The sequence below is a fragment of the Vibrio sp. CJQ_6 genome, from assembly GCF_043106745.1.
Lineage (GTDB): Bacteria > Pseudomonadota > Gammaproteobacteria > Enterobacterales > Vibrionaceae > Vibrio > Vibrio furnissii.
This window is the reverse complement of record NZ_JBICMV010000021.1, coordinates 461,371-576,713: the sequence shown is the minus strand read 5'-3', so window position 1 is coordinate 576,713 and position 115,343 is coordinate 461,371. Positions and strand designations below refer to the sequence as shown.

Annotated in this window: 97 protein-coding genes, 2 pseudogenes and 1 riboswitch (1 of these 100 running past the window's edge); of the genes and pseudogenes, 35 read left to right on the top strand and 64 right to left on the bottom strand. The window is 48.9% G+C overall.

Translation table 11 applies throughout. From position 1 onward, the window contains the following. Positions 1 to 817 carry the 3' portion of an alanine racemase gene (alr, locus tag ACF8PK_RS13400; RefSeq protein WP_004726897.1) on the top strand. The gene continues 413 nt to the left of window position 1, outside the view, so 817 of the gene's 1,230 nt are visible here — the last part of the coding sequence; its start codon lies off the left edge, out of view; the stop codon is at positions 815 to 817. Between the two features lie 43 nt (positions 818 to 860). Here alr and ACF8PK_RS13395 read toward each other — a convergent pair whose 3' ends face one another. The 8 genes from ACF8PK_RS13395 to dalD form a co-directional block, all read right to left on the bottom strand. Further along, the gene (locus tag ACF8PK_RS13395) at positions 861 to 1,793 is read right to left on the bottom strand and encodes a LysR family transcriptional regulator (protein ID WP_004726898.1); all 933 of its coding nucleotides are present in this window, start codon (positions 1,791 to 1,793) and stop codon (positions 861 to 863) included. Positions 1,794 to 1,879: 86 nt separating this feature from the next. Then, entirely contained in the window at positions 1,880 to 3,358 is a 1,479-nt protein-coding gene (locus tag ACF8PK_RS13390) for a BCCT family transporter (protein WP_392441749.1), read from the bottom strand. 49 nt (positions 3,359 to 3,407) lie between these two features. Then, complete coding sequence (locus ACF8PK_RS13385; RefSeq protein WP_004726900.1) at positions 3,408 to 4,253, bottom strand: NAD(P)H-binding protein; 846 nt, start codon at positions 4,251 to 4,253, stop codon at positions 3,408 to 3,410. Between the two features lie 123 nt (positions 4,254 to 4,376). Continuing rightward, positions 4,377 to 5,036 (bottom strand): NAD(P)H-dependent oxidoreductase, encoded by a 660-nt coding sequence (locus ACF8PK_RS13380; RefSeq protein ID WP_014257496.1) that lies wholly within the window; start codon positions 5,034 to 5,036, stop codon positions 4,377 to 4,379. Between the two features lie 192 nt (positions 5,037 to 5,228). Then, positions 5,229 to 5,888, bottom strand: coding sequence for a hexitol phosphatase HxpB (hxpB, locus tag ACF8PK_RS13375; protein ID WP_392441747.1), 660 nt, complete (start codon positions 5,886 to 5,888; stop codon positions 5,229 to 5,231). A gap of 64 nt (positions 5,889 to 5,952) precedes the next feature. Then, positions 5,953 to 7,227: an MFS transporter gene (locus ACF8PK_RS13370; protein ID WP_004726903.1), complete on the bottom strand. Its 1,275-nt coding sequence runs from the start codon at positions 7,225 to 7,227 to the stop codon at positions 5,953 to 5,955. A gap of 116 nt (positions 7,228 to 7,343) precedes the next feature. Next, the gene (xylB, locus tag ACF8PK_RS13365; protein ID WP_392441745.1) at positions 7,344 to 8,804 is read right to left on the bottom strand and encodes a xylulokinase; all 1,461 of its coding nucleotides are present in this window, start codon (positions 8,802 to 8,804) and stop codon (positions 7,344 to 7,346) included. 9 nt (positions 8,805 to 8,813) lie between these two features. Next, on the bottom strand, positions 8,814 to 10,181 hold the full coding sequence (gene dalD, locus ACF8PK_RS13360) for a D-arabinitol 4-dehydrogenase (RefSeq protein WP_392441743.1): 1,368 nt from the start codon (positions 10,179 to 10,181) through the stop codon (positions 8,814 to 8,816). 235 nt (positions 10,182 to 10,416) lie between these two features. On the opposite strand from dalD, the gene ACF8PK_RS13355 reads away from it, so the two are divergent. Beyond that, entirely contained in the window at positions 10,417 to 11,358 is a 942-nt protein-coding gene (locus tag ACF8PK_RS13355) for a sugar-binding transcriptional regulator (protein WP_055465656.1), read from the top strand. A 489-nt stretch (positions 11,359 to 11,847) separates the two neighbouring features. Then, positions 11,848 to 13,320: a C69 family dipeptidase gene (locus ACF8PK_RS13350; RefSeq protein ID WP_208550821.1), complete on the top strand. Its 1,473-nt coding sequence runs from the start codon at positions 11,848 to 11,850 to the stop codon at positions 13,318 to 13,320. 258 nt (positions 13,321 to 13,578) lie between these two features. Here ACF8PK_RS13350 and cydB read toward each other — a convergent pair whose 3' ends face one another. The 3 genes from cydB to ACF8PK_RS13335 form a co-directional block, all read right to left on the bottom strand. After that, positions 13,579 to 14,595 carry a cytochrome d ubiquinol oxidase subunit II gene (gene cydB / locus ACF8PK_RS13345; protein ID WP_208550820.1) on the bottom strand — a complete coding sequence of 339 codons (1,017 nt, stop codon included), beginning with the start codon at positions 14,593 to 14,595 and terminating at the stop codon, positions 13,579 to 13,581. 11 nt (positions 14,596 to 14,606) lie between these two features. Next, on the bottom strand, positions 14,607 to 15,971 hold the full coding sequence (locus ACF8PK_RS13340) for a cytochrome ubiquinol oxidase subunit I (protein WP_158164535.1): 1,365 nt from the start codon (positions 15,969 to 15,971) through the stop codon (positions 14,607 to 14,609). 85 nt (positions 15,972 to 16,056) lie between these two features. Then, positions 16,057 to 18,381 (bottom strand): FdhF/YdeP family oxidoreductase, encoded by a 2,325-nt coding sequence (locus ACF8PK_RS13335; RefSeq protein WP_392441739.1) that lies wholly within the window; start codon positions 18,379 to 18,381, stop codon positions 16,057 to 16,059. A 751-nt stretch (positions 18,382 to 19,132) separates the two neighbouring features. On the opposite strand from ACF8PK_RS13335, the gene ACF8PK_RS13330 reads away from it, so the two are divergent. The 3 genes from ACF8PK_RS13330 (at position 19,133) to fdhD (ending at position 21,997) form a co-directional block, all read left to right on the top strand. After that, positions 19,133 to 20,032, top strand: coding sequence for a bestrophin family protein (locus ACF8PK_RS13330; RefSeq protein WP_392441737.1), 900 nt, complete (start codon positions 19,133 to 19,135; stop codon positions 20,030 to 20,032). 187 nt (positions 20,033 to 20,219) lie between these two features. Beyond that, positions 20,220 to 21,122 carry a LysR family transcriptional regulator gene (locus ACF8PK_RS13325; protein WP_044363684.1) on the top strand — a complete coding sequence of 301 codons (903 nt, stop codon included), beginning with the start codon at positions 20,220 to 20,222 and terminating at the stop codon, positions 21,120 to 21,122. A gap of 14 nt (positions 21,123 to 21,136) precedes the next feature. Further along, positions 21,137 to 21,997 (top strand): formate dehydrogenase accessory sulfurtransferase FdhD, encoded by an 861-nt coding sequence (gene fdhD / locus ACF8PK_RS13320; protein ID WP_222814376.1) that lies wholly within the window; start codon positions 21,137 to 21,139, stop codon positions 21,995 to 21,997. 278 nt (positions 21,998 to 22,275) lie between these two features. Here the strand turns inward: fdhD and ACF8PK_RS13315 are convergent, their stop codons facing one another. Next, positions 22,276 to 22,425 carry a DUF2474 domain-containing protein gene (locus tag ACF8PK_RS13315; protein ID WP_004726923.1) on the bottom strand — a complete coding sequence of 50 codons (150 nt, stop codon included), beginning with the start codon at positions 22,423 to 22,425 and terminating at the stop codon, positions 22,276 to 22,278. A 204-nt stretch (positions 22,426 to 22,629) separates the two neighbouring features. After that, positions 22,630 to 23,541: a LysR family transcriptional regulator gene (locus tag ACF8PK_RS13310; protein WP_014257509.1), complete on the bottom strand. Its 912-nt coding sequence runs from the start codon at positions 23,539 to 23,541 to the stop codon at positions 22,630 to 22,632. 103 nt (positions 23,542 to 23,644) lie between these two features. Here ACF8PK_RS13310 and ACF8PK_RS13305 point away from each other — a divergent pair, with 103 nt between their 5' ends. Then, entirely contained in the window at positions 23,645 to 24,631 is a 987-nt protein-coding gene (locus tag ACF8PK_RS13305; protein ID WP_392441734.1) for an LLM class flavin-dependent oxidoreductase, read from the top strand. 89 nt (positions 24,632 to 24,720) lie between these two features. On the opposite strand, the gene ACF8PK_RS13300 is transcribed toward ACF8PK_RS13305, so the two are convergent. From ACF8PK_RS13300 to ACF8PK_RS13260, 9 genes are all read right to left on the bottom strand, one after another. Next, on the bottom strand, positions 24,721 to 25,146 hold the full coding sequence (locus ACF8PK_RS13300) for a VOC family protein (RefSeq protein ID WP_020329168.1): 426 nt from the start codon (positions 25,144 to 25,146) through the stop codon (positions 24,721 to 24,723). A gap of 125 nt (positions 25,147 to 25,271) precedes the next feature. Then, positions 25,272 to 26,069: a slipin family protein gene (locus ACF8PK_RS13295; RefSeq protein WP_055465664.1), complete on the bottom strand. Its 798-nt coding sequence runs from the start codon at positions 26,067 to 26,069 to the stop codon at positions 25,272 to 25,274. Positions 26,070 to 26,079: 10 nt separating this feature from the next. Then, a complete protein-coding gene (locus ACF8PK_RS13290; protein ID WP_392441731.1) occupies positions 26,080 to 27,414 on the bottom strand; it encodes a nodulation protein NfeD in 1,335 nt (444 codons plus the stop codon). Positions 27,415 to 27,482: 68 nt separating this feature from the next. After that, positions 27,483 to 27,893 carry a DUF2000 family protein gene (locus ACF8PK_RS13285; RefSeq protein WP_392441730.1) on the bottom strand — a complete coding sequence of 137 codons (411 nt, stop codon included), beginning with the start codon at positions 27,891 to 27,893 and terminating at the stop codon, positions 27,483 to 27,485. A gap of 37 nt (positions 27,894 to 27,930) precedes the next feature. After that, entirely contained in the window at positions 27,931 to 28,548 is a 618-nt protein-coding gene (locus ACF8PK_RS13280) for a LysE family translocator (protein WP_392441728.1), read from the bottom strand. Between the two features lie 57 nt (positions 28,549 to 28,605). Then, the gene (locus tag ACF8PK_RS13275) at positions 28,606 to 29,439 is read right to left on the bottom strand and encodes an AraC family transcriptional regulator (protein WP_004726931.1); all 834 of its coding nucleotides are present in this window, start codon (positions 29,437 to 29,439) and stop codon (positions 28,606 to 28,608) included. A 163-nt stretch (positions 29,440 to 29,602) separates the two neighbouring features. Further along, positions 29,603 to 30,793: an acetate/propionate family kinase gene (locus ACF8PK_RS13270; RefSeq protein WP_004726934.1), complete on the bottom strand. Its 1,191-nt coding sequence runs from the start codon at positions 30,791 to 30,793 to the stop codon at positions 29,603 to 29,605. 275 nt (positions 30,794 to 31,068) lie between these two features. Beyond that, entirely contained in the window at positions 31,069 to 31,371 is a 303-nt protein-coding gene (locus ACF8PK_RS13265) for a DUF2218 domain-containing protein (RefSeq protein WP_004726935.1), read from the bottom strand. A 41-nt stretch (positions 31,372 to 31,412) separates the two neighbouring features. Continuing rightward, the gene (locus ACF8PK_RS13260; protein ID WP_238819782.1) at positions 31,413 to 33,404 is read right to left on the bottom strand and encodes a TonB-dependent siderophore receptor; all 1,992 of its coding nucleotides are present in this window, start codon (positions 33,402 to 33,404) and stop codon (positions 31,413 to 31,415) included. A 178-nt stretch (positions 33,405 to 33,582) separates the two neighbouring features. Here ACF8PK_RS13260 and ACF8PK_RS13255 point away from each other — a divergent pair, with 178 nt between their 5' ends. After that, positions 33,583 to 34,530 carry a helix-turn-helix transcriptional regulator gene (locus tag ACF8PK_RS13255; RefSeq protein WP_392441725.1) on the top strand — a complete coding sequence of 316 codons (948 nt, stop codon included), beginning with the start codon at positions 33,583 to 33,585 and terminating at the stop codon, positions 34,528 to 34,530. Positions 34,531 to 34,561: 31 nt separating this feature from the next. Here the strand turns inward: ACF8PK_RS13255 and vctC are convergent, their stop codons facing one another. The 5 genes from vctC to ACF8PK_RS13230 form a co-directional block, all read right to left on the bottom strand. Then, positions 34,562 to 35,323 (bottom strand): iron chelate ABC transporter ATP-binding protein VctC, encoded by a 762-nt coding sequence (gene vctC, locus ACF8PK_RS13250; protein ID WP_004726938.1) that lies wholly within the window; start codon positions 35,321 to 35,323, stop codon positions 34,562 to 34,564. A 2-nt stretch (positions 35,324 to 35,325) separates the two neighbouring features. Next, the gene (gene vctG, locus ACF8PK_RS13245) at positions 35,326 to 36,276 is read right to left on the bottom strand and encodes an iron chelate uptake ABC transporter permease subunit VctG (protein ID WP_004726939.1); all 951 of its coding nucleotides are present in this window, start codon (positions 36,274 to 36,276) and stop codon (positions 35,326 to 35,328) included. Continuing rightward, positions 36,266 to 37,204, bottom strand: coding sequence for an iron chelate uptake ABC transporter permease subunit VctD (vctD, locus tag ACF8PK_RS13240; RefSeq protein WP_038151623.1), 939 nt, complete (start codon positions 37,202 to 37,204; stop codon positions 36,266 to 36,268). The genes vctG and vctD overlap by 11 nt, the downstream gene beginning before the upstream one ends. Before the next feature lie 59 nt (positions 37,205 to 37,263). Then, positions 37,264 to 38,175 carry a siderophore ABC transporter substrate-binding protein gene (locus ACF8PK_RS13235; protein ID WP_392441722.1) on the bottom strand — a complete coding sequence of 304 codons (912 nt, stop codon included), beginning with the start codon at positions 38,173 to 38,175 and terminating at the stop codon, positions 37,264 to 37,266. A gap of 178 nt (positions 38,176 to 38,353) precedes the next feature. Beyond that, positions 38,354 to 39,130 carry a class II glutamine amidotransferase gene (locus tag ACF8PK_RS13230; RefSeq protein ID WP_055465705.1) on the bottom strand — a complete coding sequence of 259 codons (777 nt, stop codon included), beginning with the start codon at positions 39,128 to 39,130 and terminating at the stop codon, positions 38,354 to 38,356. 578 nt (positions 39,131 to 39,708) lie between these two features. Between ACF8PK_RS13230 and ACF8PK_RS13225 the strand changes: the two genes are divergently transcribed. Together ACF8PK_RS13225 and ACF8PK_RS13220 are read left to right on the top strand one after the other, a co-directional pair. Beyond that, positions 39,709 to 39,981 (top strand): hypothetical protein, encoded by a 273-nt coding sequence (locus ACF8PK_RS13225; protein ID WP_392441833.1) that lies wholly within the window; start codon positions 39,709 to 39,711, stop codon positions 39,979 to 39,981. An 82-nt stretch (positions 39,982 to 40,063) separates the two neighbouring features. Continuing rightward, positions 40,064 to 42,820: an immune inhibitor A domain-containing protein gene (locus ACF8PK_RS13220; RefSeq protein WP_392441720.1), complete on the top strand. Its 2,757-nt coding sequence runs from the start codon at positions 40,064 to 40,066 to the stop codon at positions 42,818 to 42,820. Positions 42,821 to 42,946: 126 nt separating this feature from the next. Here the strand turns inward: ACF8PK_RS13220 and ACF8PK_RS13215 are convergent, their stop codons facing one another. From ACF8PK_RS13215 to ACF8PK_RS13200, 4 genes are all read right to left on the bottom strand, one after another. After that, the gene (locus ACF8PK_RS13215; protein ID WP_392441719.1) at positions 42,947 to 43,801 is read right to left on the bottom strand and encodes a lipase secretion chaperone; all 855 of its coding nucleotides are present in this window, start codon (positions 43,799 to 43,801) and stop codon (positions 42,947 to 42,949) included. A 9-nt stretch (positions 43,802 to 43,810) separates the two neighbouring features. Continuing rightward, a complete protein-coding gene (locus tag ACF8PK_RS13210) occupies positions 43,811 to 44,749 on the bottom strand; it encodes a triacylglycerol lipase (protein ID WP_172562452.1) in 939 nt (312 codons plus the stop codon). A gap of 272 nt (positions 44,750 to 45,021) precedes the next feature. Then, complete coding sequence (locus ACF8PK_RS13205; RefSeq protein ID WP_392441717.1) at positions 45,022 to 47,022, bottom strand: methyl-accepting chemotaxis protein; 2,001 nt, start codon at positions 47,020 to 47,022, stop codon at positions 45,022 to 45,024. A 124-nt stretch (positions 47,023 to 47,146) separates the two neighbouring features. After that, positions 47,147 to 47,602 (bottom strand): Lrp/AsnC family transcriptional regulator, encoded by a 456-nt coding sequence (locus ACF8PK_RS13200; protein WP_158108461.1) that lies wholly within the window; start codon positions 47,600 to 47,602, stop codon positions 47,147 to 47,149. Positions 47,603 to 47,776: 174 nt separating this feature from the next. Between ACF8PK_RS13200 and ACF8PK_RS13195 the strand changes: the two are divergent. From ACF8PK_RS13195 to emrD, 3 genes and pseudogenes are all read left to right on the top strand, one after another. After that, positions 47,777 to 48,694, top strand: a pseudogene (locus ACF8PK_RS13195) (DMT family transporter); the annotation flags it as partial. Positions 48,695 to 49,135: 441 nt separating this feature from the next. After that, positions 49,136 to 49,444 carry a cysteine-rich CWC family protein gene (locus ACF8PK_RS13190; RefSeq protein ID WP_392441716.1) on the top strand — a complete coding sequence of 103 codons (309 nt, stop codon included), beginning with the start codon at positions 49,136 to 49,138 and terminating at the stop codon, positions 49,442 to 49,444. Between the two features lie 193 nt (positions 49,445 to 49,637). Continuing rightward, on the top strand, positions 49,638 to 50,843 hold the full coding sequence (gene emrD, locus ACF8PK_RS13185) for a multidrug efflux MFS transporter EmrD (protein WP_004726952.1): 1,206 nt from the start codon (positions 49,638 to 49,640) through the stop codon (positions 50,841 to 50,843). A 124-nt stretch (positions 50,844 to 50,967) separates the two neighbouring features. On the opposite strand, the gene ACF8PK_RS13180 is transcribed toward emrD, so the two are convergent. Further along, on the bottom strand, positions 50,968 to 51,312 hold the full coding sequence (locus tag ACF8PK_RS13180; RefSeq protein WP_154179729.1) for a HopJ type III effector protein: 345 nt from the start codon (positions 51,310 to 51,312) through the stop codon (positions 50,968 to 50,970). Between the two features lie 340 nt (positions 51,313 to 51,652). Here ACF8PK_RS13180 and ACF8PK_RS13175 point away from each other — a divergent pair, with 340 nt between their 5' ends. After that, the gene (locus tag ACF8PK_RS13175) at positions 51,653 to 53,650 is read left to right on the top strand and encodes a methyl-accepting chemotaxis protein (RefSeq protein ID WP_392441713.1); all 1,998 of its coding nucleotides are present in this window, start codon (positions 51,653 to 51,655) and stop codon (positions 53,648 to 53,650) included. 135 nt (positions 53,651 to 53,785) lie between these two features. Here ACF8PK_RS13175 and ACF8PK_RS13170 read toward each other — a convergent pair whose 3' ends face one another. Together ACF8PK_RS13170 and ACF8PK_RS13165 are read right to left on the bottom strand one after the other, a co-directional pair. After that, positions 53,786 to 54,283, bottom strand: a complete 498-nt coding sequence (locus ACF8PK_RS13170; protein ID WP_231623377.1) for a hypothetical protein — start codon at positions 54,281 to 54,283, stop codon at positions 53,786 to 53,788. A 35-nt stretch (positions 54,284 to 54,318) separates the two neighbouring features. Next, the gene (locus tag ACF8PK_RS13165) at positions 54,319 to 54,831 is read right to left on the bottom strand and encodes a nicotinate-nicotinamide nucleotide adenylyltransferase (protein WP_004726956.1); all 513 of its coding nucleotides are present in this window, start codon (positions 54,829 to 54,831) and stop codon (positions 54,319 to 54,321) included. A gap of 103 nt (positions 54,832 to 54,934) precedes the next feature. Here ACF8PK_RS13165 and nadE point away from each other — a divergent pair, with 103 nt between their 5' ends. Then, the gene (gene nadE / locus ACF8PK_RS13160; RefSeq protein WP_392441710.1) at positions 54,935 to 55,765 is read left to right on the top strand and encodes an ammonia-dependent NAD(+) synthetase; all 831 of its coding nucleotides are present in this window, start codon (positions 54,935 to 54,937) and stop codon (positions 55,763 to 55,765) included. Between the two features lie 283 nt (positions 55,766 to 56,048). Then, positions 56,049 to 57,374 carry an anaerobic C4-dicarboxylate transporter gene (locus ACF8PK_RS13155; protein WP_038151633.1) on the top strand — a complete coding sequence of 442 codons (1,326 nt, stop codon included), beginning with the start codon at positions 56,049 to 56,051 and terminating at the stop codon, positions 57,372 to 57,374. Between the two features lie 98 nt (positions 57,375 to 57,472). Here the strand turns inward: ACF8PK_RS13155 and ACF8PK_RS13150 are convergent, their stop codons facing one another. The 3 genes from ACF8PK_RS13150 to ACF8PK_RS13140 all read right to left on the bottom strand — a co-directional run bounded on the left by ACF8PK_RS13150 (position 57,473) and on the right by ACF8PK_RS13140 (position 60,479). Beyond that, positions 57,473 to 58,243 carry a LytR/AlgR family response regulator transcription factor gene (locus ACF8PK_RS13150; RefSeq protein WP_392441831.1) on the bottom strand — a complete coding sequence of 257 codons (771 nt, stop codon included), beginning with the start codon at positions 58,241 to 58,243 and terminating at the stop codon, positions 57,473 to 57,475. Beyond that, positions 58,233 to 59,285 carry a sensor histidine kinase gene (locus ACF8PK_RS13145; protein WP_392441709.1) on the bottom strand — a complete coding sequence of 351 codons (1,053 nt, stop codon included), beginning with the start codon at positions 59,283 to 59,285 and terminating at the stop codon, positions 58,233 to 58,235. The genes ACF8PK_RS13150 and ACF8PK_RS13145 overlap by 11 nt, the downstream gene beginning before the upstream one ends. A gap of 285 nt (positions 59,286 to 59,570) precedes the next feature. Beyond that, complete coding sequence (locus ACF8PK_RS13140; protein ID WP_158108458.1) at positions 59,571 to 60,479, bottom strand: aldo/keto reductase family oxidoreductase; 909 nt, start codon at positions 60,477 to 60,479, stop codon at positions 59,571 to 59,573. Positions 60,480 to 60,576: 97 nt separating this feature from the next. Between ACF8PK_RS13140 and ACF8PK_RS13135 the strand changes: the two genes are divergently transcribed. Next, entirely contained in the window at positions 60,577 to 60,996 is a 420-nt protein-coding gene (locus ACF8PK_RS13135; RefSeq protein ID WP_041943195.1) for a hypothetical protein, read from the top strand. Here the strand turns inward: ACF8PK_RS13135 and ACF8PK_RS13130 are convergent. Then, a complete protein-coding gene (locus ACF8PK_RS13130; RefSeq protein WP_392441707.1) occupies positions 60,965 to 61,513 on the bottom strand; it encodes a hypothetical protein in 549 nt (182 codons plus the stop codon). The two genes, ACF8PK_RS13135 and ACF8PK_RS13130, sit on opposite strands and share 32 nt — an antisense overlap. A gap of 287 nt (positions 61,514 to 61,800) precedes the next feature. Here ACF8PK_RS13130 and ACF8PK_RS13125 point away from each other — a divergent pair, with 287 nt between their 5' ends. After that, positions 61,801 to 63,846, top strand: coding sequence for an alpha-amylase (locus ACF8PK_RS13125; protein WP_392441705.1), 2,046 nt, complete (start codon positions 61,801 to 61,803; stop codon positions 63,844 to 63,846). A 77-nt stretch (positions 63,847 to 63,923) separates the two neighbouring features. Here the strand turns inward: ACF8PK_RS13125 and ACF8PK_RS13120 are convergent, their stop codons facing one another. Together ACF8PK_RS13120 and ompW are read right to left on the bottom strand one after the other, a co-directional pair. Further along, complete coding sequence (locus ACF8PK_RS13120) at positions 63,924 to 65,750, bottom strand: M4 family metallopeptidase (RefSeq protein ID WP_392441703.1); 1,827 nt, start codon at positions 65,748 to 65,750, stop codon at positions 63,924 to 63,926. Positions 65,751 to 66,100: 350 nt separating this feature from the next. Then, entirely contained in the window at positions 66,101 to 66,745 is a 645-nt protein-coding gene (ompW, locus tag ACF8PK_RS13115) for an outer membrane protein OmpW (RefSeq protein WP_004726967.1), read from the bottom strand. A 439-nt stretch (positions 66,746 to 67,184) separates the two neighbouring features. Between ompW and ACF8PK_RS13110 the strand changes: the two genes are divergently transcribed. The 3 genes from ACF8PK_RS13110 to ACF8PK_RS13100 all read left to right on the top strand — a co-directional run bounded on the left by ACF8PK_RS13110 (position 67,185) and on the right by ACF8PK_RS13100 (position 69,635). Next, entirely contained in the window at positions 67,185 to 67,529 is a 345-nt protein-coding gene (locus ACF8PK_RS13110) for a DUF3316 domain-containing protein (protein WP_004726968.1), read from the top strand. Between the two features lie 260 nt (positions 67,530 to 67,789). Next, complete coding sequence (locus ACF8PK_RS13105) at positions 67,790 to 69,193, top strand: HD-GYP domain-containing protein (RefSeq protein WP_154179714.1); 1,404 nt, start codon at positions 67,790 to 67,792, stop codon at positions 69,191 to 69,193. Between the two features lie 103 nt (positions 69,194 to 69,296). Further along, a complete protein-coding gene (locus ACF8PK_RS13100) occupies positions 69,297 to 69,635 on the top strand; it encodes a cytosolic protein (protein WP_154179712.1) in 339 nt (112 codons plus the stop codon). A gap of 317 nt (positions 69,636 to 69,952) precedes the next feature. Here ACF8PK_RS13100 and ACF8PK_RS13095 read toward each other — a convergent pair whose 3' ends face one another. Then, a complete protein-coding gene (locus ACF8PK_RS13095) occupies positions 69,953 to 71,158 on the bottom strand; it encodes a cellulase family glycosylhydrolase (protein WP_154179710.1) in 1,206 nt (401 codons plus the stop codon). Positions 71,159 to 71,301: 143 nt separating this feature from the next. Continuing rightward, complete coding sequence (locus ACF8PK_RS13090) at positions 71,302 to 72,576, bottom strand: ABC transporter substrate-binding protein (protein WP_154179708.1); 1,275 nt, start codon at positions 72,574 to 72,576, stop codon at positions 71,302 to 71,304. Positions 72,577 to 72,902: 326 nt separating this feature from the next. Here ACF8PK_RS13090 and ACF8PK_RS13085 point away from each other — a divergent pair, with 326 nt between their 5' ends. After that, a complete protein-coding gene (locus ACF8PK_RS13085; protein ID WP_154179706.1) occupies positions 72,903 to 74,906 on the top strand; it encodes a cellulase family glycosylhydrolase in 2,004 nt (667 codons plus the stop codon). A gap of 121 nt (positions 74,907 to 75,027) precedes the next feature. Here ACF8PK_RS13085 and manA read toward each other — a convergent pair whose 3' ends face one another. From manA to ACF8PK_RS13020, 13 genes are all read right to left on the bottom strand, one after another. Beyond that, the gene (gene manA / locus ACF8PK_RS13080) at positions 75,028 to 76,221 is read right to left on the bottom strand and encodes a mannose-6-phosphate isomerase, class I (RefSeq protein WP_392441698.1); all 1,194 of its coding nucleotides are present in this window, start codon (positions 76,219 to 76,221) and stop codon (positions 75,028 to 75,030) included. A gap of 42 nt (positions 76,222 to 76,263) precedes the next feature. After that, the gene (locus tag ACF8PK_RS13075) at positions 76,264 to 78,237 is read right to left on the bottom strand and encodes a methyl-accepting chemotaxis protein (RefSeq protein ID WP_154179702.1); all 1,974 of its coding nucleotides are present in this window, start codon (positions 78,235 to 78,237) and stop codon (positions 76,264 to 76,266) included. Positions 78,238 to 78,314: 77 nt separating this feature from the next. Continuing rightward, positions 78,315 to 79,604 (bottom strand): carbohydrate porin, encoded by a 1,290-nt coding sequence (locus ACF8PK_RS13070; protein WP_000773470.1) that lies wholly within the window; start codon positions 79,602 to 79,604, stop codon positions 78,315 to 78,317. 302 nt (positions 79,605 to 79,906) lie between these two features. Then, positions 79,907 to 81,079: a glycosidase gene (locus tag ACF8PK_RS13065; protein ID WP_014257544.1), complete on the bottom strand. Its 1,173-nt coding sequence runs from the start codon at positions 81,077 to 81,079 to the stop codon at positions 79,907 to 79,909. Positions 81,080 to 81,206: 127 nt separating this feature from the next. Next, positions 81,207 to 82,199 (bottom strand): glycoside hydrolase family 130 protein, encoded by a 993-nt coding sequence (locus ACF8PK_RS13060; protein ID WP_000111640.1) that lies wholly within the window; start codon positions 82,197 to 82,199, stop codon positions 81,207 to 81,209. Between the two features lie 37 nt (positions 82,200 to 82,236). Further along, entirely contained in the window at positions 82,237 to 83,601 is a 1,365-nt protein-coding gene (locus ACF8PK_RS13055; RefSeq protein ID WP_392441696.1) for a phosphomannomutase, read from the bottom strand. Positions 83,602 to 83,789: 188 nt separating this feature from the next. Continuing rightward, complete coding sequence (locus ACF8PK_RS13050) at positions 83,790 to 84,794, bottom strand: LacI family DNA-binding transcriptional regulator (RefSeq protein WP_014257546.1); 1,005 nt, start codon at positions 84,792 to 84,794, stop codon at positions 83,790 to 83,792. A 148-nt stretch (positions 84,795 to 84,942) separates the two neighbouring features. Further along, the gene (locus tag ACF8PK_RS13045) at positions 84,943 to 86,025 is read right to left on the bottom strand and encodes an ABC transporter ATP-binding protein (RefSeq protein WP_004726975.1); all 1,083 of its coding nucleotides are present in this window, start codon (positions 86,023 to 86,025) and stop codon (positions 84,943 to 84,945) included. A gap of 16 nt (positions 86,026 to 86,041) precedes the next feature. Next, the gene (locus ACF8PK_RS13040) at positions 86,042 to 87,262 is read right to left on the bottom strand and encodes an AGE family epimerase/isomerase (protein ID WP_014257547.1); all 1,221 of its coding nucleotides are present in this window, start codon (positions 87,260 to 87,262) and stop codon (positions 86,042 to 86,044) included. A gap of 20 nt (positions 87,263 to 87,282) precedes the next feature. Continuing rightward, positions 87,283 to 87,900, bottom strand: a complete 618-nt coding sequence (locus ACF8PK_RS13035; protein WP_100068010.1) for a YesL family protein — start codon at positions 87,898 to 87,900, stop codon at positions 87,283 to 87,285. 2 nt (positions 87,901 to 87,902) lie between these two features. Next, positions 87,903 to 88,841 carry a carbohydrate ABC transporter permease gene (locus tag ACF8PK_RS13030; protein WP_004726978.1) on the bottom strand — a complete coding sequence of 313 codons (939 nt, stop codon included), beginning with the start codon at positions 88,839 to 88,841 and terminating at the stop codon, positions 87,903 to 87,905. 1 nt (position 88,842) lies between these two features. Continuing rightward, positions 88,843 to 89,715: a carbohydrate ABC transporter permease gene (locus ACF8PK_RS13025; protein WP_000482741.1), complete on the bottom strand. Its 873-nt coding sequence runs from the start codon at positions 89,713 to 89,715 to the stop codon at positions 88,843 to 88,845. 255 nt (positions 89,716 to 89,970) lie between these two features. Beyond that, positions 89,971 to 90,819, bottom strand: coding sequence for an AraC family transcriptional regulator (locus ACF8PK_RS13020; RefSeq protein WP_004726979.1), 849 nt, complete (start codon positions 90,817 to 90,819; stop codon positions 89,971 to 89,973). A gap of 121 nt (positions 90,820 to 90,940) precedes the next feature. Between ACF8PK_RS13020 and ACF8PK_RS13015 the strand changes: the two genes are divergently transcribed. From ACF8PK_RS13015 to ACF8PK_RS12975, 9 genes and pseudogenes are all read left to right on the top strand, one after another. Further along, complete coding sequence (locus tag ACF8PK_RS13015; RefSeq protein ID WP_206980743.1) at positions 90,941 to 92,308, top strand: MATE family efflux transporter; 1,368 nt, start codon at positions 90,941 to 90,943, stop codon at positions 92,306 to 92,308. A gap of 151 nt (positions 92,309 to 92,459) precedes the next feature. Further along, positions 92,460 to 92,567: riboswitch (TPP riboswitch) on the top strand. Between the two features lie 96 nt (positions 92,568 to 92,663). Then, entirely contained in the window at positions 92,664 to 93,524 is an 861-nt protein-coding gene (gene thiD, locus ACF8PK_RS13010; protein WP_392441690.1) for a bifunctional hydroxymethylpyrimidine kinase/phosphomethylpyrimidine kinase, read from the top strand. A gap of 58 nt (positions 93,525 to 93,582) precedes the next feature. Further along, positions 93,583 to 94,344 (top strand): ABC transporter ATP-binding protein, encoded by a 762-nt coding sequence (locus tag ACF8PK_RS13005; protein ID WP_392441688.1) that lies wholly within the window; start codon positions 93,583 to 93,585, stop codon positions 94,342 to 94,344. A gap of 67 nt (positions 94,345 to 94,411) precedes the next feature. Further along, positions 94,412 to 95,137, top strand: a pseudogene (locus ACF8PK_RS13000) (ABC transporter permease); the annotation flags it as partial. A 24-nt stretch (positions 95,138 to 95,161) separates the two neighbouring features. Further along, positions 95,162 to 96,115 (top strand): ABC transporter substrate-binding protein, encoded by a 954-nt coding sequence (locus tag ACF8PK_RS12995; protein WP_392441686.1) that lies wholly within the window; start codon positions 95,162 to 95,164, stop codon positions 96,113 to 96,115. A 15-nt stretch (positions 96,116 to 96,130) separates the two neighbouring features. Beyond that, positions 96,131 to 96,823: a thiaminase II gene (gene tenA / locus ACF8PK_RS12990; protein WP_392441684.1), complete on the top strand. Its 693-nt coding sequence runs from the start codon at positions 96,131 to 96,133 to the stop codon at positions 96,821 to 96,823. Next, complete coding sequence (gene thiM, locus ACF8PK_RS12985; RefSeq protein WP_392441682.1) at positions 96,813 to 97,607, top strand: hydroxyethylthiazole kinase; 795 nt, start codon at positions 96,813 to 96,815, stop codon at positions 97,605 to 97,607. Before tenA ends, thiM begins: the two co-directional genes overlap by 11 nt. 456 nt (positions 97,608 to 98,063) lie before the next feature. After that, the gene (locus ACF8PK_RS12980) at positions 98,064 to 99,803 is read left to right on the top strand and encodes an ABC transporter ATP-binding protein (RefSeq protein ID WP_392441680.1); all 1,740 of its coding nucleotides are present in this window, start codon (positions 98,064 to 98,066) and stop codon (positions 99,801 to 99,803) included. Beyond that, on the top strand, positions 99,800 to 101,596 hold the full coding sequence (locus tag ACF8PK_RS12975; protein ID WP_392441678.1) for an ABC transporter ATP-binding protein: 1,797 nt from the start codon (positions 99,800 to 99,802) through the stop codon (positions 101,594 to 101,596). Before ACF8PK_RS12980 ends, ACF8PK_RS12975 begins: the two co-directional genes overlap by 4 nt. Positions 101,597 to 101,809: 213 nt before the next feature. Here the strand turns inward: ACF8PK_RS12975 and ACF8PK_RS12970 are convergent, their stop codons facing one another. Further along, positions 101,810 to 102,058, bottom strand: a complete 249-nt coding sequence (locus ACF8PK_RS12970; RefSeq protein WP_004726992.1) for a DUF3297 family protein — start codon at positions 102,056 to 102,058, stop codon at positions 101,810 to 101,812. Between the two features lie 189 nt (positions 102,059 to 102,247). On the opposite strand from ACF8PK_RS12970, the gene ACF8PK_RS12965 reads away from it, so the two are divergent. Then, the gene (locus ACF8PK_RS12965) at positions 102,248 to 103,768 is read left to right on the top strand and encodes an EAL domain-containing protein (protein ID WP_392441675.1); all 1,521 of its coding nucleotides are present in this window, start codon (positions 102,248 to 102,250) and stop codon (positions 103,766 to 103,768) included. Between the two features lie 86 nt (positions 103,769 to 103,854). On the opposite strand, the gene mtgA is transcribed toward ACF8PK_RS12965, so the two are convergent. The 8 genes from mtgA to ACF8PK_RS12925 form a co-directional block, all read right to left on the bottom strand. Continuing rightward, positions 103,855 to 104,520, bottom strand: a complete 666-nt coding sequence (gene mtgA / locus ACF8PK_RS12960) for a monofunctional biosynthetic peptidoglycan transglycosylase (RefSeq protein WP_392441673.1) — start codon at positions 104,518 to 104,520, stop codon at positions 103,855 to 103,857. Positions 104,521 to 104,732: 212 nt separating this feature from the next. Next, positions 104,733 to 105,236, bottom strand: a complete 504-nt coding sequence (locus tag ACF8PK_RS12955; protein WP_014257560.1) for a DinB family protein — start codon at positions 105,234 to 105,236, stop codon at positions 104,733 to 104,735. Between the two features lie 304 nt (positions 105,237 to 105,540). After that, positions 105,541 to 105,924 carry a DUF1090 domain-containing protein gene (locus ACF8PK_RS12950; RefSeq protein WP_392441671.1) on the bottom strand — a complete coding sequence of 128 codons (384 nt, stop codon included), beginning with the start codon at positions 105,922 to 105,924 and terminating at the stop codon, positions 105,541 to 105,543. A gap of 484 nt (positions 105,925 to 106,408) precedes the next feature. Further along, complete coding sequence (locus ACF8PK_RS12945) at positions 106,409 to 106,624, bottom strand: hypothetical protein (protein WP_014257562.1); 216 nt, start codon at positions 106,622 to 106,624, stop codon at positions 106,409 to 106,411. Between the two features lie 290 nt (positions 106,625 to 106,914). Then, positions 106,915 to 107,127 carry a cold-shock protein gene (locus ACF8PK_RS12940; protein WP_004726999.1) on the bottom strand — a complete coding sequence of 71 codons (213 nt, stop codon included), beginning with the start codon at positions 107,125 to 107,127 and terminating at the stop codon, positions 106,915 to 106,917. Positions 107,128 to 107,418: 291 nt separating this feature from the next. Beyond that, complete coding sequence (tdh, locus tag ACF8PK_RS12935; protein ID WP_024374360.1) at positions 107,419 to 108,450, bottom strand: L-threonine 3-dehydrogenase; 1,032 nt, start codon at positions 108,448 to 108,450, stop codon at positions 107,419 to 107,421. Positions 108,451 to 108,529: 79 nt separating this feature from the next. Next, positions 108,530 to 109,723, bottom strand: a complete 1,194-nt coding sequence (locus ACF8PK_RS12930) for a glycine C-acetyltransferase (protein ID WP_014257563.1) — start codon at positions 109,721 to 109,723, stop codon at positions 108,530 to 108,532. A gap of 255 nt (positions 109,724 to 109,978) precedes the next feature. Continuing rightward, complete coding sequence (locus ACF8PK_RS12925) at positions 109,979 to 111,499, bottom strand: aldehyde dehydrogenase family protein (protein WP_392441668.1); 1,521 nt, start codon at positions 111,497 to 111,499, stop codon at positions 109,979 to 109,981. 295 nt (positions 111,500 to 111,794) lie between these two features. Between ACF8PK_RS12925 and ACF8PK_RS12920 the strand changes: the two genes are divergently transcribed. From ACF8PK_RS12920 to ACF8PK_RS12910, 3 genes are all read left to right on the top strand, one after another. Next, the gene (locus tag ACF8PK_RS12920) at positions 111,795 to 113,543 is read left to right on the top strand and encodes a sigma-54-dependent Fis family transcriptional regulator (RefSeq protein WP_392441666.1); all 1,749 of its coding nucleotides are present in this window, start codon (positions 111,795 to 111,797) and stop codon (positions 113,541 to 113,543) included. Between the two features lie 434 nt (positions 113,544 to 113,977). Next, positions 113,978 to 114,907 (top strand): LysR family transcriptional regulator, encoded by a 930-nt coding sequence (locus tag ACF8PK_RS12915; RefSeq protein WP_004727005.1) that lies wholly within the window; start codon positions 113,978 to 113,980, stop codon positions 114,905 to 114,907. Between the two features lie 3 nt (positions 114,908 to 114,910). Next, complete coding sequence (locus ACF8PK_RS12910; protein WP_392441664.1) at positions 114,911 to 115,294, top strand: VOC family protein; 384 nt, start codon at positions 114,911 to 114,913, stop codon at positions 115,292 to 115,294. Positions 115,295 to 115,343 lie beyond the last annotated feature (49 nt).

Here is a 115,343-nt window from a genome sequence, read left to right as displayed (position 1 = left end):
CGAAGAGCTGATTGGTAGCGCCGAGCAAGCTAAAGCGCTGTCTGCTTTGGCGAAAAAGGCCGGTCACGACATCAAAGTACATCTTGCACTGAACGATGGTGGCATGGGTCGCAACGGGATTGATATGACCACCGACGCGGGCAAAAAAGAATCACTACAAATCGCGGCCGCCAAAGGCGTGCGCATTGTCGGTATCATGACCCATTTCCCAAGCTACGATGCGGACGAAGTGCGCCAAAAACTGGCGTCATTCAACACCCATTCAGCATGGTTGATCAAAGAAGCGAAACTGAACCGCGAAGACATCCTGCTGCACGTGGCGAACTCGTTCACCGCGCTGAATGTGCCAGAAGCGCAACTGGATATGGTGCGTCCGGGCGGCGTCCTGTACGGCGATCAGCCAACCAATCCGGAATACCCATCCATCGTGTCTTTCAAAACGCGCGTGGCATCACTGCACCACCTGCCGAAAAACAGCACCGTGGGTTACGACAGCACCTTCACCACGCAGCAAGACAGCCTGATGGCGAACATTCCGGTCGGTTACTCAGACGGTTACCCACGTAAAATGGGCAACAAAGCGCAGGTGATCATCAATGGTCAACGCGCCAACGTGGTGGGTGTGGCGTCAATGAACACCACCATGGTGGACGTGACGCATATCAAAGGCGTGAAAGCAGGCAGCGAAGTGGTGTTGTTTGGTCATTCACAAGGCGAAACCATTTCTGCCTCGGAAATGGAAAACAACGCTGACGTGATTTTCCCTGAACTTTACACTTTGTGGGGCAGCGCGAACCCACGGGTTTACGTGAAATAAGCTTCCGTTCTCAAGTCAAAAGCGAGCTATTCAGCTCGCTTTTTTAGTTCATATCGACATAATCGAGCCAGAATGGCCGCTCGCCGAGGTGGTTCAGCAGCAAACTGACAAAATCATCAACCAACAGGCTGCGCTGGCGATTGGGATAGATGGCGTAGATGCCGGTACTCATGGTGGAAATCACATAATCCGGCAGCAATTGCACCAACCCCGCCTCTTCTAATGACTCTTCCAAACCAAACATGTCAATCAGTCCATACCCGACACCTTTTTTGATCGACTCCACCACCAGCTTTACATCGTTAACTTTGAAGTTGCCTTTCATGGTCAGGTTGAGCATCTCTTGGCTGCTCGGTTCGCAGCTGATGGTCAGTTTGTCCAACGTCACATCGCCATTGGCGTAAATCACCGCAGGTAGCGCAATTAATGCCTCAGGGCTTTGCGGCAAGCCATGTTTCGCCACGAAATCATTGGACGCGATCAGCACAAAATTGGTGTTGGTGATCTTCTTGGCGATCAAGTTGGAATCGGCCAATTTGCCGATTCGAATCGCGACATCAAACTTATCCGCAATGATGTCGGCGCGTTTGTCATCTAAGATCAGCGTCAGCTCTACATCCGGGTATTTGCCAATGAACGCATCCAGCACCGGCTGCAAATAGCGCTGGCCGAAATAGTTAGGCGCAGCAATTTTGATGCTGCCACTCGGTGTTAATTGATGCGTTTCGGCAATGCGCTGAATATTGTTGAGCGTGTCTTCCAGCACTTGCGCTTGCTGATAGATTTGCTCCCCCACCGGCGTTAGTGAAATGGTGCGGGTTGAACGATTCAGCAGTTGCACGCCCAAGCTCTGTTCCAGTTTTTTGATCTGCTTTGACAGCGCCGAGTTATCCATATCATGCAATAACGCCGCTTTGGTAAATGACCCCTGACGGACCACATCGACAAACAGAGACAACTGGTGACTAATTGACATAGATTATCCAATCAAAAAAGCAATAAAGGGTGAAGCCGTTCTATCTAAACAATGCATATCTAAACAATGCATGGTGAGTGACGGCTTTAGGCAGTCGACGATTGATATTGTTTGACCATATCATTCAACATAGAAACGATTTGCACAATGAGAACAAACGTGAAAGGTAACGCGCCAGCAATGGCGACCTGTTTGTTGAGGTTCACATCGTTGATATAGATCAGACTGAGCGATAAGCCCAGCAGTACAATCGCCCAGAGCATGGTGTTTCTTTTCCCGGTTTTTCCATCTAACATACCGCAAACCAGTAACGCAGAGTCAGCGCTGGTAATGATAAAAGTGATTAACAAAACAATCGCGAGGCAGGCAATCATGCTGCCATGCGGCAATTGGTCCAAAAACAGAAACAAGCCTTGCGTATAATCCAGATCCACAGCATCAATAATTAGACTGGCAGAGGCTTGTTCCAAAGCCGTACCACCAAACACCGTGAACCATAAAACTGAGGCCAATGACGGTACAAGCGCGACACACAGAATAAACTGACGAACCGTCCGACCTTGGCTAATTCTTGCAATGAAAGGGCCAACAAAGGGCGCCCAGGCGATCCACCAGACAATATAGATAATCGTCCAGCCCACACTCCATTGCTCATTGTCAGGCGCAAGTGAAAATGAAACGTCGGGTAAGATTTCGACGTAGCGAGCCGTAGATGACGCTACGCGATTTAGAATCGTGATGGGGTCAAATGACATCACGACAAACATCATCATCACCAATAGAAGCACGATGTTGAGTTGGCTCAGTCGCTTAATTCCCTTGTTTAACCCCAGTAATGATGACCCTGTAAAGCAGATAGAAATCACAAAGATGATGCTGTACCTAAACAGCACAGAGTCTGCATTGACACCAAAAATATTCTCCACACCCGCCTGAATCAAAGCAATGGTATTGGCAAACGTCCCCGCGACACCAAACAGAATCGCCACAATGGCCAACCAATCCATGGTCACAAATAAGCCGCGTTTAGACTCGGCATTCACACTGGAAGAAATGAACAAAGGTCGCCCGCGATTAAACGTAAACCACGCGATGGTAAGCCCAGCCAACGCATAGATACACCATGCATGTAGCCCCCAGTGGAAATAAGTCAGCGCCAAAGCGTTGTCGATTTTATCTGCAGGCGAAATGCCAAAAGCAGGCATATGAGCAAAATGTGACGTTGGCTCCGCGACGCCCCAAAAGACCAATCCTGATCCCATGCCACAGGTAAAGAGCATGGTTATCCAACTAAACGTTGAGAATTCAACCTTGGCCGCTTGCCCCCCTAATTTGATATTCCCTATCGGGCTCATTGCAATCAGCAAGCACACAAAAATCGTAGCGGACGAGAACAACAAGAAGCTGAGACCAAAATGTTCAACGAAGGTTTGCGTGACATGAGAAATCGCGGAAATGCTATAGCTTGGAAATGCGATGAGAACCAGAGATAACAGCGTAACAACGATGAAACCATAGTGTTCATAATGTAGCTGAAAGCTGCGTCGGGTAACTGATGAGTTCATAGTATTGATCTTAAGTTGTTGTCTAAATGCCACCTGTCGTGGCATTTATTTATGATTTCAAACGTTGAAAGTACTCATCCCACGTGATGTGTTGCCTGCCCGCTGCAGCGTAAAACTGACTTTCATTGTTCAGTTGGTTGGTCTGAATGCTCTCATATATGCCACCAACCACATTCCCTAAGAAATCGCCCAATTCAGGAATACGGCTCAATCTAAATGCTTCAGTATCCATTGGAACATAAACTAAGTGCGTATTAAAAGTTTCATTTAAATAACGCACCAATTGATACTGGCTCATTGGCTGACCATTGAGATTGTAAATCTGGCCATTGTGCTTATCGTCGGTCAGAAGTTTCGCGTAGGCATAAGCCAATTCATCACGCGTGGTATAACTACATAAGCCATCTCCGGCACTATTTGCCACTTCACCGGCGGCAACGTATTCATTCAAATATTCCACGTCCGGTTCGATGTAAATCCCATTGCGCCCAATAACCCAATCCAATCCAGATTGCTGAAGCATCAACTCGGTTTTTCGGTTACTTTGCACCACAGGAGAAAACGCAGTGTCGTGCTCTGCCCCTTGGATACTGGTATAAACGATTTTACGAACACCAGCTCGCTGCGCCGCCGTAATGACATTGCGATGTTGAATCATGCGTTCATCTGCATGGCTCATACTCGTCACCATCAATAACGTATCAATGCCTTGCAGTGATTTTTCAAGCTGTGCCTGTTGATTGTAATCGCCTGGACGAACCTCAACACCCAACGACATCGCTCTTTCAACGGTACGCGCGAGCGCTACCACTTGATGAGATGGCGTAAACTGAAGCAGTGCTTTGACAACGGCTGAGCCTAATTGTCCACTGGCTGCTGCGATGGCTATTTTCATCTTACTTTCCTCGACAAAGCGTAGCATCTCACTACGCTTTGTCACTGATACTCAAAGACCCAATACATGGTTCGATAAAGTGTGAGTCACGTTTTAATGCATGTACTCATCATCTATCTAAAATCAAAGAACAGTCAGAACGTCTTCCATTGGCAAACGCGCTTTTGGCAGGCCATGGTTGTAGTCTTCCAGCTCTAGGTGGTAACCCATTGCGACCGCCACATCACACACATACCCATCCAGCTCTTCACTGAAAACTTCGCCAATCAGCGCTTGGTCGACACCTTCCATCGGAGTGGAATCGATGCCCAGACGTGCCAGCACGTGTAAAAGGTTACCCAATGCGATGTAAGTTTGTGCTTTGGTCCAGTGACCGTTGAAGCCGTTTTCGTCGGTGTTGGACTCGGCAAAGGTATACGCACCATTGAGGAAACCGTCGTAACGCTCCGCAGGCAGGTGACCTGAAGAGACTTCAACGTCCGCAACTTTGCGATAATCTTCTTTAGTGAATTTAGGGTTGTATGCTAGCAACACGGTGTGCGACGCCGCTTTCGCGTGCGGTTGGTTGAACTGGTGCATGCGGGCAAATGTGTCGTGGAAACGCTGCTTCGCGGCATCACTCTCAATCACAATGAACTTCCAAGGCTGTGCATTGATCGATGAAGCCGACAGGCGCAGCGCCTCTTTGATGATCGCCATATCGTCGGATGAGATTTTTTTGTTCGCATCATAACGTTTGGCTGTGTAACGTTTAGTTAGGTCGGCAATAATTTGGTTAGACATGGTATTTCCCCGCAAAAATAATGGATGCTTGGCTCTCGCTCAAGCTGGCGACTGAGTCGCTGTGTTTTCAAAGTGATTGCATTATGCGTCGGAATCCGCGGGGATTCGATTGCCAACACTGCCAAACATTGCGGAACTAAAAGTCCATAATCAATCCAATCACTGAGACTTATTTAACCACAATCACGCCTATCATGACGCTCGGCACTGGGTACGCAAGGCGTCAATCACCGCTGTCAGGTTGAAAAATTGAGCGTCAGCAATGGCAAAGCGCGCTTGGTCAGCATGTGGTGATACCAAATACGTGGTCATCTGGGCGCGTTTGGCCGCAGTTAAGCCGGTAAAGCTGTCTTCAATCACCAAGCAATCCGCCACCGCAACGTCGAGTTTGCGTGCAGCGGTCAGGTACACATCCGGTTGCGGCTTGCCGTGCTTTTCATCTTCCGCACTGCAAATCACGCTGAATTTGTCCCACAGCGCTAAACGGTCAAACACCGCTTGGATCACCACATGGTTTGAAGAGGTGGCGAGCGCAATGCGCATGCCTTGTTCGGCAAAAAATTGTAAGGCGTCGTACACACCAGCCATCGCTTTGCCCGTTGCCGAAATGCGTTGGCACAGCTTGGTCAGAATCAGGGTTTCTAATACTTGTGAATCAACCACCAGCGCATACGTTTCACACCATGTGCGTGCAATCTCATCAATACGCTTGCCCATGGTCAGTTGTTCGCAGTCCTGACGGGTGATCGCCACACCAAACCCAGCCAACGATTCAATCTGCGCTTCTTGCCATAGCGGCTCAGAGTCAATGATCACGCCATCCATATCAAAAATTACTGCTTTCTTGTTCATACTTACCTCAAAAAAAATAAAAAAAGGGATGGCAATCAAAGCCATTGCCATACCCTAAACCGTGTTATGCAACGGTGACTTTACCTGAATCAACAAATTCGGTTTCAAATCCAGGTTGCTCCACCTTGATGCGATAGGTGAAGAAAAACGCCAGCACGTACAAGGCAGTATAGGCAATCACGACCCCGATGGTGCTGAAGTACGGCAACACGATCACTGCAATCGCTGGCGCCAAAAAGTTCGATAAACCAGCCGACAGGTTATACACCGAAATCGCCGCGCCTTTATGATTCGGCTCCAAGGCCGGAAAAACAGCGGCCATTGGCACAAATGCGGCGACAAAAATACCCAGCGCAATCGCCGGGATCAGCGCCATGGCGAAGTTATTGCCAAAGTGCTGCGGAATGTAATAGAACGCAAGGCTCGACAGCGCCATGCCCACACAACCAAACCAGCGAACCACTTTCAACCAACCCAGTTTTTCGCCCATGATGCCCCAGAAGACATTGGAAAAGATGGTGGTGAAGAAGAAGACCGCCCACACCTGAAGCCATTCGGATGTCGTAAAGCCTAAATCGTCGACAAACATCATCGGCATGATGACCGCAAAACCAAACAGCGATAGCGTATTGATGATGCGAACAAAGCTGGAATAGAGCACATTTTTGTTGGTGTAAAGCAGCGTCACGGCGCGGCTGAGCTCGGTCAGTTTCTGTTTGGTGGTGAGATTGTGCATGTGCGTCGGCGTTTTCACCTTGCGCAGCGCTATCATGGCAATCAAACCGCCAGCGGCACAAAACGCCAATGACAGCCACAAAGTACCCAGCTCGCCAATCCAAGGAATGGTGAAACTTGGAATGTAGCTTCCGGCCACGCCGATGCCGATCGAATACACCGTCCAGAACCAACCCAGCGCGGAACTGACACCATCACTGCGCACGTTGTGCACGATCACCACAATGAAGGAGTAGAGGAACAGCGGATAAGCAAAGCCGCGAATGCCGTAGAACAGCAAAATGAGCGCGTAGTTTGACTGCCCTAACCCGAAGGTTAAGAACAGAACGTGGAAAGTACACCACAGCAAAAAGCCGATTTTCATCGTTTTCTGCGGTGTGATGATCTCTGCAACCACACCGGACACCCAAGCTGCCAGCGCGGCAGCCAAACCATACAGCGTAAAGGCAAAAGAGGACTGCGCTGGCGTAAAGCCCAACTCCGTGATGTAGTGCGACAGGAATGCCAGCTCAAAGCCATCGCCGGTCATAAAGATGGCAATCGCGATGTATCCCCAGATCAGATTGAGCGGCAATCCAAGCCACTGTTTGCTTACGTTTTCCATATATTCCTCGTTTCGTAGGGTAAAGGAATCCCACGCCCCTTTGCAGGGGCGCAGTCCATGAGGGTTGTGATGATTCTTCTAAAAATTCTTTTTAAATAGGCTCTTAATGGCCGAGGTTATGACCGTAAGGCCAAATCGTTTTGATAAAGGGCGCGGAACCGAGCATAGCGCTCGCTCAACACGGGTTTGCGATCCGCGCAAGGTTGGTAAATGCGGTGAATGTCTGGCTTTTTACACACCTGTGCCATGGATTTACCGGACGCCAAACATGCCAGACGCGCTGCGCCCAGTGCGCCGCCGGTTTCACCGCCTTTGTGCGTCACAATCGGCAGGCCGAGGGTGTCTGCCAGCAACTGCGCCCAGAATGGGCTACGAGCGCCGCCGCCGACCAACGAACACTGGTCAATCTGGGTTCCGCTGTCTTGCAAGACGCGCAGACCATCTGCAATCCCAAAGCTCACACCTTCAATCACGGCATAACCCAACAATGCGCGATTGGTTGAATGGCTCATGCTGTGGAACATGCCCATAGCTTGCGGGTCGTTGTGCGGCGTACGCTCCCCAGAGAGGTAAGGCAAGAACAGCGGCGCTTTGGCTTTTTCTTCCTCACTCAACTGCTCGATGTCCGCCAGCAGTTCCACCTCGGTCGCTCCGACAATGCGGCAGAACCACTGCAAACAGCTGGCTGCGCTGAGCATGACGCTCATCTGATGCCAACGCTGTGGCAACACATGACAAAACGCATGTACCGCCGATTGAGGCGCGGGGCGATATTGTTCGTTCACCACAAACAACACCCCGGATGTGCCCAAGGAGATGAATGCATCGCCTGGATTCACTGCACCGACACCAATCGCACTCACGGCGTTATCACCGCCGCCACCAGCAACAATTACCGATGGACTCAAGCCCCATTTGTGCGCCATCTCTGCCGAGAGTGACGCCGACACGTCGCACCCTTCCACCAGTTCAGGCATTTGAGCGCGCGTCAGTTGGCATGCATCCAGCAGCGCATCGGACCAATCGCGCTTGGCGACATCCAGCCACAAGGTACCTGCCGAATCCGACATATCAGAGACTTTTCGCCCGGTCATTTTGAGGCGCAGGTAATCTTTCGGCAGCAACACAGTCTGAATGCGCGCAAAGTTTTCCGGTTCATGTTTACGCACCCAAATCAGCTTCGGCGCGGTAAACCCCGGCATGGCCAAGTTGCCCGCAATGTCATGCAAATCCGGCGCAGCCGCTTCCAGTTCCGCGCACTCTTCGTGGCAACGCGTGTCGTTCCACAAAATTGCCGGGCGAATCACCGCATCGTGGTGATCCAGCAGTACGGCCCCATGCATCTGCCCCGACAGGCCAATCGCTTTGATCGCGCCCCAATGTTCGGTGCACTTTTCTCGCAACGCGCCAATCAGATAGTTGGTGGCTTCCCACCACTCTTGCGGCGCTTGCTCAGACCAATGCGGATGCGGGCGTTGAATCGTCAGCGGCGCACTGTGTGTGGCGACGGTTTCACCGTGCTCATCAATCACCAGTGCTTTCACTTCCGACGTGCCAAGGTCAATTCCTAAATACATACCTGCTCCTTACTGAATCATGGGGTAAACGGCGGCGATTTTCTCGCGCAGCAGCGCTTCAAATTCAGCGCGCTCAGCCAATTCACCAAACAATGCTTTGTCATGTGCATAGACTGCAATTGGGTCTACCGACTCAAACATCGCATGCACTGCCGCCGCATCCAGAATGCCGTCTTGATACTCATAAGGTAGAACGCCTTTGTGCCACTGCTGCATAAACACGAAGAACAACGCAGGCAACATCGCGGTTGCTTGCGGCGCGACGCCACGTTGGTAACACTCAATCATCGTTGGGGTGATCATCGCCGGAATTTTCGAGAAACCGTCTGCCGCCACACGCTGGTTGGTGTCTTTGATGTATGGGTTGGTAAAACGCTCTAGTACCACATCACGATACGTGGGCAGGTCGATGCCGTTGTCACCCAAGCAAGGGATCACATCCTGCGTCACGTAATCATGCGCAATTTTGTAGATGCTCTCGGTCAGCGTGCTGTCGTGAATAAACGACTGCCCCAGCAAGGTGCCCGCCCACGCAATGCAGCTGTGCGACGAGTTGAGAATGCGGATTTTCGCTTCTTCATACGGGATCACTGAATCCACCATTTCAACACCCACCGTTTCCAGCGCTGGTCGAGCGTCTTTAAAGTTGTCTTCAATCACCCATTGAATAAAGGTTTCGCCCATCACAGGCGCTTGATCATCAATGCCCGTTTGCTGTTTGATGCGAGCAGGTAGATCAGCCGCTGGGCGCGGCGTGATGCGATCGACCATGGTATTCGGACAGGTGGTGTTCTCTTTCACCCATTGCAACACATCGGTTTTGCCAGTCAGCGTCAGAAACTCCATCAACCCATCGCGAAAACGTTCGCCGTTGTGACGCACGTTGTCACAGTTAAGCAGCGTCACTGGGCCAGCATCGTCTGCCATGCGGCGCTCAAGAATTTTCGTCACAGTGCCGTAAATGGTTTGATGACCACCGTTGAGATCAGCGTTTAAGACCGCACTGTCGACATCCAGCGTGTGGTCAGTTTTGAGGTAGTAGCCGCCTTCGGTCACGGTGAAAGCGATAACTTTCGTTTGCGCTTTGGCCCCTTCGTCAATCAGCGGTGCAAGATCCGCTTGCCAAGGCAGCAGCGTTTGAATCGACTTGATGACTTCGTAATGACGCTCACCCGCCGGACTCACGGTTTCCAGCACATATTCGCCGTTTTGCGCTCGCAACGCGTCGACGGTGGCTTCGGCATCGTTGCGAATGTTGCCCGCAGCGATATGCCAGCGTTGATCGCCCGATGCCAACAATTTGTGCAGATACCACGCTTGGTGCGCGCGGTGAAATGAACCCAGACCGATGTGAAGCCACGTGTATTGGTTTGTCATGATGATTCCTCGTTCTTATTGAATGACGCCACTCTAATCGATCAAATTATCAAATAAAGAGCTATAGATCACAAATGAACAAAAGACCATTTACAGGTCTTTTGTTCATTTGTGAGTAATTGATAGCTATTGCACTCCGCAAGCGTTCGCGAGAAGATACGAGGTATTCGCGCGCCCAAGACGAAAAATCAAAGCTTTAGAACAGGCGCAAGACATTGAATAGTAAGGATGAAATGTGGCAAGAGACGACAGTTTTAAAACCGACCAAATGGTGCGTGCCGCTTGGATGTATTACATCTCCGGTCGCAATCAGAGCGATATTGCGTCTGAACTCGGTTTATCCCGTCCGGTGGTACAACGTTTGATTGCGGCAGCCAAAGAGGAAGGCATTGTTTCGGTTGGCCTGCACCACCCGATTTCAACCTGTTTAGATTACGCAGAACTGCTGAAAGCGAAGTATCAACTGGTGGAGTGCAACATCGTCCCCACCACCAGCGGCGAGGAAACCTTAGATAACGTGTCGTTTGGCTGCTTTCAGTTGATGTCGAAATACGTCAAAGACCAGCAGAATCAAATCATCGGCATCGGCTCGGGACTGACGCTGAAAAAAGCGATCAACCGGATTGATTTCGAATCGCCCAACAGCCAATGCGTGGCGCTGATCAGCGCGATGGGCGTGAATGGTCAATGTAACTACTACGATGATGTGCCGCTGATTCTGGCGCGGAAAATTCGCGCCAACTATTACCAGTTGCCTGCGCCGCGTTACGCCCTGTCAGCCGATGAACTAAAAGTCTGGACTGGCATGCGCGTGTTTGAGGAAGTCGCCGCCGTTGCCAGCAACGCCAACGTGGTGTTTATCGGTATTGGCTCGTTGAGTAAAGCAAGCCCAATCATCCAAGATGGCTTTATCTCCGCCGATAAGGCCGACGAGCTAAATCAACAAGGCGCCGTGGGAGAAATTCTCGGCCGATTCATTAATGCCCAAGGTGACGTAATTGATTGCACCATCAACACCTTCATCACCAGCCATGATATTCGCAGCAACGACTGCCCACGCATTGGCGCTGCTTGTGGTGAAGACAAACGCCCGGCCATTCTCGCCGCGCTGCGCGGTCGCTGGATCAACGGTTTGGTCACCGACGAAACCACCGCCCGCTGGCTGTTGACGCAATAGATAGCAAAAAGGAACGCTCAGCGTTCCTTTTTCATTGCATCGCACTCTCGCCACTTAACCCATCCTGATATGGATTAAGTCCTTAAACATATCCAATTCGTTACGCGTCAGCTTGGCCTGAGACATTGGTTGTTCAACACCCATCAGCATGCCTCGATTTTCAAGATGCTGCACATCCAAATGTTCAGCACGACGCTTTTCCCCTCACTTTCAATGCGCAAGTTATCTATATTTAAATATGCAAAAACGCATATTTTTCAAATAATTATCCATAAAAACAAATACTACTTATGTGATCAATTGATGAATATTTGTTCTTCTTGGCAGTTACACTCCAAATGCAACATTCTGATGAATACTACTCGAGTTGGATCTCAATCTTATTTATCTTACCCCTGAGAACCGACCCGGTAGAGATAACAACAATAAATTCTGCAAATACAACAGACATGAACTTCGGTTCTTTCACATGATATGCGGAGAATAAAGATGAAAACTTGGTCTGTAACTTTTTTAGCCAGCGCAGTGGCCATTGCGCTTAGTGGCAACGCGCTCGCTTGTACCGGAATCATCGTTGGTAAAGGTGCTTCAACCGACGGCAGTATTATGATTGCCCGCAACGAAGACTTTGGTATCAATAACTGGAACAAGTATTTAGAGTATCGCCCTGCACAGGACAACGAAGAGGGAGATTGGACGCTGGGTAACGGACTTGTTGTCCCTATGCCTAAACACTTCTTCGCCTACTCAGCTATACCAGATTGGGATGCCAAAACTGTCGATGGCGACGGTAAATTTTACGAAGAACGTGGCGTCAATGAGCACAATGTCGCTATTTCGGCGACAACCAGCGTAGAGATCAACGAGAAAGTCGCGAAAGTCGATCCTTTGGTCGAAAATGGCGTAATCGAAGCCATCATTCCTACTCTACTTCTTCCTCAATCTACCAGTGCGAAGCAAGCGGTTGAGCTACTTGGCAACTACATTGAGACCTATGGCGCTGGTGAAGGAAACAGCCTGTACATTGCCGATATCAATGAAGCTTGGCTGTTTGAGATCGGTTCAGGTCACCATTGGATCGCAGTAAAAGTACCTGATGATAGCTACGCAATGATTGCTAACGGTTTACGTGTTCATGGCGTGGATTTATCGAGTAAAGATGTCCTGCACTCAAAAGGCATGTTTGAGTTTGTTTCTGATCACAAGTTACTCGACAAAGCGGACAAGACGTCATTTAACTTCGCAAAAGCGTTTGGCGTCGTGGGCGATGAGTACAATACCGACCGAGAATGGTTAGGACAAAAGATGCTAACGCCTTCAAAACATCAGCAAAGCCGCATCGCTCAGTACCCACTGTTTATGAAGCCAGATGAGAAAATCTCAGTTGAAGATGTCGCAGAGTTATTGAGTGCGACCTACAAAGGCACCGTGTTGGAAGGGAAGAGCACACGTCCAATCCGCGTAGAGCGTCAGGTAGAATCGCATATTATTCAGCTAAGAGAGCAAATGCCAAAAGAACTTCAGGGCGTTATCTGGCAAAGCTTTGGCGTACTTCCTGAATCTGTGCTCGTCCCCCTTTACTCGACGTTGACCGACTATCCAAAAGCGTACCAAGTTGGTGATGACACCTATAGCGACGACTCCGCATACTGGCAGTTCCGAAGCTTAACCGCACTCGCCGCGGCGAATCCAGACAAGTATCTACCTCTACTTAAGGAAACTTGGGATAAGGAAGAAACACGCTTGTACAAACAAGTCGCGAATTTAGATAAGACACTAACGACGATGTACAAAGAGGATAAACAAGCCGCACTAGATATGGCCGCTGACTATTCTTATGGACAGCTTAAACGTACGTTGGACATAGCAACGGACATCCGTTACAAAATGATGACTGACTTAACTAAGAGCACTGAGAAAAAGTACTCTGAAGAAGAGTTCAAAAAGATCATGAGTTTGTGAACGTAAGATTCTAGCAAACACGTTGTAGATGAAATCCGCCTGTCTAGCGCGGATTTCATCTACAAAATAATGTGTGTGATGCATAGAGATGGTTTCAATTTTCTTAGCTGAAGAGCGAGCTTGTCATTTTGCTCTTGAAACCTCTCTTTCCTGATCTGGTCGTGCTGAGATATCTCTTCACTCAGGGAGTTTGATCAGATAACTCCGTCATCCTGTCTATCGGTATCATCTGAAGCCCTTTTTATTGGCGGGATGGTGTTAGTGATACGCCTCGCCCACCTGCACTTTGCCGCGAAAGACGTAGTAACCCCACGCGGTGTACGCCAGAATCACGGGCAGGATAAACAGCACGCCTATCAACGCAAACAGTTGGCTGGAAAGCGGTGACGCCGCCTGCCAGAAGTCAACCGATGGCGGAATGATGGTCGGCCAGATGCTGATCATCAGACTCACATAGCCGAGTGCAATCAAAAACAGCGTGGCAACAAACGGTTTGTAAGAGTGGCGTTTGCGCAGATTACGCAAAATCAGCGCCACGGCAATCACCGCCAACACTTCCACTGACGCCGTAAAGACCCAGTGATGACCGCTCAGCCACAAGTCAGCCACTTGCGGGTTTAGCCACGCGGTCCACACCGCCACCATCGCAATCATCACGATCAACGCGTAAGTCAGCGGGCGGCTGTAGTGGCGCATTTTGCTCTCCAGCATGCCGTCGGTTTTCATCAGCAACCAGGTACTGCCCAGCAGCGCGTAGGTCAGCGTCAAACCCAACCCACACAGCAGTGGAAACGGCGCCAACCAGTCAAAATCACCACCGGCAAACTGGCGGTTCACCACGGGAATACCCGCCACGTAAGTGCCCAGTGCGACGCCTTGGAAAAACGCCGCCATGATCGAGCCACCAATGAACGCTTTATCCCACCAGTGACGCGATTTAGCTGACGCTTTAAAGCGAAACTCAAACGCGACGCCACGGAAAATCAGCCCTGCTAATACCAGCACCAGCGGCAGATACAGCGCTTCCAGAATGACGGAATACGCCAGTGGGAATGCGGCGTACAACGTCGCACCGCCAAACACCAGCCAGGTTTCGTTGCCATCCCACACCGGCGCGACCGTGTTCATCATCACATCGCGCTCTTTCGGGTCGGAGATGAACGGAAAAAGAATGCCTAAGCCTAAGTCAAAGCCATCGAGAATCACATATAGCAGCAAGCCAAACGCGATGATCACGGCCCAAATCACGGATAAATCGATACCTTGAATGGTCATGTTGTGCTCCTTTATTTCGCCAGACTGAGCGGGTCATCGCTCACGCGTTCTTGCTCAACCGCTGTCGGGCCTTTGCCCACCAGACGCATCATGTAGGTGATCCCGACGGTAAACACCGAGAAGTAAATAATGACAAACAGCGCCAGCGTGATACTCATCTGCAATACATCATGGTTCGACGCCGCATCGCGGGTGCGCATCATGCCGTACACCACCCATGGCTGACGGCCGATTTCGGTCGTGAACCAGCCTGCCAGCAGCGCAATCAGTCCCGATGGCCCCATCAGCAGGACAAAGCGATGGAACAATTTGGTGTCGTAGAGTTTGCCTTTGCGACGCAGCCACAACGCGGTCAGAGCAGACAGAATCATCAACATGCCAAGGCCAGCCATCACGCGGAAACTCCAGAACACGATGGTTGAATTGGGTCGGTCTTCTTTCGCAAAGCTTTTCAGCGCCGGGATCTGTTTATCCAGGCTGTGGGTCAGAATTAAGCTGCCCAGATACGGCACTTCAAGACTGAAGCGGGTTTTCTCCGCGTCCATATCCGGAATCCCGAACAGGATCAACGGCGTCGCTTCGCCCGGTTTGTTTTCCCAGTGCCCTTCAATCGCCGCAATTTTCGCCGGTTGATGCTCAAGCGTATTTAAACCGTGTGCATCGCCCACCACCGCTTGCAGTGGTGCCACCAGCAGAATCATCCACATAGCCATTGAGAACATTTTTTTCACTTCCGCACTCTTGCGACCGCGCAGTAAATGCCAGGCCGCTGAAGCGGCAACAAAGAATGCCGTCGACAGGAAGGCAGCCAATGCCATGTGCGCCAGTCGGTAAGGGAATGACGGGTTGAACACGATTTTAAACCAGTCGACAGGCACCACGCGGCCATCCACAATTTCAATGCCTTGCGGGGTCTGCATCCAACTGTTGGACGACAGGATCCAGAACGTTGAAATCAGTGTCCCGATCGCCACCATCACCGTGGCAAAGAAGTGCATGCGGCGGCTGACTTTGTGCCAGCCAAACAGCATGACACCCAAAAATCCGGCTTCGAGGAAAAAGGCTGTCAGCACTTCGTAGGTCAGAAGTGGTCCGGTGACACTGCCGGCAAAATCAGAAAAGCGCGCCCAGTTGGTGCCAAATTCGTACGACATCACCAAGCCGGACACCACGCCCATGCCAAAGTTAACGGCGAAAATTTTGCACCAGAAGTGATACAGATTTTTGTACACCGGATTGCCGGTTTTCATCCAGCGCCATTCCAGCACCGCGAGAAAACTGGCCAGCCCAATGGTGATCGCTGGGAAAATAATGTGAAACGACACCGTGAACGCAAACTGAATGCGCGCCAGGTCGAGAGCCTCTAAATGAAACATACCAGAATCCTTAATCTTTCAGAGGTCGCTGGCCCTGCCGCACAACACCAAGCAGGGCCAATGAGATAAACAGAAGTAAACCGAATTACAGTGCAGTGGTTGGAATCACGCTGCTTGGTTTGGCTTTTTCCAGTTTGATGGCCACAAACTTGGAGGTCGGCGTAAAGGTGCGATCGCCATAGCTATCGAGCGGTACCAGCGGATTGGTTTCCGGGTAATACGCCGCGGCCTGCCCAGTTGGCATGTCATACGCCACCAGTTCAAAACCGCTGACACGGCGCTCCAGCCCGTCGTCCCACAAGGTCACCAAGTCCACTTTATCGCCCGGTTCATAGCCCAGACGACGAATGTCCTCTGCATTGACGAACACCACATCGCGCATGCCAAACACGCCGCGATAACGGTCATCCAGCCCATACAACGTGGTGTTGTACTGATCGTGGGAACGCAGGGTTTGCAGGATCAGATCCGGCGCATCGCCGCGTTGAATGACGTTTTCGTTTACCAGTTGATCCGGCAGTGCTGGCGCAGCAAACTGCGCTTTCCCGCTGGCGGTATTCCATTCACGACGGGCCGCCGTATTACCCAGATAAAAACCGCCCGGATGCTGCAAGCGCTGATTGAAGTTTTCAAACCCGGGAATGGTGTCAGCGATCAAATCACGAATGTGACTGTAATCAGCAATCGCCCAGTCCCAGTCGATTGGGAAATTACCCAGTGTCGCTTTGGCAATCCCCGCCAGAATCGCAGGCTCAGAACGCAGATATGGCGAGCGCGCTTTGAGCTGGCCATAGGAGAGGTGCACCATGCTGAAAGTATCTTCAACCGTCACGCCCTGCGGGCCGTTGGCCTGAATATCGATTTCAGTACGGCCAAGGCATGGCAGGATCAACGCATCGCGACCAGTCACCAGATGTGAACGGTTCAGTTTGGTGGCGATGTGCACGGTCAGCTCACAATTGCGCAGCGCATCATGAGTACGGGGTGTATCCGGCGTCGCCTGCGCAAAGTTACCGCCAAGGCCGATAAACACTTTGGCGCGCTTCTCTTCCATCGCCTTGATGGCAAGCACGGCGTTATGGCCATGCTCGCGCGGCACTTTGAATTGGAAACGTTTTTCCAGCGCATCCAACAGAAACTCCGGCGGCTGTTCATCAATCCCCATCGTGCGGTCACCCTGCACGTTACTGTGACCACGCACCGGCGACAGCCCGGCACCCGGTTTGCCGACGTTCCCGCGCAGCAGTTGCAAATTCACCACTTCCTGAATGGTCGGCACAGAGTGACGGTGCTGAGTCAGCCCCATCGCCCAGCACATCACCACGCGTTCAGCACGGCGATACATGCGCGCCAGCACTTCGATTTCATCGAGTCCCAAACCTGATTGCTGAGTGATGTGTTTCCACGAGGTACGATCGACAACGTTTAAGTAAGCATCCACGCCCGTCGTGTGCTCGCGAATAAAATCGTGGTCGAAAACCGGCGCTTCACCCAATGCTTGCGCTTCGCGCTCCCATTGCAGCAGAAACTTCGCCATACCGCGGAACACAGCCATATCCCCGCCCAAAGCGGGGCGAAAATAAGCACTGCTGGTCGGCTCCGAGCCGTTGCTCAGCATTTCAATTGGGTGTTGTGGGTGTTGGAAACGTTCCAAACCGCGTTCTTTGAGCGGGTTCAGACAGATCACCTGTGCGCCGCGTTTAACCGCTTCACGCAAAGGTTCAAGCATACGCGGGTGGTTGGTCCCCGGGTTCTGGCCGATGACAAAAATCGCATCCGCCAATTCCAAATCTTTAAATACCACCGTCCCTTTGCCGACCCCGATGGTGTCGGACATGCCAATCCCACTGGCTTCGTGGCACATGTTTGAACAGTCAGGGAAATTATTGGTGCCAAACGCTCGCACAAACAGTTGATAAATGTACGCCGCCTCATTGCTGGCACGACCAGAGGTGTAAAATTCCGCTTCGTCCGGAGACGCCAGCGCGTTAAGGTGGCGTCCGACCATCGCAAACGCATCGTCCCAGGAGATTTCGACGTAGTGATCGGTTTCAGAATCATAACGCATCGGATGACTCAGGCGGCCCTGATATTCCAGCCAGTAATCGGTTTGTTTCGCCAGTTCCGAAACGCTGTATTTGGCAAAGAAATCCGGATCCACAAGACGGCTGGTGGATTCCCAGTTGACGGCTTTTGCGCCGTTTTCGCAGAAATTCACCATCCCGCTTTCCGGCGATTCACCCCACGCACATCCCGGACAGTCGAAGCCGCCGTTCTGGTTGGTTTTCAACATCGCTCTCAGGTTACGAAACGCATTCTCACTGCCTAACCAGCTTTTGGTGACCGCTTTGAGCGCGCCCCAGCCTGCTGCAGGTCCGGGATACTCTTTAATGTGTTCCTTTTGGTTCATGACGACACTCCTCTCTAGGAATTTCAATGAACGATGCGTTATTTACCGGTGAGCGATGGCAAATATTATTTCGACCATTTGTGCTTATATTTATGCACAAAGATGCACGAAATAAATAAGGTTCATTGAGTTGTAATTAAACACAACCAACGATATTTTTTGGTCGTGCCTTTTATTTCACTAGAGCGTAAATCGTATTTTTTCTACCGTCCAATTGAACTTATTGAATTAATCATCGACGAAATCTATCACTCAAACAAAGCAGAAATAACCACACAAAAAGTAATTTATTGATTCATTCTTAAATGAAGGCAGACGTTATTTTCAATCTCGACTCACGCTCCAGACGCATGCATTTCTAATAAGCACACCGATGCACTTGTTCGAGTAACTCACTCTAAATTCGGCACTTATTTTCACTTCAAACACTGAACCAACCATGGGTTTCGCGTGATAGAAACGCTCTATCACGTGATAAAAACAACTGATTTGACCCGGGGTGTTTTCGATCTTATTCTTGATTCAAATCAAGAAACATGCAGATTTTAATCGTAACCGAGTCAGTTTTTGTATCCGTTTTTGTCAGTGTGCTAAATCAGACCTTCGACAAAATAGCGTTTTTAAAAAGCATGTGAGATGCCATTAAACCGGCATCATCAATAGGATTAAAATAGAATATTATCGCCATTAAACACTTCAACAATAATATTCTACTTAAAGTAACGTTAAAACTATTATTCATGGAAAAATCATGATCGTTCATCCTAAACCTAATTTAACGAACATTTTATTTTCATTAAAAGGTTCCATTGCAAAACGTATTGCTAAACGCAGTTTTATGATCACCGCTCTGGCGTCATTAATTGTGTTAGTGGAAGGGATGTTGCCGACATTTTTTACCCATGTGAATGCCACGCCGTTTACTTTGTTGGGTATTTCGCTGTCCATCTTTATGAGTTTTCGTAACAATGCCTGTTACTCACGTTGGTGGGAAGGTCGTCAGGCGTGGGGACACGTGATTACCGAAGTGCGCTCATTTACCCGCGCCAGTGAAGTGATTGACGATGAAGCGTTACGTACGTCGCTGTTAAAAGAGCTGTGCGGTTTTACCCACGCGTTGGCGGCGCGGCTGCGCAACGAAGACGAGTATCAGGCTGCGAAAGGCTGGCTCAGTCAAGGGGCAGAGGCCTACGGACACAACGTCAGCGACGGAATTTTGCGCCATATCAGTCGCGGCTATTCCAAGCTCGCCAAAGCAGGCAGCATCAGTGAGTGGCGTTATGTGATGCTGGAAGAGCGGTTGCAACGCCTGTCGGAGGCACAAGCAACGTGTGAACGTATAAAAAGCACGCCACTACCCTTTCCGTACACCTTGCTCTTTCACCGCACCAACTACATTTTCTGTTTGTTGTTGCCGTTTGCGATGGCAGAGCCGCTGGGCTGGATTGCGCCGATTTTTACCACCATCGTCAGCTACACCTTTTTCGGTTTAGATGCGATTGGGGACGAACTGGAAGATCCCTTTGGCCGTGATGAAAACGATCTGCCAATGGATGCGCTGGTCAGAATTATTGAACGTGACGTTTTGGACGCGCTCAACGTGGCGGAGCTGCCACCGATTTTGCAACCGGTTGATTATGTGCTCAACTAATCGCAACGCATGACCACCCAGCGGATTTGGCGCAGCGGACACCGCTGCCACTTCAAGTCCGGCGGGTATAAGATAATCAGTACTGAGCACACTCAGTCTGTCAGTCTCAACACAAGTGGCCGAATAACAATACGAGCACGACAACGTGCCGCCCAAGTAAAAAACACCGGCCGCTTAAGGAAGCATTATGGACATTAAGCAATTGAAATATCTCATTGCGCTCGACGAAACCCAACACTTTGGGCAAGCCGCTGCAATGTGCCACATCACGCAGCCTACCTTGTCGATGCGCATTCGCAATCTGGAAGATGAGCTGCAACTGACCCTGATTAACCGCGGTCAGCGTTTTGAAGGGTTTACTGAAGCGGGCGACCGCATTCTGGCCTGGGCACGTAGCGTGCTCGCTGCCCACGATGGGTTACAGGCAGAAGCAGCGAATTGCCGCGGCCAGTTGGTGGGCAGCCTGCGTTTTGGCATGGTGCCGCTGGCGAGCCTGAATCCCATGGCGCTGCTCGAACCGCTGTCTAAACGCTACCCTGAACTGCGGTATCAGTTGTGCTCGGTGACGTCTGAACAGGTAATTGACGGCCTCAACCGCAATCAGTTGGATTTGGGCTTGTGCTATCTCGATCAGGTCGATACCACCCATTTTGAAGTGATTGAACTGGCGGCCACCAGCATGGGGCTGCTGCACGATACCCGTCATTTCGGATTTGCTGACACGCAGATGGATTGGGAAAGCCTCGGCCATATTCCGCTGGGTTTGCTGACCAAAGGGATGCATTACCGCCAGTCGATTGACATGAGCTTTAGCAGCAAAGGGATTGAGCCACATATTCAGGTGGAGAGTGATTCCACCTTTCAGTTACTGCAAGCGGTCCATGCTGGGTTGTGCTGCGCCATCATGCCACTGAACAGCGGCATGGAGACCATGAACGAGCACCTGCGCATGATTCCGATTGCACAGGCCGAAGTGCATTCACGCATCGGCTTACTGATGCGCAAAACCGAGCCGCGCTCCGCGTTGGCTGAGCGTTGCTTTGCCAAAGCACAGAAAATTTTTGCTGCCGACCACAACGTGTCGGATTAAACCGGGAGATCACCATGACGTGCACTGTGACTCAACTGACCGAACTGGCTGAAGCGAATTTCGCTCCGCCCGCCCCTGATCAATATGGCTATGTCGAAATGAATGCCGAACACACCCAAGGCGTCAATGCGCTAGCCAGTGAAACGGCGTTGTCGATCAGCTACAACGGCATCAGCCACGCAGTCATGATGGTGACGCCCGGCAACCTTGAAGATTTCGTCAAAGGATTCAGCATCAGCAGCGGCATCGTCGAGGCTGCCAGCGAAATCCATGACGTGCAATTGAGCATGGGGGCAGAGTCTCATCATGCCGCCGTCGACATCGCCAATCGCGCCTTCTGGTCGCTGAAAACCCAGCGTCGCCAACTGGCCGGCACCAGCGGTTGTGGCATTTGTGGTGTGGAAGCGCTGGATCAAGCGCTGCCATTGTTAACGCCGCTATCTCCTGTTGCGCCGCCAAACCCGGTTCTGTTCAACGGATTGCGCGATCGTATTCAACAAGCACAGGTTCTGGCCCTTCATAGTGGCGCGTTGCACGCGGCTTTGTATGCCGACGAGCGAGGCGAGATCACGTTGTGCCGCGAAGATATTGGCCGCCACAACGCGTTGGATAAATTGATTGGTGCGATGGTCAATGACAAAGTGAATCCACAACACGGCTTTGTGGTGATGACCAGTCGCTGCAGCCTGGAACTGATTCACAAAGCGGTGCGCGCCAAAATCGCCACCTTAGTGACTTTGTCGGCGCCGACGGCGTTGACCGTGCAATGGGCACGTCGCCATCATCTGAACCTAATTCACCTGCCAAAAGGCAGCGCACCGCGCTTATACAGCCCGGCCCCGGTCAGCAGCAATATTGTCGATCTGCACCGTTAATTTCTGCTGCGGAGACAACGTGCTCCGCGATTATTTTCACTTTCTCGATTGTTTTCACTTTCTCGATAATGGATACCCCAATCACCTTTGGTCACAAGGGTATGTTTACGTTGTTCCTCTTCGCAACGACTTGAGATAAATCATTCCTTTTCCGACGGAATGATTTATCTCTTTTTTTTACCCCGACGACCAATCATAAAAAAAGCGAACAACGTCATCGTCATTCGCCTTATTTCTTCTCGCACAATTGAAACATTAAAATCTGCTTTGCCAACGATTCAGTGGCTACTCATCCCTGCAGCAGACATCAGGGCACGAAAGCCCATGGCGACAACGCCCAGCGTCAGCACACTGCCCGTCCAGATGGCACCCATCCACAGCAGGTCCATCGCCGTTGAACGCGGTTTCTCTTTCAAATGATGATTCATGATCGACTCCCAATAATAGATTCACCAACTGAACGCTATTTCCGTCAGCCGATTCAATACAGACTTGATTCATCCATATTAATCCTCGCATCACTTGGGTCAAATCGGTTTAATAAATAGACTCATCGATACCATCAATCACTAAAAATAATACGTTGAACCCTCGATGAATTTATTCATTTTTCATCACGAACGTCAGACGAATTAATCGAATTGGCCTTGCTGCGCGAACGCGACCAACTCATCAATCACAAAGCGGACTTTCGGCAATAAATGGCGGTTCTTCGGCCATACGGCGTGAATCGGCGATGAACCTGCACAATGGCCCGGCAAAACCTCCTGCAATCGGCCCGCTTGCAAATCATCACGAATCAGCCACAGCGGCAACTGCGAAATTCCGCAGCCCGCGATCACAGCTTCACGTATCGCGTCGCCGTCACTGAATTCGTGGGTCGCAGGCGGCTTAAAACGCACGGTTTCGCCGTCGCAGTTTTTCACTACCCACGAGAGCGGCTGATTCTGCTTTAAACTCACCACGCAGTCGTGATTTTTCAAATCATCAAAACTGGATGGCACGCCGCGGCGCGCCACATAATCTGGCGCCGCACACATCACCATTTTTTGTACCGTCAGATGACGCGCCACCAGCCCGCTACTTTCCTGCAGCTCACCAATGCGCACCACCACATCCAGCCCTTCTTCGACGATATCGACAAAGCGCTCGTTGAACGTCACTGCCAGTGACAGTTCCGGATACTGTGCGCTCATGGCTAAGAGCAAAGGCAGCACCTTTTTGCGCCCGAATGCCGCAGGAAGATCAATCCGCAGCTTGCCCGATGGCTTGTCGACTTTGGCTTGCAACAGCGCTTCAGCGCACTCAAGCTGCCCCAGAATATCGAGGCAACTTTTGAGGTACGCTTCCCCTTCCGGCGTCAGTGTCAGTTGGCGCGTGGAACGATGCAGCAGCTTGACGCCAAGGCGTTCTTCCAAGCGCGACACGCTTTTCGCCACCGCGGATTTAGTCAGGTTGAGCCGCTCGGCAGCGGCGGTGAACGTTTTGTGCTGAGCGGTGCAGACAAACGCTGTGATGCCGCTGAAATGATCGTCTTTACGCATAATTGTAGAATTGAATTCAACATAGAATCGATTTGAAGGCAGTTTATCTTAGTTAAAGAAACAGGCATAGTCTCATCATTACTGATAACAAGAATGAGTCGTCATGCCTTTACCTCCGTTTTCGATTCTGGATTTGGCTCCGGTTTCAGAAGGTTCTGATTTCCATCAGACATTTAAACAGTCCGTTTCGTTGGCTCAACACGCCGAAAAGCTTGGCTATCAACGTTTCTGGATGGCCGAACACCACAACATGCCAGACATCGCCAGCGCCGCGACCGCTGTGCTGCTCAGCCACATTGGCGCGCAAACCGACACCATTCGCCTGGGTTCCGGCGGCATTATGCTGCCCAACCATGCGCCGCTGATTATTTCAGAACAATTCGGCACGCTGGACGCCTTGTATCCGGGCCGGATTGATTTGGGACTTGGCCGCGCGCCGGGCACCGATTACCCGACCATGCATGCACTGCGCCGCGATCCTGAGCGAATGGATCCTGATTTTGATGAACTGCTGGAAGAGCTGCAGTTTTTTATGGGGCCGATTTCTGATAACCAGCCGGTCCGTTCGTTCCCGGGTAACAATGCCAAGGTACCTTTGTGGCTATTAGGGTCAAGCACTTACAGCGCGCGCCTTGCCGGTATGAAGGGACTGCCTTTTGCTTTTGCGGCTCACTTTGCACCGGATGCGATGCTGCGTGCGCTGGAGATTTACCGCGAACACTTCCGCCCGTCGGAACAACTCGACAAACCTTACGCCATGATTGGGGTGAACATCATTGTGGCGGAAACCGACCGTCAGGCGCAGTATCTGGGCACGACGGAGAAACAGAAGTTTCTCAAGATGATTCGTGGTGGGCGCGACAAGCTGCCGCCACCAGTGATGAACATGGATCCACTGTGGCTGCCCCACGAACAGCGTCAGGTGGAAAGTCAACTGAGGGAATCGATTCACGGCAGTCCAGACACGGTGCGTCGCCGCATTGAAGAGCTGGTTGAACGCACAGGCGCTGATGAGATCATGGTCAACGCGATGATTTATGATCATCAGGAGAAGCTGCGTTCTTACGAACTGCTGGCGGAATTGCGCTAAACGCTTCTGGCACACCCCGTGTGAGGGGCATCAGCATTCAACGTCAAAAGCCGTGTGAACACACGGCTTTTTGTTTGTTGCGAGCAGAACTATTTAGCAAACAGCTGGCTCATATCTTTGAAGGCTTTGAATTCCAGCGCGTTACCACATGGGTCGAAGAAAAACATCGTGGCCTGCTCGCCAACTTGCCCCTGAAAGCGAATATAAGGCTCAATGACGAACTCGACCTGATGCGATTTCAACCGCTCTGCCAGCGCTTCCCAATCGTTCCACGCCAAAACCACACCAAAGTGCGGCACTGGCACATCATGGCCATCGACGGGGTTAGTCACTGCCCGCTCCTGATCGGCCGTTTTCGGGTGGTAGTGAATCACTAACTGATGTCCGAAGAAATTGAAATCGACCCAGCTCTCAGCCGAGCGCCCCTCTTCCAGACCAAACACCTGATTGTAAAACTGACGTGCGAGCGAAACATCGTAAACCGGAATGGCCAAATGAAACGGCTGTAAACTCATGCAAACTTCCTTGGTTATAAATCGCATTATGGGGATGCAGTGTTACGCTATCTCATTGAAAAAGCGCAAGTCACCACACTTAAAGATAGGCGATTTGCGCCAAGTTGCACGGCAGAAAAATCCCGTTATGACTCGGGGTCTTTTTTGTCCGGCTGATTGAGTTTCTGAAACAAGCCTTCCATCAATGTCGTTGGCATGGGAAACAGAATGGTCGAGCTTTTCTCACCCGCGATTTCCGTCAGCGTTTGCAGGTAGCGCAGCAATATCGCGTTCGGCTCTGCCGCCAAGCGATTCGCCGCTTCCACCAGTTTTTCAGACGCTTCCATTTCCCCCGAGGCGTGAATGACTTTCGCACGACGTGTCCGTTCCGCTTCAGCCTGACGGGCAATGGCGCGAATCATCGACTCGTTCAAATCAACGTGTTTGATTTCTACATTCGACACCTTAATGCCCCATCCTTCAGTGCGCGCATCCAGAATCGCCTGAATATCCGCATTGAGCATTTCGCGGTTGGCCAGCATTTCATCCAGCTCATGTTGACCAAGTACCGATCGCAAGGTGGTTTGCGCCAATTGAGACGTCGCTTGGAGATAGTTTTCTACGTTGATGATCGCCTTTTGCGAATCGACAACGCGAAAATAGATCACCGCATTGACGCGCACCGAGACGTTGTCACGGCTGATGACGTCCTGACTCGGCACATCCATCACAACGGTGCGCAGATCCACCCGCACCATTTGTTGAATGACCGGAATGACGATAATCAGCCCCGGACCTTTGACCTTCTGGAAGCGGCCAAGAAAGAAAATCACGCCACGCTCATACTCGCGTAAAATTCGAAACAGCCGCACGGCAATCAGCACGATCAACACCAGAAGCAGAATCGGTGTCAGCAGCTCAGTGTTTACTGGAATACCCGGCATAGCCGCCTCCTTATTTTTTGGTCACTTGTAAGGTCAACCCGTCTACTGCAATCACCCGAATCAGGTCACCTTTGCGCAGCGGGACATCGCTCAGCGCTTCCCAGCGCTCCCCATCAACATGGACGAAGCCTTGGCCTTCAAAGCTATCGAGCGCCATGCCTTCCATCCCCAACATCGCTTCCTGCCCGCTGACCACCTGTTTTCGTCTCAGCTCCATCACTCGGCTGAGAACGAAGATGATCAGCGCCGCCGAGACGGCCGCGATGCTGTAAATCAGCCCCAAGGACACTTGCATTTCCGGCAAATCGCTGTCGATCAAAAACACCGAACCAAGCACAAATGCCACAATCCCACCGATGCCCAGTAAACCAAAGCTCGGCAGAAACGATTCAGCAATAAACAGCGCAATCCCGAGCAGCATGAGTCCCATGCCGACGTAGTTCACCGGCAGCAGTTGGAAGGCGTAGAGCGCAATCAACAATGAAATCGCCCCGGTGATGCCGGCAATGCCGAAACTTGGGGTGTAGAACTCAAGCAGCAGACCGTACACGCCGATCATCATCAGGATATAAGCCACATTCGGATCGGTGATGGTGGCCAGAAATTGATTGCGCAGATCCGGTTCGCGAGTCTCGAGTTGTGCCTTATCGACATGGAGACTGACAGCGCGGTTATTCACATCCAGCGTTTGTCCGTTCACGGCATTGAGTAAATCCTGCGGCGATTCGGCCATCACATTGATGACATTCATCTCCAACGCTTCAATCGCAGACAACGTCGCCGCATCGCGCACCGCTTTTTCTGCCCATTCCACATTGCGCCCGCGCAGCTGTGCCAGCGAACGAATGTAGGCAATCGAATCATTGAGTACCTTTTTCTCCATCGCGGTCGGTTCGCTCGGCTTATCCTGCTGCTCACCGCCAGACGGGCCGCCAATTTGAACCGGGGTTGCAGCGCCGAGCGTAGTCGCTGGCGCCATCGCAGCAATGTGGCAGGCATAGAGAATGTAGGTACCCGCACTGGCGGCGCGTGCGCCCGGCGGATAAACCAGACACAACACCGGAATGTCGGAGGCGAGAATATATTGGTTAATATCGCGAAGGGTCGAGCTGAGGCCGCCCGGGGTGTCGAGCGTCACAATCACGGCTGGAGTATTCACTTGCTGATTGGCGCGCTCAAGCTCTTTGATGACGTAATCCCCCACAGCAGGGCCGATGGCACCGCTGATGGCGATCACTGGAACGGTTTGAGAAGGCGCCGCTGGCGCATTCGTTGTATCAGCCGTCGCCAGTGTTGAAAAACTCAGAAGGCTGGTGAGCAGCACTTCCATCACCCGACGATACATACGCAGTTCCGATACAAAACTCTACTTTGAGTGTAGTCGAAAATGCGCACTCGGTCGGGCGACGCGATTTAATCGTGCAATTTGGCACCTTTAAACACTTTATCGACTTGCTTCTTCTCGCCAAACATGGCCAGCCCAACCAGCGGTAATTGATCGCTCGTGTATTGGCTGACCGTTTGGCGGTTCGCTTCGTCATGACCGGAGGCGAACATGTCTTCAACAAAAATCGCCGTCTCTGCTTGCGCGCGATTGGCACGTTGAATAAACGTAGCGAGCTTTTCTCGGCTCGCTTTGAGCACAATGATCGGCTGCACGCACAAAGGCAGATATGCGTTCCCGGAAGCATCGCGATAACACTCCCCGGTTTTCACTTGCGGGCTGCCGGTCACGCCACCGGACAGAAAACTGACCACATTCAATTTCTGCCAAGTTGGCAAATCGTCCGCCACCACAATGGCGAATTTGGTATCAAACTGCATGCTCTTTCCCTTTGAATAGACTTGATTCATGATGGTGTTATAAAAATGGGCTCAGCCCCATGCTCACGGCCACGAACATCAGAAACAGCGCCATGAGCTTATTGATGATTGTGAGGTAACTCGCCTGACGAATGTTGTTGCCCAGCAATCGGCCGAAGATGAAATAAGACCAAGGCGCGCCAAAGGCAAACACCGCAAGCCCCACACACCAAGCAAATAAGCTCACACCTGCAATCCCCGCCGCAGGAAATTGTACCGTCGCCACAGGCAGCGCAACCGTGATACCTTTGGGATTGAGCAGTTGCATCATCAATCCATCGCGAAATGTCAGCGCGCGTACTTCGTTATTTTTATCTTCACCGCTATTTTTATCTTCACCGCTGTTGTCTTGAATCACTTGCGCGCGGAAGATTTTGATGGTCAGCCAGAAGATATACAGACCACCCAACACTGCCGCGCCTTGCAGCAACGATTCATTCATGATGCGCTCGCCAATCAAGGAAACGCTAAAAAACAGGATGAACATCGCGACGGCAACGCCGAAAAAGAAGCCAAAAATACGTTGTTGTTTTTGAATACCACGATTGAGGCCAATAGCATTCACCGGCCCAGGCGTGTACATCACGCCAAAGGCATAAAGAATTATGTCTGTCATGGGGTGCTCTGAGAGTGGTTAAGATTGACGAATCAGACGATTCGTTGTCGTTAAGATTCAGCTATCGCTGGCGTGCAGTTGTCGCTGATATTGATGCGGCGTGATGCCAAAAACCCGTTTGAATTTGCGATTGAGATGGCTGACATCCGCAAAGCCTAAGTCGATTGCCACATCCGACGCTTTGTCGCCCACTTCCAGCGCTTGCTTGGCGCGGTTCACCCGGCAATTGAGTACGAACTGATGCGGCGTCATACCGAACTGTTCGTTAAACAGGCGGATAAAGTGGAATTTCGACATGTTGGCAGCTTGGCAAATGTCATCCACACTCAGCTTTTGATCGAGGTTGCTGAGGATGTACTCTTTCGCGCGCAGCAGAAGCGTATCTTTGCGGCCATGATCATGTCCGGCGTTGAGCGATCCGCCCCCCAAGCGGAGCATCGATTGGGCAATCGCCAGCAGCGCCGCTTCTTCCTCTAATGCAGACAACGTCGGTTGGCGCATCATCTGGCTCAAATTCAGCACTTGATGGCGCAGCACTTCATCATGAAACAGCGATTGCTTGAGGCGTGCCTGATCGGGCGTAATTTGCCCCAAAGATTGCATCATCGCCATCAGCGTGTGCTGCGGAATATAAAGCATCTCGTATTCCAGCGCCGAGCGTTCCCCCGCGCAGCCGTCATGCACCTGCTCCGGGTTAAAGATCATCACATTGCCGACATTGCTTTTGTGATACGCACCGCCGCTGAAAAAATCCTGACGCCCTTTGCGAGTCACACCAATGCTGTACTCTTCATGCGCATGCTTATCGTAGCTGAACTCCTTCATTCGGGCAGAAAAGGCGCTCAGACCATCGGTATGCTGGCTGGGAAGATACTGAAACTGCTCTTGCATGAGGTTCATTCACTCGCGTTCATCAATAGAGCCAGTATAGAAACGCGCGCCGCGATTGAATAGAACAAAATTGCGAACTTTCACGACGAAAAAGCCAGAGACAAAAAAAGCGAACCCGAGGGTTCGCTTAAACATCATACGATGTGTGGAGCAATGCGTGTGATTACAGCAGCGCAACCGATTGTTGAGCAATTACGAACTCTTCGTTGGTTGGAATCACCATCGCCAGTTTAGAGTCGGCTGTTGTCACAGTACCTGACTGACCAAAGCGCGCCGCCGCATTGCCAGCTTCGTCTTCTTGGTAGCCAAATACTTTTAGATACTTCAGGATTTCGCTGCGAATTGGCAGTGAGTTTTCACCAATCCCACCGGTGAACACAATGGCATCCACTTCTTCACCAATCGCGACCATGTATGAACCGATGTATTTGGCCACGCGGTAAGTAAAGATATCAAACGCCAGTTTGGCACGTGGGTTGCCGTTGTCCATCGCTTCCAGCACGCCACGAGCATCGCTGGTGATGCCAGACACGCCAAGGAAACCTGATTTTTTGTTCAGCATTTCAAACAGTTCTTCTTGTTTCCAGCCTTTGCGGAACAAGAATTCGATCACGCTTGGGTCCAAATCACCACAACGTGTGCCCATCATCAGGCCGGCAAGCGGTGTTAAGCCCATGCTGGTGTCGATGCATTGACCATTTTTAATCGCACTGACTGACGCGCCGTTACCAAGGTGAACCGTAATGAAGTTGCTTTCTTCAACAGGTTTGTTGATAGCTTTCGCGGCTTCACGGCTCACGTAGTAGTGGCTTGTGCCGTGTGCGCCATAACGACGAACTTTATGCTCTTGGTACAGCTCGTATGGCAGTGCGTAAACGAACGCTTTCTCTGGCATGGTTTGGTGGAAAGCCGTGTCGAAAACAGCAAATTGAGGCAGATTCGGGAACGCTTCCATCGCTGCGCGCATACCCGCCGCGTTGGCTTTGTTGTGCAGAGGGGCCAGTTCAGCAAGACGTTCAACGTCAGCAATCACAGACTCATCCACACGAACCGTTTCTTTAAAGGTTTCGCCACCTGCAACGATGCGGTGACCCACAGCGACAAACTTAGAACTTAGGCCCAGCGTTTCAAGCAGTGCCACCACGCGGTTGACTGCGTATTTGTGATGGTTCCCGCCAGCAGGAATCGCTTCTTCGGTTTTCTCACCTTGATATTTCCAGCTAATGACCGCTTCTGGCAAACCAAAGCATTCACCAAGACCTGACACCAATGCATCACCCGATTGAGAATCGATGACTGCGAATTTAAGTGAGGAGCTACCTGAGTTGATGACCAACACATACGAGTTCGACATGGGTTTGTATCCTGTTTCCGACTGAGAGTTCGAAGCTTGAGCTTCTCCATTTACGGTTACCATTATTCAATAATTTTTGAATCTTTCAACTTTGTTTTAGTCTTTTCTGTGATTGAAACGGTTTTTTGTTGATCTTTGACAAGCATTTATTTTTTTTGAGGGCGGAATTATTTCGACCTGTCACAGATTGGAGCATAAAAAAGGCCCCGACCATCACGGGCGGAGCCTTTGTTTCCTAGCTTTTCTTGATGTTGTTATGAATATTATTTTAGTGTTTATGCAACCAGAATCTCATCCCAGTCGAGTTGAATCGGTTCACGGCGGGCAAACATCACAATATGTTCGTTGATGATTGCTTGCTGCACCGCGACCTTTTCTTCGCTGTCGCTCTGGCAAACAAAAGTCAGACACTGCTGCGCGTCGTCGAGTGACAAAGTCGTCACACCGGATGGAAATTCCACACGGCCTTGCACTTCATCCCATTGCGCGGGGACTTTTCGGGCAAAATGGCGGCAAAGGGTCACCAAATATTTGGCGACGTGTTCAGAGTGTAATTCGGCTTTAGCTTGGTATTGCATCACTTATCCTTCATGTTGCCCGCACGCTTGCGGGCAAAGGGTTAGAACTGGTACGAGGCGGAAATTTTCACGCTGCGACCCGGTTCGTAATCATTCATTGTCCCTGCGCGAGCGTTCACCCCGGTGCGGGAGGCGTGGGACACATACAGCTCGTCAAAGATATTATCGATACCAAAGGTGACGGTCAGATCAGGCACGGCGTAAGGCATCCACTGCGCGTACAGGTTGTGCGTGTCATACCCTTCTTTCTTATCGCTGTCCTCTTCGACGTTGGTTTCATCCAGCACCACGATAGATGTCCAACCAAACAGTGTGTCGATGGTATCAGCGTGGTAGCCAAGGTTCAGTGCAATGCTATCCCCCATGTCGGCGCTTCGGCCGTTGGCATCCAGCATTGGGCCGCCGTTTGATTTATCACGGGTGTCAGCGCGTGAGTAAGACAGACGTGAGCTAAACGCTTGGTAGGCGTACGTCGCACTCACTTCAAAGCCTTTAATCACCACATCACCGGCATTCTCAAAACGATATCCAGACACAGCACCGTCATAAGTTTGCGTGATGTAATCGTCGATTTCAGTGCGGAACATGGTCAGGTTCGCGGCGATGAAGTGATCATCAATGCGCTTATCAAAACGCACACCACCTTGCGTGTTCAGACCCGATTCGGCTTTGATGCCGTCTGCCAGATAAGAAGTTTGCTGATACATCACGAATGATTCCAGCAGCTCTGGAGCATTAAACAGCGAACGCGCGTTCGCAAACAGTGTCCAATCGGAATCAACCGCCCATTCGGTGCCTAGCGACCAAGTGACGTCATCAAAGCTCTTGGTTTCGCTCACCGCTTTGCGCTTCACATCGTCGTAGCGCAGACCTGCCGTGATGTTCCAACTCTCGGTCAATGACAGCGTGTTTTCCGCGAAAATGGCGTTCGACAGGCGAGATTCATCCATGTATGACGCGCCTGCGTACGTGCTCTTGCTGGTTTGGTCGACCACGTCAGCGCCGTAAACCACGCGGTTATCTAAGCTCAGCAGTTGATAATCAGACTGGAACTTGGCACTCAAGCCCACGTTGCGGTTGGTGGCGGTGTTGGTCGCTTTAGGACGCGGCCAACGGCCCGTGATATGGCTTTCATCACGTTCGATTTCGGTTTCGCTGCTATACAGGGTGACGGTGCCGCTGTGCTTTTCTTTTGTCAGTTTGTATGATGCAGTGACAGTGTCACGGTTGTATTTGGTTGGCAGCAAATCATCGGCAGTCAATGTCGTGTTGGCCGTCCCGTTCATGTCCGGACGTGGGCTGTAATCGCCATCATCGCGATACACGTCATAGGCCAATTGAAAGCGGTGACCCGGTGCTGGTTCAAAACCAACTTTCCCCAAAATGTTATAGGTATCGCCTTCCACACCAAACGTCTTATCGCCGTCGCCGTTTTCGAAGTCACCGCGAGAGATGCCTTGTGCGTAAAGCATGGCGTCGACTTTATCACTCAGTTGACCGTACACGGTCACCGAGCCTTGCTCGCTGTCATTGGAGTTGTAACCGCCAAACACGCGAACCCCGAACTTCTCGTTGCCGCGGAGCAGATCTTTGGCATCTTTGGTTTCGAAATAGACCGCGCCGCCAAGGCCACTTTGCGTCACCGAGTTGTTACCCACTTGAATATCGGCTGATTTTAAAATGTCTGGGTTCAACGTGAGGTTGCCGATGTGGTGGAACATGTTGGCGTGCTGTGATGCGCCATCCAGACGAATATCGAGATCCGTTTCGTTCAGGCCACGAATGTTGATGCGTTGGTTGACCGAGTGTGTCCCGCCGACATCCACACCGGGAATGTCGCGCAGTAGGTCGGACATATGATCCGCCTGTTTCAAACTGAGGTCATCTGTGCCCAGAGATTCTGAACTACTCGATACTTTTGTGCCCCAAACCACGACATTGTCGGCCTGAGTCTCTTCTTGTTGGGCAAAAGCCATATTGCTTAGCGCGGCGCCGATCGCCAAACAGACCACTGACTTGTGAATAGAACGCATTTTCTACATTCCTTATGTTTTAGTTATGAAAATACAAATGATAATAATTCGCAAGCATGTTAGAGTGACGCCCATAGAATGAGAAGATCAATAGGTTATGCAAAACCGCATAACACTTATGAGAAATAACCGTATGTCAGTCAGTCAACGTCAGGAAATCCCCCCAAAAAAGGTCACGATGACCCGAAAACTGCAACAGGATGATAAGCAGATTATTGTCAGCCACGGCCAGAGGCACGCAGCCACATTGGCCGAAGGATCGTACATCAGCTATAGCAACGAAGGCGCTTTTCGTCTGCATGGCGGGATCAGCCACGAACTGACGAATTCCAATGTGATCGCCACAACACCGGCGTCCGTGATCATCACCTTGCTGTTGGAAGGTCGTTTGATCTTTGGTTACGACGATCTGGAGTTTGATTTAGATGCCGCCACACAAGCACAAGGCGTGATTGTCAACTTCACGCAGCCTGCAAGCTTTCGTCGCCAACTGCAAAAAGACAATCAGGTGGTCAAACTCAACATCATTCTCGAACAAGCCTGGCTGAGTAAACGCATTGGCACCCCCTGCCCGCTGACGCAGTTTATTCAGCAAGACAAAGCGTGTTGTGCGCTGACGTTGAGTGAAGCGATGGTGCAAGGCGTGCGACGTGTGTTGGCCATGCCAAAGCCGCAAACCTTGTTGGAAACATTACATTTGGAGCATGCGGCCATTGATCTGGTACTGAGCGCGGTTGCGCAGATCCCGCCACAACCAGACGCGGTAATGCCGCCCGCAGAAGTGCGCGGTTACTGCTCGCAAATGGGCCAGATTGTCCACTTTCTGGATCAGCACCTGTACGAGGAATTATCGCTCGATGCACTGGCGCAGCATATGGCAATGAGCACCTCGAACCTGCAACGCCGATTCAAACAGCAAATGGGCATGACGGTGGCAAACTATGTGCGCCAACGCCGCCTCAACAACGCCCGTCAACAACTTGAGCGTGGCTACGTGACCATCACCGAAGCGGCGTATGAAGCGGGTTATCATCACCCGTCCAACTTTACAGCGGCATTTAAAAAAGCCTTTGGTGAATCACCGCAGGCTTTTATGACCAACTTGTCTTCGGAAGCGTTGGTCTAAGCACAAGACCAACACGCATATTCAGCAGGCATCAGTGCGTGTGGTACAAACACATGCGCTTGCCTTCAATTTCCAATACACGGAATGGCGTTTCGTAGATATCCCCCAGCACGTCTTCGCGAATCACCTCTTCCACACTGCCCGTCGCTACCACTTCGCCTTTCTTCAGCGCAATGATGCAATCGGAGTAGCAGGACGCAAAGTTGATGTCGTGGATCACCACCACAACAGCTTTATTCAGCTCGTGCGCCAAACGTTGAATCGTCGCCATAATTTGCAGCGAGTGTTTGATATCGAGGTTATTCAATGGCTCATCGAGGAACACATAATCGGTATCTTGGGCAATCACCATGGCAATGAAGGCCAATTGACGCTGACCGCCGCTCAGCTCATCGAGGTATTTGTGTTGAATGCTTTGCAGATCCAGATAAGCGATGGATTGATCGATCACGTCCTGATCACGCGCATCCAATTTACCTTGTGAATAAGGGAAACGACCAAACGACACCAGCTCGCGCACCGTAAAACGCATCGTCAGTGTATTGGCCTGACGCAGCACCGACAGCTTTCTCGCCAGCGCTTTGGTATCCCAATCCACCAGCTCTTTGCTGTCGATCCACACTTTCCCTTCGTCGCGATTCACCAAGCGGCTCGCCATCGAGAGCAGCGTACTTTTCCCGGCACCATTGGGGCCGATAATGGACGTGACCTTGCCTTTTTCAAACTCAGCGCTGGCGTCTTTCACCACCGCGTGTTGGCCAAATATTTTTGTCAGTTTATCGAGTTGAATCATCGCTAGACCACTTTGTTACGAATCAGAAGAGACAGGAAATAGATGCCACCAACAAAGTTGATGATGACGCTGAGTGTGGTGCCAAAATAGAACACTTTTTCGACGATCCACTGCCCAGCCAGCAGCGCAAATACCGACATCGCCGAGCAGGCAATCAGCAGCACGCGATGCTGATAAGATTTAAACCATTCGCGCGTCAGGTTGGTGACCAAAATACCGAAGAACATGATCGGGCCAATCAGTGCCGTCGAGATGGAAATCAGCACCGCGCTCAGCATCAACACATTACGCGTGGTTTTGCGCACATCCACCCCAAGGCTGACGGCGTTGTCGTTATCCAACCAGAACACATCCAGCACGCGATGCATGCGAAACAGCAAGTAAGAAACCGCGAGCAGCAGCGGCGTGGCAAAGTACACCAAGCTCACTTTCACGTTGTTGAAGCTGGCAAACATGTTGGCTTGTACCGAGGCAAAATCGTTCGGGTCCATCAGCATAATGAGGAAGGAAGCGATATTGGAGAACAACTGCCCCAGAATCACACCCAGCAACAGCAACGCTATCAGGTTGCGCTTCTCTTTGCTGAAATAGAACGTAAACAGCACGGTCGAAAAGCCCAGCATCGCCGCAACCGACAACGAGAAGTTGAGGTAAGCGTTCATCGCAAAGCTGCTCAAGCCACCAAACAGCGCCACAATTCCCACCTGGACAAACAGATACAAGGAATCAAACCCCATGATGCTCGGCGTCAGGATGCGGTTGTGGGTGATGGTTTGAAATGCCAGCGACGACTGCGCAATCGCAATCCCGGCCAACACAATCGCCAGCACTTTGGGCACGCGGCGCGACAAGAAATACTGATAGTTATCTGGCGTCAGGCCGACACCGATAAATGCAGCGGCAAACACCATGGCCAGCACAATCAGCAGGGTGAGTTTGAGTTTATCGTGCATGGCGCTGGCCTCGCAGAATCAGTGCAATAAACGCCACACCACCAAAAATACTGATGATCATAGAAATAGGAACTTCATACGGGAAGATAATCACGCGGCCAATCAGGTCGCACAGCAGCACCAACAACGCACCGAAAATGGCGGTGCGCGGAATGTTGAGTCGCAGGTTGTCGCCGTAGTAATAGCTCACCACGTTCGGCACAATCAGGCCCAAAAATGGCAGCTGACCAACAATCATCACCACCGTCGCCGACATCACTGACACCAGACAGACGCCAATCACCAACACTTGTTGATAATTGAGCCCCAAGTTGACGGCAAAGTCTTTACCCATGCCGACAGCAGAAATGCGCGCGGCATACAGATAACTGAAGATCGCCACGGGAATGGCGATATACAACAATTCATAATTGCCTTTGAGCAAGTTGGCGAAGTTGGCCACCGCCCAGCCCGAGAGGTTTTGCACCGCGTCGTATTTGTAGGCAATGAACGTGGCCGCCGAGCTGACGACGTTGCCGAAAATGATCCCGACCAACGGCACAAAGATGGCGTTCTTAAACTGAATGCGCTGGATGAACTGGACAAAAATCAGCGTGCCCGCCATCGAGACAGCGAAAATCAACCACAAGTTGTTGCCATCGCCAAAGATAACGAGACTTAACACGTAGCCCAACATCGCACACTCGATGGTGCCGGACGTAGACGGCGCGGCAAAACGGTTCTGGCTGATTTGCTGCATGATCAGGCCCGCGATACTTAACCCCGCACCGGCCAGTAAGACGGCAAGAAGACGTGGCGCACGGCTGGTCAACAGCAGGTTCCAACTGTTGGCATCGCCATTCATCAAGGCGATAAAAGACAAATCGCCCACCCCCACAAACAGTGAAGATAGGCTAATCAGCACAAAAACAAGCAATAATCTTTTCAAAACTAACCTCAGCTTGCTGGCTTACAGCCTGCGCGTTCAGCAGGCTGCGCCATCGCTTATTACAGCAGACCGATCGACTGCTTCATGTCCACCACCATTTGTTCGGTCGCTTTCACGCCGGAAATAGAGATGTACCAAGCATTGAGGTCAAGGTAAGTCATGTGTTGGTTTTTGTAAGCGTCGGTCGCTTTCACCAGATCGTTTTCAAACTCGCGATGGGTGTTGCTCTTGCCCTTGTTGACCAGTTTGTCGCGGTCGATGATAAACAGCGTTTGTGGGTTGTGTTCACGAATGAATTCGTAAGAGATCAGGTCACCATGGCGGCCGCCCTGCTTGACCTTCACATTTTCGTGGAAACCGAAGTCACGATAAATCGCCGAGAAACGCGATTCAGCACCGAACGTTGTTAGGTTGCCCCCAGAACTCATCACGGTGAGCGCGTTCACTTCATGCGTTTTCGTGTAATCGTTCACCGCTTTGAACTGCGCGTTGATTTCCGCAATTTTGGCATTCACTTGATCTTCGATGCCGAAAACCTTGCCTAGGTTTTGCCACTGTTCCTGCGTACTTTCCCAGTAGCCTTTGCTGTCGTCAGCGGCAAACACGATGGTCGGTGCAATCTTCGACAATTCGCCGTAACTGGTGGCTGCGCGTGGGCCGATGATGATGACATCTGGCTTTTGCATGTAGATCGATTCGAAATCCGGTTCAAACAACGAGCCCGCTTGACCGTATTGATTGCCTTTGTATTTCTCAAGATAAGGGGGCAACTGAGGAACTTTTGAAACCGCTACCGGCTGAATCCCGAAACTGTCGACGGCATCCAACACACCCAGACCAATCACCACCACGCGTTGTGGTTTCTGCTCGAGCGTGGTTTTCCCCATCTGGTGTTCAATGGTTACCTGCGCCGCATGGGCAGAGAAAGACATCACCAAGGCCAAAGACGTCAAACTGAGAACGGATTTCATAATCTTCCTTTTTATTAATTATTGCGATGAATTTTGATAAGCATTCGCATTAAGATGGCGCAACTATACCCATATCGAAGTGTTGCCGCAACTGAGTTGCGTCACTTCTGTTTGTAAATCTGTGTAAAAGAAGGAAGATGTTGATCTGACGTTAAATAACATCAGATCAACCGATGATTTATGCAGCTTGAACAGCAGAAAATGTGAACGTTTTACAATGCGTATCGTGGACGTGCGTGATGGTTTGTGGCGCGACGATGAGCCACCCCGGTTCACTGTCGAGCGGTTCCGATGCGAGAATAATGCCGTCGTCCACCACTTTCGTGAACACGGTCGGTGGGTGTTGGTCTGAACTGTAACGCACCAACCAGAACTGCTGACCATCGGAAATACAAATCGAAGCTTTGAAAGGCGTCTGCACTCCCTTCTCGCTCATCACTTGTTCAATCTCGGCGATGGTGAGGCGAATCGCCTCCACTGGGTTGTCGATCAATCCATTTTTCATCATCAGCAAAAAGATCAATTCGCTGTCGGTGGTTCCGGTGCGTTTGACGTACAGCGATTCTGGCAACAACCGTTCCAGCGTGTATTTCACTTTCTCATATTCGCCAATCTGACCATTGTGCAGAAACATCCAGTTATCCAAGATAAACGGATGGCAATTGCGACGCGACACCTGCGTGCCGGTGGACGAACGCACGTGTGCCATAAACCGGTGTGACCGAATATGATGCGCGAGTGAGCGCAGGTTTTCGTCGCTCCACGCCGGAAGCACTTCATGAAATTGCCCGGGCGTACTGCGTTCCGTGTACCACCCCAACCCAAACCCATCGGCATTCACGCGCGTTACCGCTTTGCGCGCTTCAATACTTTGATGAACCAAGGAGTGTTCCGGTTGATAAACCAGTTGATCGAGATAGATAGGATGGCCTTGATAGGCGAGCCAGCGGCACATGACAAATACGTCCTCCAGACAGCAAGATGCTTCAATTAACCACGTTTATCAAACGCAGGCAATATCCAGACAAAAATTGTTTTTATTGCCCATCCAAGCGTCAATTTTATCGACCATGGTTGCACTGAATTCGAGCAAGAATCACTGTTCTCATCAGGGTTGCACCACCATAAAGCAAGGCATTCATTTGTTTACATTTTTCACAGGCAAATCCATAGATAATAAATATGAATCGAGTTCAAACTTTCGTCACCCGCGTTTTGCACGCCTTGTTGAGTCAACCGTTAGTTATTTTATCAATCTCACTGAACCCTCAAATTAAAGTAAAAACTCTAAACCACTTGATTGGCCGACGTTGCCACAATCATCCCCGCAGATTAATTAAGTTATTTATCTATTAAATATTTAAACATCATGAATAATTAAATAACTGACTCATCAATATTAATCTTTATTTCATGTTCACTGATTCTGTGTAATTTGGAATGGCTATTTCAGAGATCCATTCTTTCATCTTGTCGATGAAATAACCTAGCTATAAATTGTTACAAATATTTCACACACGTAGAGTTGACTTGATGAAGGTTATTTTTACATCCCTATTCATGCTGGCAACCGTTCAAGCCCATGCCCATGTTAGTACCACCGCACAGCCCGATGACGAACGTTTACTCGCGGCCTTAATTGAGCGTGGTGTGATTTGCCAAGGGCTCACGGCCGAACAACAACAACGTGCGTTAACGATTTATTTAAATAAAAAACACAACAACAAAAATCCCAATAATAAAGAAACCAATTCTTCTTCAGACCCTAACCCGACTGAACACTGTATTTCTCCGGACACCGAATAAATACATAAAAAAGAATTCATGCAGGCAGCGTTTTCTGTCGGCATGTTTGCACCATAAATATGGGAAATAATAAGGAAATAGAATGAAAAACATGAGGAAAACCTTGCTTGCCTCCGCAGTGGCTTCTTGGTTTAGCGTCGGTGCATTGGCACAAACCCCGGTGGACATGGGGGTCGTTAACGAAGACAAATTGATCGACATGTTGGTCCGCAATGGCACCGTGAGCGCAGATGCGACCGCAGCAGAAAAACGTCACGCATTGGATCTTTATCTCGATAGCAAAATTCGCTCCGGCTTTAAAGGTGACGCTCAGTTTGGCAAAAAAGCACTGGAACAACGCGCAAAAGTGCTGAAGGTGATCAAGAAAGAAAAAGGCATGCACAAAGCCAGTGTGTTCGCGCTGGAAATTGGCCAGCAGCGAACCGATAAAGTGCTGGCGTTGCTGATTGACTTCCCGGATCTGCCGTGGAACGACAACCAGCTCACCAAAGCGCATACCGAAATGCTCTACGACAATTACGATGCCGCGCACTATCAGGATCTGCTGTTTTCAGACACCGGCTACGCCGGGCCGAATGGCGAAAACCTGATCTCGATGCGCCAGTACTACCAGAATGAATCAGGCAAGAGTTACAGCGTGGCGGGTCAAGCCGCAGGCTGGTATCGCGCCTCCAAAAATGCAGCTTATTACGGTGGCAACTCGCCAGCAACCGACAGTGATATGCACGCACAAGAACTGGTGCGTGAAGCGTTGGATCAACTGGCGCAAGATCCCAACATCAACCTTGCCGACTACGATGTCGAAGACCGTTACGACTACGATGGCGACGGCAACTACCGTGAGCCCGATGGCGTCATTGATCACCTGATGGTGTTCCACGCCTCTGTGGGCGAGGAAGCCGGTGGCGGCGTGCTGGGCGCGGATGCAATTTGGTCCCACCGCTACAACCTCGGCCAGTATCATGTCTTAAAAGGCACCAGCAGCACCGTACCGGGACGCTTTAATGGCCAATACGCCGCGTACGATTACACCATTCAGCCGATTGATGCCGCCGCCGGGGTATGTGCCCACGAATATGGCCACGATTTGGGCCTGCCGGATGAATACGACACCCAATACACAGGCAAAGGTGAACCGGTCTCTTACTGGTCTATCATGTCGTCTGGCAGTTGGGCAGGTAAAATCGGCGGCACGCAGCCCACCGCGTTCTCCGCGTGGTCCAAGCAATTTCTACAAACCGCAATTGGCGGCCGTTGGATCAACGACGACCAGATTTCCATCGACGATCTGAAAAAAGGCGCGCGCACCTTTACCCTGTTCCAAACCACCGACAACGCACGTCCGAACTTGGTGAAAGTGAATCTGCCGATGAAACGCACTGAAGGCATTCAGCCGTACGAAGGCCAATACGCGTTTTACTCCAACAAAGGCGACAGTCTGAACAACCGCATGAGCCGTCAGGTCTCGATTCCAGCGGGCAGCAGCGCGATGCTGACGTTTAAAGCGTGGTATCAGATTGAACAAGATTACGACTTTGCACGCGTGTTGATTAACGGTCAGCCGATTCAAGGCAACATCACCTCGATGGATGACCCGAATAACACGGGCCTCGCACCAGCCATTGGGGGCGAGTCAAACGGTTGGGTGGATGCGCAGTTCGATTTGTCGGCGTGGGCAGGCCAAACGGTTGAGCTGAGTTTTGACTATGTGACGGATGGCGGTCTGGCGATGGAAGGGTTGTACATCGACAATCTGGCGCTGGACGTCGACGGCAGCATCACTGCGCTAGATGATGCAGAAAACGGTTCAACGTTTGCGCTCAACGGCTACACCACCAACGACGGGTTCCACGAAGCCAACCATTATTACTTGCTGCAATGGCGCAGCCACAACAACGTTGATGAAGGTTTGGCCAACATCAAACGCATGGGTCAGTTGATCAGCTTCGAACCGGGTCTGCTGGTGTGGTATGTGGATGAATCGTACAAAGACAACTGGGTCGGTAAACACCCGGGTGAAGGCTGGCTCGGCGTGGTCGATGCAGACCAAAACGCGATGGTGTGGTCGAACAGCGGTGAAGCGGCGCAAACCCGATTCCAAGTGCGTGACGCTGCTTTCTCACTGTTTGACCAAGCCCCAATGCGCCTAGAAAGTGCCGATGGTGATGTGCTGGAAGATGTGAGCTTGATTGGCAACGCCAACTTCGCCGATGGTCAAGATTACAGCTCGCCGCTCGCACCAGATTCTGGCCGTTTACTGACTGAATTTGGCCTGCAAATCGACATCGTAAATCAGAGCCAAGACAACGAATTCGGTGTGGTTCGTCTGTCACGCGCCAACACGGCCAATGTGCCGCCAACCGCGAACTTCGAACTGGATGTGAATGGTCTGAGTGTCAACGCGCACAACCACAGCCAAGATTCGGATGGCGAACTGGCCAGCTACGCGTGGGATTTTGGCAACGGCGAAACCAGTGATGCTATGGCACCAAGCTGGCATTATGACGCCGCGGGCACCTACACCGTTCGCCTCACCGTGACCGATGATCAGGGTGAGAACGACACCGTCACTCAAACCATTACCGTCGTGCAGCCGAACCTGCCGCCACAAGCGAGCGCACGTTATGTGCATTTGGGTCGCTGGGTCACCATGTGGTCAACCAGCAGCGACAGTGATGGTCGCATCGTCGACACCGAATGGACGCTGCCGAACGGCAAAATTAAACGGGGTCGCGTGTTTACCGCCATTCTACCGCGCGCAAGCGAGCAGGCCGTCACACTCAAAGTGATGGACGATGACGGCGCAAGCACCACCACCACCATTTCTCTTGATCTGTAAGTCCCACCTTATGTTTCTTGCATAGAAACAGTTGAGCGCAACGCCCGTTGCGCTCTTTTTTTTCGCTCATCTCGCTGTACTTTTTTGCGGCTACGGTTTTTGCGGTCATTGTTTTTGCGATCATGGTTATTGCGTTTGCATGCGTTCCAACGCTTCCACTCTACGCCATTGCTTGGCATCAAAGCGCGCTTCACGCAACGCGGTAATTTGCTGCGTTTTTTGCGCCTCACTCAAGTGACTGTCGGCAAGCAATGCCGCGCGCTCTGCCAGATAAACCGCCAACGTCTGCTGAAACTGCGTGCGCTGCGCATCCAATGCACTCAAACGCTCTGCGCCAGCTTCTCCTACCGCCGCGACGCGAGCAAGATAACGCGACTGTTCATCATCATCGCCATCTGCGTTGTAGAGTCGGTTCACCAAATCGGTATTGTGTTCACTGCGCTGAATATAATCGGCTTGCTCCACCACAACGCTTTGCCATTGCGATTTGGCATCTGCAGCATCGCTGGCCTCACCAGCAATTCGCAGCTTTTCCATCGCCAGATGCCGGAGCTGGTTCTCTTCGCCAAACAAATGCTGTTGTTGCTCCGACGTAAAAAACTGTAATTGCAACGCGAGGATCTGCTGATTGAGCGCCGATAGTGCGGCGTGATCCAGCGCGTTAATGGGCACCGACGGTTCAAGCTCCGCCAACGCCTGTTTATAGCGAACAAATTGCTCAAACAGCGCCCCATCGACCAAAAAGCCGTTGGTTTGCTGCTCGTAATTGGCGACGTGGTGCTCTATCGCCTTTAAATCGCCTTCTCCCAAACCAGACACAAAATAGTCGAGCAGATCTCGCGGCGAAGATTGATCCAACTCAGTATCGCTTTGCGACGCCACCTGCATCGCAGCCGGTGGCGCGGTGTCGGAAGGCCAAAAGGCCGCACTGAGGCTCCCCAATACGGCCACTATTCCTAAACACAGTGCGGTCTTTTGCATGTCGACTCCTTACAAACCTTGCAGTTTCAGACGATTGGCGTGCTGGCGGTACAAAGTAACAGGGTCAGTTTCAAACAGGTGATGAATACCGAGCAAGCCGTTGATTTCATCCAAATGATTCATGGCGTAATCGTCTCGAATCACCTGGCCTAAATGGGCACTGCACGCCCCCACCAAGCCGTCACTCGGGCCATCAAACGCCAGTCCCAACACAGTCATCGCCGCATCGGTAGGATCGAGTGCGTTGGTAAACGTTGATGCGCCAGTCCACGAGTAATAACGCACGCCGTTTACTTCATAATCGCCTTCGCCGCATGCCGTCTCGGGAATGCCTTCCGGGTAGTTTTGGTTGAACGCCAGTGAGCCTTCCGTGGTCAGCGCATCCAGCGATGCCAACGCATCTTGTTCCAGATCGCCACCCCCAGAGAGCAGATTGATCAGCGCCACCAACCCATCGGCCAATTTAACCGCCAAGGCTTCCGTGACTGAGTCTTGCGGAATGGTATTGCGCACCAAATCCGCCACAGCCGAACCTTTATTCACGCCGCCAATACTGGTGGCCGAGGCGACTAAGTCGGGACGAACTGAGGCCACATACCGCACCGTCGGGCCGCCATGACTATGGCCCATCAAGTTGACTTTTTCCGCACCCGTGGCAGCCAGCAGCGTTTCGACCTGCGCCAAAAGCTGTTCACCGCGTAATTCGGTGCTGTTGGTGGCAGACACCTGCGCGACATACACCGTTGCGCCATCTTTGGTTAATGATTGCGGAATGCCGTAGAAATAATCGACACCTGCCAACGTATCGAAACCAAACAACCCATGAACCAGCACGATAGGGTATTTGGTGTGGGTATAGCCTGTTTGATCGAGCGCACTGGCACTGGTGGCGGCCAGTGACAACGAGCTGAACAGGCAGAGAGCAGAAAGTAATAGTTTATTTTTCAAATGATCTTCCTTCTTATTCGGGGATCGGCGCCTGAGAACAAGGCGCAGACATCGGACCTCTGAGGAGCAATCTAACGTTAGAAGAAAGAGACCAATTTACCGATGACCACAAACGCGCTTCGTGAAGCGGAGTCCATATTCAACAGATTCAATAAACATCATCAACGTAATTCCAAGAAAACATAGAATACTTGAATGAAATACAAGAAGGGAAAGAGGAAGAAAACGAGAAGGCAGCGCCACGTGCCGATCGCACGCAGCGCCTATCGACATTACGCCAGTTTAAACTGCGCCATTTCGTGGTTCAGGTCAGCGACTTGTTCACGCACTTGCTGCGAGGTTTGGTTGGAACGCTGGCTGATCGCCGCCACATCTTCCACCGCATGTGTCACGCCATGCATCAGGCTGGTGATCGCTTGGGTGGCTTGCGTCTGCTGCTCTGCCGCGCTGGTCAGCTGTGCCATTTGATCGTTCAGCATCGCAATCTGTGTCGTGGTGGATTCCAGCTTCACCACCGCTTCTTCGATGTGCTGCGCGCCGACGCCAGCAATTTGCTGACCTTGTTGAATCTCGTTCACCACCGAAGCGGTCGACGACTGAATCGCCTGCACAATCTGGTTAATCTCGGTGGTCGATTGCGTGGTACGCGTGGCCAACAAACGGACTTCATCCGCCACCACCGCAAACCCGCGGCCATAGTCACCCGCACGCGCCGCTTCAATGGCAGCGTTCAAAGCCAGCAAGTTGGTTTGCTCCGCCAAGCCTTCAATCACTTCGGTCACTTTGCCAATCGCTGCACTTTCCTGACTGAGTTGGCTCACCAGCACGTTGGCGTTTTCAATCGTCTCATGCAGCGTCTGCATGGTCTGTTTGTTGCGAACCAGCGACGCTTTCCCCTGTGCAATTTCGCGTTGTGATGCCGATAGCGTGTCAACCGAACGCTGCGCCTGCTCCAACGTGTGCGTGGTCGATTGCGCAACATCGGATAACTCCGCGTCCATTTCGGTAATGTGTTGCTGCTGGTTTTTCACCTGCGTTAGGGTCTGTTGGCTGGAATCAAGCAGCGCAGTCATGCTCTCGCTCACCTGATTGGCTTTGTCGGTCACGCCGCGCACGATGCCCGCCAAAGAGGCGTTCATGCGGTTGATTGATTCAGTGAGTGCCGACAGCTCATCATTGCCCTGTACGGCGAGCGGTTGCTGCGACACATCGCCTGCGGCAATGCGCTGCGCGCGCTGTGAAATCTCCGACACGCGGCGGCCAATGCTGCGCCCCATGTAATTGGATATCGCCAATGCTGCAACAATCACCAGCACCAGCGCGACAACCAAAAACGTCAACACTTGATGAATGGACGCTTCAATGCCCTGCCCACTGCGATCAGCCTTTTGCTGCTGCGCGGCCACCACATTGTCTAAGCTCGCTGCCAGCGCACTGGCCGCAGGGACCAGCTTTTGAGCCATCTCTTGGTTGGCCACGTTCCAATCCGGTGACTGGCGCAGCGCAATGGTTTGATCTGCCAAGGGGAAATAGAGCTGCTGCATCTCTTTGAACAGATCCCACAATGAGCGGTCGCTGTCGTCTAGCAGATCGAGTTTGTCTTCAATCTCACGGACCGACTGATTGTGCGCCTTGATAAAATCGTGATACTTGCTCAAATATTCCGGCTTGCCATAAAGCAAAAAATCGCGCATCGCCGATAACGCGTTGGCCAGCGAGTTGTAGCTGTCGGCATACACTTTAAACAGGCGCTTGCGGTCATCGCCTTCTTTCTTCGATGCTTCGTCGTTGATCAAGCCTTGAATCTGATCCAGCGCGACTTCTGCAATCGGCGCAGCTTCGTTGATAAAGAGGTTATGCGCTGGCAAGTTTTCTGGGCTGTGCGCCAGTTCGACAATCTGATGGACGGAGGTTTTCACCGCATCCCATTGCTCAACCACCGTTTGATAATCCTGCGCGGCAATCAGCGTTTCGAGCACCGGCAAGCTCTCATCGGTTTGCGCGATAATGGCATTTAACTGCTGCTTAAGCGTTTCACCCGCGGCTTCATCACTGCCCAGCAACATGTAGGCGCGCACGCTGGATAACGTGGCTTGAATCGATTGTTGAATGCCGCGACTGGTGTCGACGGTCGGCAAATCAGAATTCAGAAGGGATTGCGTGTGGCGTTCTAATACCGACACACTGCGATAGGTCATCGCGGCAGACGCGACAAATAAAAGGGCCAACAACAAAAAACTGAGCTGCAACTTCCCTGAAATCGTTAGCTTCATCCATAAGCTCCTGTACAACGTTAGGCGGTCACTATAACGTTAAAATTCTGTTACGCAAACCGCGTCACCAGAGATACTGTCACGCGCAACAGACGGATATCAAATCCCATGCACATCCATCTGGTTAACGAAACACGGGCAACGAGCCAGCCTGTTTCACCTGGCGCATCGCCAGATGAGTATGAATGTCTTTGACGTTGTCCAATTGCTGCACTTTGCGAATAAAGCGCTCGTAACCCACCAGATCCGGGCTGACCACTTCCAGCAGATAATCGTACGCGCCCGACACCACGTGCGCGCTGATCACTTCATCCATCTCCACCAGCGCCGATTCGAATTCATCAATCGAATTGGCTTGATGATTATTGAGGCTGACTTCGACAAACACCGTCATGCCGATGCCAACCGCTTTGCGATTCAGCGTCGCCTGATAACCATCAATCACACCTTCATCTTCCAGCCGCTTGATGCGCCGCGCGCAGGGAGAGGCTGACAACCCGACCAGCTCCGCCAATTCAGCCGTCGAGAGTCGGCCTTGTTTTTGAATCAGCGCCAGCAAGTGGCGGTCAATTCTGTCCATTTTCATCATTTGGTGATTTCCAGCGTCATTTTCATATTTATTGATGGAATCCATCAATAATTCCATTCCCATAAACTAAATTCGCTGAATATCAGCGTCAAGTTCTCGTGATAATAAAACCCTCGGCCGATTGTGCGCATGGCACGCGGCACCACCGATCATCAGGGATGACTTATGCTTTCAGGATACTTGGCCATGGTGGCCACACTGCTGCTTTGGGCGGGCTTTTTCTTATCACTGCGCGAAGGAGCCATGAGTGCGCTGACACCGGCCGATATCGCGCTGACGCGCTTTTTGATTCCCGCCATACTGTTGTTGCCGTTTGTGATGAAAGCCAAAGCACAAATAGCGATGGTGCCCAAGCGTTACTTGCTCGGCATGTTTATCGGCTGCGGCCTGCCTTACCTGCTGTTAACCGGCAGTGCGATGCACTTTGTGCCGGTTTCCGACGGCAGCACACTGGTTCCGGGCACCCTGCCGCTCTTTGTCTCCGGCATTGCGGTATGGCTGTTTCATCAGCCGCTGAGCCAGCATCGTATCTTTGGGTTGGTGTTGGTCTTGGGGGGAATTGGCGTGTTTCTCTCCACCAGCGCCATGGATTATCAGAGTGACAAACTGTTGGGTCACTTGCTGTTTCTGCTGGGCAGTTTGATGTGGGCCGTATTTACCATCTGCGCTCGTGTCGCGAACTTGCATTCGCTGGCTGCGGCCGGATTCATTTCCCTGTTGTCCGTCACCTTGCTACTCGCGCTGATCGCCACTGGCGTGCTGCCGAGCCACTTAGCGCAAACGCCGATCTCGGCCTGGCCATGGCAAACGCTGTTTGGCCACAGCTTAATTCAAGGTTTGGGAGCCGGCGTGATTGCTGCCTTTACTTACCTGCATGCGGTGACCACACTCGGTGCGGAGCGCTCTGCGGCATTTGGTTCAGCCACACCAGCCCTTGCAACGTTATTGGCGATACCACTCTTTGGCGAGATGCCAAGCACACTCACATGGGTCGGGTTGGGATTGGTCAGCTGCGGCAGCTTAATTGCCAGCAACGTGTTGATGAAATATGACGCGTCACTGGCGTATCAACCACCGCAACACGGTCGGAATTTATGGAACAGGCACGCCGTTAGCGAACCACTTCCAAAATTAACGGCACCACCACACACAGGCCAAACAGCGTATTGGCCTTATCGCTGTAGCGTAAATGGATCAGAAATGGCGAGGCGACAAACAGCGTCACCAACACTGGCACGGCGCTAATCACGCCCAACAGATAGAGCGCCACCAGCAGGACAGACAAAGTGACCGTCCAGCGCACCGGCACCAGCAGCTTCTTTCCCAATCCAAACATAAATACCAAGGCAGCAAGCAAAGGTAACATCAAAACACCTTTATGATATTAATTCTCATTTAGATTCATCATAGTCACGCGCCGCCACAAAAGCAATAGCCGTACAACGAAAGATCGAATGCCTCCGGTTGGGTCACGGCACAACTTCAGGTATATTTCCGGTTCACTCACTCAAGAAGTTCGCTGTTATGAAAACCCCATGTATCGCCGCCTGTAAAAACAATGGTGGAATCTGCTCTGGTTGCCGCCGCACGATGGATGAAATTATTCAGTGGCGCCATCTGTCCGACGACGAGCGCGACACCATCATGCAGCGATTATTCGGTCAACAATCCACCCACACTTGCCCTGCTTGCGGCGAGCCAGCACATTGCGACATCAGCGCGGGGAAAAGCACCTGCTGGTGTTTTGACGTCGAAAAACGTGACGTGTCTGCCCAGCCAGAAAGCTCGGTTTGCCTGTGTCGAAAATGCTTAGAAAAACAGCCGATTGAATAATAATTTCACATTACTTTTTCTAATTCAAAACATAGATTTTTATCTTGCTTAAGATCACATTTTTCGATTGCTTAAGCACTCCACCCTCACTAATATCTCGCGCCGAGAGCATCGCTTTCCTTCCCGCTCTCATTAGTCATATTTTTGAAATTTATCTTTCTCGCGTTATTGATGTTGTTGGGTGGAGAAAAAGATGTCTGCAACATTTCCGTTAGCTAAACTGACGTTCCTGATCGCCATTCTGACCGCTGTTGGTCAGATGACTCAGACCATGTATGTGCCTTCCATTGGTCACATGGCCGATGATTTTCTGGTGTCTGCCGCATCGCTGCAGGCGGTAATGGCGTGCTATCTGATCCCGTATGGTCTGTCGCAGTTTGTCTACGGTCCGCTGTCCGATCGTTTGGGCCGTAAACCGATCATCATCGCGGGTCTGGCCATTTACATCGTAGGTTCATTGGTCGCGCTATTTGCCCATGACTACGCTTGGTTCTTGGCAGGTAGCTTTATTCAAGGCTTGGGGATTGGTTGTGGCGGTGCGATGTCTCGTACATTAACGCGCGACTGTTTTACCGGCGCAGAACTGCACCATGCGAACAGCCTGATCAGCATGTGTTTGATTTTTTCTCCGCTGATCGCGCCAGTATTGGGTGGTTACCTGACTGAATTCTTTGGTTGGCGTTCAAGCTACCTGTTCTTGTCGCTGTTTGCGATTGCCGTGGTCATTACCATGATGACCAGCATGGTCGAAACGCTGCCAAAAGAGCGTCGTAAAAAAGAGTCGGTACTGCACAGCTACAGCTACGTGATGTCCGATCACCGCTTTCAAGGTTACTTGATTTGCCTTGTCGCCACCTTTGCTGGTGTGGCGGTATTTGAAGGCGCGGCCGGCGTGCTGCTGGGTGGTGTTCTGGCGCTGCCAGCAACCACCGTGAGCTTGTTGTTCGTCACCCCAATTCCGGGTTATCTGGCCGGTGCGTGGCTGTCGAATGTGATTGCACAACGTGCCAGTGAAAAACGCGCACTACAAGTGGGCTTGTTCGCGATTATGCTGGGTTCGATGATCGTGTTGATCCCTGGCTTGATGGATCACACCACGGCCCCCACTTTAATTGGTGGTGCAACGGTGTATTTCTTGGGTGCTGGTATTTTGTTCCCTGCGGCAACTACGGGCGCGTTAACACCGCTGCCTTACCATGCCGGTACTGGCGGTGCGATTTTGGGTGGCATGCAAAACTTGGGCGCTGGCTTGGCGACCTTGATGGCATCCATGTTCCCAGCATCCAACCAACTGCCACTGGGCGTGATTATGATGGTGATGTCAGTGCTGGCGCTGCTTGGACTACGCCGCGTGTACAAACGCCACGATCCATCCAAACACATGCCACTGGCGATCTAACGCCACGCATCAATGACCTAACGTCAAAGACCCAACGTCAAAAAGGGAGGCTCATGGCCTCCCTTTTGTTTGTCTGATGTCTTTGTCTCGTGGACCACGTTTCTCGTGGCTCACTTCGTGTGACTTATTTGGCGCGCAGCGCCTCGCCTTCAAAGGTCACGCCATCCCAACCAAAGCGCATGAAGTTGCGAATGTTCTGATGATCCTCATTCTCCGGGTGCTGCAACACATCCTGACGGTAAAAATCACCAAAGCAAGCGAGCGTAGCTTGCGGGCTCAGTTGATGAAGCTGCGCAAAGGCAAAAATCTTACATGAACCGTTGTTCTGGTTCGCTTCATTGCGGGTCTCGCCATTGTCAAACGCCGTTGGCGTGAAATCGTAATGCGCATCAATGGTCGCAATGACCTCAGCAAATACAACGCATTCAGGTTGCTCATTCAGTTGCGTCAGTAGCGCGCTCAGTTCCATGTCAGTCTATTCCTGTTGAGATCGAAAACCCGCAGTCTAAAGAAATTTAACTGCGGTGAAAACCGATGCACGGATTGAATCCATCACTGCATTTCCATTCAATCGGATCTAGCGCACAAAATTGAAGCAAAAACAGCGCCCGTATTGCCCCCTGTTGCAGCATCAATGGGCGCACAATCAAGTCGTGCACTCGCATGAGGATTCAATTATTGCGTGAATGCATCCGTTGTGTTCTTTAATCCTTGTCTACACTAATGTTTTATATCAGAACGACTGTTTTACCTAAGAACGGATGTTTTACCCAAGAACTCAATAATAAATTAACTCGTCAGAGGGCAACATGAAAAAACTATTGCGGCATTTCCCTGTGTACAGGGTGGTTACGCTGATTGCTGGCCTACCTATCGCCATTGCATTGATACTTGCGACGTTGAACGTGCTCGACCTCAGAAACCATGTGGAAGTCGCTGAGCATGACCAAGAAACCGTCAACCTCATTCTGCTCTACGATAACCTCGCGCACAATCTGGCGTTAGAACGCGGCCTCACCGCTGGTGTTCTTGGCGCCAAAGGCCAAGGCCCGCAAGTCGAGCAACTTCGTCAGCAGCGCAGCGAAACCGATACGCACGTGAAAGCGCTGCAAAACTTTGCCCCCAAAACACTCGCCCCACAATTAACGCGCGCATTAAAAGCCGATGTCCTCAATCAACTGACACAACTCTCCGACGTACGCAAACAAGTTGATGCCCTCGCGCCCACCATTTCTCCGTTTGCCTACTACTCCAACCTCAATCAACTGGCAATCGATGATGCGCAAGTCCTGCTCTCCACCATCGACGACGTCAATGTGGCTGAAATGGGTAGCTCATTAATTGCTATCGTGATCATGAAAGAGCGCGCCGGACAAGTTCGCGGCGCGCTCAATGGGGCATTTGCGCGCAAAGCATCGACGCCCGCGCAATACACCGCAGTCAACGGGTATATTGAATCCGGGAAATATGCAGAGCGCATGGCAACCCTGACGATGCCCCCCGCGTTGAACCAGAAGCTGACGCAAGCCAAAAACACCGACATTTGGAAAAATGTGGAAGCGATTCAACGCGCCTATTTGTCCCAAAGTGACACGTTAAATGCCTTGCAAGGCCCTGCGCCGTCGGAATGGTTTGGCGCCGCAACCGAACGCATCAAGCTGATTAACCAACTACGAAACGACATTCAGCAACAAATGACCACCCTATCGGCCACGCAAGCAGAACAAGCCATTTGGAACCAGAACATCATCTTGGTGCTCAGTATCATCGTGGGATTTGTGTTGATTTGGAGCTTGGTCACCAGTGTGATGACGCTGCGCGAGCGCGTGGGAAAACTCAACAAAACACTGCACGCCATGGCATCCCAACGCGATTTGAGTGTCTCTTTGGCTTCACCCGGTCAAGATGAAATCTCGCAGATCTCGCAGAGCGTGAATGGTTTAACCACCAACATTCGTAGCCTGCTGTCCGATGTCACCACCACCAACGAACACAGCGCGGAACGCCTGACCAAAATTGTCCGCGGCGCGCAAGATCTCGGAAAGAGCAGCAGCGCAACAACGGCCAAATGTGAAAACATCGCTGCGGCAATGACTGAGCTGTCGCAGTCCAGTGTTGAAATTGCGCAGTCGTCAGAACGAGCGCTGGAAGAAACCCAACAAATGACCCAACGGGTGGTCGAGTGCCAAGATCAAAGCCAATCATCATTCAAAGCGGTTGAAGCCTTGGTGCAGCAAATCGAACAGACGCAAACCTGCATGACCGAGCTGGAAAAAGACGCCATGAGCGTGAGTAAAATCGTCGATACCATCAATGGCATTTCAGAACAGACCAACCTGCTGGCCCTCAACGCCGCCATTGAAGCGGCGCGCGCTGGTGAACACGGGCGCGGTTTTGCCGTGGTCTCCTCTGAAGTGCGCGATTTGGCGCAACGCAGTAAAGACGCAACGGAGCACATCAGCCAACTGCTCGGCAATATCACCAACAACACGGCCACAGCAGTAAACAACATGGAGAAAAGCCGCGAAGCGACTCACGACACCTTTGCGTCCGTGTCGACTGTGACCAACAGCGTGGCGGCGCTGGAAAGTGTGATTGAAGAAGTCAACGCACACATCACCAGCATCGCGAACGCCACCATTGAGCAATCCAAAGCCAGTGAAGCGGTCGACCAAGACGTCGACATTCTGGCTGACATTGCCCAGCAAACCGGTGAACTGGCCCAACAAATGAATCACATTGTCAGCAGCTATCATGGTGAAGTGGATCGCGTGAAACAGCAGCTCGGCGCATTCAAACTGAGTTAAGCGGGAATGCCAAAGTACTACGAAGATAAAAAGTACTGCGCAGATAAACCGTCTTAGACAACGCAACACACCATCAGGCGCAGGCACAAAAAAAGGTCATCTCTCGATGACCTTTTTTACCATATGCTTCACGGCTCAAAATGGCACTTCAACCTGCATAAACCAATCGGCTTGATACACTTCGTGCCAACGATAATCTAGGCGAACACGCGGTTCTCCCGTTTTCTTCTGGCCAAACCCCAAGCTCAGCTTTAGGCCGTGGCTCTTCACCCACTCTTCAGTGGTCATTTGTTCTTCACGTGCAGCCAAATCAGCCGGCATCCAAACGCCCACACCCAGATAACTGTTGTCCATCTGTTGGGTCACAAATGGGCTACTGTCGTTGACATCAGCAGCCAACCAACCATCCCAATATTCACCACTGCTTGGTGTTGCATCCGCTTCGGCATCAAACGTTAACAGATGTTCCGAGCCCGGTTCTTCACTATTGAGAGAAACGCAAATGCCGGCGTTCTCCATGTAGTTGATCTCAACGAGCTCTTCTGAGGGTTGTGTTGCCGAAGTATATAAGTCGCAGTCCAACGCCAAGGTCGGTAGAGAGAAAAGTGCTAATAACAACACACACTTTTTCATGGTTCACGACTCCAGCCCAACACGGGCAAAAATGATTAATACACGCTGAGTTTTTGCAGTAACTGTGCCACTGAAGGGGTTGTCATGGTGGAGATGTCCCCTTTTTCAGCTAAACGCTGGCGAATGTCCGTACTGCGTACTTTGACTTTTTCCGGACAGGCCATCACGGACCAACGCTGTAAAATCTCTTGAGATTTAAAAAACTTACCGAAATTGAACAAATTATCAGGTCCGACCACGAAAGTAATGTCAGCGTGAGGAAAGATTTCCTGTAAACGCGTCAAAACCGCGTAAGTCGTGACACTTTCACCCGGTTGGATCAAATCCTGTTCAACTGTACTTCGTTCTAACTTATGAGATGAAAAATCACCAATAAAAGCATCAATAAGGTTGCAGCGGATCTCATAATTCAGCATTTCCTTGCCCCAAGCATGAGAAATGCTCGGCACGAGTAAAATGCGATCAAAATGTTCAAGTGAGTCAATGACGCTCTTGTGGCCCAACGTGGGTGGGTTAAAAGCGCTGCCAAAAACAGCAATTTTTTCCATCTTTTTCCCGATTAAGAGTGAAAACGGCATTCACGGTTTTCTAATTGAATGTTTGCGGTATGATACTACTAAATGTTTATTGCTTGCAGGAAAAGGAACGCTAATGGAACAAATTATCCGCGAAGAGATGCGAGTGCTACCAAGCATCGATCCAGCATTCGAAATTGAACGCCGTGTTGGCTTTATTAAACGCAAACTGACTGAATCTGGCTGCAAAGCACTCGTTCTTGGCATCAGTGGCGGTATCGATTCCACCACATGCGGTCGTTTGGCCCAATTGGCGGTGGATGCTCTCAACCAAGAGCACGGCACTGACCAATACAAATTCGTTGCCGTTCGCCTGCCTTACGGTGCACAAAAGGATGAAGATGAAGCGCAGCAAGCGCTGGCTTTCATTCAACCGACCTTCTCAGTTTCCGTGAACATCAAAGCGGGTGTCGATGGCTTACACGCCGCATCACATGACGCATTGGCCGGCACGGGGCTGATCCCACGCGAAGCGGCGAAAATTGATTTCGTCAAAGGCAACGTCAAAGCGCGTGCTCGCATGGTGGCACAATATGAAATCGCCGGGTACGTGGGTGGTTTGGTACTGGGGACCGATCATTCAGCCGAAAACATCACCGGCTTCTACACCAAATTTGGTGACGGTGCGTGTGACCTTGCGCCGCTGTTTGGTTTAAGCAAACGTCAAGTTCGCCAAGTCGCCGCAGCACTGGGTGCACCGGAGCTGCTGGTTCACAAAACCCCAACGGCGGATTTGGAAGAGCTCGCGCCGCAAAAAGCGGATGAAGATGCGTTGAACCTGACTTACGAACAGATCGATGATTTCCTCGAAGGCAAACCGGTCACTCAAGCGGTGATTGACCGTTTAGTGAGCATTTACAAAGCCACGCAGCACAAACGTCAACCCATTCCGACCATCTACGACTAAACGCGTTGCATACTTTGCGTTGCTTTATGCATCAGATGACATAAGTTCTTGTAAAGCCAAGCCTTCTGCGCTTGGCTTTTTATTCACAGGACACACATTGTGGCACAACATTCTCGCTACAAAATCACTCCCAATATCATTACTTATCAATCAAATACCGTGATTGCCCTCCCATTACTTTCATTCCATTTTTTGTAGCCCAAGTTGTGTGAACCAAGCTTCATATTTTTTGTGAATAGCGTCGGAAAATATATTCATCTCTCATTTCATAAGGTTCACAAATATGTTGTACATGGAGTTCTTGTTCCTCCTAATAATGCTGTACATCGGCTCGCGGTATGGCGGTATTGGCCTCGGCGTTGTATCGGGTATCGGTCTGACGGTCGAAGTCTTTATCTTCAAGATGCCGCCCACGTCACCACCCATCACCGTTATGCTTATCATTCTTGCGGTGGTCACGTGTGCTTCGATTTTGGAAGCCGCTGGTGGCCTGAAATATATGCTGCAAGTGGCGGAGCGCTTGCTGCGTAAAAACCCCAAACGCGTCACCATCATTGCGCCGCTGGTCACTTACTGTATGACTTTCCTGCTCGGTACCGGTCACGCGGTTTACTCCATCATGCCTATCATCGGCGACGTGGCGTTGAAAAACGGCATTCGTCCTGAACGCCCAATGGCGGCGGCTTCTGTGGCATCGCAAATCGCCATCACCGCGTCTCCGATTTCGGCGGCAGTGGTGTACTACTTGGCGGAGCTGTCCAACATCAACCACAACATCACACTGCTGTCGATTCTGATGGTCTCTGTACCAGCCACGCTGTTCGGAACCGTGCTAATGTCGCTTTACAGCTTGCGTCGCGGTAAAGAGCTGGAAGATGACAAAGAGTATCAAGCGCGCCTGCAAGATCCGGTATTGCGTGAAAAGATCTTCAGCACCACAGCCACATCGTTGAATGAACAACTACCGACATCAGCGAAGAACTCCGTGCTGCTGTTCATCCTGTCGATCATTGTGATTGTACTGGTGGCGATGTTCCCAGAAGTGCGTCAAATCGGTGATGCAAAACCCATCAACATGGCAACCGTCATTCAGATGATGATGCTGTGTTTCGGCGGTATCATTTTGCTGGTCACCAAAGTAAATCCGAAAACCGTGCCGGAAGGTGTGGTGTTCAAATCAGGGATGGTGGCGGCGATTGCGATTTTCGGTATCGCATGGATGTCAGACACTTACTTCCAATACGCGATGCCGCAGTTCCGCTCTGGCATCATTGATATGGTGAACGCCTACCCTTGGACGTTCGCGCTGGCACTGTTCATCGTTTCCGTGGTCGTGAACTCACAAGCGGTGGTGGCAAAAATGATGCTGCCCGTGGGCTTAGCGCTGGGCTTAGAGCCTGCCCTGCTGATCGGTTTGATGCCGGCGCTGTACGGTTACTTCTTCATTCCGAACTACCCGTCTGATATCGCCACGGTGAACTTCGATATCACCGGCACCACCAAGATCGGTAAGTGGTACTTCAACCACTCCTTTATGGCGCCGGGGTTGGTGGGCGTGATTGGTGGTTGTTGTATGGGCTACGTCCTGGGTCAAATTGTGATTGGCTAACAACCCAATGCATACAAGAAAAGCGGACTTTAGGTCCGCTTTTTATTTTTGAATCACTTTTGATCTTGAACCAAGCCTATTTGAACGGGATTTGGCCGCTATTTAAATTGGCTTTGCAACGCCCGGCTCACCGCCAATTTTCGCTCCCCAATGTAGACGTACATTTTGCCGGTGAACTCCTTTTTCACTTTATCTACCTTGGCGACATTCACAGCGACTGCGCGATGGATTTGCCAAAACTGATCGGGATTGAGCTGCGCCAACAGCTCCTTCAGCGATGCGCGCAGTAGATACGCTTCGATTCCACGCTCACCTTGCGTATACACCGACAGGTATTTATCTTCAGCTTTGAGATACAGCACATCTGCCGCGGCAATCAAATGAATCTCCTCACCTTTGCTCGCTTTCAACCAAGTCAAATAGCTGGGTTGGCGGTTGAGCTTTGAGAGCTGAGAGAGCAACTGCGCCATGTCCGGCGCGGTTTGCTCGGCGCTTTGTAATCGCTGCTGCAACCGTTCACAACACTGTTGCAAACGAGATTCGCTCACCGGTTTAAGTAGATAATCTGCCGCGTTGATATCAAAGGCGCGCAGCGCGTACTCATCAAAGGCCGTCACAAACACCACCAGCGGCGGCTTGACCAGCGCCTTGAGTTGATTCGCCAAAGCCATGCCATCGAGCTTGGGCATTTTGATGTCCAGAAACACAATATCGGGCCGATGCTGATGAATCGCGTCAAGTGCGGTTTCCCCATTGTCCGCCGTCGCTACCACATGGAGTTGTGGCCACAACTCAGCCAACGATTGATTCAAATGGCGGCGCAGCAGCGGTTCATCGTCTGCGATCAGCGCGGTCACATCAGGCCACATCATGCTCTCCTTGTAAGTGTGTCATCGCGTGTTCAGCGATTCGAATCGTGGCGGTCACACCGCCTTTGGCGTTCTGAGTCAGTGTGAACTTAGCATCTCGGCCAAACAGCCCCTGAAGACGCTGGCGCACATTCTCCAGCGCGATGCCATTGCCTTTGGGAATCTCACCAAGCCCGGCGCCATTGTCTGAAACGGTCAGCACAATCGCATCCTGCAGGCGCTCAATCGCCACATTCACTTCTCCGCCCTCCGCTTTGGGTTCAATGCCATGCTCGATCGCATTTTCCACCAGCGGTTGCAACAACATTGGCGGCAAGCAGAGCGCGTGCCACTGCGGATCGTTAGGTAAGCTATAGCGCAGACGATTTCCCAAACGAATCGATTGAATCCCCAGATAAGCATCAATCAGTTCCAGTTCGTCTTTGAGGGTCGAAACACCCTCGCGATGGCGCATTGAACTGCGCAATAAATCGGTTAGTTTTTCCAGCATACGCTGCGCTTTGTGCGGTTCGCTGGCAATCAGCGCGTTCACATTCGCGAGCGTATTAAACAGAAAATGTGGTTCAATCTGGCTTTGCAGCTGTTTGAGCTGGCTCAGTAGCAAGGCTTTCTCCTGTTCGCTCTGACGACGTTTCGCCACTTCGAGCGCATTTTCCGCCACCAGCTTTTGCTCATGAGCGTAAAAATAGAAAAAGCACAGCGCGGTAAACATCAACCCCAACATCATCACCGGTTTAAGCGCCGCAAGCGTGTCGAAGCCCGGGTATTGATTCAACCAAATGTACGCATTGGTGGTGCCAAGCACCATGGCGCCAGCCAACGCAAGCAGGTTCACGTGACGGGTAGAGAGCGAGGGAAACACCGCGCCCAACACCAGTGCGCACAGATACGCACTCACACCGTAACCAAAGCTGATGATGAGATGGCCGCGAAGCGGACTTGGCCAAATCGCCTGCGTACCGAGCGCAATCACAAAGCAAAACAGCGCGGTGAAGGTCAGGCTCTTGCCATGACGTTTTAGCCAAAGAGTTGTGTCTGTCATAAGACGATTCCTTTATCAATGAGTGAATCCTAAACAGTTCAGGCGGGTTTGCCTATGCACGCCCTGCAATGCCGCTCATGAAACGTGCGGCACCTCCCTTTTCTGTGTGGTCAGGAATCAGATTAAAGCGATTGAAAAACTCATTTGGCGCTTTGCGACGAACGGTCATCAGCTGGCGTGAACGGTTAACCGCCACCGTCATTGGCGCGGTGAAATCGAACCTGCGACGTAGAGTGACAAAAAAACCAGCCCGAGGGCTGGTTTTTATCTGTTCCGCAGCGTGGCCTATGGCACGCCATGACCTTTCGACGCCACCCACACGCGATACCACTGTTCGCGAGTCAGTGTCAGATCCAATGCATCCACCGCGGCTTGTACACGCTCGATTTTACCCGAGCCGATGATGGGCAGCGGTTTCGATGGCAGTGCGCGTACCCACGCGTAAATCACTTGGTCAATGCTTGCAGCGCCTAACTCTTCACGCAGCGTTTCTAACACCGCACGCACTCGTTTCGCCTGCTCAGATTCACCGTTAAAGATAGCGCCGCCGCCTAAACAAGACCACGCCATCGGACGCGTGCGCAGCATCTGCATTTGATCCAGCGTGCCATCATGGGCGACGTCAAAGTTCAGCGGGTTGATTTCCACCTGATTGGTTACCAGTGGTTTGCCCAAACGCGATTGCAGTAAATCAAACTGCGCTGGCGTGAAGTTCGACACACCGAAGTGTTTCACTTTGCCCACTTTATGCAGTTCAGCAAACGCCTCGGCCACTTCATCGGCATCCATCAGCACATCTGGGCGGTGAATCAACAGCACATCAATGTCATTGACACCCAAGCGTTCCAGCGAGTTGTTCACCGATTGGTAAATGTGCGCGGCACTGGTGTCGTAATGATTGATCGTACGTTCAGGGAATTGAGCGCTGCACAGCTTGATGTCACACTTGGTGACGATCTGCATCTGTTCACGCAAAGACGGTTCCAACGCCAACGCTTCACCGAACAGTTGCTCACACGCGTAGTTGCCGTATATATCGGCGTGATCAACTGTGGTGATCCCAAGCTCGAGGTGCTGCTTCAGGAAGGTCAAACGTTCTTGCGGTGTCATCCCCCATTCGCCCAGACGCCAGTATCCTTGTACTAGCTCAGAAAATTCCGGGCCTTGAGAGGCAATCGTGACTTTCGCAACCATGGTTTTACTCCTTTTCTCTCTTTGGCCAACATCCTAAGCTTGTTTCCCAGCTACCTCAACGGATAGACTGGAGAAGTTCGAACTGGAGTACGAAGTTGTGAGTTTTGCGACACGTTTACAAATATTAATTGGCGAAGAAAGTATCAGCGGATTTGCGCGTCGCGTCGAGCTGTCGGAAGGCTTGATTCGCAAATATCTCAAAGGCAGTGAGCCGAGCCTGACTAAAGCGAATCAGATTGCGATGCGCGCCAATTGCTCATTGGAATGGCTGGCGACCGGTTGCGGTTACTTGTATCGCCAAGCTGAAGTGGTAGATATGGACGCCTACGCGCTGGCGCATCAATACGTCACCGGAAATGCGCTGCCTCTTGACGAGCAAGAGCAGCAGCGACTGATCATCTCGGGATATCAATACTTACGCGCGCATAAAAAAGCCGATGGCTATCTCGACGAAGCGGCCATGGCGGCATTTTTGCAGCGCCACCCTAAGGAGCGAACGCCGTCCGCGTCAAAGTAAGCGACATCGCCACACCATCGGTGAACAACGTGGCTTGCGCGTCTTGATGCTGCCATGTCAGCGTTTTAGGGAACGCCCGCGCCTGTTGGTTGAGAAACAGCACCAACGCTTTATCCATGTCTTGCCAGCTTTGTGTTTGCCGCTGCTGCGCCACATCAAAGCGGGCCTGCGCCAGTTGAGCGTTTTGAAGCTGAAAGCCATCTTTGCGTAACCCAAGCTGCAATTGGCTCCAGTGATGCTGGCTGTAATCGGCGTGCAGCACCATCTCACTGCGATGATCTGGGTGAAACGTCACCTCCGCCCACACTGGGGTCGCATAATAGGCAAACGGCTCGCTGCACCACGCATTCACCGACGGCATCGCACTGCATTCCATCCACTCGCTGCGCTCAGAAAACGCCACCTCAGTTACCGCTTGTCCCGCCAGATAAGGCTGCAGAAAGTCCGGATGCGCCGCGACTGACGTGAGGCTCCAACACCCCATCACCGCCACACTCATCCAGTGCCATTTATTCATGGGCTTCTCCTCTTTGACGCCAGTGTGCCGCCAATCAGACACCAAAACAAGCGCCCGACGATCTACGCCCTAAAACGATAAAACGTGAGTCAGTTCAAGCTCTTGGGGCGTAGGTTTGAGAATGATGTGTCGACAAAATAGACGAGGTAATGTGGAACATGAATAATTCCAACACAGCCCAACCTACTGAATTTCGTGACCTCAACGGCAAAGTAATGGCTACCGCTTTGCGTTGGTTGAGCGAGACCTCTGTAGTCAGGGACGATGAAACAAGGACTTGATAGAGTATGAAACTCAGCACCCTAACACTGGCGTTACTCGCTGTGGCGCCGACCGTCATGGCCTCGCCCAACTTGGCCATATCCACCACCACCAACAGCCGCGATTTTCCGCTCAGTAGCGAAGAGCCGCTGGTCATTCCACTCACCAAAGATGACTACACGCTGCGTATCACCGGCGTCGAGGGTCAATGTGAGGCGCCCGCCGATCAACGCGTTAAATTCAACTCACCCATCGCGCTTAATTGTGGCAGCGCAACTGAACTGCCGCTAAAAATTCGTTTTACGGGACAATACGCGTTTAGTTATGACGCCAAGGCTCATACGCTGACGTTTGTACGTCAGGCCACGACCTCAACCAAAACCGAATTCAAACGCCCGATTCCGAATGTCACCTGTGAAGTGTACCAAGGGGGCGATGTGACGCTGGCGCTGGGTAACACCTACGCCGATGGCACCCAACTCAAAGATGCCTTTACCCAACAAGTCGTCACTGTACAGCAGGGCAAAGTCACGCTCACCCCATCAAAAACCAGCGGCGGTTTGGTGTTGTTAGAGCCGGTGGAAGCCAAAGCGCAACCCTTTACCTATCGGAACGCCAACATTTACTTTGTGATGGTTGACCGCTTTAAGAACGGCGACCCAAGCAACGATCACAGCTATGGCCGCAAAAGCGATGGCAAAGATGAAGTCGGCACCTTTCATGGCGGCGACTTAAAAGGCGTAATCGCCAAGCTTGATTACATCAAGAGCCTTGGCACCGACGCCATCTGGCTCTCTCCGATTGTTGAGCAGGTGCGCGGCTTTGTTGGCGGCGGCGACAGCGGCTCGTTTCCGTTTTACGCCTATCACGGCTACTGGACGCGTGATTTCACCAAAATCGATGAAAACTTCGGGGTGGATGACGACCTGAAAACATTGGTCACTGAGGCGCACAAACGTGGCATGAAAGTGCTGTTGGATGCGGTGATTAACCACACCGGTTATGCGACGCTGGCTGATTTGCAATTCGACGGCGTTGACGTGGTCAACCCACGTAACTTACCGAAAAACTGGGCCGATTGGGCGCCTCAAGCCGGTGAAAACTGGCACAGCTTCCACCAAAACATCAACTACCAAAGCAACCATTGGCGCGATTGGTGGGGCGGCGATTGGGTTCGTGCGGGCCTTCCCGGTTATCCCAAACCGGGCTCTAGCGACATCACCATGTCACTGGCTGGGTTGCCCGATTTTCGCACCGAATCGACTGACTACGTGACGCCGCCCAAATGGCTGCTCAACAACCCGGGCACTCGCGTGGTCGCGAAAGACAACTACACCGTATCGGATTACTTGATTGAATGGCAAAGCGACTGGGTAAAACGCTTTGGCGTGGATGGCTACCGCGTGGATACCGTGAAACACGTGGAAGGGGATGTGTGGAAGCGCCTGAAACAGAAAGCGAGTGAAAGCCTCGATGAATGGCGTGCCGCCAATGGCCAACAAGGCGAACCATTTTGGATGATGGGTGAAGTGTGGGGCCATCGCGCTTACCGCAGCCCTTACTTCGATGATGGGTTTGACGCGCTGATCAACTTCGACATTCAAAAACGCATGGATACCGGCGCAGCGTGTCTGAGCCAAATGGCGATGGTGTACCGCGACTATGCCGAAACGCTGGCGAAGTACCCCGATTTCAACCCGGTCAGCTACATGTCTTCGCACGATACCGAGCTATTCTATGGCCGTTTCAAATCGCTCGACATGCAGCGGAACGCAGCCAATGCGTTACTGCTCACTCCGGGCGCGGTGCAAGTCTATTACGGTGATGAAGTCGCACGAGAAGTTGGCCCTTATGCCGATGATTTCCATCAGGGCACTCGCTCTAGCATGAACTGGGATTTGGATGCCGATCGCCAAGTGCTGCTGAGCCATTGGCAAACTGTCGGCCAGTTCCGTCACCGCCATCCGGCCATTGGTGGAGGCGAACATCAAGTCATCGAACAAAAAAATGCGTATGTGTTCTCGCGTACGCTGGGCGATGACAAAGTTGTGGTTGCGTTTGTCGGCCGTTAACTCAGCCATCCAAAGAAAAAATAAAGCGCACTCTGGGAGTGCGCTTTTTCTTAAGGGAAATAACAAGGGATTAGCAATTAGTCCAGACGCAGCGTCACACCTGAGTAGGCGCTGTAGCCTTTCAGCATCACGTGATACGTGGTGCCAGCAACAGCCGAGATCGAACACTGCTCGTTATTGCCCGAACGATATGGACGGCAATCCCAAGAATTGGTGGTTGGTTTACTGCCCGCTTTCACGTACAGGTCCACATCACCCGAACCAGAACTGATCGATACCGTCGCGGTTGTCGCGCTGTTCACCGTAAAGGTGTAGAACGATTCAGAGCCCGCAGAACCAGAAAGGCCAGTCACGGGTTGGCCTTTGACAAGTTCATTGCCAGAATCCACAGAACATGACGAGTTCACGCCAACCGTGGTAAAGGCCGCAGTCACATCATTGACGTTGTAGCCCAAATCTTGCGCAGCTTTCACCACACCACACGCGCCTTCATCAAAGGTGCTGTTTGGCGTCCAGTAGAGTTGGTTTGCCACGGCAAACACTTCAAAACCTTTGCGCACATCCCAACCTTGTTTGTTCGAAAGCAAGTAGAACGCACGGTTGAACACACCGCTTGAATGGTGCACGTCGATGCCACTGTAATACTGAGAAGCGTGATCAATCGAGCTGCCATCTTTCGACGGCGTATCGAAGTAGCGCAGGCCGCCGGACGACTTAAAGATGTCGCTGCCGACCACCCAGTCTACCGAACCGCGCATGTAGTATTCCGCCGCTTCGCCCGCGATGTCCGAGTAGGCTTCGTTGATACCGCCTGACATACCTTCATATACCAGCCCTGAGTTCTGCTCAGTAAAGCCATGACTAACTTCGTGCGCACTCACGTTGATGTCCACCAGCGGATAAAAGGTTGAATAGCCGTCACCAAACGTCATGGCAGAGCCATCCCAGAACGCGTTCTCATAATTGCTGCCGTAATGCACACGCATGGTTAGTTGAAACGTCAGCGGCGAGGTATTCAACCAATCGTTGTACATGTCGAACACCACTTTACCGAAGTAGTGGGCGTCATTGAGCGGCGAATAGGCACCATTCACCGCTTTGTAATCGTTGTAGTTACTGCTGTTGTTACAGTCGTAGCTGTAGGCTGTCGTGCCTGATGTTTTGTTCTTTAGATCTACGGTTTTGACCGCAGAACTCAACATGGTACAGGTTGAACCGGTTTTACTCACCGCAAATCCCGGATAATCGGTGCCATATTGATACATACCTGTTTTCTGGTTACCGCCAGGGCCGGTGCCCGTCGCTTCCGCGTGCGCCAAACCATCCCACTGTTTCACCACATCACCACTGTTGGCATCAATGAAGTAGAAAGGACGCGCAGGCGTATCGGACGCCACAAAGAAGTTCACCAGATACACCAGTTGTGCCTGCTGCTGGTCATCCAAGCGCACCATCAATACCGCCGATTGATTTTCCATCGGCAGATCCTGCCCCGCAAATGACGCGTTGGCAGCGCTAAAATTGTCTGCCGCTTTGGCGATGGCCTGCTTCTCATCGAGCGTCGGCTTAACGGTGGCAACATCGGCTTCAATGCCCTGTGCCATCATGCCCTGCACTTTGGTGATCCCTTTACTCGATTCGGTCGAAACCACCGCCGTGTTGAACACCGGAACGCCGTGATACAACTGCTGATAACGCACTTTCACTTTTCCGTTGGGCAGTTGAATGGTTTTGATGGCCTGATAGCCATTGGCTGGCGTGACGATGCTGCCTTTTTGTGCCACTAATGTTTGCTGAAACTGACCACTGTCTTCGACGGCGACCCATTGCGCTGCCGAAACCGGGAAAGCCATCACCGTACCGACTGCGAGTAAGCCTTTAACTTGACGTTGTAATGTTTTCATTTCTCATTCCTAGAGAGTGTGAAAATAGGTAGATTGCCTTGATTCAATTGGCATCTGTTGACCTGCGACATTCGTCGCCCATTGAAAGTGGAACAAGAAAATCCAGCTCGCCACTCGGGCAAAAAAATAATTTGCGCCCGATGTTCAAGAAAACTGACAGTCACACCATGGAATGAGGGAGCATTGATAAACCCATCAGGAAAATCCGGCTTATCAATCAAAAGTTTATATTCAATTGATAAATATATGCAAACAAAGGCATACACATCTTTATCAATAAATTTAGTCCTGACAGGCACAAAAAAAGGGCAGCTATCGCTGCCCTTTCCAATAAAAATATCGATTAAAAATCAGAACTTATAACCACCTGCGATCATGAAGACCCATGGGTTGATTTTCACATCAGTTGAGTATGATGTGCCGCCTGCTTTGTATTTCGCGGTGGTTTCGATGTTGGCGTACCACGCTGATGCGTTCAGGAACCAGTTGTCGTTGATCTTGTAGTCCATACCGATGTTCGCCGCCAGACCCCAAGAGTCATCCAGTTTCAGGTCGCTCAAACCTGCGCCTTCACCGGTGCTATTGAATTTCTCGTCGAAGAACACGGTGTAGTTGATACCCGCACCCACGTATGGACGGAAATCAGACTGAGGCTCACCGAAGTAGTATTGCAGCATGAATGTTGGCGGTAGATGTTTAGTCTCACCGATTTTACCCAGACCGCCTAGGTCCGTCGAAATATCGTGAGAGAAAGGAGACGCGGCCAGCACTTCAAAACTGATGTTGTTGGTGATCATGTAACCCAGCGTCAAGCCTAACTGTGTGTTGCTATCCACTTTCAGCTCTTCTTGGCTACCCAGAATTTTATCACTGCTGTCATTTGGGACGACTGACGCTAAACCAGCACGAACAATAAAGTCACCTTCTTGATGAGCCAGAACGTTTGCTGAAGCCAACGCTGAAAGTACAGCAAGTCCACAAAGTGTTTTTTTCATTATTTGATTTCCTTTTTCTTGGGCTAGAGTTTGTAATTCTTATGTGGCGCACAGTAGCACAGAGAGACCACACATTTTTGATGGAAATCAATTTGTAAAATTTATTGCTACAAATAGTGAGAAAATGCAGGGTTCATCACTTTTTATTGCAATTAAAAAACAATTATCTAATGCAACTTTCGCGTGCGTCACGTGTCCCCATTCGAACCACACTTGACTTGGATCAATTTTAATGAAATTTGTCTGTCGAGAATTTGAACCCATTCTGCACTTATGCCGCCGAATCGCGGGGAATGACGGGCCACATTGAATGTGATAATTATCACAACACCACGTGCTATCTGTGGATAATTTGCTGATCTTTTGACCTTTTGCTAACACCGCCCCAGCGGATCACGAAGACAATAACGACGTAAATTGAAACTTGAATGGAGTAAGTATGAAGAAGATCATTCTGCTGCTTGCCGCCATGTTGTTTAGTAGCGTTGCGCTTTCCGGAATGCGTTTCGGTGCCCCACAAACCAATTTGAGTACCGCCAGTTACCAGACACAACAGCAAGCCGCCGAAGCCGGCGAGGCCATGATGGCCAACCTAAAAGCAATGCCCTCGCAAGAACTGCTCAAAGTGCTGCCCATCTACGATGACAACGTAGACAGCAAAAGCGTGCGGATCAGCCAAATTCGACGCAGCGTCAAACCGGTTGCAGAGCAAAACGGTCAAATTGAATTTCAAAGCGTCTTGACCATCGACTACCGCTATCAATATTACCCACACGACGATTAATCGTTCCCGCCTGATGAGTTCCCTGCTCATCAGGAATTTCTAATCCTTGCCTCTTGACCATCGAGGTCAGCACCCTTTCATCATCGAAGCGGCCAAATGCCTGAAACTTCGCATGCAATCACCCGCTCATCATTCCCGTGACTGAACGCTCAAAATTGCACTTATGAATCCACGACAGCGTTTTTATTGTTTGTTTGTCATTCGATGACAATGCAAGGTTGCACTATATTTTTTATTTATGTCTTGATGAGTCGCGTGCGATGTTATTACAAGGTTCGAATCTCAATATGCCTTTGGCCGAGCTGGTTTCTTCATTGACAGTGGCGCTAGATATGACCGAAGGACAGCCCCCAGAGCACAGTATGCGTTGCTGCTGGATTGGCATGCATATTGGTGAGCGAATGAACCTCTCATCATCGGAGCTTCATGACCTGTATTTTACGTTACTTCTCAAAGATGCTGGCTGCAGCAGCAATGCCGCTCGAATCTGTGAACTCTACGCCACCGATGATCTGACATTTAAACAACAATATAAAACGGCCGGTACTAGCCTGACGAGTGCGATTAATTTCGTCCTGAAAAATGCAGGCTCGGGTGAACATTGGCGTAAGCGTATCTCTACCACGATTGATATTTTGAAAAATGGTAAAGATTATGCTCAAGAACTGATTCAAACGCGTTGTACAAAAGGGGCTGAAGTTGCTCGTGAGCTTTTGTTCAGTGAAAGTGTGGCTCAAGGAATACAACATTTGGACGAGCACTGGGACGGTTCAGGTCGTCCTGATGGATTAGTGCGTGATCACATCCCATTATTTTCAAGAATTGCCCTGCTCGCTCAAGTGATGGATGTTTTTCAACGTGAACATGATTTGAGTATCGCATTTTCTGAACTCGAAAGTCGTTCCGGAAACTGGCTAGATCCTCACTTAGTCGTAATGGCTAAGCAGTTGAAAGACAATCCTGATTTCATCAGCGCACTCAATGCCTCATCCATCGTCCCTTTTGTTCTGTCTGTGTCACCCGCCCAAGCGATGATTCCATTAGATGATGATTATTTCGATCGAATTGTGACGGCTTTCGGAAAAATCATTGATGCCAAGAGTCCTTTTACCTCCGGACACAGCTCTAGAGTCGCTATTTTTAGTACGCTCATCGCCGAAGAACTCAAGATAGACGCAGAAGATCGACTATGGCTAAAACGAGCAGCACTCTTACATGATCTAGGAAAACTCGGAGTCAGTAACACGATTTTGGACAAACCTGGGAAGTTGGATGATGACGAGTGGGCGAAAATACAAAATCACGCGGTGTTTACCCGAGAGATCATTGAAAAAATATCCCCGTTAAAACAGTTTGCCAAAATGGCCGCGGCTCATCATGAAAAATTAGATGGCACAGGCTATCCCGATCAATTGGTTGCTGATGAAATTTCGATGATGACACGGATTATTACGACAGCAGATATTTTTGACGCCATTACGGCTGAACGCCCTTATCGAGGAGCGATTCCAATTCCCAAAACATTAGAAATCATGGAAGAAAATGTGGGGACGGCCATCGACCCATTGTGCTTTAATGCACTTAAAGCGGCACTCAGCAAACTTCCTGAGAAGTACATGAAAGATATTGGTATGAGCGGGGTTCCCGCGTCACCGATGCTCTAAATGCATGCTCAAAAACAAGGATGCCGCCGCGCCTGACTAAATCCCTACGACGTTCTTGCCTGATAGTGATAACATCGCCGCATCAGAATGACCGAGAAACACCATGTTTATCCACCACGTGAACGACATCGACTGGCTGGTGATCACAGCCTTTGAAGAACTAAAACCGCTATTCATCGAAGATGCTGGTGCCATCCCCACATACTTCTCGACCACCAGCGAATTAAGCCTCATTGACCAAGCCAAGCGCGCTTACGGGTATTTGCCGGCACTGCTCGGCGTCATCACCGATACCGGCACATTTCAAAGCGAAGATAACGACGAAGATTTGAACCCACAACTTGCCTGCCTCGTTGAAGGGCGTGGCCGAGTGTTTATCTATCATGGCGGCTTTGTGGCGTTTGTGAACGACGAACAAACCTTCATTACTCGAATGAACTAAACATCATTCAGTCTGTTGAAATCGACGAATAGAACGGTGGTAGCGTTGCGCCACTAAGAAAAGTCATTTTGCGGTTCATTAGCGTGATACATCCCAAACAAGGAGTGGGGCATTAACTCTTGCTTTCCATTCCAGCTAGCCCTCCCGGCCGCTGAATAGTGACCGAAAACACCGCAGTATGAATACTCAAAGCCTATATGAGCATATTCCTAATACATTTCCACAGTCATCGTTGTTGAATGTCTCAGTCCATAAGCATCCTGCATACTTAAAAGGATGCCTATGAACTACAACTAGCCATGTCGAGAATACGCTAATCAATAATCTGCGTTAGAACCTTTCACAACACACGATTCGTTATTTTCCCATCCCCAACCGTCACCATCTGGATCAGATGATTCAGATGAACAATAAGCATAACCATTAGGAGCGGTTTCATTTGAGTCTTGAACGATACAGCTTTGCTCATTTTCCCACCCCCAACCATCCCCATCAGGGTCAAGGGAAGATGAACTACAAATGGGATACTGAGTACTTTCGCCAGAACAATCATCTTTACACGTAAAAACTGTTGCGATCTGAGAAGTCGATTTTATTCCATTTTCGCCATTGATTAATGTATTACCCCACTTCGTATAAGAATCATTATTCCAATTATTGACAATATCCAAATCAGCTGTCGAATCATCATTTCCTGACCACGACCAACCGATATATCCTAAACTTAATGTTTCTGTTCGTTCCATGATAGCGCTTTCATCTACATTAGACCCTTTATGTGTCGCCGCAAATTCACCCACAACAAGAGAGAGTCCTTTATTGACAAAAGACGAGATATAATTATTTACAGTGCTATAATCGCCGTAAACTTCATACATATGCACACTAAAAATTATATTATGTAAAGGATCTGAATCTAAAATCGAGGTGGCATTATCTAACATTATATTTTGCCAATCTTGTCCCCAATTCGGTGCATCGACCATGATGACATGATTCATACCTTCACTTCTTAACCGGTTAATTGCATCTTTATGTGCCTTTACCCAATCACTACTAATGATTCCATTACCGAACGGTTCATTGCCTAAGTTAATAATAACGTAGTTTTCTTCACCAATTAGTTTTTCTTTAATTTCGATCCAATAATCCGCCGCAGAATTCAAATCAGCTGCGCTGCTTTCTTCACCGTAACCTGTCGTATCATGCACCTCTAAGACTGCAATCAAGTTGTATGATTTAGCTAGTTGGATAATATTGCCAACCTCTTCGGCACTAGTCTTATTCCATCGATGTCCGTTGCTCAATACGATCCTCACCGTATTAGCTCCTGTTAACGATATTCCCTGCAATGCAGTTTCTAGCTTATCTGCATACCAAGCATGAGCGTGATTAATGCCTCGGATCTTAAATGGGATTCCATTGTATTCATAAAGCACACTGCCAGAAACATAAAGCCCAGCAAAAACCGTATTAGAAAATAAAAATAAAAGCGTTACTATGCAAAAATTAAAATATTTCATTTCTATATCCTTAGATTATAACGTTAGTTCGTTCTAAGTGTCTTTCCAACAACTATATAGAAAATACTCAGAAAAATTTAAAAAAAAGGCCGCTCCCCCGAACGACCTTGGCTATAAGCCAATTTATGCTGCCGCAATTTAAACTACTTCATTACCCGTTTTTTAGCGCGCTCCCAACGTGAGTCCAACTTTTCAAGAGCTTCATTAAAGTTTTTAGATGTAATCACATCTTGAATATATCCGCCTGAATAGAAATCGATTTTCGAGCGATTAGTTACTTCAATAAATGTCGATGAGTTAACAGGAGTTTGAATTACATGAGGTTCATAACTCATATATTCATTGAGCTGTTCTAAAGATGGTTTCTTGCTTTTTAATGTAGGAATAAAGCCTGCAATTTTCTCGAAATCTGAATCTTCAATCAGATATTTAAGATAAGCCTTAGCTGTCTCTTTGTTATTTGAAAACTTACTAACAGCGTAACCCCAGTCGTGATTCATTTGCGCATTCAACTCACCTTTATCATTTGAAGGCATTGGCATGAAACCGATGTTGTTCGACGCAGCGCCACGCTCAATCACTTGAGGGATAACCCAGTTGCCTAGGTAATACATACCCGCATCACCTTTTGCGATAGCATTCTTGGAGTCTTCCCAAGAATTCGTCATCAAGTCCTTTTCAGTCAACCCATCATCGATTAACTTTTTAAGTACACTCAATGATTTGTTGTAAGCAGTGTCACCTGAAAACGGCTTATCCTGAGTAAGCATTCGTTCATATACACCATCGTTACCTTCCACAACCAATGGGAATTTATCCCATTGTTGGAGCGGCCATTGAGCACCAAAATTGATATAGAGCGGGATCTGACCATTTGCTTTGATCTTTTGTGCCGCATCAAAAAAGTCAGATAGCGTCTTAATTGGCACTTCAACGCCAGCTTTCTCAAGAACTTCTTTATTGTAAACTAGACCTTCAACCGAGTTACCCATTGAGATGCCATACGCATTGCCATTGTTCTCCCAAGCATCATAAAAATAAACTTGTTCCGGTGAATAAAGGGCGTTCAAGGGTTCATAGAAATTTCCATATTGTTCTGAAGGAACAGAAGGAAGAATCAGAACGAGGTCACCATAATCACCGGTATTCATCCTTGGACGTAAACCGCCTTGATAGTCAGCAAAACCAATCACTTTCACTTCAGTAACGTTGGGATAGATATCTTTAAACTCTTTCTCATATCGCTTATAGACTCCCGCCTCAACAAGGTCAGTACGGTTCGTATAGAACGTAATTGATCCTTTCACTAGAGCTTGATTGATCCCATCGGTCACGACAGCATGTGCCATACCATTAGTCCCGAGCGTGATTGCTCCGACGATGAGTGTCTTTGTAATTGTGGGTACAAATGATTTCATTCTCTATCTCCATGTGTATCAAAGCCGATACTTGGTTGTTTTGTTTGCCTAAATATTAACGTTACGATTTTATTAATCTAGTTGAAATGCATTGATACGTGAGCAAAATCACCACAAGATTCAGAGTTTAGTAATAAAAATTTAATTAAATTCAATAAAAACAGCATCATAGTTAATTAGCCATAACAATGATTAAATTGAGACGGCAGTCACAAAGCGTCATATTTATTGAAGTAAAACACATAATCGAAACGTTACCATTAATTTTGCATCGAGTTTTGAGGACAATAGCATCGTCAAAATACAAACATTAAAAAGGACTATGTATGCAGAACATCCGCTATGCTCTACCCCTATTGACGATCATTGCAGGTTGTAGTGGTGGTGGGGTCACATCAACACATCCCTTTCCTACCGACTCAATGAACAATTTTGTTGTCCAACAAGGCCAATCATTCATGGTTGGCGGGCAACCATTTCGTATCGTTGGCACGAACAATTACTACATGCATTATGCATCGCATGACATGATTGATTCCGTCTTAGACGATGCAAAAGACATGGGACTGAACACCATACGCGTTTGGGGATTTATGGAAGGAGTTAGCCATGGGCATACCATGCAACCCGAACCAGGAATATATACCCCACCGGCCGGCGTTAAAAGCGCTTTAGAGAAACTGGACTATACAGTTTCAGAGGCGAAGAAACGTGGTATTCGGGTGATTATCGTACTGACGAATAACTGGGGCGATTTTGGTGGAATGCAACAATATGTCGACTGGTTTAACGGCACTCATCATGATGATTTTTACAAAGACATCAATATTAAAGACGCCTATAAAAACTACGTAAAACATCTCATAGAACATAAAAACCGCTATACAGGTATTATCAATAAAGACGAACCAACCATCTTAACTTGGGAGCTGGCAAACGAACCTAGAGCACAATCAGATAACACGGGTGAGTTGCTGCTTAATTGGACCAAAGAGATGAGTGACTTTGTTCGAGAGCTTGCACCGCATCAATTGATCGCTCTAGGGTCTGAAGGCTTTTTCAACCGCGAAGGCAATACAGACTGGACATATAATGGCGGTGAAGGTGTCGATTGGGAACGTATCATCACGCTGCCCAATATCAACTACGGTACATTCCATTTGTACCCTGAACACTGGGGAAAACATAACGCCGAAGAATGGGGAACCCAGTGGATCAAGGAGCATGCAAAAGCAGCGAAGAAAGCTAACAAACCGGCTGTACTTGAAGAGTATGGCATTGGCAAGAATGAGCCACAGAATCGAGACTTCATCTATCATAAATGGACAAATACAGCCTATCAAGCAGGCCTAGCTGGCAGTATGTTTTGGATTTTAACCAGTACAGACCCCGATCAACCCAATAACCTGTACCCTGATTATGATGGCTTTAGAATCTTAAATGATGGTGGTCGCACGGCACAGATCCTCACCAACCATTCGAAGCAAATGAGAGGAGTGGAATACTCAACAAAAGACACCGTGTATCTCACGTATCCAATTGACGGAATGAAGATATCTGAACCAACGTTTACTGCGCGCAGTTATCCAATGCCTAAGCTAGGCAATGAAATCACAAAAATGCAGCTAAGAATTCCGGAGAATGATTTAACTGTAGATATGGTTGATACCAATGGCGACGGATATTTTGAAGCAAATTTGGTTTCTGCCGATATTGGGTATGGAGCCAAAACATTTATCACCGTCGCAACATTTGCTGAAGGTGAGCGTCAAACCGATAAAGCAAGCGTTGACATTAATCGACCAATTAAGGGATATGAAGTCGAGACTAAATACGATTTTAGTGATCGCACAACTCAAGGATGGCAAAAAGACGGCACATGGCAAGCCAGTTGGAATACTCCCGCGATTGAAGTATCTGAAAAATTGGGCAAGCCAATGCTACAACTCAATGTAGATTGGTCTGGTAAACATGACTGGGAAGAGCTCAAGATTCGAAACCAAGCAGTTTCTAATTTTTCACAACATACCAAGATGCGCTACACACTCTACGTTCCCGTCAACAACGACGATAAAGGTGGCCTGAGACCTTATGCTGCTCTCGGTGATGGTTGGGTTAAGCTCGATGCTGACAAACATCGAGTTAAAGTTAAAGACCTAGATAAAGTGAAAATGGGTGGTCAATATTTTTATAAACAAGTCGTAGAAATCAACTTAGGGGACCTATCCAAGAAATTACCTGACATGTTTGTTTGTATTGTCGGTGATAAATTCCCACTGAACGGTTCAATCTACATTGAAGACATCGAGTTTCTTAAACCTGTCTACTAAAGAAGATAAACTAGATACTAAAACGCCAGCTATACTGCTGGCGTTTTAGCTGGTGACTTGCTGTGTCTTAACATCGGAGAAGGCTAAGGCCCTATTGCTGATCCGACATAAATGAATTGAATTAAGAAAAAACTCTGGCTGACACAGAAGCTCGATAAATCAAAGCATCTGAAGTTGCATGGATAACATTGACTTCTTCTGGACGTTGATAGAAAGCACTACCAGAGCGAGAATAATGGTGATGATTTCCGAGTCTAATTTCTCCACTTAGAACAAACCAAATACAAGCTCCCAGCTCATCCGGAGTAGTAAGCGATTGACCCTTATCTAGTCGATATTCTCTTAGTTGGAAATCATCTGATTCTACAATGTAATCTAATCCTCCATCCAAACTCGGTTTACCGGCTAAAGTCTTCGGCACAATTGGAGAAAATTTAGTGATAGCCAGCAGTTCTTGGATATCAATATGCTTAGGCGTAAGCCCACAGCGCACTACGTTGTCTGAATTCGCCATTAACTCAAGATTCTGGCCTTCAAGATAAGCATGCGGCACCCCAGCATCCTGAAAAACAACGCCACCTTTTGGAACATACATCAGGTTCATAATAAAAATCATGATCAAACCAGGGTCAAGCGGTCTAGCTTTTTTCTGAATAATTTCTACCGATCTCATAAACCAAAAAAGTGGCTCGGATTTAGAAATTTCATTTTGATGATAAGCGTTGCGATACTGCTCAATCACAGGAAGAAGCAAAGACCTGATCCTATCCGCTGGCAACGCGAAAATTGACGATACAAACCCTTGAATCCCTAGATCTGAATACAAGCGAACTAACGGGTCGAAAGACTTAAACAAACTAAGTTCATTCAAAGATTCCGTAACGTTACGAAATCCATGTAGCAGATAGAAATCGGAAAGTGCGAGCATCAGCTCCGGCTTATGGTTCTCATCCATATAACTTCTCAATTGAACCGGAATTCCAAGAGAGTGCTCTCGAAGAAATCCCTGTTTAGCCTGCTCGAGTGTGGGATGAACTTGAATAGATAAAGGCTCCTTAACATCAAGGATTTTAAACAAATATGGCAGTTGAGTACCAAAACGTTGAACCAACTTTTTACCTAGACGATATTCAGGGGAAGCTTCTATCCATTTTGAAAGCGATGATCCGTCAACAAGCATAGAAGAACCAGATTTATGATCGCCAAGCCACAACTCTGCCATAGGCATATCGGATAAATCTGAATCTGTCATCATGGAAATGTAATGATGACCACCCCATTCGTAGTTCTTAATCACACCTTTAATTTCAATCATACTCTCACCTCAAAATAAAATAACATCAACAATAAAAACCAATTACGTTAGAAATTTATTTAGCTCTTTTTTCTGACCATTAGATAATCTTAATAAGCTATGACTCGCTCCAGAAACGTTATCTAAATATTCGATACTCTTATCAAACCCTAGAACAACAGAAGAAACTGAATTCGCAATATGTCCACATGATTGGAACTGCTCCTGAGCATATTGAGCAACAATATCTGTCTGTTGAACTAACTCCGAGACATGTTCACTAATATCAGATATTGCCGCTTTAGTTTGCTGTAAGTCCTTTGAATTTTTTTTCATTTGTTCAGTACAAACAGACATGCTTTCTACAGCATTAGAACTAGCCATATTCAATGCTTCAATTAGTTTTTGTATTTTATTGGTGGATTGCGTTGTTTGTTTGGCCAAATTACTGACTTCATCAGATACAACAGAAAACCCTCGCCCATAACTTCCTGCCCTAGCGGCCTCAATAGCAGCATTGAGTGCCAACAAATTCGTTTGGCTAGCAATATCATTAATAACATCGACAATATTTCTAATATCTTTCGTCCTAAATTCAACCTCTGAAATAGTCAGTGAACTTTCTCTAATCATCTCGCTCAACAAGTCATTTCCATCCACACTGCCATCGATTAAGCAAATGGCATCATCAACAGAATTACTTATTCCTCGCGTATGATTTCTCGTGTTTTTTATATAAATTTCCGTTTCTTTACTTGTTTGTTCTAACTGTTCAGAGGCTGCTGATATAGAATGTACAGCTAATACTTGACTATTGTTAAGACCCCGCAGGTTGTCTACACAACGTGCATTATCTTCACTTGATGAGAATATACTCAAATTGTTCGATTTTACTTTATTTATCAATTCTCTGTTAGTAACAATTACTTCATTTAATTGGTTAATAAGTAAAGAAAACTCAAGACTCCACCCCTGGCAAGTCACAGATTGGGAATAATTCCCTTTAATTAACCCTTGAAGCACATCAAGTAAATAATTGATTGGCGTTTTTATTTTCCTTGCTAAAATACAAGCTGAAACAACAATAACAGTACAACAAAGGAATAAGGACACTAGCTGAATTTTAACAATGGAATCAAGTGTTATAGAGATATCTTTCTTTACGACCTCGTTACTTTTACTTGCGTCGTTTCTGAGTTCGATTAATTTTCTCGACAATTCTTCTTTCTTTTCAAGATAATTAACATTTAACTGTTCAAGTTCATCATTATACCGTATGACATTTAACTTAGACTGAGGAATGCTATTTTCAGAAAAGAGGATTCTCATTAACTTATCATTCGAACTTATATAATCTTTTTCATTTCTAATCGATGGTAATTCTTCATAAAGAAACTCTTCATCATCCTCAATTAGACTTTTGAGGTTATTCATCTGGTTGACAATTGTTTTTGCTTCGACTTCATCATCGACAAACAAAATCTTATTCGTCATTGCTATGGATGCGTTTATTTTTTCGAGATATGACTCTATATCTTTAATTAAAAACTCATCAAGCTCATTAGACATTGTCAATGTTCGTTTAATTATAATAGCCGATGAAACGGAAATATTTTCCATTTCATTTCGATCTGTTTTTATTTTATTTTCTTTATCAAGGACTAATTTTTTAATTGATATTTTTTGTTCAATAACTTCCTTTAAATCATCGGCAATATTTTCTAGATAATTCACATCAGCAAGATGAGATGAAGACAACGAACTGATAAAATCATCCATTTTCTCATGTAAATAAAAAATTTCATTATCAATAACATTGGTATCATTAGCATTCATAACAGTTGACAGTTGAATATCAATATTTTGACTTTCACTTTGTAGCTGACTGGCTACTTCATTCAAAGAAAGCGATTTATTGATTGCAAACTCAATGTCATCCTTCGCTGAATCTGAATGATAGATTACGAATGAGTTCGTCAATGTAAGAATCAATAGAACACTAACAAAGGCTATTATAATTTGGGTTACAACTTTCATGGTATTCCTTCACCAATATTAAAAAAGGAGAGAGCAATGCTCTCTCCAAAGAAGGACAGTAAATCTACATAGATAACCTAGAACCAAACTTCCGCTTGAATACCGAAGTTCAATGTATCTGTTTCACCATTACGAGTGTAACCAGAATCAATTTTTGACGATGCACCATCATCCCATTTTGCATAAGTGACAAAAGCACGAATTTGTGGACGAGCCCAGAAGCCAGTTTCCAGCATCAATGTTGGAGCGATAGTTGCCTTATAGAAGCCACCATCTGCGCCGTCAGCAACGTCTTCTTTAATATGCTCATAACCAAGTTCATACTGCATTGCGAAATTTTTGGTGATTTGGTTATGTGGGCGAACGCCAATTGCGTAGATATCGCGATCTGCACCAGTTTTGGTACCGGCCCATGGCGCATAATCTGAATCACTCTGATAAAACGCAAAAGTAGATAGCTCCCAAGACTCACTTAGATTTGCTAGGCCATCAAAAACAATACGCGCTGACTTAGCGTCTTTAGCATTACCAAAACCCCAACCGTTTTTACCCAGTGAATCCCCCGCAGCAAGACCTTCACCATATTGAGCAGTAATGCGAGAGTAGCCGTTCGTTAAGCCATAAAAGCCATCGAAGTTATAAACCGCGGTCAATCCCAAACCACTTGTAGGACCATTTTGACGCCACGAGCTTTTCTCCATTGTGTGCCCTACAACTTGGAAATCTAAACCTGAATCAGCGATTTTTTTGAACCAAACATTAAGAGAAATATCTTCTGGATAACCTTGGGTCGAGCTATCGTCAGGATCTGCAGAGTTTTCGCCACTAGGGGTAAAAGCGTAAACACCTACGTCCATTTTTGCGAAGCCAACATCAATTTTGTCAACGCCACCACCGGTACCGTTGTATTGAATGTACTCCCAATCGTATTGATGGCTCGATGTGTTAGATGAACTGTATCGTTTACCTGCCCAGAACACACTCTCTGGCGCAAACGAAAACCCGCCCATTTCAACGTAGCCTTCGCGGAACTGAATGTCATGATCATCCCCATCAACACAGTTCCAGTCTGCTGTACACTTCGTTTCGTGCGTCAAGTTCGCTCTTACTCGAGCCCATGTTCCTTCGTCAGTGGTAATTTTGATTGTAGGCAAAAGCTCGATTTTGGTGTTTTGTTCGTTCCCAAGACGGAATTTACCGTAATTGGTAAAAAGCCCTAGGGAGTTGGAGCGTGTTCCATCACCGTTGAGTAATAGACCCGATTTGAGATAACCGTGTAGCTCTCCTGAAGTCTCTAAAGCAAGCGCAGGGGCAGACGCTACAAATAATCCAAGGATGATACCTTTTGCTAATTTATTTAGTTTCATAGTGCTTCTTCTTATCGTTACTGTTTGAAATTCAAAAAGACCCACCCAACAAAATCCTTTTACTTACTGGCTTCATTTGGGTTGAGGTAACTATACCAAAACAAAAAATGGTAACGTTACGATTTTGATCACCATTTATGATTGAGAATATAAGTTATGATCATAAATGAGATCCAAGATCTATTTCCATGTGATTACCTAATATTAATATTCTATAAGCATCACATTTTTATTTTTTTATATAACTTAGATCACAAATAATATTATAGATAAATAAAAAGAGCACATACGTGCTCTTCGAGTCATACATATTTTTCGTTTGACTTAATTAATTCAATTCTTTGAGCAACACATTGATATGATGTTAGCGGATCTTCTGGTGTATTCATCACATAATCGACCAACTGATCGACAGTTGTGGTTAATACATGACAACGAGTATCTGATGATGCGTAGTAGATAAACACTTCACCATTGTCTCGAGCAATTAATCCATTGCAAAACACGACGTTGGACACATCGCCTACCCGCTCCTCTCCTTCAGGAGCCAAAAAGTATCCGCTAGGTCGATGGATCACTTTCGTTGGGTTATCGAGTGCAGTCATAAAACTATAGAGAACATAACGAAGACCTGCGGCAGTATTGCGCACACCATGAGCAATGTGTAACCACCCTTGACTCGTCTTAATTGGCGCTGGCCCTTGACCATTCTTAGATTCTTTTATTGTATGGTAAGTCTTTGGATCAATGACATATTCCATGTCAACCACAGCACTTTCCATAGAATCGGTGTACCCCCAGCCAATGCCACCACCACTGCCCGCTTCAATAAAGCTATCTTGTGGTCGTGTGTAAAGTGCATACTTGCCGTCTACAAACTCCGGATGCAGAACAACATTACGTTGTTGCGCCGAACGAGTTTTAAGATCTGGTAAACGCTGCCAGGTTTTTAAATCAGTAGTACGTACAATGCCACACTGTGCTACAGCCGAAGACTCATCGCCTTTGGGAGCTTCAGGATCTTTTCGCTCAGTGCAAAACAGGCCATAAATGTACCCATCTTCATGCTTCACTAAACGCATGTCGTAAACATTTGTATCAGACTCAATCGTCTGCGGAATAACACAAGGTTTATCCCAGAATTTGAAACCATCAACACCGTTTTCTGATTCCGCTACGGCAAAAAAAGACTTACGATCATGTCCTTCAACACGCGCAACTAAGTAAAACTTCCCATTTAACTCGATAGCACCTGGGTTTAATACAGCATTAATACCTAGGCGTTCCATCAAAAAAGGATTCGTTTCTGGATTCAGATCATAACGCCAAGCCAATGGTGCATGTGCCGCTGTCAATACAGGTTTTTTGTAGCGATAAAAAATTCCATTTCCTGGAGTAATTGGTGAATTTTCATATTCAGTATTACGAGAAAAATCTGATTTCAAATCAGAAAGTCTTTGGCTAAAAATAGACATATTTGACCCTAAATTTTAAAACAGACATCATCATCAGACGATGAATGACAATCGTTATAATGATGACAAATAAAAACTTAACGTTACGATTTATCATCATTATGTGCTTGATATTTAAAGTTTGACGTTAGAAAACTTCAGATTTTGTTTTTAATTCACGCATGAGGTCATCAACAGTTGTGTAGGCGACAGCTGAATAGGTATCAGCCGCTCCATAATAAACTGCGATTCGTCCCGTTTCAGAGTCCGCCAACGCGGCACATGGGAAGGCAACGTTCGGAACAAAACCTGTTGTTTCATAGCTCTTTTCAGGCGTTAAAATGTAGTCTCGAGTACGGTATTTCACTTTCCATGGTTCATCTAAATCAAGTAATGCAGCACCAAAACTGTATACAAAACCATTGCATGTCCCAGATACGCCATGATAAATCATCAACCACCCTTCCGAGGTTTCGATAGGAATAGGCCCAGCACCAATCTTGGTTCCCTGCCACCAGCCATTGCCACCTTTGCCCATCACATGGCGATGTTTACCCCAGTATTCCATGTCATTTGAATGGCTTAGGAAAATATCGCCAAACGGAGTGTGGCCGGAATCAGAAGGACGATTCAACATCAGAAATTGACCATTGACCTTACGAGGGAACAAAACACCGTTGCGGTTAAATGGCACACATGCATTTTCTAAACGCGTAAACGTTTTGAAATCACGAGTCATACCAACACCCAACGTGGCACCATGGTCATCAGTACACCAAGTCACGTAGTAAATGTCCTCGATTTTTACAACTCGCGGATCATAGGCGTATGTGGGTTGAAAAGGCTTTCCGTCAACATCTAACCATTGGATAGGATCTTGTTGAAATTCCCAATTCAATCCATTTTTTGAATGCCCAACATGCAAATGCGGACGACCATTTTTATAATCACAACGAAATACACCGATAAACTCGCCATTAAACGGTACGACGGCAGAGTTATACACTCGAGCAGCGGCAGGAAATGGGTTCCAGTCGATGATAGGATTCTCAGAGTGACGCCACATAACCCCTTCTTCGCCAACAGGCTTCTCTTGCCAAGGCATGTTAGGAATTGCATCACCAATAATTTTTACAGACATTTTATTCTCCAAACTTAAAAATCAAAAAAAGAAGGTACTACTGTTGTAACAGCGCCAGAATCTGATTTGTTTTCTGTTCAACTAAGATAGGGTTACGCTTCGATTCAACGTTCAAACGAACAACAGGCTCAGTGTTGGAGGAGCGTAGATTAAATCGCCAATCTTCAAATTCCATACTGATACCATCAGTAATATCTGTCACAACCGCACTATCAATGAAGGCATCCCAGACTCGGTTAACCGCAACTTCAGGATTCGGAACAGTACGATTTATCTCGCCCGAAATTGGATAGCAGGTTTGAGCTTTGGATACGAATTGAGATAAGCTCAAACCTGTTTTTGATACGAGTTCAGCAATCAATAACCAAGGCAGCATTCCCGAGTCACAATAAGCGAAGTCTCGGAAATAATGGTGTGCAGACATTTCCCCACCATAGACAGCATCCTCTTGACGCATTCGCTCTTTGATAAACGCATGCCCAGTTTTTGATTGAATGGCAACACCACCAGAATTCGAAACTACATCGATGGTATTCCACGTTAATCGAGGGTCATGGATGATCTTTGCACCCGGTTCTTTATCAAGAAACGCTTGAGCCAACATACCTACGATGTAATAACCTTCGATAAAACAACCGTTTTCATCAAATAAAAAACAGCGGTCAACATCACCATCCCAAGCAACACCAAAATCGGCTTTCTTTTCGATAACGGCGTCAATTGTCGCTTGTCGATTGTCAGGTAATAATGGGTTCGGTATCCCATTAGGGAAATTGCCGTCAGGCGTATGATTGATTTTTATGAACTCAAACGGTAAATGAGCTTCTACATTGTCAATCATATGGCCAGCGGCACCATTGCCTGCATTCACGACGATACGCAATGGCCTTAGTTCGCTTTTATTGATGTAACCAAGCAAATGCTTCGTATACTCACCTGATATATCGTAACGTTTCGATTTTTTGTCATAAAGAGCAATATCGTTGGAAGGTAAATAGGGTTGTGACTGTACGAGCGCCTTAATGTCATTTAAACCCGTGTCACCGCTAATCGGTTTGGATTGTTCGCGAACAAGCTTCATTCCGTTGTATTCTTTCGGATTATGGCTAGCAGTCACCATGATGCCGCCATCGAGGTTTAAATGGCTCGTCGCAAAATAGACCTCTTCTGTTCCAACTAAACCTAGGTCAATGACTTCAGAACCACCATCGATCAGCCCCTTGCGAAGTGAAGATGCCAAAGACTCACTACTTAAACGAATATCGTAGCCAACCGCGACTTGTTTTGCCTGAAGATACTCCGCGTATGCTCGACCAATTCGATAAGCAATATCTTCATTCAATTCATCTGGCAGCCGACCTCGAATGTCATAAGCTTTAAATGCTTGGACTAAGTTTTCCATTATTCTCTCCCAAAATCGTAACGTTACCATTTTTGAGTTTTTGCCAAAAAGTTTCAAGAACATCTGCATTATTTAGACAATAAGTGTGATGTATATTGAGTTTTAACAGGCGAAACAACACTAAAAAGAAAGCCAGAACTTCTCGTTCTGGCTCTAAAATGAAAGGCTTACGATTGCACCGTAATTAGTTATCGAGGATATAGCGTTGTTTTTTCGACATATCTCAGATCTTTTGGATCCGCCCCCTCAACACACTTGACGATGTAGCGAGACAACATCTTACCGACACTGTGAAAATCTTGCCTTAAACCCGGAATTGGCGGCATAAAAAAGCTAGGCAAATCACACGTTTCTACCGCAATCAATTCTATGTCTTTTCCGATCTGTTTACCCGCATCTTGAATCCCGGCAATCATACCGCAAGCACTGATCTCAGAACCACAGATGATACCGTCTGGAGCATTCTCTCCTTCCATCAATCGTTTTGCGTAATCTCGATAGTTATCAACATCAGTGTCAAAGATAATGTCTTTGTCTTTGGAAAAAGACATTCCGTATTCCATGGATGCCCTTTTGACACCGTAATACTTATGCCAAGCGTAGGTATATACTTGTGAGGAGCTGAGCAAACGAATATGCTCACATCCTTTGTCGTATAAATAACTTGCCGCTCGATACCCGATATCATAGTTATCGATATCGACATATGCGTGCTCGACACTCATCTCCGTCTGACCAAAAGTGACAAATGGAATGCCTTGCTCGTGGAGATACGTCACTCGTTCGTCTTGAGTCAGAGTCAGGTTAAAAATAATACCGCCAGCCAAGTTGTTTTCTACAGCATATTTGACCGGGATCAGCGGATCCTGTCCCGGTTCTAAAGGTAACACTGTCAGATGGAATGGTGTCCCCTCAAGGCCCGCAGTCAACCCGGCGATGAGCGCTAGAGTACCGACATCACCGACAATATCACCGGGTTTTGTCACCGGTAAAATCGCACAAATATTGTAGTTGATCCCCGTTCTCAATCCTAAACCAGAAAGATTCGGTCGATACCCTAGCTTTTCTGCTGCTGCTTTTACTTTGTCTTTCGTGGGTTGTTTGACATCATCTCCGTCTTTCAAAGCACGAGAGACCGTGGTAACCGATAATCCAGTAAACTCAGCAATAGTTTTTAACGTAGCTTTAGACATAAATTTCTTCGGGCTGCAAAAATTCGTAACGTTAAGAAAGTGTCGCATTGAAGCAATCAGGACTCAAGTCTATGTTGGAAAAATTTTAACTGAATCAAAAAAAACAGGCAGTTAATGCCTGTTCTTATTAGTGGAGAGTATAGATAGACTAAATTCGTTCTTCAGTAGCAGCACAGAAAATCGATACGTTTTGAAGATTCAAATGCAGATTGAGCGATTCTCCATTCTTGATTTGCTGGTTAGCATCGAGCTTAGATCTCAGCGGTTGCCCATACATATCAAACTCCGCAAGTGTTTCAGAACCGGTCATCTCAAAAGCGTTGACTGGCAACTGAATCTCAAAATGGCTATTGAGCGGTGATTGAGTCACATGTTCAGGACGAATACCAAATAACACTTTACGATCACTTACCGGCTTCTCTGAAAACTCATACCCATCCACAGGGATCCATACATTATCAACCAGTACCCCCCATCGGTCGCCCTCTTTATACAACAGACCTTTCAACAAATTGATCTGCGGTGCTCCCACAAACTTCGCGACAAACACATTCGCTGGCTTGTTGTAAATCTCATAAGGTGTCCCGATTTGCTGTGGGATACCTTTATTCAGCAGTACGATTTTGGTCGCCAGAGTCATCGCCTCAATTTGGTCATGAGTCACATAGATGATCGTTGAGTCCAAAGTCGCATGTAGCTTTTTCAACTCGAGCCTCATCTCACCACGTAGTTTTGCATCGAGGTTAGATAATGGTTCATCAAACAAGAACACTTTGGGCTGTCGCATCAATGCTCGACCAATGGCAACACGTTGTCTTTGTCCACCAGACAATTGAGCCGGCGTTCGGTCAAGCAAATGACCAATTTGCAACATATCAGCAACTTCTTTCACACGCTGCGCTATCTGGTCAGCTGGCTTCTTATTAATTTTCATACCGAAGCCGATATTTTCACTGACCGTCATATGAGGGAACAGCGCGTAGGATTGAAATACCATAGCGATATCACGATCTTTAGGGTCTGCGAGCGTCACGTCTTTACCGCCAATCACCACTTGGCCAGAAGTGACATCTTCTAATCCAGCGATAAGGCGAAGCAAAGTCGACTTACCGCAACCAGAGGGCCCCAGAAGCACCGTGAAGCCTCCAGCTTCCATTTCCAAATCAATGTCATTTAGGATGACCGTTTTACCAAAAGATTTATTTAGTTTTTTTACTTCTACAGCATGCATGTTGTCATCCTCACGTTTATACAATTGTGGCCTTTTGAGCAGCACCGACTAACTCAATTCGTTTGATCATTTCAATACAAGCACGCCCGTTATGATATGGGCATTTCCAAGGCTCAACTTTAGGGGTCTCCTTGTAGGGTTTCCCATACCGATTGACTTTCCAAAACCACTCACCGTTTAGGCGATCTTTTAGCTGTCCTTTAATGACGTTCCAGCACATCTGAGCGTTTTCTAGAAACATTGGCGCTTGTTTTTTCTGATATGCATTGAAAAATCCAACCATGGCTTCGGCTTGAACCCACCAAATCCGATCGGAGTCAAGTAAATGACCTTCCCGCAACTCATTGAAAACGGCGCCGTCTTTATCAACGCCTTCAGTACTCGTCACTATCGCCATTTCATAGCTTTGGTCAACAATCTGCGTCAACAATTGCTCGTTGTTTAACTCATGAGCCGCTAGATCGATAAGCCAGGAACCCTCAATGTCATGCCCATAGGACACATCCTTAGAAACGCAGCGCCAATCACGGGTAAAAAACAGGCCATAATGCATATTCTCATCCACAACTTTTGTGGACATCAATGTACATAACATTTCTAGCTTTTCTGCTACCTTTGGAAGTTGTGTTGCTTGGTGAAGCACGGTGTATGCTTCTAATACATGTAAGTGCGTGTTCATTGATTTTTCAGCGAGGATGCCTTCTGCAGTGTCACACACCAGCTGATTCTCTATTGGGTTCCAATACCGATCAAATGCTTCTCGGTAACCACCGTATGCCACATCAAAGGCATGTTTCTCTATCAAGTCAAAGAGCGATAATGCTGTATCTAAAGCCGTTTGATTGCCTGTCGCTAAATAGAATTCGCACAACGCATAAATAGCAAATCCTTGATTATAAACATGCTTCTGCGAATCCGTAACGTTACCATTTTTATCTAAAAGCCAATAAACGCCACCATTTTCCTTGTCGATCGCTTTATCCACGAGGAATTGGTAGCAATGCTCAGCAGCTTGTAGATACGCTTCTTTTTTTAAGACTCGGTATGCGGCAGAAAACGTCCACAATATTCTTGAATGGAGTAGAACAGCTTTGTCATGCTCTGGATCAATGTTACCAACAAAATCAGCAAAACAGTAAAATCCACCTAGATTTGTATCTTGGAATTTTAGCCAAAAATCTAGAATATGCTCAGCTTCTGCCGCAATCTCATTTTTAAACTTATTTAAATCTAACATAATTTCTCTCGTAATTTTGGTTATGAATCATACGCATTGTATTGGAATTCACTATTTTTCAACCAAAGCAAGGCAATTGTGCAAAAACATATAGGTGAAAGACCGAATAACAAAAAAATTATCGGAAAGAACAAACCAAACAATACTAATATCATCCCCACCAAAATCGTCATTAGGAATGTCTGCTTGTCATTTATCAACAATGATAAAGCACTAACAAAATTATTTTTTATTCCATCTGTATCATAAATACTGATTTGAATCATCAAATAGTATATTAATGCGATTAGTAATAACGTTAAAGGGAAGAAACTTATTGCTATAAGCGAATATAATTCACTTAAATTTATTATTCCCCAATTTACGTACCAGAGAAGTGATAATGTAGGTATTAATACTGCCCAACCAACTTTATTACTTCGTAAAAATTCACGTTTAAAGACAGTCCACATCGTCTTGAGCGTCGATTTTTCAGCACCGTTAAGATATTGTCGGATGATGAAACACATTGTGACGGTCGCAGGGAAAAAACCAAAGACAACACCACCGAGTAGTGTGAACAAAACCCATGTAATATTTAACCAAACCAAACGCGATAACCACCGACAAAAATTGATCAAAGGCGACGTTGACATCATCTTTATCCCTTCACCGCACCGTTAGTTACACCCGCATAAATTTGCTTCTGTAGGGATAGGAAGATGACGACCGAAGGTACAAGAATAATAATAATTCCTGCAGATATTGTGGTCCATTCCGTACCGAATACCGATGTAAATTTATAGAGAGCTGTCGATACTGTTACCTGTGAAGATTCTGGCAAGTACAACAAAGGGAAATAAAAATCGTTGTAGATAAAAATAGTTCGTAGGATGATGATGGTCGCGATAGCTGGTTTCAACAAAGGCAGAATAATCTTTCTATAGATAAGAAAATACGATGCCCCTTCCATTTTTGCGGCCTCATCAAGTTCGACAGGAATACCTTTCATGAATTGAAGGAAAACATAGATCATCACAACATCAGCACCAATATATAATAATACGACTGAAGCTTTATTATTGATTAATCCTAATGACTTGATAACTTCGAAGGTCGCAACTTGTGTGGTAACCGCAGGTATAACCATAGCAACAACGTAAGCTAATAAAACTAACTTCTTCCCACGAAATTCAAATCTCGATAACACATAGGCAACTTGGGTTCCGAAGACGATAGTAAAAAACAACGAAATTAATAAAATAGTCCCGGTATTGAGAAAAGCTAAACCGAGATCGCCATCGGTAAACACTTTAATATAATTACTAAAGTTAAGAAACGAATCAGGTATACCAACCTTACTCGTATTATAATACTCATCCAGTGTCTTAAACGATGCCATAAGAACAGAATATGGTGGTACAAGTACAGCTAATGAAGCCAAAGCTAATGTGAGATACTTAAAACCCGACCAAAATACCCATGAAGGATTTGACATATTTTTTCTAAAACGGGCTTTTCGCATTTCTCGTTTAGAACGCTCAACTCTATTGATAACCAGTTGCTCTTCATATGTCGTTGCAGTGGTTTGTTCAGACATATCAGTTTTCTCCTTTAAACAACACTTTTTGAAGAATCATAAACAAGACAACGATCATCAGCAGTAGCACTGCCATCGCAGAGGCAAGGCCAAAATCATTGAAATTGAATGCAGTTTCCAATGTAGCCATTACAAAGGTCTTGGTTCCGTTTGCACCTTTCGTAATGATCATAGGGATTTCAAACACCGACAGGGACCCCACAAATGCTAACAGCACTTGCAATCCGATCACGAGTTTAATGGAAGGTAACGTAATAAAGCGGAATTGTTGCCATTCACTAGCCCCTTCAATTCGTGCGGCTTCATATTGGTCTTGCGGAATCGACTGTAAGACACCAAAAAATAGAATTAGGTTAAAGCCCAAATAACGCCAAATCGATGCTGCAACAAGCGCCCAGTTAACAACATTGCGATCCATTAACCAAGGCTTAATCCAATCATCCAAACCAATCAAGATCAAGAAGCTATCTAACGCGCCATCGACTTGGTAGAAAATTTGAAAAACCATCGAGGCCGCGACTGCATTCAAAACAAACGGGATAAAAAGTAGTGTCTTAAACAAATTCCGGCCAGCGAGTTTGGAATTGACCAGTACAGCAAACCACAGTGACAGAGTCAGTTGAATGACCGCGCCTGCAAAGTAGTACAACGTCACTAACAAAGGATTCAACTGATCAGGTTCTTCCCATAAGTACGTATAATTTTCTAGACCAATAAAATTTTTGACTGGTGCATAACCATCCCAGTCGGTAACACTCATGTAAAACAGTTGGCTGGCAGGGTAATACGAAAAGGTAAATAGTAATGTCAATGGTATCGCCAAGAACATGACGATAATCAACCTCTGCTGCTGCTTTAACGTTAAGTTAAACATAAAAACTCCCAATAACGTCCAACCTTCAACTAGTTCAGTCAGACTAATTCATCTCATTCCCGAACAAATCTTAACGTTACGATTTTGTCATCGCAATCAACTATAAGCGTCACATAAGGTTAATGTGAAACGGATCAATAAACAGCACCTCTCCACCCTATCATTTGTGATCAAAGCCCACATATGTCCGCTTTGTTAAAGAAACAAGATTCTCACCTACTTATGAGAATCCAACAAAATCGAAACGTTACGAATTTAAGTTAATTTGCTTGGTAATAATGATGCTCTGTAGTGAGTAGGCGGCTTTCCAAAGTGCTTTTTAAACCGATGAGTGAAGTTATTAGGGTCTTTGTAACCTAATCGTAAAGCAATCATCGCTATCGACCAATCTTTGTGGCTCAGCAAATCCGTCGCTTTTTTCATGCGTAAAGTTAAAAGATAATCACGCGGCGACATACCAACAAGCTGCTTAACAACACGATTTAACTGTTCTTCACTCAGAAAAGTAAGTTCAGCGATTGTCGATACTTTCCAATCAAGATGCAGTTGCGATTCGACGCTATTCAACACACTAAGTACCCGCATATGAGTATCTGAAATATTCGCGGTAACACTAGACAATACTTTCGCCAACTCACTTAGCATCATGTTCCTAAAAGCAGAACGGCCGCCAATTTCTCTGTAAATTAACGAAGTAAGAGACCAAATAGATTCACAAGCATCAAAGTGAATAACCGGACGATTGATTCGTAACAAATTTGTCCAAGTGTCTGAACTATGTAAAAGGAGCCAAACCATTTTCCAAGACTTGCATGGGTAAGCAAGCTCAAAACAAAATGGCTTCTCACTCGGTAGTACTGTGATTGTATTGGGCAATATATCAAAAACACCTTCATCTGTAGAAAGTACTCCCGCGCCTTCTAATGTCACCAGCACAGTATGAATATCAGGCCGAGAGCGCTCGACTCGATAACCCTCTTTAAGATGAGCAAGACCAGCCATGAAAATATCATACTGCTTCATCTCTGCGATATCGGACGCAACAAGGAAGCGCTCTTCACATTCGGCAGCAAGATAAACTTCATCATTCCAAATTTTACACATTGCTTAACCTCTCACATGACGGATTCGAACAGATTTTCACCTGAACACAACATTCTCAATCGTTATTCGTTCGCTTAAAGTTCGCACATCCAAATTCATTCAACGATGAGACGTAGCCTACATGTTTCAAATCGATAATAAAGACAAAAATTTGCTTTCTCAAACGGTCAGAATCGGTCTGCCCGTTGCAATACAAAGTGCTTTAGTCGCAATACTGTCTTTAGCTGACGTATTGATGGTGAGTAACTTTGGGACAGAAGCGACCGCGGCGGTCGGTCTTGCGTCTAAATGGCACTTTGTCGCTATCATGCTTATGGCGGGGCTATCGACTGCAAGTGGCATTTTAATTGCACAATTTTGGGGGAAGAACGACCCAACATCAGCCAAAACGGTCACCATAATTGCTATCAAAGCCGGAACGATTCTTTTGACCCCCATCAGTGTCATATTTGTTGTGTTTTCGGATCATATACTTCATATCCAAACCAATGACATGAATGTCGTCCGACTCGGTTCTGAATATCTGTGGTACGCATCCCCCGTATTACTTCTGACCCATTTAGTTATCGTATTCGAATCAACCATGCGCTCTACGAATGACGCTTTTACACCCTTACTTATCGCAGTAATGACGATCGCCATCAACATCATACTGAATTACGGTCTGATATCTGGAAATCTTGGTATGCCAGCATTAGGTGTTGCTGGAGCCGCCTTAGCGACCACAATATCAAGGATTGTCCAGCTTGCCGTTTTTTTGAGTTACTTTCATATCAAACGACATTGGCTACAGTCAGTCTCTCAACTTAGAGATAGCGCCACGCTTAGAATCACTTATAGAAGACTAGCCATTCCAGCTGTTGCAAACTCATTGTTGTGGGCCATGGGAACAATGGTCTATCAGACGATTTTTGGCCACATGGGAACATTGGAACTTGCGGTATACAGCACATTAGGCCCATTTGAATCGCTGTGTTATTCGTTGTTCTTTGGGCTTTCTGTCGCTTGTTCTGTCATGATTGGACAACGTTTAGGCGGGAAAAATTATGACGATGCATTCAAGACATCCGTGATGTTTACTAAGGTCTTTGGCTTACTCGGTATTATTTCATCTGCTGTTTTGCTTTTACTACAACCTTTGCTTTTACGCTTATTGGCAATGGACTCAGAACAATTTTTGCCAATCTCAAAACCCGCAATAACAATACTAAGTATCGCTGTCAGTCTGAAAATGATTAACATGATTATGATCAATGGCATTTTAAGATCAGGAGGCGACAATGCATTCTGTTTACGCACCGATTTCGTGGCAATGTGGCTGTGTGGTATACCCATTACAGCTGTCGGCGCATTTTTCATGCAGATGGATTTCCAATACGTCTACGCACTCATGCTCGTTGAAGAATTCATTAAGTTGTTTATGTGTTGGCGACGCTATCGAACAAAAGTCTGGCTTCGAGATTTGACTGATGAAATCGTTCTAAGTTAGAAAAAAAGTTCATCCTGCCGCTAAAACGGTTATTGCTCTATCACAATTCATGTTTAATGGCACCGAGTCTATTCACATGGATCCATCATTCACCTTAAACACGAACACTGAAAAAACGTATCCCTTGGTGATGTGTCCTGCTATCATCCAAGCGAAATAGTCGGGGGGCCACGCTGAACGCGTTGGCTGAGATCGAAATTCGAGACCCGTTGAACCTGATTCAGTTAGCACTGACGTAGGGAACTATCAGCATTTGCCTTCGCCGAACTTCCTTTGGCGAGCAGCGGCTAATCGGGTAATCGATCGGCGAGCGCGGTAAAAGTCAGTTCCTATACGTCTGGTTATAGGAGCGACCATGACGCAGCATTCACAGCCTTATTCACACCAAACGCCATCCACAACAACACCGCCAGTCGTGTTGACGATCGCAGGCTCAGACAGCGGCGGTGGCGCGGGCATTCAGGCCGACATCAAAGCCATGTCGGCAACAGGCAGTTTTGCCTGCTCTGTCATTACCGCCATTACCTCGCAAAACACCCAAGGCGTCTCCGCCATTTTCCCAATTCCACTCGATCATGTGGAAAGCCAACTCGATGCCGTGTTTACCGACCTCAATATCGTGGCCGTTAAAATCGGCATGCTGGCCGATGCCAATATCATCAACGTGGTCGCGAACAAAATTAAACAATACCAACCCAAACACCTGGTGATAGACCCCGTGATGGTCGCCACCAGCGGTGATTTATTGCTCGAACACGCCGCAATCAGCACGTTAAAAGAAGCCCTCATTCCGCTTGCGGACATCATCACGCCCAATCTTCCGGAAGGTGCCGCCTTAACGGGAAAACCGGTTCCCAACTCTGAAGCTGAAATGAATGCGATGATTGACGATCTTCGTGCGCTTGGCGCCAAAGCGATATTGCTCAAAGGCGGTCATTTGGAAAACGATGAAAGCAGCAATGACCTGCTGATCACGCCAGATGCTGTGGAACTGATTCGTGCAACACGTTTCCCAACGCAAAACACGCACGGAACAGGCTGCACGCTTTCTTCTGCGATCGCCTCTTACCTTGGCCAAGGCAACAACCTCCACAAAGCCGTGCATTTGGCGAAACAGTATATCTCTCAAGCCATCGCCCATGCCGATGAACTAGACGTCGGTCAAGGTCGCGGCCCGGTTCACCACTTCTTTGCGGGTCACGCGAATGTTCGTTAATACGACGACGTCTGTGAATACGATGAAGTCCATGAATACAGTGAAGTCCATGAATGCAATGAGATCCGAGAATCGCATTGGCATTCAGTTTACCAACGCCCGTCTACAATACAACGACAGCGCCACACCCACACTTGCAGGCGTCAATATGACCCTTCCTGCCGGGCAGTGGACCGTCTTATTGGGGCGAAGTGGCTGCGGGAAAACCACCCTGTTGCGTTACCTCGCCGGTCTGCTCGATGAGCAGGTGATGTGGCAAGGCGAACTAACGACCACGGACGGCATTGCGCTGCACAACCGCATCGCTTACATGGCGCAGCAAGATTTGTTGTTGCCGTGGCTCAACGTGTTCGACAACGTCTGCCTGAGTTCCCGCTTTTCTCACGCTCGCTCAAATCAAGTTGTTGAGCAACAGCGAGCGATGCAATTGCTCGAACAGGTTGGATTAGCTGACTACGCCGATGCCAAACCCGCCCAGCTTTCCGGCGGAATGCGTCAACGCGTAGCTCTGGCGCGCACACTGATGCAGGACAAACCATTCGTTTTGATGGATGAACCCTTTTCCGCGCTCGATGCGGTGACCCGCCATAAGCTGCAAACCTTATCGGCCACACTGCTCCAAGGGAAAACCGTCGTCCTGATTACCCACGATCCGCAAGAGGCCGTTCGTCTCGCCAACCAGTTGTATGTGCTGCAAGGCACACCCGCACACGCGCAACATCTGCAAACGCCAGATTCGTTGCCTCCGCGCGTGCTGGATGGTGAATGTGCCACCTTGCAACAAGCGATTTTGGATCAACTGGAGAGCGATTATGCGTGAGATGACTCAATACAACACCGTCTCGACCCGCATTCGTAAGAAAGAACGAGTCACCCATCCGATGCTACGTGTGGCGATCAGCACGGCGGTCATCTTGGGCTTGTGGCAACTGATTGTCGTGGCGTTCCAGATGCCAAGCTTCATTTTGCCAGCCCCCATGGATGTGCTGCATCGATTGGTTTCACGCTACGACGTGTTGCTTGCGCACACTTGGATCACCGCGCAGGAAATCCTGCTGGGTCTTGGGCTTGGCTTGTCGATGGGGCTGCTGTTTGCACTGCAAATGTTGCTGTTCGAACCGCTCAAACGTTGGTTACTTCCCTTGCTTATCGCCAGCCAAGCGATTCCGGTGTTTGCTATCGCGCCAGTGCTGATGCTTTGGCTTGGGTACGGCATCGCATCAAAAGTGATGATGGCCGCAATCATCATCTTCTTTCCGGTGACGACGTGCTGTTACGACGGTTTACGCAATACCCCAACCGGCTATTTGGATTTAGCCAAAACCATGGGGGCGTCGAAGTGGCAACTGCTGCGCCACATTCAATTGCCTGCGGCGCTGCCAACCTTGGCCTCGGGTATTCGTGTCGCGGTGGTGATCGCGCCGATTGGCGCAGTCGTCGGCGAGTGGGTCGGCTCAAGCGAAGGTTTGGGGTATCTGATGCTGCAAGCCAACGCGCGCATGATCATCGACGAGATGTTTGCAGCGCTGTTTATCCTCGCCGCGTTGTCCATCGCACTCTACTTCATCACAGACAAATTATTAAAAACAGCCATCCCCTGGGAAAACAAATAGGCATAACTTCAAAGGAATAACGCCATGAATAAAAACAAACTGATGAGCGCAGCCGCGCTGCTTGCTGCCATGATCTCAACGAACGTGATGGCCGCCGAAAAAGAGCTGACGCTGATGTTAGATTGGTTCGTCAACCCGAACCACGGCCCCATCGTCATTGCTAAAGAGCGTGGCTACTTCAAAGCGCAGGGGCTGAACGTCAATATTCAAGAGCCGGCCGATCCAAGCACGCCACCGAAACTGGTCGCGGCAGGCAAAGTGGATATGGCAATTTCATACCAGCCCAGCCTGACCATGGATGTCGCAGCCGGGCTGCCGCTGATTCGCTCAGCAACACTCATCGCAACCCCACTCAATACCATGATGGTGCTGGACAACGGCAAAAACGATCGCCTTGCGGATCTCAAAGGCAAGAAGATCGGGATTTCGATTGAGGGAAATGAAGAAGCAACCATCGGCACCATGCTGGCGCAAGAGAACGTGAAGTTGTCTGACGTTCAGATCATCAACGTCGGTTGGGCCCTCTCTTCCGCGCTTGCATCGGGTAAAGTGGACGCCATTTGGGGCGGGCTACGTAACTTCGAAACCAACCAACTTGCCTTGGAAGGTTACCAAGCCAAAGCCTTCTTCCCAGAAGAGCACGGCGTGCCGACCTATGATGAATTAGTTTTCGTTGCGAATGCAAAAACGTACGACAAAGCGGCCATCAAAGCTTTTAACACCGCGATTGAACAAGCGGTTACGTACATCGTTAACCATCCACAAGCCGCTTGGAAAGAGTTCGTCGCCTACGCACCTGACACGCTAAACAACGAACTGAACCAACGCGCTTGGAATGACACACTCACCCGTTTTGCGCTTCGCCCGTCAGCAGTTGATCTGAAACGTTACGACGATTATGCCGAATTCATGTACGCACAGCACATCATCGACACGCTTCCTAAAGCGAAAGATTACGTCCCGAACTTTGATGAATAACGAGGCAACCCAGCAATGACATACCAAGATTTGATCAACGCCTGCCGCGAGGATTGGCAGGCCTACACGGAGCATGCTTTCGTGCAGCAATTAGGCAGCGGCACGCTGGCTCAGCCTTGTTTTTTGCATTACCTAAAACAGGACTTTTTATTTCTAAAACAATACGCTCGCGCCTACGCATTAGCGATTTACAAAGCGCGCACCTTGTCTGACATGCGCCGCGCACTGCCAAGTGTTCACGCGCTGTTGGACTCAGAAATCGCACATCACGTCACATACTGTGGTCAATGGGGATTGACGGAATCCGATCTGGAAAATGAAGCGGAAGATTTTGGCACCGTGGCCTACACACGTTATGTTTTGGATGCAGGAATGACCGGAGATTTGGTTGACCTCTACGCCGCATTAGCGCCCTGCTCTATCGGCTATGCCGTGATTGGTAAAATGCTGATGGACGATCAAAATACGCTTATTGACGGCAACCCGTACGCCAGTTGGATCACCCTTTATGGTGGTGAAGAGTTCCAGTCTGGCGTTGCCCAAGGTGCCGCGCACTTTAATGAGCTCTTGGCTGAAATCGACATCAACAGCCAGCGCGGCCAGAACCTCATTCAGGTCTTCAAAACCGCGACGCGAATGGAAGTGGCATTCTGGCAACAAGGCTTGAACGCTCAGCACTCGTCATCGGAGAATCCACATGCTTACTGAACAAATCACGCAAGCCTTGAGCGCAGTGCGCCAACACAAACCCTTAGTCGTGAACATTACCAACTACGTGGTGATGAACAACACGGCGAACGCGCTGCTCGCGATCGGCGCATCTCCCATCATGGCGCACTCCCAGCAGGAGATGGCAGAAATGATGTCATTTGCGGGTGCGCTGGTGATCAACATTGGCACGCTCGATAGCGTTTGGACACCCCGCATGCTGTTTGCCGTCGAACAAGCGAATCTCAACGGGAAAGTCGTCGTCCTTGATCCCGTCGGTTGTGGAGCAAGTACATTGCGCACCGACACCTCCCGCCAAATCGCACGCTTGGCAGAGAAGCTCATCATTCGAGGGAATGCATCAGAGATCATTGCGCTGGCGGGTGAACAAGCGACAAGTAAAGGGGTCGATGCTTTAGACAGCAGCGATGCTGCCTTGGGCGCAGCGCAGTGCCTCGTGGCGGCGTATGGCGCCAACGTGGTGATTTCTGGCGAGACCGATTACATCGTGACTAAATCGCAGACCATCACCCTCAGCAATGGCCATGCGATGATGCCCTACGTCACGGGCATGGGATGTACACTGTCCGCACTTACGGGGGCGTTTGCCGCCATCGGCGACGAAACCGGTTTGGCAGCAGCGGCTGTGCTTGGTGTCGCGGGTGAAATCGCCGCAGAACAAGCACGCGGGCCAGGCAGCTTGCAATTCATCTTGTTAGATACCTTGTATCAGCTTGATGAGCACACCTTAGCGAATCGACTCAACATTCAACGTCTTTCTTAATGAAACGATGGGCGATGAAACAATGAAGCGATAAAACGATGAATTGATGAATTGATGAATTGATAAAATAAGTACTGCATCATCTTGAGGAAGGGCGCTCCATCGCCCTTCCCTTTATCATTCCCTTTTTATATGACCAGCCTCTTGAATACTTGCGACCGGTGAACTACCAGCGGCTCCGCAAAATCGTATTCATATCTCCTTATTTTTTGCCTATTCGTCCAATCCGGCGCTTGACCGGGGTGTGCGTATTTATCCAACGCGCCGCTTGCGTTATGATTGGCGAAAACAAAAGCAATTAAACAAATACGGACACTGCGCCGAGCCTTTCACGCTTTCATTCCCTCGTTCCAACCTGACGTTTTAACGCGGTTCAATAAAAGTGCCCCTGCGCTGGTGACGCCTCGCTGCGTGACTGAGAACGGCCGTATCATTGTCTCGTCTGGACTGTCACTCATGCAATTATTTCAACACCTGAAGTGGTTTTTCCGCCAGCATCGCTGGACCTATGCGTTGGCGCTCTCGATGCTTTTTGCCGTCGCGATGCTCAACATGGCGGTGCCGTGGTTTATCGGTCACGCGATTGATAAGCTCTTGGAAACCCGCGATTTTTCTCAAGCAGAATATTACCTGTTTGCCCTTGTTGGCGTCAGTATTCTGGTTTATCTGTTGCGCTACGGCTGGCGTCGCGTGCTGTTTGGTACGTCTTACCAACTCGGCAATATTCTGCGCGAGCGCTTTTATCATCGCTTACTGCGACAAGGCCAAGCATTCTATAACCTGCACTCCACGGGCGACTTAATGGCGCGCGCCACCAACGATATTGATGCGGTGGAAATGGCGGCCGGTGAAGGGATTTTGTCCGGTTTTGATGGCCTGATGACCTTCATGTTGGTGTTGGTGATGATGTTTGTATTTATCGACTGGCAACTGGCCGTGCTGGCGATTCTACCTTTCCCGTTTATGGGATATGGCTTCTACAAGCTCTCGAACCGCATTCACTACCAATTCAAAGACACACTCGATACCTTTTCGACTCTCAACGAACAAGCGCAGCAATCGATGGCTGGCATTCGCATGATTAAATCCATGGGTCGCGAAACCATCGAAGCCAACAAATTTGAACACATTGCCGAACAAGCCGCGCAAACCACGTACAAAGTGCAGCGCTCAGAGGCGCTGTTCGACCCAATCATTCAGCTCAGCTTAGGTGCCGCCTTATTGATTGCGCTGCTGGTCGGTGGCTGGCAGATCAGCAACGGCGTCCTCACGGTTGGGCAACTGACCAGTTTCACGCTCTATCTTTCTGAGCTGATTTGGCCGATGTACGCGTTCGGCTGGTTGATGAACATTCTGCAACGCGGGAATGCGGCCATTGGCCGTTTGGAAGCGCTTTTGAACCTGCCCGATTCCATTGACGATCGCGGCACCACTCAGCCCAGCGGCTATGCGCTTGAGATCGACCAACTACGCTTTCAGTACCCAGATACCCAACACCCCTCGCTCAAGGATATTTCCGTCCGGGTCGATGAGAATCATGTGCTGGGCATCGCCGGTGCCACTGGCGCAGGGAAATCGACCTTGTTGCATTTGCTGATGCGTTATTGGGAAGCCGAGCAAGGCGCGATCCACGTGGGCGGCGTGCCGATTCAATCCATTCCACTCAGCGAGTTGCGCAGTTTGTATGCGTACGTGCCGCAGGATGCATTTTTGTTCAGCATGAACATCATGGAAAACATTCGAATCGGGCGCAGCAACGCCACGGATGACGAGGTATACCAAGCCGCTCAACTGGCCGCGATTCACGACGATATTGAACAGTTCCCTGACGGCTATCAAACGCTGGTTGGCGAACGCGGCGTGACGCTTTCCGGCGGTCAGCGCCAGCGTATTTCGATTGCGCGCGCTTTGATCAGCCAAGCGCCGATTCTGGTGCTGGACGATGCGCTGTCGGCAGTCGACATCAAAACTGAGAAAGTGATCATCGAACACTTACAGCAACGACGCGAGCAAACCCTCATCGTGGTGAGTCATCGCTTATCTGCGATTGAACGTGCCGACAACATTGTGGTGTTGGCACATGGCGAAGTGATTGAAAAAGGCACGCACCGCGAGCTGATTCGTCAAGATGGTTGGTACGCACGCATGGCCGCTTATCAACAAATGGAGCAAGCTTTGGAGAACGAATTACAATGAGTACCCAACCGACACAAGCCAAAAGCTCCGGCTCACTGAAATTGTTGATGAGCTATGTGTTTGCTGAAAAAGCCCTGTTCATCAAAACCTTGCTGTTGGTGGTCTTGGCCACCGCGTTTGACGTGCTTGGGCCAATGCTAAGCAAAGTGTTCATTGATGAATTCGTCATGCAGGATCATTACCCGCTGTGGCCTGTGGTGGGCGTGATCAGCCTGTTCGTTTTTTCGGTGCTGATGGGGACCTACCTCAAATACAAGCAGACGCTGCGTTTTCTGGATATTGCATTAAATGCCGTGCTCGATATTCGTAAGCGATTGTTTAAACACGTGTTAACGCTGCCGGTGTCTTTCTTTGATTACGCACGTACCGGGCAATTGGTGAGCCGACTGACCAACGACACCGAATCGATCAAAGACATCTACGTGCAGTTTTTGTCGAACATTCTCGCCAACTTGATCATGCTGATCGGGATTTTAACCGCCATGGCCATTTTGGACATTCAGCTGATGCTGGTCGCGTTGCTGCTGATCCCGGCGGTGGTGATCCTGATTTATCTTTACCAGAAATTCAGTGTCAAAGCGGTCACCGAAAGCCGTCAACTACGCTCAGACATTAACTCAACCATGAATGAGTCGATCTCTGGCATGACGGTGATTCAAGCCACTAATCAGCAACACGCCAAGCTCGAACAATTTCAAGCCATCAACCAGGGCTACTACACCACGCGACTAAAATCAGTCACCGTTGGCTCTTTATTACTGCGTCCGGCGATCAACTTGTTGAGCATTTTGGTGCTCGGCGGTGTGGTGTGGTTCTTTGGTTTGAAAGTGGTGCAAGGCGTGGCCGAAATCGGCGTGCTGTACGCGTATCTGAACTATTTGGGGCGCTTTACCGAGCCCTTGGTTGAGATCACGCAGCGCTTTAGTCTCTACCAGCAAGCCATTGTGGCGGGCGATCGCGTACATGAATTGCTGCAAGAGCCAGCGGCCAATGAAGGCACTGCGCGCTGGCATGAGATTTCGCGCGGCGACCTGAGCATTGAGCAACTGACGTTCAGTTATCAAAAAGACAAACCCGTTCTGCACAACATCGATGTCTCCGTCGATGCGGGGCACTTCTACGCCATCGTCGGCCATACCGGCAGCGGTAAATCGACGCTCCTTAACTTGCTGCTCAATTTCTATCAACCTCAATCCGGCAACATTTACATTGATGGCCATCCATTGAATGAGTATGACCCGCACACGCTGCGCCAAGGCATTGGCTTTATTCCACAAGAGCCGTTTGTGTTGGCCACCACCGTGTTCGACAACATCGACATGGGGCGAAATTTGACTCAAGAAGCGGTGGAACGCGCCGCCAAACAGGCGCACCTGCATGACGTGATTTGCGCGATGAACGACGGGTATCAAACCGAGCTCGGCGAAGGCGGATTGCGCCTCTCGACCGGTCAGCGCCAGCAGTTGATCATCGCCCGCGCGTTAGCCGGATCCCCAAAAATACTGCTACTGGATGAAGCGACCGCTAACATCGACAGTGAAACCGAACACGTGGTGCAACGTGCGTTGAATGAACTGCGCGGCAAAGTGACGTTGATTGTGGTTGCGCACCGCTTGTCGACCATTCATCACGCCGACAAAATTCTGGTATTGGATAAAGGGCAGTTGATCGAACAAGGCAATCACCAACAGTTGATGACTCTCCAGTACGGACGTTACCGCGCGATGTATGAGCTGCAACAACAAGAGCAGATGGTGGCGCAAGCCGAGCAAAGCCGATATGTTTCCGCCTAGCGCTCTGTTTGATGCTCAAGCTGCGTTCAGCGCAGCAAGTAGGGGAATACCACGATGTATAGAAGAAAACTTTTGTTAGTAGATAACTTCCGTGCCTAGAAAATCGTTTCGCGCATAAAAAAGGCCGCAGAGTGTGCACTCCGCGGCCATTTCTTTATTCAGTGCCAACATCAAGCTGGCGGGGCTTCGCCGCCCCATGGGCAGCGACAACCATTATTTGTAGTACGCTTCGACCGTGCCTTTCAGCGTCATCAGCAGCGGTTGACCACGACGGTCAAGTGCTTTTGGCGCAGCAACTTTTACCCAGCCTTCGCTGATGCAGTATTCTTCAACATCAGTACGCTCTTTGCCGTTGAAGCGAATGCCGATTTGGTGCTCGAAGCATTCCGCAACAAAATGTGGGCTGCGAGGATTACCGGCGAGGCGATCGGGTAGTGCTGGTTTTGCAGTCGTGTCGTTCATAGTATTGACCCAGTGTCATGAAAAAGTGCGCCATTTTAGACAAAGCGCTGCGCAGGCTCAAGCAAACAATCTCGCTTTGTGCGCGCGAATGCGCTTTATCTGACACAAATAATAGTACGGAATGATTGTATCCGACGTCATCTCTGAGCATACTGATGATTCTGTTTCGTTTGGATGACATAGGCAATCATGGCAAATCAGGCACTAACAAGGCTGGCCATATTCCTCGCCGCTTTTATCATCACTTTAGGTCTTATCGAAGTGACGGCTTACTCTGTTCAGAAAGATGAACAAATCCGCTTCGCCCACGAAGTATTGCGCGAAGCCGAAGACGCCTCCGAACAGATCACCGATGCGCTCACCGTCACTAATACCATCGCTGAACCCAGTTGTGATACCGCCACCATGACGGTGATTCGCCAGTTGGTTCACGAAAATTCTGAAATCTACGACATCGGCTTCATGAACGACGAGTCCGTGCTGTGTACTGCGAACTGGGGGCAATTTCCCCCCGTCGATATCGGCCACAAATTCCAAACCGCATTCAAAGGCTATCGTTTTTACAAGCAAGTCGAACATCTGTTTCCCGTCGACGACAAGTATGATCTAACTCGCTTGAACCACTTCGTCACCTTAACGATTCCCGATCAGTATCAACACTTGATGCAGCGCATGCCCAAGTTTCGTTTCAGCGTTGAATCGGCCACACATGAACACATTTTCACTCAGTACACGCCCGTCTCTCACTACGGAAACGACTTCCCTGCACTTCGCATTGACACCGAAACCTGCAGTGACAAATTCAATTATTGTGTCCATACCGCCAATACCAAAGCAGGATTAGCGAATTACTCGCTCGATATGCTGCTGATTTGTATCGCGCTCGCGCTGCTGTTCAGTTTGCTGCTCGCCTACTTTTTCTGGACATTCATGGGCCGTCGCCACTCCATGGAGCAGCGCTTTCGAGAAGCATTGTCGCAGAAAAAATTGTACATAGAGTACCAGCCGATTGTGGTGGCGCGCGATCAGCGCATTAAGGCCGTCGAAAGTTTGGTGCGTTGGGAAGACAGCCAATATGGCCGCGTGTCGCCAGAACTCTTTATCGGCATTGCTGAAAAATTGTCGCTGTACCCACAATTGGCCTACTTCATCGTTGAGCGCTCCATCAGTGAAATGGCGCCCATCATGCGAGAACATCCCGATTTAGCGCTCGGCATCAACATCACTGCGTTCGAACTTCAAGACCCGCACTTTCTGCCGTATCTTGACAAACTGACCACCGAATATGGAATTCCAAACGCCAAGATTAAGATAGAAATTACCGAACGAATCGACCTTCCGCTGCTCGAATTGGCCGACTTCTCGCGAGATGCAAAAGCGATGGGATTCGTGGTGGTGCTGGATGATTTTGGCACCGGCGTGGCGAACTTGGTGTGGTTGACGGAAATGGACTTCGACTACATCAAAGTTGACCGTGTGTTTGTGAATGCGCTCAACTACGACATCAAGCGCAACATCGTGCGCCCGGTGATGGAACTCCTCACCAACCTCAACAAACAAGTCATTTTCGAAGGGGTTGAAACGGAACATGAGTTCAACATCATCAAAGACAACTACCCCGACGCCTCAATTCAAGGGTGGTACTTCTATAAGTCACTGCCGTCTGGTGAACTTCGTGACGTGCTCAACGCGCGTAAACCTCGCAGCTAGCCACGCATCGTGAGCGCAAAAGAGCGATCACGATCAGCGCAAGGTGATGAAGAATGAGCTGCGCCCATCAAGGACGAATGAATCAGCTATAAAGCGACGGCGCCAAGGTTTTGCATTTGACGCAATACCCAGTTCACACGCTGCTGCACATATTGCGTCATCGGGTACGGTTGAATTCGGTACGGATTGGGTAAAACCACGGCCAGTTGCGCCGCTTGGTAACGCGTTAAATGCGCCGCCGACACACCAAAGTAGTGTTCACTGGCTGCTTGAATGCCATAAATGCCCGGTCCGAATTCCACCACATTGAGGTACATCTCCATGATGCGCGCTTTACCCCAAATCAGTTCCAATAACAGCGAAATGTACAGCTCATAGGCTTTGCGCACATAGGTGTGGCTTGGGAACAAAAACACATTTTTCGCAGTTTGTTGCGTGATGGTACTCGCCCCGCGATCGGGGCCGCTCTCACCTCGATTTTTGATTACCGACGCTAACGCATGGGTGTCGATGCCCCAATGCTGAGGAAAACGTTGATCTTCAGACGCCATCACCGCCAAAGGCAACAGTGGCGATGCTGAGGCCAAGGGAATCCATTGATGTTGTGTGTGTGACGGATAGCCTTGCGGTGGAAACAGCATGCGCGACACCTGCCAGCCCCAAAAGGGCGGGTTCACGAATTTCAGCACCATCACCAGCACCACCGGCACGCCCAATGTTAGGACGATGGCGGTCATCAACAGTCGTTTCATCCGACGTCGAATTCTTCGAATCAACACATTCACCTTTTGCTTTTTCCTCACCGTTCACCGACGTTGAAGCACAACTCAAAAGCCCTCAGTTAACGCCATCTCGCGCAATCAGTTGTCCGTTGTATGTAAAAGTGATGACAAATTTACCAACTCAATAACAGCAAGACACATTGCAATCAACCGAGCAAACACAAGCAAACATCGCTGCAGCGTTAACGCGCAGCGCCTGAACGTCGCTGTGGCTCCGCTTGATGCAAGTACCGCGTGAACGTATCGCGTGGGCGCTCAAGCCCGTTTTCGGCCAGCACCCGCGATGCCATACCACGATGATTGCTGCCATGAGTCAACAAATGCAACAAGATCTCTTCCACACTCAATTGGCCAGAATCGCCATCCACAAAGGTAAAGGTCACGACACGTTGCAACGCTTCTGCACTCGCGGTTTGCGCAAACGTCTCCAACCATGAATCGTGGACGTCCATGGTTTGGCGCAGTTCGGCAATGGTCGGGGTTTCGGGGGTGTTGTCGGCGCGGTGTTGCTCCGGCTTGCCCTGAATGCGGCTGATGAACAAGCTATCCACCACCGTTGTATGATTTAAAATACGCACAAAAAACGTTGCGTCGTGCTCAGGCAATTGAGAAAACTGCTGCTCCCCCAACGCCAACAACTCACGATTCGCCCACTTCTTATATTGAAACGCTTTGCCAAACTGCATCATTTTTCCTTATCGATTGTCTTTTCCATCGCCCTCACGGCTTCATTGATTGGGCGGAATGCTCACAGCCAATCAACCGACAAACACGTTACTCGGATTCCTCACGGACGTCGATAGGGAATAAACCCCGAAGCCGTCATTGTTCAGATGGAGTTGAGTCGAGAAGTGTAACAAAGCGGGTTTGCAAAGCGAGGTGTCGCGGGATGAGCCATAAGCATGGCTGAAACACAGATGGGGGTGAAGTGTAGCATCAGCGGAAAAGCGCAACGCGCCCTTCCGCGAACGAAATGACCTGCGTACGAGTTTACTTGAGCAGTTCAGCTTTCGCTTCTTCAAGCTCGGCTTTGGCTTCTTCTAGTTTTCGCATTCTTTTCTTGATCTTATCTTGCTTGCCGGATGCTTGAGCATCTTTCAGATCTTGAATTCGCTCTTCAACTTCACGTTCTTGCTTTCGCACCTTCGCTTGTCGATTGCGGAGCAATCCTTCGTCGGTACAGTGTTGACGAACTTGGCTGAGCGCTTCTTCCAATCCTTCCAATTTACGTTGATTATCGTACTTTTTGGCTGACTCAATTTGCTCCAAAATGGCGTGTTCTTTAGCAGCGCACCCTTTTAAAGCTTCATCAGCCAATGCATGCGACAGTGGCAATAACGCCAGCAAACCAACACAAAGCGACTTTTTAATCATACAACCACCTTTTATTTATGAAGGAGTGAGTATGCCATAGGCACGAGAGTTGAAAGTCCACACTTTGCAAAACTTCCCTTACAAATTGCTCACACAAGGCTTCATATGGCTGGTATTTCTATCGGCCATGTCACCAACAAACGGGCAACGCAGCAATGAAAGCACGCGCAAGCCAAAGTGGTAAGCCGTCGTTGACACGATTTGGGTCGACGATTTGGAGTCACTTGAGAGCCAATGGCAGAGAGCATTGAGGTCTCAGAATAAACAGATGACTTCATGATTGGTCATCCGTTTATTCTGAGCGTTAGCGATCACTGGTTCGTGCCACGACGTTCGGTTCTGATTGCGCGTGGATTTTTATATTTTGCATCAGTGTATGGTTCACATCACTGTCGCTGTCAGAAGCGTGGGAACTCAGTCGATCGTAGGGGGAGCGGTTCTAAGCAGGAAAACTTTGAATGCACTTAATGTGGATGAGATAAAATTATTTTGAGTTGTTAATGTAGCGCTCAGCACTCGCAAATAGCTTATTACATAGCTTTTCCTGAGCAACATATTCTGCTGAACCTTTGGTCATCGACTCAAGAACTTCTTTCGCATCTTGGTACTCTTTGACCATGACAGCAAATCGTTCTTCAAAGTTATTTTTCTGCATTTTGCTGCTCGATTTCTTGCTCGATTTTCTTACAGGCTTTCTCATATCGTTTCTTACCTTATCTTAACCAAAATGGTTTCTGCTCGTTCTAATCGATGAGCGTCAGTGCTTTCGTATGTGATGCAGATGAATTAGAACGCTCATTGGCACTTGAATTCATCACCAAGGTGCATGGCCGGTTGGATGCCGAACGATGAAGTGATTGATCATGGCGTCGTTTCCGTTCACGCAGAACAGAACCCCATCGATCATTCGATTGGCGTTTCGAGTATGGGAGTGGTGATGATATAAAGAAAAAAGATCCCTTCTGTTGAAGGGATCTTTTTATAGAATTCTTAGATTACAGTAACGTTGCCAGCTTGTGGGCCTTTGTTACCTTGTTCTACATTAAAAGAAACCTTTTGGCCTTCAGCTAATGTTTTGAAGCCTTCGCTGGCAATTGAACGGAAGTGAACGAACAGGTCAGCGCCGCCGTTGTCAGGAGTGATAAAACCAAAACCTTTAGTTTCGTTGAACCATTTTACTGTGCCAGTTGCTTGATTTGACATATCTATCTCATTGTGTTGATTGAATTAAAAGGTAAGCTACTAAATAAGGAATGAAGAAAAAGTATCGCAGGATAGATTGACCGACTTTCATCGGAAAACCTAAGAAGATCTTGAACTAAACATACTATCTTATAGCCCACCATTAGAGCTGCGAATACTATACACGAACCACACAGAATAGATACGCATTTCTTCATTAATTTTTTCTTACCATCGACCAAGCTGTGTCAGGTCACCATTGAAAGCGAACAAAAAGCGCCCCAATCGGAGCGCTTTTCTTATTTGAATGGGTTATTCCCAATCCAGAATCACTTTACCGGAAGCGCCGCTGCGCATCGCGTCGAAGCCTTTTTGGAAGTCATCTACTTTGAAGTGGTGCGTGATGATTGGCGTTAGATCTAGGCCAGATTGAATCAGGCTTGCCATCTTGTACCAAGTCTCGAACATTTCGCGGCCGTAGATGCCTTTGATCACCAAGCCTTTGAAGATCACTTGGTTCCAGTCGATCGCCATGTCTGATGGTGGAATCCCCAACAGGGCAATGCGGCCACCGTGGTTCATGGTTTTTAGCATGGAGCTGAATGCGCTTGGTACGCCAGACATTTCTAGACCAACGTCGAAACCTTCGGTCATGCCCAGTTCAGCCATCACGTCTTCCAGCTTTTGCTCAGCTACGTTCACTGCGCGGGTGACGCCCATTTTACGCGCCAGATCCAAACGGTATTCGTTCACATCGGTGATCACCACATGACGTGCGCCCACGTGTTTTGCAACCGCTGCCGCCATAATGCCGATTGGGCCTGCGCCAGTGATCAGCACGTCTTCACCCACCAGGTCAAACGACAGTGCCGTGTGCACTGCGTTACCGAACGGGTCAAAGATGGATGCGAGATCGTCTGAGATACCTTCTGGAATCTTGAATGCGTTGAATGCTGGAATCACCAAGTATTCTGCAAATGCGCCAGTGCGGTTTACGCCGACACCGATAGTATTGCGGCACAGGTGAGTACGACCGCCACGACAGTTACGGCAGTGACCACACGTGATGTGGCCTTCGCCAGAAACGCGGTCGCCGATGTTAAAACCGCGAACTTCCTGACCAATCGCAACCACTTCACCCACATATTCGTGGCCGACAACCATAGGCACTGGAATGGTTTTTTGTGACCAGTCGTCCCAGTTGTAGATGTGCACGTCAGTGCCGCAGATCGCGGTTTTCTTAATCTTGATCAGCAGATCGTTGTGGCCCATTTCTGGTTTATCCACTTCGGTCATCCAGATGCCTTGTTCAGGCTTTAGCTTCGAGAGCGCTTTGATTTTCATACTATTCACCCAATATTGCCCCGCTCAGTGCGAGGCAAAAAATTCCCTATTCTTCGTTATCACTAATGGCCGTGAAAACTTAGATGATGCCCATGTCTTGACCGACTTCGATAAAGGCATCAATCGCTTTATCCAGTTGCTCGCGCGAGTGCGCTGCAGACATCTGAGTACGGATACGAGCCTGACCTTTTGGTACCACTGGGAACGAGAAGCCAATCACGTAGATGCCTTTCGCCAGTGCGCGCTCAGCAAATTCCGCAGCGACTTTCGCATCACCCAGCATGATTGGGATGATGGCGTGGTCAGCACCCGCCATGGTAAAGCCCGCATTCGTCATGCGCGCGCGGAAGTGCGCCGCGTTATCCCACAAGTGCTTACGCAGATCGCCGCTTTCTTGCAGCAGATCCAGCACGCGAATCGATGCAGACACAATCGCCGGCGCCACAGAGTTCGAGAACAGGTATGGACGAGAACGCTGACGCAGCCAATCGATCACTTCTTTCTTACCTGAGGTGTAACCGCCTGAAGCGCCGCCCATGGCTTTGCCCAGCGTCCCGGTAATGATGTCGATGCGGTCAATCACGTTGTGGTATTCGTGCGTACCACGACCGTTTTCGCCCATAAAGCCAACCGCGTGAGAATCATCAACCATTACCAGCGCGTTGTATTTGTCTGCCAGGTCACAGATAGCCGGTAGGTTTGCGACCACGCCATCCATTGAGAATACGCCGTCAGTCACGATCAACTTGTGACGAGCGCCTGCGGCATCAGCGGCAATCAGCTGCTCTTCCAGCTCTTGCATGTTGTTGTTGCTGTAACGAAAACGCATCGCTTTACACAGGCGAACACCGTCGATGATCGACGCATGGTTCAACGCGTCAGAAATGATAGCGTCTTCCTTGTCCAACAGTGTTTCGAACAGGCCAGCATTGGCATCGAAACAGGAGGTGTAAAGAATGGTGTCTTCTTTGCCCAAGAATTCAGACAGCTTCTGCTCTAGGGTTTTGTGCGTGTCTTGTGTGCCACAAATGAAACGCACGGACGCCATACCAAAACCGTGAGAGTCCATACCCGCTTTCGCCGCTTCAATCAGCGATGGGTGGTTTGCTAGGCCCAGGTAGTTGTTGGCACAGAAGTTCAGGACTTCTTCGCCAGACGCGATGTGCACCGCAGCTTGCTGCTGAGAGGTGATCACTCGTTCGGCTTTGTAAAGACCCTCAGCTTTCACTTCCTCAAGCTGATCTCGAATCTGTTGGTAAAAAGCAGAAGACATTGCATTTTCCTTCTTGTTTTTTCTTTGCCTTGCGGCACGTAGGGTCAGTGAACGGATCCTTTAGGTCGATCCATTTACACTGTAAAAAATCAATTCTTCTAAGTGTAATCCAAGCACCGAAAAGGGATTATCCTGCTTTGCGGAAAAGCATTGGTGATTTGAAATCACAAATAAATTCTATTATTCCTCTATCGCCGAAAAAAGAGACAAAAAAAGCGCCTTATCAAAGGCGCTTGGGTTTGATTTTTAAGCGATTTAGAAGAAACCGAGTGGACTCACATCGTAGCTCACCAACAGGTTTTTGGTGTTCTGGTAGTGATCCAGCATCATTTTATGGGTTTCACGACCGATACCAGATTTCTTATAGCCGCCGAACGCCGCATGCGCCGGATAGGCGTGGTAACAGTTGATCCACACGCGGCCCGCTTCGATGTTGCGTCCCATGCGATACGCGAGGTTGGTATCGCGTGTCCACACCCCTGCGCCCAAGCCATATTCCGTGTCGTTGGCAATCGCCAGCGCTTCCGCTTCATCTTTAAAGGTGGTGATCGCAATCACCGGGCCAAAGATCTCTTCCTGGAACACGCGCATTTTGTTGTGACCGGCCAGCATAGTTGGCTGAATGTAGTACCCCTGGCTGATGTCGCCTTGTTGCTGCGCAACTTCACCGCCACACAAGACTTGCGCCCCTTCCTGACGGCCAATTTCAAGGTAGCTCAGGATCTTATCAAACTGCTCTTGCGATGCCTGCGCGCCCACTTGAGTATCGCTGTCTAACGGGTTTCCTTGTTTGATGGTTTTCGCGCGCTCCACCAGCTTGGCGATGAACTTGTCGTAAATCGATTCGTGGATTAACACACGCGACGGACAAGTACACACTTCGCCCTGATTGAAGAAGGCCAGTAACGTCCCTTCCAGACATTTTTCCAGATACGCATCTTCGTGATCGAATACATCGGCGAAGTAGATATTCGGTGATTTACCGCCCAGCTCCACCGTCGATGGAATCAAGCTCTCGGCGGCGCATTTCAGAATGTGGTGTCCGACATCGGTTGAACCGGTAAACGCCAGTTTGGCGATGCGATTACTGGTCGCCAGCGCCTGCCCCGCTTCTGCGCCATAACCGTTGACCACGTTCACCACGCCCGGGGGCAGCAGGTCACCAATGGTTTCCATCAGCACCAGAATCGACGTCGGCGTTTGTTCTGCTGGTTTGAGCACCACACAACACCCGGCGGCAATCGCCGGTGCGAGTTTCCACGCCGCCATCAGCATCGGGAAGTTCCATGGAATGATCTGCCCGACCACACCAATCGGCTCTGGGAAGTGATACGCAGCGGTGTTGGCATCAATTTCTGCCGCACTGCCTTCTTGAGCGCGAATACAGCCGGCAAAATAACGGAAATGATCGACCACCAAAGGCAAGTCTGCGGCGAGCGTCTCACGAATCGGTTTGCCGTTTTCCCACGTTTCAACAAAAGCCAGTGTCTCGAGATTCGCTTCCACGCGATCGGCGATTTTGAGCAGAATATTGGCGCGCTCAGCCACGCTGGTTTTGCCCCACTGCGCGCGCACTTCGTGCGCTGCATCAAGCGCTAAGTTAATGTCTTCGACACTGGAGCGCGCCACTTGGCAGTAGGCCTGCCCGTTCACCGGTGACACGTTATCAAAGTACTCACCATTGACCGGTTTCACCCATTGGCCACCAATGTAGTTATCGTAATGGCTCTTGAAGTTGAAAATCGCATTGCTGGTTCCTGGTTGCGCATAAATCATCGTTCGATCCTTCTCACTTTCTCATTCACGTTAGGTTGTTGTTCGGGTGTCGCGTTTTCCTTTTCATTCCGTCCCTTAGGGGAGTGTTTAAAACAGACAAGCGGCGCACCTTCTGAAGTACGTAACGCAAATCACACGCCAAGATGCGAATTCTTGTTGTTAATAAAATGTAAAACTATGATTAACAAAATGATTAAAAGATCAGTGCTGAAATGGAATTACAGTTCGGGAGCTGCCACCCGATGTTCCAGTGTCCCAAAATGACACACAGCCACTGTGACAACATGGAACAGTTATGCAAATTCAAACCGTTACCCAAGATTGGCTCACCACATCTTGGCATCGCAGCCACGAAGCAGGGCTGACACAGCGAACTCGGCCGGAGCATATTCGCCTGCCGAACGATGAGCTGAAAGAACGTCAATGGCGCGCCACATCGCTGCTGTCTGCCGTCGAGCAATACGCCCTGCCGCTGTTCAACCAAATGTGTGCGCGCAGTGACAGCCGATTAATTCTGACCGATGGCGAAGGGGTGATTCTGGCCACTTGGGGCCAGCAACGTTTCCATGAAAAGCTCACTGAAATCTCACTCGAGTCCGGCGCGTGTTGGCAGGAGAACATCAAAGGCACGAATGCGATTGGCACCGCAATTGTCGAAGCGCGCCCCGTGACCATCATCGGCAACCAGCACTACATTCGTCAGCACCATTTCATCAGTTGTTCGGCGTGTCCGCTGTTCAATCATCACGGTGAATTGCTCGGTATTCTCGATATCACCAGCGAGCAACAGCAGCACGATCTCTCCACGCAAGTTCTGGTACAGAATATGGTTCAGTTAGTGGAGAACCATCTATTGTGTGACATTCCGCAAAGCGCAACGCGCATTGATCTTGCCTACGACCGTTCTCTGCTTAATAGCGGCTGGCAAGGCATCGTCATTGCCGATGAAAGCGGAAAAGTGCTGGCCCATAACCACATCGCCGCGCAACTATTAGCGAAAAACTCGGTGGTGGGACATACCATTGAAACGCTGTTTGATACCCAGCACAGCAAGTTTGTGTTTGAAAAGCATGCACTCAACACCAAACCGCGTCGCACTCAGGCCTATTCTGCCGCCTGCGATCTGCATTTTGGTGACAGCAACGTCGAACAAGCGTGGCAACAAGCCAATAAACTGATCGATAAAGACATTCCATTGCTGATCCTCGGTGAAACTGGGGTCGGCAAAGGCGAGTTTGTGAAAGCATTGCACAAACGCAGTTCGCGCCACAGCAAACATCTAGTCAGCGTCAATTGCGGCGCACTGCCCAAAGATTTGATCGAATCGGAACTGTTTGGCTATGTCGCGGGCGCCTTTACCGGCGCCAACAGCAAAGGCTATCAGGGGAAAATTCGCCAAGCCGATCAGGGCATTCTGTTTTTAGATGAAATCGCCGACCTGCCGTTGGAAGCGCAGTCGCGTCTGTTGCATGTACTGCAAGATAAGGTCGTGGTGCCTGTGGGATCGAATCACAGCTACCCAGTGGACATTCAAATCATCGCTGCAACCCACAAAGATCTAGAGCAAGCGATGACCGAAGGTCGTTTTCGTCAGGATTTGTATTACCGCCTCAACGGGTTGATTCTGCAACTGCCGCCCCTGCGTGAGCGACAAGACAAAGCCGCACTGATTGAGCAGATACACCACAAATATCGCATTGGCGCGCAAGCACTCTGCCCTCACCTGATGACGCTGCTGTGCAGCTACCCTTGGCCGGGAAACATTCGTGAACTGGATAATGTGATGAAAGTGTCGTCGCTGCTCGCTTGCGATGAACCCCAATTACGCCTTGAACATGTGCCCGGTCATATGACGAAATCACTCACGTTGAGTAGCCCCAAGGGTGACACGCCGAGGGTGAACGATCTAAAATCAACCGTCGACGACACATTATTGCAGGCCTATCAAGCCAACCAAGGCAACATCAGTCGAACATCAAAAATGTTGGGTATCAGCCGAAACACGCTGTATCGAAAACTCAAATCGCTGGGCATTTTGACCTGATCTACCCCGAGCGTGAAATTGCTGTTTTTACCCGTCAGGCTCACTTTTCAGCGCGAGCCTATGGGTTTGTACAAAGTTGACATTTTCGCGCAAATTCGCGCTTTTTAATGGTGATATTTATGACTTCAATTCACCAATCGAGCATAATAAATTTTATCCTTATCAATTAGATAGCCCTCAACGGTCGTTCTATCGGCTCGATGAATACAATTCTTTGGCACAGCGCACAGATTGAGATATTAAAAACGATACTCGGACACGCATTGGTCATAAATCTGCCAAAATAATGCACTTTTGTCACACTAACCGCACGATTACCGATAAACTCGTCGGCTAGCTGTTTGCCACTCTGTCCCGTTGCACAAGGAAACTGTGGCAGCAATAGAGAGCATTTGAACCATGAATTTTTTGGCAATTGAAGAAGTAGAAAGACCATGCTAAATACCAAACTCATTGGCCTACTTCCTGACTTAGCGACATTTATTTTGGTGGTAAACGAGGGCAGTTTTACCGCGGCTGCCAACAAGCTTGGGGTGACCCCTTCCGCACTGAGTAAATTGATCACTCGTCTGGAACTGGCACTGTCCGTCAAGCTGTTTGAACGCACCACCCGCAAACTGATCATCACGCAGGCCGGGCAAAAAGTGTACGACCAGTGTTTGGTGATGGTGAACGCCGCCCAGCAGGCTGTGGAGCTGTCTAGTTCGGACCACACCGAACCCTCAGGCGCACTGACCGTCGCGGCGCCAGAAGCATTTCTTAACTCGGTACTGCAACCGTTTGTGGTGCCATTTTTGAAAAAATACCCGCAGATCCAGCTGAAACTACGCGCCGCCGATGGCGAAATTGATCTATTCAAACACAACATTGATGTGGCGTTTAAACTGACTGATAAACCAGACGAAAATCTGGTCTTGCGCGAGCTGTGCAAAACCAACTTGGTTTTGTGTGCCAGCCCAGATTATCTGGCCGAACGAGGCACGCCTAAGCACCCCACCCAACTCACTGAGCACGATTGCTTGTATTTGGCCGAAACCGACAAAGATCACCTGTGGGATTTTCTCAAAGACGATGAGTTTCACACCGTCCCAGTGAGCGGGCGTTATGCCGTCAACCATTCACAAATGCGTTTGAATGGGGTGAAAAATGGCTTGGGCATCGGCATCTTTCATGACTTCGTGGTACAAGATGCGTTGGCAGAAGGCAAAGTGGTGCAACTGCTCAAAGATTGGACCATCAAAAGCAACTATCATGGCGCGATTGCCATGCAGTACGCACAAACCAAATACATGCCAGCTCGCCTGCGTGTGTTCATCGATTATGTGATGAAGCACCTCAGTCCGAAGCTGAACGAAAAAGGATAATCCATGCTGAAACGGATTCACCACGCCGCCATCATTTGCTCCGACTATGCTCGCTCAAAAGCTTTCTATACAGAAGTGCTGAGGCTGGAAATTGTTGCTGAGCACTACCGCGCCGCACGTGAATCCTACAAATTGGATTTAGCCTTGCCCGACGGCTCGCAAATTGAGTTGTTTTCGTTTCCGGATTCACCGCAACGTCCGAGTTACCCAGAAGCACAAGGCCTGCGCCATCTGGCGTTTGCTGTAGACGATGTGATGCAGGCTAAACAGCATCTCGAAGCGCAAGGCATTCATGTCGAACCCGTGCGCATTGATGAGTACACCGCACGCGCATACACCTTTTTTCAAGACCCGGACGGCTTGCCGCTCGAACTGTATCAAGCATAACGACACAAAAAAGCCAGAGGATGAACTCTGGCTTTTTCATTTCATGACA

Bases quoted from the DNA above. Each gene is read 5' to 3' on its own strand.
- ACF8PK_RS13395 (WP_004726898.1), bottom strand. From the start codon at position 1,793: ATGTCAATTAGTCACCAGTTGTCTCTGTTTGTCGATGTGGTCCGTCAG.
- ACF8PK_RS13390 (WP_392441749.1), bottom strand. From the start codon at position 3,358: ATGAACTCATCAGTTACCCGACGCAGCTTTCAGCTACATTATGAACAC.
- ACF8PK_RS13385 (WP_004726900.1), bottom strand. From the start codon at position 4,253: ATGAAAATAGCCATCGCAGCAGCCAGTGGACAATTAGGCTCAGCCGTT.
- ACF8PK_RS13380 (WP_014257496.1), bottom strand. From the start codon at position 5,036: ATGTCTAACCAAATTATTGCCGACCTAACTAAACGTTACACAGCCAAA.
- hxpB (WP_392441747.1), bottom strand. From the start codon at position 5,888: ATGAACAAGAAAGCAGTAATTTTTGATATGGATGGCGTGATCATTGAC.
- ACF8PK_RS13370 (WP_004726903.1), bottom strand. From the start codon at position 7,227: ATGGAAAACGTAAGCAAACAGTGGCTTGGATTGCCGCTCAATCTGATC.
- xylB (WP_392441745.1), bottom strand. From the start codon at position 8,804: ATGTATTTAGGAATTGACCTTGGCACGTCGGAAGTGAAAGCACTGGTG.
- dalD (WP_392441743.1), bottom strand. From the start codon at position 10,181: ATGACAAACCAATACACGTGGCTTCACATCGGTCTGGGTTCATTTCAC.
- ACF8PK_RS13350 (WP_208550821.1), top strand. From the start codon at position 11,848: ATGAAAACTTGGTCTGTAACTTTTTTAGCCAGCGCAGTGGCCATTGCG.
- cydB (WP_208550820.1), bottom strand. From the start codon at position 14,595: ATGACCATTCAAGGTATCGATTTATCCGTGATTTGGGCCGTGATCATC.
- ACF8PK_RS13340 (WP_158164535.1), bottom strand. From the start codon at position 15,971: ATGTTTCATTTAGAGGCTCTCGACCTGGCGCGCATTCAGTTTGCGTTC.
- ACF8PK_RS13335 (WP_392441739.1), bottom strand. From the start codon at position 18,381: ATGAACCAAAAGGAACACATTAAAGAGTATCCCGGACCTGCAGCAGGC.
- ACF8PK_RS13330 (WP_392441737.1), top strand. From the start codon at position 19,133: ATGATCGTTCATCCTAAACCTAATTTAACGAACATTTTATTTTCATTA.
- ACF8PK_RS13325 (WP_044363684.1), top strand. From the start codon at position 20,220: ATGGACATTAAGCAATTGAAATATCTCATTGCGCTCGACGAAACCCAA.
- fdhD (WP_222814376.1), top strand. From the start codon at position 21,137: ATGACGTGCACTGTGACTCAACTGACCGAACTGGCTGAAGCGAATTTC.
- ACF8PK_RS13315 (WP_004726923.1), bottom strand. From the start codon at position 22,425: ATGAATCATCATTTGAAAGAGAAACCGCGTTCAACGGCGATGGACCTG.
- ACF8PK_RS13310 (WP_014257509.1), bottom strand. From the start codon at position 23,541: ATGCGTAAAGACGATCATTTCAGCGGCATCACAGCGTTTGTCTGCACC.
- ACF8PK_RS13305 (WP_392441734.1), top strand. From the start codon at position 23,645: ATGCCTTTACCTCCGTTTTCGATTCTGGATTTGGCTCCGGTTTCAGAA.
- ACF8PK_RS13300 (WP_020329168.1), bottom strand. From the start codon at position 25,146: ATGAGTTTACAGCCGTTTCATTTGGCCATTCCGGTTTACGATGTTTCG.
- ACF8PK_RS13295 (WP_055465664.1), bottom strand. From the start codon at position 26,069: ATGCCGGGTATTCCAGTAAACACTGAGCTGCTGACACCGATTCTGCTT.
- ACF8PK_RS13290 (WP_392441731.1), bottom strand. From the start codon at position 27,414: ATGTATCGTCGGGTGATGGAAGTGCTGCTCACCAGCCTTCTGAGTTTT.
- ACF8PK_RS13285 (WP_392441730.1), bottom strand. From the start codon at position 27,893: ATGCAGTTTGATACCAAATTCGCCATTGTGGTGGCGGACGATTTGCCA.
- ACF8PK_RS13280 (WP_392441728.1), bottom strand. From the start codon at position 28,548: ATGACAGACATAATTCTTTATGCCTTTGGCGTGATGTACACGCCTGGG.
- ACF8PK_RS13275 (WP_004726931.1), bottom strand. From the start codon at position 29,439: ATGCAAGAGCAGTTTCAGTATCTTCCCAGCCAGCATACCGATGGTCTG.
- ACF8PK_RS13270 (WP_004726934.1), bottom strand. From the start codon at position 30,793: ATGTCGAACTCGTATGTGTTGGTCATCAACTCAGGTAGCTCCTCACTT.
- ACF8PK_RS13265 (WP_004726935.1), bottom strand. From the start codon at position 31,371: ATGCAATACCAAGCTAAAGCCGAATTACACTCTGAACACGTCGCCAAA.
- ACF8PK_RS13260 (WP_238819782.1), bottom strand. From the start codon at position 33,404: ATGCGTTCTATTCACAAGTCAGTGGTCTGTTTGGCGATCGGCGCCGCG.
- ACF8PK_RS13255 (WP_392441725.1), top strand. From the start codon at position 33,583: ATGACCCGAAAACTGCAACAGGATGATAAGCAGATTATTGTCAGCCAC.
- vctC (WP_004726938.1), bottom strand. From the start codon at position 35,323: ATGATTCAACTCGATAAACTGACAAAAATATTTGGCCAACACGCGGTG.
- vctG (WP_004726939.1), bottom strand. From the start codon at position 36,276: ATGCACGATAAACTCAAACTCACCCTGCTGATTGTGCTGGCCATGGTG.
- ACF8PK_RS13235 (WP_392441722.1), bottom strand. From the start codon at position 38,175: ATGAAATCCGTTCTCAGTTTGACGTCTTTGGCCTTGGTGATGTCTTTC.
- ACF8PK_RS13230 (WP_055465705.1), bottom strand. From the start codon at position 39,130: ATGTGCCGCTGGCTCGCCTATCAAGGCCATCCTATCTATCTCGATCAA.
- ACF8PK_RS13225 (WP_392441833.1), top strand. From the start codon at position 39,709: ATGAAGGTTATTTTTACATCCCTATTCATGCTGGCAACCGTTCAAGCC.
- ACF8PK_RS13220 (WP_392441720.1), top strand. From the start codon at position 40,064: ATGAAAAACATGAGGAAAACCTTGCTTGCCTCCGCAGTGGCTTCTTGG.
- ACF8PK_RS13215 (WP_392441719.1), bottom strand. From the start codon at position 43,801: ATGCAAAAGACCGCACTGTGTTTAGGAATAGTGGCCGTATTGGGGAGC.
- ACF8PK_RS13205 (WP_392441717.1), bottom strand. From the start codon at position 47,022: ATGAAGCTAACGATTTCAGGGAAGTTGCAGCTCAGTTTTTTGTTGTTG.
- ACF8PK_RS13200 (WP_158108461.1), bottom strand. From the start codon at position 47,602: ATGGACAGAATTGACCGCCACTTGCTGGCGCTGATTCAAAAACAAGGC.
- ACF8PK_RS13190 (WP_392441716.1), top strand. From the start codon at position 49,136: ATGAAAACCCCATGTATCGCCGCCTGTAAAAACAATGGTGGAATCTGC.
- emrD (WP_004726952.1), top strand. From the start codon at position 49,638: ATGTCTGCAACATTTCCGTTAGCTAAACTGACGTTCCTGATCGCCATT.
- ACF8PK_RS13180 (WP_154179729.1), bottom strand. From the start codon at position 51,312: ATGGAACTGAGCGCGCTACTGACGCAACTGAATGAGCAACCTGAATGC.
- ACF8PK_RS13175 (WP_392441713.1), top strand. From the start codon at position 51,653: ATGAAAAAACTATTGCGGCATTTCCCTGTGTACAGGGTGGTTACGCTG.
- ACF8PK_RS13170 (WP_231623377.1), bottom strand. From the start codon at position 54,283: ATGAAAAAGTGTGTGTTGTTATTAGCACTTTTCTCTCTACCGACCTTG.
- ACF8PK_RS13165 (WP_004726956.1), bottom strand. From the start codon at position 54,831: ATGGAAAAAATTGCTGTTTTTGGCAGCGCTTTTAACCCACCCACGTTG.
- nadE (WP_392441710.1), top strand. From the start codon at position 54,935: ATGGAACAAATTATCCGCGAAGAGATGCGAGTGCTACCAAGCATCGAT.
- ACF8PK_RS13155 (WP_038151633.1), top strand. From the start codon at position 56,049: ATGTTGTACATGGAGTTCTTGTTCCTCCTAATAATGCTGTACATCGGC.
- ACF8PK_RS13150 (WP_392441831.1), bottom strand. From the start codon at position 58,243: ATGTGGCCTGATGTGACCGCGCTGATCGCAGACGATGAACCGCTGCTG.
- ACF8PK_RS13145 (WP_392441709.1), bottom strand. From the start codon at position 59,285: ATGACAGACACAACTCTTTGGCTAAAACGTCATGGCAAGAGCCTGACC.
- ACF8PK_RS13140 (WP_158108458.1), bottom strand. From the start codon at position 60,479: ATGGTTGCGAAAGTCACGATTGCCTCTCAAGGCCCGGAATTTTCTGAG.
- ACF8PK_RS13130 (WP_392441707.1), bottom strand. From the start codon at position 61,513: ATGAATAAATGGCACTGGATGAGTGTGGCGGTGATGGGGTGTTGGAGC.
- ACF8PK_RS13125 (WP_392441705.1), top strand. From the start codon at position 61,801: ATGAAACTCAGCACCCTAACACTGGCGTTACTCGCTGTGGCGCCGACC.
- ACF8PK_RS13120 (WP_392441703.1), bottom strand. From the start codon at position 65,750: ATGAAAACATTACAACGTCAAGTTAAAGGCTTACTCGCAGTCGGTACG.
- ompW (WP_004726967.1), bottom strand. From the start codon at position 66,745: ATGAAAAAAACACTTTGTGGACTTGCTGTACTTTCAGCGTTGGCTTCA.
- ACF8PK_RS13110 (WP_004726968.1), top strand. From the start codon at position 67,185: ATGAAGAAGATCATTCTGCTGCTTGCCGCCATGTTGTTTAGTAGCGTT.
- ACF8PK_RS13105 (WP_154179714.1), top strand. From the start codon at position 67,790: ATGTTATTACAAGGTTCGAATCTCAATATGCCTTTGGCCGAGCTGGTT.
- ACF8PK_RS13100 (WP_154179712.1), top strand. From the start codon at position 69,297: ATGTTTATCCACCACGTGAACGACATCGACTGGCTGGTGATCACAGCC.
- ACF8PK_RS13095 (WP_154179710.1), bottom strand. From the start codon at position 71,158: ATGAAATATTTTAATTTTTGCATAGTAACGCTTTTATTTTTATTTTCT.
- ACF8PK_RS13090 (WP_154179708.1), bottom strand. From the start codon at position 72,576: ATGAAATCATTTGTACCCACAATTACAAAGACACTCATCGTCGGAGCA.
- ACF8PK_RS13085 (WP_154179706.1), top strand. From the start codon at position 72,903: ATGCAGAACATCCGCTATGCTCTACCCCTATTGACGATCATTGCAGGT.
- manA (WP_392441698.1), bottom strand. From the start codon at position 76,221: ATGATTGAAATTAAAGGTGTGATTAAGAACTACGAATGGGGTGGTCAT.
- ACF8PK_RS13075 (WP_154179702.1), bottom strand. From the start codon at position 78,237: ATGAAAGTTGTAACCCAAATTATAATAGCCTTTGTTAGTGTTCTATTG.
- ACF8PK_RS13070 (WP_000773470.1), bottom strand. From the start codon at position 79,604: ATGAAACTAAATAAATTAGCAAAAGGTATCATCCTTGGATTATTTGTA.
- ACF8PK_RS13065 (WP_014257544.1), bottom strand. From the start codon at position 81,079: ATGTCTATTTTTAGCCAAAGACTTTCTGATTTGAAATCAGATTTTTCT.
- ACF8PK_RS13060 (WP_000111640.1), bottom strand. From the start codon at position 82,199: ATGTCTGTAAAAATTATTGGTGATGCAATTCCTAACATGCCTTGGCAA.
- ACF8PK_RS13055 (WP_392441696.1), bottom strand. From the start codon at position 83,601: ATGGAAAACTTAGTCCAAGCATTTAAAGCTTATGACATTCGAGGTCGG.
- ACF8PK_RS13050 (WP_014257546.1), bottom strand. From the start codon at position 84,794: ATGTCTAAAGCTACGTTAAAAACTATTGCTGAGTTTACTGGATTATCG.
- ACF8PK_RS13045 (WP_004726975.1), bottom strand. From the start codon at position 86,025: ATGCATGCTGTAGAAGTAAAAAAACTAAATAAATCTTTTGGTAAAACG.
- ACF8PK_RS13040 (WP_014257547.1), bottom strand. From the start codon at position 87,262: ATGTTAGATTTAAATAAGTTTAAAAATGAGATTGCGGCAGAAGCTGAG.
- ACF8PK_RS13035 (WP_100068010.1), bottom strand. From the start codon at position 87,900: ATGATGTCAACGTCGCCTTTGATCAATTTTTGTCGGTGGTTATCGCGT.
- ACF8PK_RS13030 (WP_004726978.1), bottom strand. From the start codon at position 88,841: ATGTCTGAACAAACCACTGCAACGACATATGAAGAGCAACTGGTTATC.
- ACF8PK_RS13025 (WP_000482741.1), bottom strand. From the start codon at position 89,715: ATGTTTAACTTAACGTTAAAGCAGCAGCAGAGGTTGATTATCGTCATG.
- ACF8PK_RS13020 (WP_004726979.1), bottom strand. From the start codon at position 90,819: ATGTGTAAAATTTGGAATGATGAAGTTTATCTTGCTGCCGAATGTGAA.
- ACF8PK_RS13015 (WP_206980743.1), top strand. From the start codon at position 90,941: ATGTTTCAAATCGATAATAAAGACAAAAATTTGCTTTCTCAAACGGTC.
- thiD (WP_392441690.1), top strand. From the start codon at position 92,664: ATGACGCAGCATTCACAGCCTTATTCACACCAAACGCCATCCACAACA.
- ACF8PK_RS13005 (WP_392441688.1), top strand. From the start codon at position 93,583: ATGAGATCCGAGAATCGCATTGGCATTCAGTTTACCAACGCCCGTCTA.
- ACF8PK_RS12995 (WP_392441686.1), top strand. From the start codon at position 95,162: ATGAATAAAAACAAACTGATGAGCGCAGCCGCGCTGCTTGCTGCCATG.
- tenA (WP_392441684.1), top strand. From the start codon at position 96,131: ATGACATACCAAGATTTGATCAACGCCTGCCGCGAGGATTGGCAGGCC.
- thiM (WP_392441682.1), top strand. From the start codon at position 96,813: ATGCTTACTGAACAAATCACGCAAGCCTTGAGCGCAGTGCGCCAACAC.
- ACF8PK_RS12980 (WP_392441680.1), top strand. From the start codon at position 98,064: ATGCAATTATTTCAACACCTGAAGTGGTTTTTCCGCCAGCATCGCTGG.
- ACF8PK_RS12975 (WP_392441678.1), top strand. From the start codon at position 99,800: ATGAGTACCCAACCGACACAAGCCAAAAGCTCCGGCTCACTGAAATTG.
- ACF8PK_RS12970 (WP_004726992.1), bottom strand. From the start codon at position 102,058: ATGAACGACACGACTGCAAAACCAGCACTACCCGATCGCCTCGCCGGT.
- ACF8PK_RS12965 (WP_392441675.1), top strand. From the start codon at position 102,248: ATGGCAAATCAGGCACTAACAAGGCTGGCCATATTCCTCGCCGCTTTT.
- mtgA (WP_392441673.1), bottom strand. From the start codon at position 104,520: ATGAAACGACTGTTGATGACCGCCATCGTCCTAACATTGGGCGTGCCG.
- ACF8PK_RS12955 (WP_014257560.1), bottom strand. From the start codon at position 105,236: ATGCAGTTTGGCAAAGCGTTTCAATATAAGAAGTGGGCGAATCGTGAG.
- ACF8PK_RS12950 (WP_392441671.1), bottom strand. From the start codon at position 105,924: ATGATTAAAAAGTCGCTTTGTGTTGGTTTGCTGGCGTTATTGCCACTG.
- ACF8PK_RS12945 (WP_014257562.1), bottom strand. From the start codon at position 106,624: ATGAGAAAGCCTGTAAGAAAATCGAGCAAGAAATCGAGCAGCAAAATG.
- ACF8PK_RS12940 (WP_004726999.1), bottom strand. From the start codon at position 107,127: ATGTCAAATCAAGCAACTGGCACAGTAAAATGGTTCAACGAAACTAAA.
- tdh (WP_024374360.1), bottom strand. From the start codon at position 108,450: ATGAAAATCAAAGCGCTCTCGAAGCTAAAGCCTGAACAAGGCATCTGG.
- ACF8PK_RS12930 (WP_014257563.1), bottom strand. From the start codon at position 109,723: ATGTCTTCTGCTTTTTACCAACAGATTCGAGATCAGCTTGAGGAAGTG.
- ACF8PK_RS12925 (WP_392441668.1), bottom strand. From the start codon at position 111,499: ATGATTTATGCGCAACCAGGAACCAGCAATGCGATTTTCAACTTCAAG.
- ACF8PK_RS12920 (WP_392441666.1), top strand. From the start codon at position 111,795: ATGCAAATTCAAACCGTTACCCAAGATTGGCTCACCACATCTTGGCAT.
- ACF8PK_RS12915 (WP_004727005.1), top strand. From the start codon at position 113,978: ATGCTAAATACCAAACTCATTGGCCTACTTCCTGACTTAGCGACATTT.
- ACF8PK_RS12910 (WP_392441664.1), top strand. From the start codon at position 114,911: ATGCTGAAACGGATTCACCACGCCGCCATCATTTGCTCCGACTATGCT.